The 115,343-nt window shown below is 52.1% G+C and carries 111 protein-coding genes and 3 tRNA genes; 58 read left to right on the forward strand and 56 right to left on the reverse strand.

Going from position 1 to position 115,343, the window contains the following annotated elements:
• Positions 1-317 (forward strand): IS3 family transposase (locus CHB59_RS07500; RefSeq protein WP_143738699.1); only part of this gene is annotated, 317 nt, incomplete at its 5' end.
• 156 nt (positions 318-473) lie between these two features.
• Here the strand turns inward: CHB59_RS07500 and CHB59_RS07505 are convergent.
• Positions 474-1,427: a nucleotidyl transferase AbiEii/AbiGii toxin family protein gene (locus CHB59_RS07505; protein ID WP_089375630.1), complete on the reverse strand. Its 954-nt coding sequence runs from the start codon at positions 1,425-1,427 to the stop codon at positions 474-476.
• A complete protein-coding gene (locus CHB59_RS07510; RefSeq protein ID WP_089375631.1) occupies positions 1,424-2,047 on the reverse strand; it encodes a hypothetical protein in 624 nt (207 codons plus the stop codon). The genes CHB59_RS07505 and CHB59_RS07510 overlap by 4 nt, the downstream gene beginning before the upstream one ends.
• A gap of 585 nt (positions 2,048-2,632) precedes the next feature.
• On the opposite strand from CHB59_RS07510, the gene CHB59_RS07515 reads away from it, so the two are divergent.
• Positions 2,633-2,866, forward strand: coding sequence for a hypothetical protein (locus tag CHB59_RS07515; RefSeq protein WP_089375632.1), 234 nt, complete (start codon positions 2,633-2,635; stop codon positions 2,864-2,866).
• Between the two features lie 53 nt (positions 2,867-2,919).
• Here the strand turns inward: CHB59_RS07515 and CHB59_RS07520 are convergent, their stop codons facing one another.
• A complete protein-coding gene (locus CHB59_RS07520) occupies positions 2,920-4,851 on the reverse strand; it encodes a DUF7133 domain-containing protein (RefSeq protein WP_089375633.1) in 1,932 nt (643 codons plus the stop codon).
• Positions 4,852-5,013: 162 nt separating this feature from the next.
• Here CHB59_RS07520 and CHB59_RS07525 point away from each other — a divergent pair, with 162 nt between their 5' ends.
• Both CHB59_RS07525 and CHB59_RS07530 read left to right on the forward strand, forming a co-directional pair.
• Positions 5,014-5,970: an AraC family transcriptional regulator gene (locus CHB59_RS07525; protein WP_089375634.1), complete on the forward strand. Its 957-nt coding sequence runs from the start codon at positions 5,014-5,016 to the stop codon at positions 5,968-5,970.
• 190 nt (positions 5,971-6,160) lie between these two features.
• The gene (locus tag CHB59_RS07530) at positions 6,161-6,586 is read left to right on the forward strand and encodes a hypothetical protein (RefSeq protein ID WP_089375824.1); all 426 of its coding nucleotides are present in this window, start codon (positions 6,161-6,163) and stop codon (positions 6,584-6,586) included.
• Between the two features lie 63 nt (positions 6,587-6,649).
• Here CHB59_RS07530 and CHB59_RS07535 read toward each other — a convergent pair whose 3' ends face one another.
• From CHB59_RS07535 to CHB59_RS07545, 3 genes are all read right to left on the reverse strand, one after another.
• Positions 6,650-6,991: a hypothetical protein gene (locus CHB59_RS07535; RefSeq protein ID WP_089375635.1), complete on the reverse strand. Its 342-nt coding sequence runs from the start codon at positions 6,989-6,991 to the stop codon at positions 6,650-6,652.
• 74 nt (positions 6,992-7,065) lie between these two features.
• Entirely contained in the window at positions 7,066-7,365 is a 300-nt protein-coding gene (locus CHB59_RS07540; RefSeq protein ID WP_089375636.1) for a hypothetical protein, read from the reverse strand.
• Between the two features lie 286 nt (positions 7,366-7,651).
• On the reverse strand, positions 7,652-8,644 hold the full coding sequence (locus CHB59_RS07545) for a hypothetical protein (RefSeq protein WP_089375637.1): 993 nt from the start codon (positions 8,642-8,644) through the stop codon (positions 7,652-7,654).
• Positions 8,645-8,774: 130 nt separating this feature from the next.
• On the opposite strand from CHB59_RS07545, the gene CHB59_RS07550 reads away from it, so the two are divergent.
• Positions 8,775-9,419, forward strand: coding sequence for a LuxR C-terminal-related transcriptional regulator (locus tag CHB59_RS07550; protein ID WP_089375638.1), 645 nt, complete (start codon positions 8,775-8,777; stop codon positions 9,417-9,419).
• A gap of 43 nt (positions 9,420-9,462) precedes the next feature.
• On the opposite strand, the gene CHB59_RS07555 is transcribed toward CHB59_RS07550, so the two are convergent.
• Both CHB59_RS07555 and CHB59_RS07560 read right to left on the reverse strand, forming a co-directional pair.
• A complete protein-coding gene (locus tag CHB59_RS07555) occupies positions 9,463-10,728 on the reverse strand; it encodes a PQQ-dependent sugar dehydrogenase (RefSeq protein WP_089375639.1) in 1,266 nt (421 codons plus the stop codon).
• 242 nt (positions 10,729-10,970) lie between these two features.
• Positions 10,971-12,038, reverse strand: coding sequence for a DUF481 domain-containing protein (locus CHB59_RS07560; protein WP_245835091.1), 1,068 nt, complete (start codon positions 12,036-12,038; stop codon positions 10,971-10,973).
• Between the two features lie 377 nt (positions 12,039-12,415).
• Here CHB59_RS07560 and CHB59_RS07565 point away from each other — a divergent pair, with 377 nt between their 5' ends.
• From CHB59_RS07565 to CHB59_RS07575, 3 genes are all read left to right on the forward strand, one after another.
• Positions 12,416-12,844: a hypothetical protein gene (locus tag CHB59_RS07565; protein WP_089375641.1), complete on the forward strand. Its 429-nt coding sequence runs from the start codon at positions 12,416-12,418 to the stop codon at positions 12,842-12,844.
• Positions 12,845-12,981: 137 nt separating this feature from the next.
• On the forward strand, positions 12,982-14,064 hold the full coding sequence (gene aroG, locus CHB59_RS07570; RefSeq protein WP_089375642.1) for a 3-deoxy-7-phosphoheptulonate synthase AroG: 1,083 nt from the start codon (positions 12,982-12,984) through the stop codon (positions 14,062-14,064).
• A 13-nt stretch (positions 14,065-14,077) separates the two neighbouring features.
• Positions 14,078-14,620, forward strand: a complete 543-nt coding sequence (locus CHB59_RS07575; protein ID WP_089375825.1) for a GNAT family N-acetyltransferase — start codon at positions 14,078-14,080, stop codon at positions 14,618-14,620.
• 133 nt (positions 14,621-14,753) lie between these two features.
• Here CHB59_RS07575 and CHB59_RS07580 read toward each other — a convergent pair.
• Positions 14,754-14,829, reverse strand: a tRNA-Lys gene (locus CHB59_RS07580).
• Between the two features lie 94 nt (positions 14,830-14,923).
• Positions 14,924-16,276, reverse strand: a complete 1,353-nt coding sequence (gene ffh, locus CHB59_RS07585) for a signal recognition particle protein (protein ID WP_089375643.1) — start codon at positions 16,274-16,276, stop codon at positions 14,924-14,926.
• Between the two features lie 99 nt (positions 16,277-16,375).
• On the opposite strand from ffh, the gene CHB59_RS07590 reads away from it, so the two are divergent.
• Positions 16,376-17,188, forward strand: a complete 813-nt coding sequence (locus CHB59_RS07590; RefSeq protein WP_089375644.1) for a cytochrome C assembly family protein — start codon at positions 16,376-16,378, stop codon at positions 17,186-17,188.
• Between the two features lie 6 nt (positions 17,189-17,194).
• Here the strand turns inward: CHB59_RS07590 and CHB59_RS07595 are convergent, their stop codons facing one another.
• The gene (locus CHB59_RS07595; RefSeq protein ID WP_089375645.1) at positions 17,195-17,857 is read right to left on the reverse strand and encodes a histidinol-phosphatase; all 663 of its coding nucleotides are present in this window, start codon (positions 17,855-17,857) and stop codon (positions 17,195-17,197) included.
• 96 nt (positions 17,858-17,953) lie between these two features.
• Between CHB59_RS07595 and CHB59_RS07600 the strand changes: the two genes are divergently transcribed.
• A complete protein-coding gene (locus CHB59_RS07600) occupies positions 17,954-18,622 on the forward strand; it encodes an energy-coupling factor ABC transporter permease (RefSeq protein WP_089375646.1) in 669 nt (222 codons plus the stop codon).
• A gap of 5 nt (positions 18,623-18,627) precedes the next feature.
• On the opposite strand, the gene yedA is transcribed toward CHB59_RS07600, so the two are convergent.
• The 3 genes from yedA to CHB59_RS07615 form a co-directional block, all read right to left on the reverse strand.
• On the reverse strand, positions 18,628-19,515 hold the full coding sequence (gene yedA / locus CHB59_RS07605; RefSeq protein WP_245835092.1) for a drug/metabolite exporter YedA: 888 nt from the start codon (positions 19,513-19,515) through the stop codon (positions 18,628-18,630).
• Positions 19,516-19,584: 69 nt separating this feature from the next.
• Positions 19,585-20,001, reverse strand: coding sequence for a nucleoside diphosphate kinase regulator (gene rnk / locus CHB59_RS07610; RefSeq protein ID WP_089375647.1), 417 nt, complete (start codon positions 19,999-20,001; stop codon positions 19,585-19,587).
• Between the two features lie 62 nt (positions 20,002-20,063).
• The gene (locus CHB59_RS07615) at positions 20,064-21,596 is read right to left on the reverse strand and encodes a 2-isopropylmalate synthase (RefSeq protein ID WP_089375648.1); all 1,533 of its coding nucleotides are present in this window, start codon (positions 21,594-21,596) and stop codon (positions 20,064-20,066) included.
• Between the two features lie 273 nt (positions 21,597-21,869).
• Here CHB59_RS07615 and CHB59_RS07620 point away from each other — a divergent pair, with 273 nt between their 5' ends.
• A complete protein-coding gene (locus CHB59_RS07620) occupies positions 21,870-23,240 on the forward strand; it encodes a C13 family peptidase (protein ID WP_089375649.1) in 1,371 nt (456 codons plus the stop codon).
• A gap of 1 nt (position 23,241) precedes the next feature.
• Here CHB59_RS07620 and pssA read toward each other — a convergent pair whose 3' ends face one another.
• Positions 23,242-24,057, reverse strand: a complete 816-nt coding sequence (pssA, locus tag CHB59_RS07625) for a CDP-diacylglycerol--serine O-phosphatidyltransferase (RefSeq protein WP_089375650.1) — start codon at positions 24,055-24,057, stop codon at positions 23,242-23,244.
• 174 nt (positions 24,058-24,231) lie between these two features.
• On the opposite strand from pssA, the gene tgt reads away from it, so the two are divergent.
• The 7 genes from tgt (at position 24,232) to clpA (ending at position 32,672) form a co-directional block, all read left to right on the forward strand.
• Positions 24,232-25,344, forward strand: a complete 1,113-nt coding sequence (tgt, locus tag CHB59_RS07630) for a tRNA guanosine(34) transglycosylase Tgt (RefSeq protein WP_089375651.1) — start codon at positions 24,232-24,234, stop codon at positions 25,342-25,344.
• A 90-nt stretch (positions 25,345-25,434) separates the two neighbouring features.
• Positions 25,435-25,755 (forward strand): preprotein translocase subunit YajC, encoded by a 321-nt coding sequence (yajC, locus tag CHB59_RS07635; RefSeq protein ID WP_089375652.1) that lies wholly within the window; start codon positions 25,435-25,437, stop codon positions 25,753-25,755.
• Between the two features lie 67 nt (positions 25,756-25,822).
• On the forward strand, positions 25,823-27,652 hold the full coding sequence (secD, locus tag CHB59_RS07640; RefSeq protein WP_089375653.1) for a protein translocase subunit SecD: 1,830 nt from the start codon (positions 25,823-25,825) through the stop codon (positions 27,650-27,652).
• Positions 27,653-27,688: 36 nt separating this feature from the next.
• A complete protein-coding gene (secF, locus tag CHB59_RS07645) occupies positions 27,689-28,627 on the forward strand; it encodes a protein translocase subunit SecF (protein ID WP_089375654.1) in 939 nt (312 codons plus the stop codon).
• Between the two features lie 46 nt (positions 28,628-28,673).
• On the forward strand, positions 28,674-29,939 hold the full coding sequence (locus CHB59_RS07650; protein ID WP_425435869.1) for an HlyC/CorC family transporter: 1,266 nt from the start codon (positions 28,674-28,676) through the stop codon (positions 29,937-29,939).
• Between the two features lie 109 nt (positions 29,940-30,048).
• The gene (gene clpS / locus CHB59_RS07655) at positions 30,049-30,360 is read left to right on the forward strand and encodes an ATP-dependent Clp protease adapter ClpS (protein WP_089375656.1); all 312 of its coding nucleotides are present in this window, start codon (positions 30,049-30,051) and stop codon (positions 30,358-30,360) included.
• A gap of 20 nt (positions 30,361-30,380) precedes the next feature.
• Positions 30,381-32,672, forward strand: a complete 2,292-nt coding sequence (gene clpA / locus CHB59_RS07660; RefSeq protein ID WP_089375657.1) for an ATP-dependent Clp protease ATP-binding subunit ClpA — start codon at positions 30,381-30,383, stop codon at positions 32,670-32,672.
• Positions 32,673-32,762: 90 nt separating this feature from the next.
• On the opposite strand, the gene CHB59_RS07665 is transcribed toward clpA, so the two are convergent.
• Complete coding sequence (locus CHB59_RS07665) at positions 32,763-33,380, reverse strand: glutathione S-transferase (protein WP_089375658.1); 618 nt, start codon at positions 33,378-33,380, stop codon at positions 32,763-32,765.
• Between the two features lies 1 nt (position 33,381).
• Complete coding sequence (locus CHB59_RS07670; protein ID WP_089375659.1) at positions 33,382-34,395, reverse strand: quinone-dependent dihydroorotate dehydrogenase; 1,014 nt, start codon at positions 34,393-34,395, stop codon at positions 33,382-33,384.
• 483 nt (positions 34,396-34,878) lie between these two features.
• Between CHB59_RS07670 and CHB59_RS07675 the strand changes: the two genes are divergently transcribed.
• A complete protein-coding gene (locus CHB59_RS07675) occupies positions 34,879-35,772 on the forward strand; it encodes a dihydrodipicolinate synthase family protein (protein ID WP_089375660.1) in 894 nt (297 codons plus the stop codon).
• 90 nt (positions 35,773-35,862) lie between these two features.
• On the opposite strand, the gene CHB59_RS07680 is transcribed toward CHB59_RS07675, so the two are convergent.
• The 6 genes from CHB59_RS07680 to cysS all read right to left on the reverse strand — a co-directional run bounded on the left by CHB59_RS07680 (position 35,863) and on the right by cysS (position 43,740).
• Positions 35,863-36,198 carry a P-II family nitrogen regulator gene (locus CHB59_RS07680; protein ID WP_089375661.1) on the reverse strand — a complete coding sequence of 112 codons (336 nt, stop codon included), beginning with the start codon at positions 36,196-36,198 and terminating at the stop codon, positions 35,863-35,865.
• A 12-nt stretch (positions 36,199-36,210) separates the two neighbouring features.
• The gene (locus tag CHB59_RS07685) at positions 36,211-39,312 is read right to left on the reverse strand and encodes an efflux RND transporter permease subunit (protein ID WP_089375662.1); all 3,102 of its coding nucleotides are present in this window, start codon (positions 39,310-39,312) and stop codon (positions 36,211-36,213) included.
• A 2-nt stretch (positions 39,313-39,314) separates the two neighbouring features.
• Positions 39,315-40,496: an efflux RND transporter periplasmic adaptor subunit gene (locus CHB59_RS07690; RefSeq protein WP_089375663.1), complete on the reverse strand. Its 1,182-nt coding sequence runs from the start codon at positions 40,494-40,496 to the stop codon at positions 39,315-39,317.
• Positions 40,496-41,800, reverse strand: coding sequence for a TolC family protein (locus tag CHB59_RS07695; protein ID WP_089375664.1), 1,305 nt, complete (start codon positions 41,798-41,800; stop codon positions 40,496-40,498). Before CHB59_RS07695 ends, CHB59_RS07690 begins: the two co-directional genes overlap by 1 nt.
• 229 nt (positions 41,801-42,029) lie before the next feature.
• Entirely contained in the window at positions 42,030-42,314 is a 285-nt protein-coding gene (locus tag CHB59_RS07700; protein ID WP_089375665.1) for a hypothetical protein, read from the reverse strand.
• A gap of 58 nt (positions 42,315-42,372) precedes the next feature.
• Positions 42,373-43,740, reverse strand: a complete 1,368-nt coding sequence (gene cysS, locus CHB59_RS07705) for a cysteine--tRNA ligase (protein ID WP_089375666.1) — start codon at positions 43,738-43,740, stop codon at positions 42,373-42,375.
• Between the two features lie 142 nt (positions 43,741-43,882).
• On the opposite strand from cysS, the gene CHB59_RS07710 reads away from it, so the two are divergent.
• Genes CHB59_RS07710 through CHB59_RS07730 form a run of 5 tightly spaced genes read left to right on the forward strand, consistent with a single transcriptional unit; the run spans position 43,883 to position 48,246 of the window.
• Complete coding sequence (locus CHB59_RS07710) at positions 43,883-45,004, forward strand: nuclear transport factor 2 family protein (RefSeq protein WP_089375667.1); 1,122 nt, start codon at positions 43,883-43,885, stop codon at positions 45,002-45,004.
• A 14-nt stretch (positions 45,005-45,018) separates the two neighbouring features.
• The gene (locus tag CHB59_RS07715) at positions 45,019-46,233 is read left to right on the forward strand and encodes a L,D-transpeptidase family protein (RefSeq protein WP_089375668.1); all 1,215 of its coding nucleotides are present in this window, start codon (positions 45,019-45,021) and stop codon (positions 46,231-46,233) included.
• A gap of 29 nt (positions 46,234-46,262) precedes the next feature.
• Positions 46,263-46,982, forward strand: a complete 720-nt coding sequence (locus CHB59_RS07720) for a peptidylprolyl isomerase (RefSeq protein ID WP_089375669.1) — start codon at positions 46,263-46,265, stop codon at positions 46,980-46,982.
• Complete coding sequence (locus tag CHB59_RS07725) at positions 46,979-47,470, forward strand: peptidylprolyl isomerase (protein WP_089375670.1); 492 nt, start codon at positions 46,979-46,981, stop codon at positions 47,468-47,470. The genes CHB59_RS07720 and CHB59_RS07725 overlap by 4 nt, the downstream gene beginning before the upstream one ends.
• A 23-nt stretch (positions 47,471-47,493) precedes the next feature.
• Entirely contained in the window at positions 47,494-48,246 is a 753-nt protein-coding gene (locus tag CHB59_RS07730) for a UDP-2,3-diacylglucosamine diphosphatase (protein ID WP_089375671.1), read from the forward strand.
• 72 nt (positions 48,247-48,318) lie between these two features.
• Here the strand turns inward: CHB59_RS07730 and nusB are convergent, their stop codons facing one another.
• The 6 genes from nusB to CHB59_RS07760 all read right to left on the reverse strand — a co-directional run bounded on the left by nusB (position 48,319) and on the right by CHB59_RS07760 (position 59,715).
• Entirely contained in the window at positions 48,319-48,807 is a 489-nt protein-coding gene (nusB, locus tag CHB59_RS07735; RefSeq protein ID WP_089375672.1) for a transcription antitermination factor NusB, read from the reverse strand.
• On the reverse strand, positions 48,804-49,253 hold the full coding sequence (gene ribH / locus CHB59_RS07740) for a 6,7-dimethyl-8-ribityllumazine synthase (RefSeq protein WP_089375673.1): 450 nt from the start codon (positions 49,251-49,253) through the stop codon (positions 48,804-48,806). Before ribH ends, nusB begins: the two co-directional genes overlap by 4 nt.
• Before the next feature lie 89 nt (positions 49,254-49,342).
• The gene (locus tag CHB59_RS07745) at positions 49,343-49,909 is read right to left on the reverse strand and encodes a DNA-3-methyladenine glycosylase I (RefSeq protein ID WP_089375827.1); all 567 of its coding nucleotides are present in this window, start codon (positions 49,907-49,909) and stop codon (positions 49,343-49,345) included.
• Between the two features lie 17 nt (positions 49,910-49,926).
• Positions 49,927-51,543, reverse strand: coding sequence for an OFA family MFS transporter (locus CHB59_RS07750; protein WP_089375674.1), 1,617 nt, complete (start codon positions 51,541-51,543; stop codon positions 49,927-49,929).
• A 127-nt stretch (positions 51,544-51,670) separates the two neighbouring features.
• Positions 51,671-53,839: a penicillin-binding protein 1C gene (gene pbpC, locus CHB59_RS07755; protein ID WP_245835094.1), complete on the reverse strand. Its 2,169-nt coding sequence runs from the start codon at positions 53,837-53,839 to the stop codon at positions 51,671-51,673.
• Positions 53,836-59,715, reverse strand: a complete 5,880-nt coding sequence (locus CHB59_RS07760; RefSeq protein WP_089375675.1) for an alpha-2-macroglobulin family protein — start codon at positions 59,713-59,715, stop codon at positions 53,836-53,838. Before CHB59_RS07760 ends, pbpC begins: the two co-directional genes overlap by 4 nt.
• A 167-nt stretch (positions 59,716-59,882) precedes the next feature.
• Between CHB59_RS07760 and phoB the strand changes: the two genes are divergently transcribed.
• Complete coding sequence (gene phoB / locus CHB59_RS07765) at positions 59,883-60,569, forward strand: phosphate regulon transcriptional regulator PhoB (protein WP_089375676.1); 687 nt, start codon at positions 59,883-59,885, stop codon at positions 60,567-60,569.
• Between the two features lie 38 nt (positions 60,570-60,607).
• Complete coding sequence (gene phoR / locus CHB59_RS07770; protein WP_089375677.1) at positions 60,608-61,930, forward strand: phosphate regulon sensor histidine kinase PhoR; 1,323 nt, start codon at positions 60,608-60,610, stop codon at positions 61,928-61,930.
• Between the two features lie 43 nt (positions 61,931-61,973).
• Here the strand turns inward: phoR and CHB59_RS07775 are convergent, their stop codons facing one another.
• Together CHB59_RS07775 and CHB59_RS07780 are read right to left on the reverse strand one after the other, a co-directional pair.
• Complete coding sequence (locus CHB59_RS07775; protein WP_089375678.1) at positions 61,974-62,294, reverse strand: YnfA family protein; 321 nt, start codon at positions 62,292-62,294, stop codon at positions 61,974-61,976.
• Between the two features lie 160 nt (positions 62,295-62,454).
• On the reverse strand, positions 62,455-66,270 hold the full coding sequence (locus CHB59_RS07780) for a DUF3683 domain-containing protein (protein ID WP_179212118.1): 3,816 nt from the start codon (positions 66,268-66,270) through the stop codon (positions 62,455-62,457).
• A gap of 182 nt (positions 66,271-66,452) precedes the next feature.
• Here CHB59_RS07780 and CHB59_RS07785 point away from each other — a divergent pair, with 182 nt between their 5' ends.
• From CHB59_RS07785 to CHB59_RS07795, 3 genes are read left to right on the forward strand one after another with little or no spacing between them, the layout of a single operon-like run.
• Entirely contained in the window at positions 66,453-66,974 is a 522-nt protein-coding gene (locus CHB59_RS07785; protein ID WP_089375680.1) for a peroxiredoxin family protein, read from the forward strand.
• A gap of 2 nt (positions 66,975-66,976) precedes the next feature.
• The gene (gene hemJ / locus CHB59_RS07790; protein WP_089375681.1) at positions 66,977-67,390 is read left to right on the forward strand and encodes a protoporphyrinogen oxidase HemJ; all 414 of its coding nucleotides are present in this window, start codon (positions 66,977-66,979) and stop codon (positions 67,388-67,390) included.
• A 13-nt stretch (positions 67,391-67,403) separates the two neighbouring features.
• Positions 67,404-68,207 carry a hypothetical protein gene (locus CHB59_RS07795; RefSeq protein WP_089375682.1) on the forward strand — a complete coding sequence of 268 codons (804 nt, stop codon included), beginning with the start codon at positions 67,404-67,406 and terminating at the stop codon, positions 68,205-68,207.
• A 64-nt stretch (positions 68,208-68,271) separates the two neighbouring features.
• Here CHB59_RS07795 and CHB59_RS07800 read toward each other — a convergent pair whose 3' ends face one another.
• A complete protein-coding gene (locus tag CHB59_RS07800; protein WP_089375683.1) occupies positions 68,272-68,724 on the reverse strand; it encodes an SRPBCC family protein in 453 nt (150 codons plus the stop codon).
• Between the two features lie 295 nt (positions 68,725-69,019).
• Here CHB59_RS07800 and CHB59_RS07805 point away from each other — a divergent pair, with 295 nt between their 5' ends.
• The 5 genes from CHB59_RS07805 to CHB59_RS07825 all read left to right on the forward strand — a co-directional run bounded on the left by CHB59_RS07805 (position 69,020) and on the right by CHB59_RS07825 (position 72,812).
• Entirely contained in the window at positions 69,020-69,592 is a 573-nt protein-coding gene (locus CHB59_RS07805; protein ID WP_089375684.1) for a TetR/AcrR family transcriptional regulator, read from the forward strand.
• Between the two features lie 127 nt (positions 69,593-69,719).
• Positions 69,720-70,682 carry a carbohydrate kinase family protein gene (locus tag CHB59_RS07810; protein WP_089375829.1) on the forward strand — a complete coding sequence of 321 codons (963 nt, stop codon included), beginning with the start codon at positions 69,720-69,722 and terminating at the stop codon, positions 70,680-70,682.
• A gap of 11 nt (positions 70,683-70,693) precedes the next feature.
• Entirely contained in the window at positions 70,694-71,146 is a 453-nt protein-coding gene (locus tag CHB59_RS07815) for an outer membrane lipoprotein (RefSeq protein ID WP_089375685.1), read from the forward strand.
• Positions 71,147-71,281: 135 nt separating this feature from the next.
• Positions 71,282-72,031: a GNAT family N-acetyltransferase gene (locus CHB59_RS07820; RefSeq protein WP_089375686.1), complete on the forward strand. Its 750-nt coding sequence runs from the start codon at positions 71,282-71,284 to the stop codon at positions 72,029-72,031.
• Positions 72,032-72,053: 22 nt separating this feature from the next.
• Positions 72,054-72,812, forward strand: coding sequence for a lysophospholipid acyltransferase family protein (locus tag CHB59_RS07825; protein WP_089375830.1), 759 nt, complete (start codon positions 72,054-72,056; stop codon positions 72,810-72,812).
• A 51-nt stretch (positions 72,813-72,863) separates the two neighbouring features.
• On the opposite strand, the gene CHB59_RS07830 is transcribed toward CHB59_RS07825, so the two are convergent.
• Both CHB59_RS07830 and CHB59_RS07835 read right to left on the reverse strand, forming a co-directional pair.
• Positions 72,864-73,694 carry a symmetrical bis(5'-nucleosyl)-tetraphosphatase gene (locus CHB59_RS07830; protein ID WP_089375687.1) on the reverse strand — a complete coding sequence of 277 codons (831 nt, stop codon included), beginning with the start codon at positions 73,692-73,694 and terminating at the stop codon, positions 72,864-72,866.
• A 52-nt stretch (positions 73,695-73,746) separates the two neighbouring features.
• On the reverse strand, positions 73,747-74,007 hold the full coding sequence (locus tag CHB59_RS07835; protein ID WP_089375688.1) for a hypothetical protein: 261 nt from the start codon (positions 74,005-74,007) through the stop codon (positions 73,747-73,749).
• A gap of 121 nt (positions 74,008-74,128) precedes the next feature.
• Here CHB59_RS07835 and CHB59_RS07840 point away from each other — a divergent pair.
• The 6 genes from CHB59_RS07840 to CHB59_RS07865 all read left to right on the forward strand — a co-directional run bounded on the left by CHB59_RS07840 (position 74,129) and on the right by CHB59_RS07865 (position 82,230).
• Positions 74,129-74,205, forward strand: a tRNA-Arg gene (locus CHB59_RS07840).
• 207 nt (positions 74,206-74,412) lie between these two features.
• The gene (locus CHB59_RS07845) at positions 74,413-76,368 is read left to right on the forward strand and encodes an acyltransferase family protein (protein ID WP_089375689.1); all 1,956 of its coding nucleotides are present in this window, start codon (positions 74,413-74,415) and stop codon (positions 76,366-76,368) included.
• Positions 76,369-76,577: 209 nt separating this feature from the next.
• A complete protein-coding gene (locus CHB59_RS07850; RefSeq protein WP_218816220.1) occupies positions 76,578-77,237 on the forward strand; it encodes a MarC family NAAT transporter in 660 nt (219 codons plus the stop codon).
• 356 nt (positions 77,238-77,593) lie between these two features.
• Positions 77,594-78,310 (forward strand): response regulator transcription factor, encoded by a 717-nt coding sequence (locus CHB59_RS07855; protein WP_089375691.1) that lies wholly within the window; start codon positions 77,594-77,596, stop codon positions 78,308-78,310.
• Positions 78,311-78,328: 18 nt separating this feature from the next.
• A complete protein-coding gene (locus CHB59_RS07860; RefSeq protein ID WP_089375692.1) occupies positions 78,329-79,963 on the forward strand; it encodes a FecR family protein in 1,635 nt (544 codons plus the stop codon).
• Positions 79,964-80,046: 83 nt separating this feature from the next.
• Positions 80,047-82,230, forward strand: coding sequence for a CHASE2 domain-containing protein (locus CHB59_RS07865; protein WP_179212108.1), 2,184 nt, complete (start codon positions 80,047-80,049; stop codon positions 82,228-82,230).
• A gap of 282 nt (positions 82,231-82,512) precedes the next feature.
• On the opposite strand, the gene CHB59_RS07870 is transcribed toward CHB59_RS07865, so the two are convergent.
• From CHB59_RS07870 to CHB59_RS07895, 6 genes are all read right to left on the reverse strand, one after another.
• Entirely contained in the window at positions 82,513-84,096 is a 1,584-nt protein-coding gene (locus CHB59_RS07870) for a sulfite reductase subunit alpha (RefSeq protein WP_245835095.1), read from the reverse strand.
• Positions 84,093-85,091 (reverse strand): FAD:protein FMN transferase, encoded by a 999-nt coding sequence (locus CHB59_RS07875; protein ID WP_089375694.1) that lies wholly within the window; start codon positions 85,089-85,091, stop codon positions 84,093-84,095. The genes CHB59_RS07870 and CHB59_RS07875 overlap by 4 nt, the downstream gene beginning before the upstream one ends.
• 6 nt (positions 85,092-85,097) lie before the next feature.
• Positions 85,098-85,886 carry a DUF4198 domain-containing protein gene (locus tag CHB59_RS07880; protein WP_245835096.1) on the reverse strand — a complete coding sequence of 263 codons (789 nt, stop codon included), beginning with the start codon at positions 85,884-85,886 and terminating at the stop codon, positions 85,098-85,100.
• 34 nt (positions 85,887-85,920) lie between these two features.
• Positions 85,921-86,445, reverse strand: coding sequence for a DUF2271 domain-containing protein (locus tag CHB59_RS07885; RefSeq protein ID WP_089375695.1), 525 nt, complete (start codon positions 86,443-86,445; stop codon positions 85,921-85,923).
• 16 nt (positions 86,446-86,461) lie between these two features.
• On the reverse strand, positions 86,462-87,085 hold the full coding sequence (locus CHB59_RS07890) for a PepSY-associated TM helix domain-containing protein (protein ID WP_089375833.1): 624 nt from the start codon (positions 87,083-87,085) through the stop codon (positions 86,462-86,464).
• Between the two features lie 331 nt (positions 87,086-87,416).
• A tRNA-Leu gene (locus CHB59_RS07895) sits at positions 87,417-87,501 on the reverse strand.
• Positions 87,502-87,539: 38 nt separating this feature from the next.
• Here CHB59_RS07895 and queA point away from each other — a divergent pair.
• The gene (gene queA / locus CHB59_RS07900) at positions 87,540-88,568 is read left to right on the forward strand and encodes a tRNA preQ1(34) S-adenosylmethionine ribosyltransferase-isomerase QueA (RefSeq protein WP_089375696.1); all 1,029 of its coding nucleotides are present in this window, start codon (positions 87,540-87,542) and stop codon (positions 88,566-88,568) included.
• Positions 88,569-88,668: 100 nt separating this feature from the next.
• Positions 88,669-90,282 (forward strand): inorganic phosphate transporter, encoded by a 1,614-nt coding sequence (locus CHB59_RS07905; protein WP_089375697.1) that lies wholly within the window; start codon positions 88,669-88,671, stop codon positions 90,280-90,282.
• A gap of 161 nt (positions 90,283-90,443) precedes the next feature.
• Here the strand turns inward: CHB59_RS07905 and CHB59_RS07910 are convergent, their stop codons facing one another.
• Positions 90,444-92,165 carry a proline--tRNA ligase gene (locus CHB59_RS07910; protein ID WP_089375698.1) on the reverse strand — a complete coding sequence of 574 codons (1,722 nt, stop codon included), beginning with the start codon at positions 92,163-92,165 and terminating at the stop codon, positions 90,444-90,446.
• A gap of 74 nt (positions 92,166-92,239) precedes the next feature.
• Positions 92,240-92,647, reverse strand: coding sequence for a hypothetical protein (locus CHB59_RS07915; protein ID WP_089375699.1), 408 nt, complete (start codon positions 92,645-92,647; stop codon positions 92,240-92,242).
• A 242-nt stretch (positions 92,648-92,889) separates the two neighbouring features.
• Here CHB59_RS07915 and CHB59_RS07920 point away from each other — a divergent pair, with 242 nt between their 5' ends.
• A complete protein-coding gene (locus tag CHB59_RS07920; protein WP_089375700.1) occupies positions 92,890-93,420 on the forward strand; it encodes a hypothetical protein in 531 nt (176 codons plus the stop codon).
• 30 nt (positions 93,421-93,450) lie between these two features.
• Here the strand turns inward: CHB59_RS07920 and CHB59_RS07925 are convergent, their stop codons facing one another.
• From CHB59_RS07925 to CHB59_RS07960, 8 genes are all read right to left on the reverse strand, one after another.
• Positions 93,451-93,960, reverse strand: a complete 510-nt coding sequence (locus CHB59_RS07925; protein WP_089375701.1) for a TPM domain-containing protein — start codon at positions 93,958-93,960, stop codon at positions 93,451-93,453.
• A gap of 3 nt (positions 93,961-93,963) precedes the next feature.
• Positions 93,964-94,824, reverse strand: coding sequence for a TPM domain-containing protein (locus CHB59_RS07930; RefSeq protein ID WP_179212109.1), 861 nt, complete (start codon positions 94,822-94,824; stop codon positions 93,964-93,966).
• Between the two features lie 21 nt (positions 94,825-94,845).
• Positions 94,846-95,439, reverse strand: a complete 594-nt coding sequence (locus CHB59_RS07935; RefSeq protein WP_089375702.1) for a LemA family protein — start codon at positions 95,437-95,439, stop codon at positions 94,846-94,848.
• A gap of 109 nt (positions 95,440-95,548) precedes the next feature.
• Positions 95,549-96,529 (reverse strand): uracil-DNA glycosylase, encoded by a 981-nt coding sequence (locus tag CHB59_RS07940; protein WP_089375703.1) that lies wholly within the window; start codon positions 96,527-96,529, stop codon positions 95,549-95,551.
• A gap of 10 nt (positions 96,530-96,539) precedes the next feature.
• On the reverse strand, positions 96,540-97,001 hold the full coding sequence (rimI, locus tag CHB59_RS07945; protein ID WP_089375704.1) for a ribosomal protein S18-alanine N-acetyltransferase: 462 nt from the start codon (positions 96,999-97,001) through the stop codon (positions 96,540-96,542).
• Positions 96,998-97,693, reverse strand: coding sequence for a tRNA (adenosine(37)-N6)-threonylcarbamoyltransferase complex dimerization subunit type 1 TsaB (tsaB, locus tag CHB59_RS07950; RefSeq protein ID WP_089375705.1), 696 nt, complete (start codon positions 97,691-97,693; stop codon positions 96,998-97,000). The genes rimI and tsaB overlap by 4 nt, the downstream gene beginning before the upstream one ends.
• Positions 97,690-99,630 (reverse strand): DNA repair helicase YoaA, encoded by a 1,941-nt coding sequence (gene yoaA / locus CHB59_RS07955; protein WP_089375706.1) that lies wholly within the window; start codon positions 99,628-99,630, stop codon positions 97,690-97,692. Before yoaA ends, tsaB begins: the two co-directional genes overlap by 4 nt.
• Complete coding sequence (locus CHB59_RS07960) at positions 99,630-100,574, reverse strand: integron integrase (RefSeq protein ID WP_089375835.1); 945 nt, start codon at positions 100,572-100,574, stop codon at positions 99,630-99,632. Before CHB59_RS07960 ends, yoaA begins: the two co-directional genes overlap by 1 nt.
• A gap of 174 nt (positions 100,575-100,748) precedes the next feature.
• Here CHB59_RS07960 and CHB59_RS11640 point away from each other — a divergent pair, with 174 nt between their 5' ends.
• The 6 genes from CHB59_RS11640 (at position 100,749) to CHB59_RS07995 (ending at position 104,562) form a co-directional block, all read left to right on the forward strand.
• Positions 100,749-101,258: a hypothetical protein gene (locus CHB59_RS11640; protein ID WP_143738700.1), complete on the forward strand. Its 510-nt coding sequence runs from the start codon at positions 100,749-100,751 to the stop codon at positions 101,256-101,258.
• A gap of 53 nt (positions 101,259-101,311) precedes the next feature.
• Positions 101,312-101,764, forward strand: a complete 453-nt coding sequence (locus tag CHB59_RS07975) for a hypothetical protein (protein WP_143738701.1) — start codon at positions 101,312-101,314, stop codon at positions 101,762-101,764.
• A gap of 68 nt (positions 101,765-101,832) precedes the next feature.
• On the forward strand, positions 101,833-102,045 hold the full coding sequence (locus tag CHB59_RS07980; RefSeq protein WP_218816221.1) for a YdeI/OmpD-associated family protein: 213 nt from the start codon (positions 101,833-101,835) through the stop codon (positions 102,043-102,045).
• Between the two features lie 806 nt (positions 102,046-102,851).
• Positions 102,852-103,196: a GFA family protein gene (locus tag CHB59_RS07985; RefSeq protein WP_089375711.1), complete on the forward strand. Its 345-nt coding sequence runs from the start codon at positions 102,852-102,854 to the stop codon at positions 103,194-103,196.
• A 211-nt stretch (positions 103,197-103,407) separates the two neighbouring features.
• Positions 103,408-103,845: a hypothetical protein gene (locus tag CHB59_RS07990; RefSeq protein ID WP_143738702.1), complete on the forward strand. Its 438-nt coding sequence runs from the start codon at positions 103,408-103,410 to the stop codon at positions 103,843-103,845.
• A gap of 39 nt (positions 103,846-103,884) precedes the next feature.
• Positions 103,885-104,562 (forward strand): 2'-5' RNA ligase family protein, encoded by a 678-nt coding sequence (locus tag CHB59_RS07995; RefSeq protein ID WP_089375713.1) that lies wholly within the window; start codon positions 103,885-103,887, stop codon positions 104,560-104,562.
• A 147-nt stretch (positions 104,563-104,709) separates the two neighbouring features.
• Here the strand turns inward: CHB59_RS07995 and CHB59_RS08000 are convergent, their stop codons facing one another.
• Entirely contained in the window at positions 104,710-105,438 is a 729-nt protein-coding gene (locus CHB59_RS08000) for a proteasome-type protease (protein ID WP_089375836.1), read from the reverse strand.
• 139 nt (positions 105,439-105,577) lie between these two features.
• Between CHB59_RS08000 and CHB59_RS08005 the strand changes: the two genes are divergently transcribed.
• The 3 genes from CHB59_RS08005 to CHB59_RS08015 all read left to right on the forward strand — a co-directional run bounded on the left by CHB59_RS08005 (position 105,578) and on the right by CHB59_RS08015 (position 108,211).
• A complete protein-coding gene (locus CHB59_RS08005; RefSeq protein ID WP_089375714.1) occupies positions 105,578-106,618 on the forward strand; it encodes an NADP(H)-dependent aldo-keto reductase in 1,041 nt (346 codons plus the stop codon).
• 295 nt (positions 106,619-106,913) lie between these two features.
• Positions 106,914-107,909: a 2-hydroxyacid dehydrogenase gene (locus CHB59_RS08010; protein WP_089375715.1), complete on the forward strand. Its 996-nt coding sequence runs from the start codon at positions 106,914-106,916 to the stop codon at positions 107,907-107,909.
• Complete coding sequence (locus CHB59_RS08015) at positions 107,906-108,211, forward strand: TehB family protein (RefSeq protein ID WP_089375716.1); 306 nt, start codon at positions 107,906-107,908, stop codon at positions 108,209-108,211. Before CHB59_RS08010 ends, CHB59_RS08015 begins: the two co-directional genes overlap by 4 nt.
• Here CHB59_RS08015 and CHB59_RS08020 read toward each other — a convergent pair.
• The gene (locus CHB59_RS08020; RefSeq protein WP_089375717.1) at positions 108,208-108,675 is read right to left on the reverse strand and encodes a hypothetical protein; all 468 of its coding nucleotides are present in this window, start codon (positions 108,673-108,675) and stop codon (positions 108,208-108,210) included. The genes CHB59_RS08015 and CHB59_RS08020 overlap by 4 nt on opposite strands.
• Before the next feature lie 180 nt (positions 108,676-108,855).
• On the opposite strand from CHB59_RS08020, the gene CHB59_RS08025 reads away from it, so the two are divergent.
• On the forward strand, positions 108,856-109,845 hold the full coding sequence (locus CHB59_RS08025) for a helix-turn-helix domain-containing protein (protein WP_089375718.1): 990 nt from the start codon (positions 108,856-108,858) through the stop codon (positions 109,843-109,845).
• On the opposite strand, the gene CHB59_RS08030 is transcribed toward CHB59_RS08025, so the two are convergent.
• Both CHB59_RS08030 and CHB59_RS08035 read right to left on the reverse strand, forming a co-directional pair.
• A complete protein-coding gene (locus CHB59_RS08030; RefSeq protein ID WP_089375719.1) occupies positions 109,824-110,060 on the reverse strand; it encodes a DUF2798 domain-containing protein in 237 nt (78 codons plus the stop codon). The two genes, CHB59_RS08025 and CHB59_RS08030, sit on opposite strands and share 22 nt — an antisense overlap.
• Before the next feature lie 17 nt (positions 110,061-110,077).
• Positions 110,078-110,821, reverse strand: a complete 744-nt coding sequence (locus CHB59_RS08035) for an SDR family oxidoreductase (protein ID WP_089375720.1) — start codon at positions 110,819-110,821, stop codon at positions 110,078-110,080.
• A gap of 117 nt (positions 110,822-110,938) precedes the next feature.
• Here CHB59_RS08035 and CHB59_RS08040 point away from each other — a divergent pair, with 117 nt between their 5' ends.
• From CHB59_RS08040 to CHB59_RS08050, 3 genes are read left to right on the forward strand one after another with little or no spacing between them, the layout of a single operon-like run.
• On the forward strand, positions 110,939-111,550 hold the full coding sequence (locus CHB59_RS08040; RefSeq protein ID WP_089375721.1) for a TetR/AcrR family transcriptional regulator: 612 nt from the start codon (positions 110,939-110,941) through the stop codon (positions 111,548-111,550).
• A 26-nt stretch (positions 111,551-111,576) separates the two neighbouring features.
• Positions 111,577-111,888, forward strand: a complete 312-nt coding sequence (locus CHB59_RS08045; RefSeq protein ID WP_245835097.1) for a CopG family ribbon-helix-helix protein — start codon at positions 111,577-111,579, stop codon at positions 111,886-111,888.
• Positions 111,885-112,172, forward strand: coding sequence for a type II toxin-antitoxin system RelE/ParE family toxin (locus CHB59_RS08050; protein ID WP_089375722.1), 288 nt, complete (start codon positions 111,885-111,887; stop codon positions 112,170-112,172). Before CHB59_RS08045 ends, CHB59_RS08050 begins: the two co-directional genes overlap by 4 nt.
• 78 nt (positions 112,173-112,250) lie before the next feature.
• Here CHB59_RS08050 and CHB59_RS08055 read toward each other — a convergent pair whose 3' ends face one another.
• Positions 112,251-112,481 (reverse strand): helix-turn-helix domain-containing protein, encoded by a 231-nt coding sequence (locus tag CHB59_RS08055; protein WP_089375723.1) that lies wholly within the window; start codon positions 112,479-112,481, stop codon positions 112,251-112,253.
• Between the two features lie 114 nt (positions 112,482-112,595).
• Here CHB59_RS08055 and CHB59_RS11645 point away from each other — a divergent pair, with 114 nt between their 5' ends.
• Complete coding sequence (locus CHB59_RS11645; protein WP_143738703.1) at positions 112,596-112,802, forward strand: hypothetical protein; 207 nt, start codon at positions 112,596-112,598, stop codon at positions 112,800-112,802.
• 176 nt (positions 112,803-112,978) lie between these two features.
• Entirely contained in the window at positions 112,979-113,227 is a 249-nt protein-coding gene (locus CHB59_RS08060; RefSeq protein WP_089375724.1) for a hypothetical protein, read from the forward strand.
• 48 nt (positions 113,228-113,275) lie between these two features.
• Here CHB59_RS08060 and CHB59_RS08065 read toward each other — a convergent pair whose 3' ends face one another.
• A complete protein-coding gene (locus CHB59_RS08065; RefSeq protein ID WP_089375725.1) occupies positions 113,276-115,195 on the reverse strand; it encodes a peptidase U32 family protein in 1,920 nt (639 codons plus the stop codon).
• Positions 115,196-115,343 lie beyond the last annotated feature (148 nt).

Genomic DNA, 115,343 nt, shown 5'->3' on the forward strand with positions numbered 1-115,343 from the left:
AGGTGCTAGTCCACTCAGATCAAGGTAGTCAGTTCAGCAGCTATGATTGGCAGGCATTTTTAAAAGCGCACCGTCTCAAACCTAGCATGAGCAGACGAGGAAATTGCCACGACAATGCAGTCGCAGAAAGCTTCTTTCAATTGCTGAAGCGGGAAAGGATACGTCGGAAGATTTATGAGCATCGAGAAGCCGCCCGCCAAGATGTATTTGATTACATCGAGATGTTTTATAACCCTAGGCGTCGACACAGTTTCAATAATGGCCTATCGCCAGTAGAGTATGAAAAGCGTTATTTCGAGGGGCTGGAGACTGTCTAGAATAGTAGGGGCGATTCAGTGAGCGTTATGGCAATGGCACTGAGAGCTTCCTTATAGAGCATTGGCTTTAAGAAGTTGTTTATTTTCGTAGTCAAACTACGAATTTTTCATCCGGTCTTCTCTACATCCATGGCAAAGGCCCGAGGCTGTATGCTGTCATAAACGAGTAATGTGTTTCTGGATGCGGGCAAGGATTTCATCAAACGGAACCTGCCCAGCGTAGTAGAGCGCGGCGGTTTCCTGATACTTACCTTCGTACAGTTCGCGTACTTGGGGGTTGTTCAGCACAAATGCCTCATTGCTGGCGATGTCCAGGTTGTCACCGGCCCTGAAGCGGACTGCTTTCCTGTCGTAGTATTCCTCTGTGCCAATAAACGCAAGCACCTCTGGGCTATCTAGCAGGCAATACAGGTCGTAATAGTGCCGGAGAAAATTCTTTGGAAACGCTGCACTTTGCTGTTGCTGACGGAACTTGGTAGAAACAGTTTGCAGTTTCTCTACAAAGGTATAGGCCGGACTATAACAGGGGACGTCAATGGCACGATTATCAATAACATCCACATGGCTTGACTGCGCAGCATCCATGGCCCAGGAGGAAATGGTGCATGGCATATTGGGGGCTGTGTCATCAAACCCGACCTCCAGCAGCACACCTGCCTTGATGCCTGGAATATGCTCCATATGCGATTGATAGTTCAGTCGAATACCTGCGCTGCGGAATTTTTCATCATCGAATTCCTGATCCCGCTCAATTGAAATCAGACCAGGTATCTGTATCTTGGAGGCAAGCCATTCAAAGAACTGCCTGCGGGATTCGATGTGGGTGGGCTTGTCGTGGTTTTTGCCGGACATGACATGCTGGTCTTCCGGGGGAAGGATATGGATGTCGATATCTTCGGAGAACCGATCGATGAGCCGGAAACCCTTGGATAGCGAGGTGCCTCCTTTAAGCTCGAACTGCCAATCCTCCTGTTGTAGCCCCCAAAGGCAGTGCATGATCCAGTAGTCCTTTTCAATCAGGCTCGGATCGATCTGGTGGCGCTCCCCCAGAATACGCAATAGGTCAGGAAAGTCCTGCCGGTCATGCAGGAAACTGGCAGCCCTATTCATGCGGCTGAGCCTTGTTGTTCGGCAGTCTGCCAGCGCTTCATCAAACGCTTGGTGGCGGCTGAACCATATTGCTCCAGTGATTTCTGGAGTTTCTGTCGATCAAAAGAGGCAAGCTTACGCTGGGCTGCTGCTAGGATGCTCCCCCTATCCTCAGCAAGATCATCCAGATTGTTAAGCATATCGACCAGCAGATACTCCGGTGTGACCTGATGAGGGCGCGGAAATCTGGGTTTCATTCGAAACTCATAACGCCGGCGCTCCAGGACGAACTCTCCATGGCGCTTGTGGTTGTAGACCACGGTTTTGTTATAGAGCTGAGTGGTCCCAAGACGCAATGAGTTGTATACGCTGGGGTTAAAGCTCAGGAAGTTCTTGTCCTTCAGGAAAGCCGCCAGTAGCTCATTCTCATCGGGTGGGACTTCGCCAAAAACATTTTTTTTGGGTTTGTAGTACAAGCCCTGTGCAAGCTTGTGCAGGGCGCCTTGGTCGACGAGCTGGCGCAACTCACGATCCACACTTGTGGAGTATGGTGCGAGGTCTTCGCGGCGATACACCTTGCCAGCCCGGACATGTTGGGCCAGTAATGTCGCCTTGGATTGTGATGATGCACGCGCTTTCATGAATGATTTCTCATTAATATTTCATGCAATATGATAACACTTTATCATTTTAGTTCATAGTGTTATTGGCGCACCCCTTGTCACAGGAGTTTATCTCAGAGGGGGTCTTCTTCTTGCGTCCTCCACATCTGAATCGCTTGTCAGTACTAGTCATTTTCGAGTACTTTTGAAATACTGTTTCTCGAACTCTACTGTAGGGAAACCGTCACAAAACATGCCGTAAATCATTAATAATACGGTTAAATACAGCTAAAAATAAAACATGCAGGCGTTGTAAGTTAATGATAAATAATAACTAAAAATTTATATTCGCCCCTACGAACCAAGGGGTCAGGAGTTCGAATCTCTTCGGGCGCACCATTTTAAACGGCTTCCAACAGGAAGCCGTTTTTCATTTCTGCGCCCTATGCAGAACGATACACCGCCCACTTCCAGAAACAGCATGCTGCCCAGCTTCAGCTGTATCCTATTCCATCACCATATAGGAAATTTCCTACAAAAATTTCCACACTTCCTACAGAGCATATAGGGCATTCACGCTTATAATTCTCACAATCAACACTAGATACTTGTCAGGAGCACGCAATGGGTCACAACATCGAACAGTCCATCCATGATCTCCAGCATAGTATTGAGGTATTGCAGGCGTTGAAGGAGGAAATTGAAACCAGGCTCAGCGTTCTGACAGTAGAGGAAGTGCTGGGTGTTATTGCTCGGCAGATCCATGCTGCCAGTCAGCAAAAGCATTCTTTTTCTCTGGCAAAGAAGCTGGACGCCCATCTTCCTGATCCATTCAGGGCTCCCTTGGTCAATACCTGAATATCCACCCAATAAAAAAGCCGGGATAACCCGGCTTTCAAGACTGCTTCCGCTTATTTCACCGGCAGATAAACCAGCTCACCTGCTTTCATATCAGGCATCAGGATAAAACGGCCATCCACTGTCACACTGATATCGGCAGAGGACTGATGCCCCTCGCTAATCAGTTGTGGCGTGGCACGAGGATCTGTCAGCTGCCAGACTTTCCCACCAGCCCAGTCACTGATGTATAACACGCCATCAGTATCGCGCACCAAGCCGTCTGCACCACCAAAGCCCTGATTGAGCAAGGTAACTGCCGCGGTCTTACCTGCATAATTGACCTGGAACAGCTTGCCACTGCCGAAATCGGCTACCAGTAATTGATTGACGCCATCCAGCAGCAACCCATTCGGGCGCTTAATGCCAGATTTCTCATTGACCAACTGGCGTATCTTGCCTGCAGGGGAAATCTGGTAGATAGCCGCATGTTTGCCATTATCATCTCCGCTATCGGATACATAGACATTGCCCAAGCCATCAATTTCGATGTCATTCAGGAACACGGGGATGGATGGAAAATCAGAAGGCTTGGCGATGACTGTCTTGCTGCCATCCAGGCCGATTTTCACGACTTGATCCACATCTGCCACATACAACTGGTTATTGAACAGATCCATTCCCTTGGGGTCATTCAACCCATCTGCCAGTGTCTGGCGGCTGCCATCTGTGTTGATAATGGTAATCTTGCCGTCACCGTTCTTGCCGAACTCGCCGATTTCCGAGACAAAGAGGCGACCATCAGGATGCGCCACTACAGATTCAGGCATCGCCAGCCCAGTTACTTTACCTGCCCCCTTAGCGGCAGGCGCAGTAGTTTTCTGGCCGTAACTGACACGGTAGATCACGCCACTGTAATCATCGGATACCAGCAAGGAGCCGTCATTCAACTGCAGCACATCGGTAGGCCGTCCCCAGGCAGCACCGTCATTCAGCCAGCCATCAATGAACACTTCTGTCGCCTTGGGTTTGTGGTTTTCATCAAACACCACACGCATGAGCTGATAGCCCACCGGTTGGCTGCGGTTCCATGAACCATGCTGGGCCACAAAGGCATTACCCTGATATTCAGCGGGAAATTGCTTGCCGGTATAAAACTTGAAACCAAGATTGGCGCTATGAGCCTGGAATTCGACTACAGGCGGCGTCACACTCTGTGGAGGTTGCTTGTTCTGCCAGTCTACCGGCCGCGCATCACGCCCGCCAAAATAAGGAAAACCAAAATGCTGACCAGCCTTGGGAGCTGCGTTCATCTCATCATGCGGGATATCATCCCCCATCATGTCCATGCCGTTATCGGTAAAATGCAACACCCCTGTCCCGGGCTGGAAATCCATGCCAACTGAGTTCCTGACACCCTTGGCAAACACTTCGACATTTTTCCCATCCGGGTCCATGCGCAGGATACTGGCCTCCACTCCCTGTGGATCACAGATATTGCAAGGCGCACCAACGGTGACATACAGCTTCTTGTCAGGACCGTAGGCAATATAGCGCCAGCCATGGTGGGACTTGTTGGGCAGCTTATCGTAAATGACCTCGCGCATATCCTTGAATGGCAAGGACAGATCAAAATCAGGGGCTGCATAACGCGCAATGCGATTCTGCTCAGCCACATATAAATTGCCATCGATCATTGCAACGCCATTGCCGACCGAGAGGTCATCCAGGATCGTGACCACCTGGTCTGCCTTGAAATCCTTATTCTTATCCACAACAGCGTACACTTTGTTGCCACGCGTACCGACATATACAGTGCCATTGGTACCCAATGCCATCTGGCGTGCGCCTGGCACCTCCGCATACACCTCGACATTGAAGCCCGCTGGCACCTTCAGCTTATCGAGATTGGCCTGTACATCGGCTATATCTGCATAGCTGCTCATGGCAGCACCGCCCAGAACCGAACCAAGCAGCACCCCCATGGCGCGCAATTGAATTTTCATCGTGATCTCCTTTTCATCAACGTTTTCATAATATTGCCAGTGTATTGAACCTTAATGCCGGAATAAATGCACAAAGCTCGCCATCTATTGCCTATTTATATTTAAATCTCTCTTATTTTGCTAAAATAAAGCATATTTCAAAGCCTAATTATAAATAAACACATGATTAATCAAGATTGCTGGCAGGCACACGATCGTCACAACATGATGGCGCTACTCAGGAAATTGACGCCTGCGGAAGGTTTCACACCTACTATGCTTGATGACGTCAAGCTCATGCGCTGGAACCGTTATCTTCCTCGCAACCCGGTACTGTATGAGCCGAGTATCGTCGTCGTCTGCTCAGGCCAGAAGATCGGCTATCTTGGCCAACAGGTATTCCATTACAATCCTCAACACTTTCTCGTACTGTCCATCCCCTTGCCTTTCGAGAGCGAAACCATTGCTTCTGAGGAAGAGCCCCTGCTTGCCATCTCGATCCGCATCAACATCTCCATACTCTCAGAGCTGATCATGGTGCTGGATCAAGATACGGGACACAATCCCAGCACGCACTCGCATGGCATCGTTTCCACCCCGCTGGATTGCAAACTGTCCAACGCCGTATTGCGTTTGCTGCAAAGCCTGGACTCTGCCACCGATACCGCCATTCTTGGCAATGCCATCATCCGGGAAATTCATTATCGGGTCTTGACCAGCGACCAAGGAAAGTCCATCCGCGCCTTGCTGACCCAACAGAACCACTTCCGGAAAATAGGGAAAGCATTACGCCGGATCCACAGTGAATATTCCCAGACCCTGAGTGTGCCACAGCTGGCAGCAGAAACCGGGATGAGCATTGCGGCATTCCATGCCAGTTTCAAGGCGGTCACGGCCACATCCCCCATGCAGTATCTCAAGACAACACGCCTGCACAAAGCCCGCCTGATGTTGCAAGATGGTATGACTGCTACCCAGGCTTCATCCAGGGTTGGATATGAAAGTGCCTCGCAATTCAGCCGGGAATTCAAGCGCCTATTTGGCAGGACACCTGTCGAGGATGCCGCAGCGCTAAAGCAATCACTCATTACCATGCCATATGAATCTCCGCCATATATCGCTCTGCATCAGCCATCCTAGATATCTGGTCATAAAAGCAGCATGAGACCAACCATTAACCGCAAGACTGTCTACTCCGCGTGGAAGAAACCAGTTAACCATAGGTAGGAAAATTCCTACATCAAGATAGGAAGAATCAGGCTGACGCTCTGTAATCAATTCTTCATATGATTTGCCTAGAATGCAGTTCACCATATTCAAGGATGTCATCATGTGTAGAGGCGTAAAAGTCACAGACCACACCGGTACTGAAAAACATATCGTATTTCCCCATCCCCAGGCAGCCCTGCCCATCCAACATGCCAATGGCAAAACCAAGTGGATCCGCTGGGGAAACAACCTGGAAGAAAAGGAAGGCGGTTTTTTCATCGGCGGTTGGGCGCGACAAGCCTCCCTGGAACAAGGCAAATGGGACAAGCTCAAGCCTGAGCCAGTTGACTTGATTGTTGATGAATTCCTTAGCCGTGACCCTGAGCGCAATGCGCACTGGATTGATATTCCTGCGGGCCATGTCATCAAGGGCATCATTGCCACACACCATGACGAACGCCGGGTATATGTGATCACGACAGAGCCTCCTGAAGAATACGCCTGGATGGAGGATCGCTGGCCGCTGATCGCCCCCCTCCAACAATAATAAGTAACAGATGACATTAAAAAAGCCTGGTCACCCGCCAGGCTTTTTTAACATACACCATTCTTATGATGCGTCTCCTGATACGTGGCAGTATTGCGCTACATCATTGCCCGCCTCGCTGAACCTCGGCTCCTCGTCCTGATATATCTCGACTACAAAATCCCGTGGATACCCATAGTTGCCATCGGCATCCTTGACCAGGTACTGACCGCATACCACACTCATCTTGCCATGCTGGACCTCCTGCAGATTTTCGAACTTGGCAGTCTCAGGATTCTCAATCTGCTGTAGAGCAGCGGCCTTGGCTGCATCAATCCCTTTACCATCCAGCATCCGGATCTGAGTAAATGCCACCCAAACCAAGATCAATACCAGAACCATAACAAACAGTTTCGATCTGGACATACGAACACCTCTTTCTTCTTGTTACCAACATATTCATTTCACAACGTGATCTGGGCTGTAATCCCGGGCACTCACTACATTCTGACGGTGTTTTTGTTAAACACGCTAAGCGTATAACGGCAAATGCCTTTATCGACCAACGCAGGCGCTTGATACCCAGCCACACTATCGCTCCTGGCTAGACGCCGGCCTTCAATATCCTTGTATCTGCGCGGCACATCCTGGTTCCGGACACTCAACATATCCTGCTGCAACATTTGCACAGATGTAGCATGCTGACTGCGGCACATTTCAGCAGCCATTACCTGGCTACCAGCAGCATGAATGACAAATACTATCAATGACAGGATGAGCACACGGAATGTTGATTTCATTTCCTTCTCCCAAAGTCATACCAGATATTTATTGTTTGTCTGCTGACCGGGCCATGCCCGATCAAGCAGATATATCACCATGATAGTCAATCACATCATGACCTCTCATAGGACAGAATTACCACTTTGCGTCGGATGGTGCTGACACATTCAGCAAGGTCTCCATATTCGGAGACCTTGGTCCTTATCAGCAATATTAGAAAACCAGCCAGATCAGCACCAGAACAATGACAGGCACTCCCAGCAACCATGCGATGATATAAGGCATTTTCTCTCCTTTATATTGTCAATATGTGTTCTTAGTTGAAACGTGCACCACACCACGCGCCGTTAACACACCGGCGAAAACCGCGGCGACGAGACTCACCAGGAAGCCCAATGTCGCCCATAGGGCAAACCTGGCTGTCATTTCGGCAACCTTGTCCGCAGCAGCCTTGGCCTTTTCCTTGCTGGCAACATAGGCGTCTTCCAGTTTGGTGACCTCCGCATCAGCCTGCTCCCTGGAAACACCGGCTGCATCAGCCAGGGTGCTGACTACACGATCCCGGTCTATTGTCCTGCTTTCAGCATCACCACTGCTTAAGTAACGTGTTAATGCATGCCAGTAGGCACCACGCTTACTTCTACCCTGGTGTTCATCAGTCACTTGCTGGTCAATACTTTCCCTGGCATTGCGGAAAAACGCTTCCACTTCCCGTTTCATATCCCTCCCCATCTCAGGTCCGGTATTAGTGGCGAGCAACGCTCCACCGGCAATCGCTCCGTTGCCTGCAAGACCGATAGCTCCGGCCGTGGTCTTGAACGCGCCACCAGCAAGATTGGTAAAGACGCAAGCCCCAGCGATAGTCGCCAACGCCCAGATTACGATACCCATTAACGCACCTCGGCAACGTGTAATCTCACCTGCCGATAACACCGCAACAATGGTGCCAGCCGTCAGTGACAATATCCAGGACACAATCCACCATAAAGAAGCCCCAATGCCAAAAGCCTGAGCTGATGGCGTCTCCCCTGTATTAACGGGCTCAACAAAGCTGAAACCTATACCTGTCCCCAGCAGGCTCAGCACTAACTGTATGGCAATGGCCACAGCCAGCCCGGCCAGAATCGCACGCCATGAAATGGGCAATATAATCCACTCTTCCCGTGTTGATGCCTCGCTATGCAACGTTGCCATCTTTGCCTCCTCATTAATCATGATGTTGTATTCAGCCTTGAACTGGCGTGAGTTGTAGCGTATGGAAAGCAGGCGCCTGCTGTCATAGGCAAAGCACCTCAATTATTGTCAGCGCCATCCTACAAGAGTAGTCCCCCGGATTTTTCTGACATACTCGTACTACATTGTCCTATAGCAGGGAATACAAAACAGCATCATGCTGATCGGCTATACCATAGATCATTGATACGCCATGAAAAGGATCGCGTTGATCAGCGAAAACCGTCTGATCAATTACTCACTTTTACATCTGCTATCCAGACATAACGACTTGCAGATCCAGAATATTTATCCAGGTCTGGACGCCTGCACACAGAAACATCTACTTGCCAGACACCATGACCTGGTGGTTATCAGCCTTGCTCCCTACAGATCTGATGCACTGGAATTGCTCGCTCACCTGCAGGATATTACAGCGCGGATTCCGCTGCTGATCTTAAGCAATGGAGAAGACAGACACCTGCTGCGCAATTTCATCCGAGGCGGTTGTAAGGGATATCTGGAGAAAGACGCAACAGCAGAAGACTTTATGCAAGCTGTTACCGACATCTGTGCCGGCAGGCATTATCTACCTGGCAGGCTGGAACCTGGACACTTGCTGCACGGCACGCCGCTGCCGCACGATCAACTTTCCAGGCGTGAGCTCCAGGTATTTCTGAAACTGATCCAGTGCAAACCCATTGTCATGGTCGCACGTGAACTTGACGTCAGCCCGAGTGCGGTCAGTGTATTTCGCAATCGGGTCTTGAAAAAGCTGAACTCACGAAGTAATGCAGATTTTATTTTTTATGCGCTGCAACACCATTTGCTGCGTGTGCCGGTATCACCATCACATTGAGGTTGGAAAAAAACAAGCCGGGCATGCCCGGCTTGTTTACTGACTACTCCATCCAGAGGAATTGATCATTGTCGGTTTTCATGAAAAACCGGCCATTTTTGTCAATCTTGAGTACGCGGATACGGTATTCGCGCAATACAGGTTCAGCATACACGAGCCGCTCGCCTTCCTTGCGCATGTACAGCAGGCTGTTGTCTGCCATTCCCGCCACAAAGAAACCATCTTCCCAATATTCATTCTTTCCTGTCCGGGGATACTTGGCAATTGCACCCACCCCTACCGATGGCAGGAACGCAAATGCTGGCTTCTCGAAATTCTCATGCGAGTTGTAATTGTTGCCGTAATAGTTACCCATGCCTTCGCGCTCATACAATGTGCCATAACTCACCACAGGCCAGCCATAGTTCTTGCCCTGTTTGATGAGGTTGATTTCATCCCCACCCTTGGGACCATGCTCTGTTTCCCACAGCTCATTACTTTCACGGTCAAAATACAAACCACCAGAAGGAGAGCGCAAACCGGTGGCATAAATTTCAGCACTGAAATCCCTGAGGTTGATCTTGATCATTTTACCTAAGGCGGTATCCGGATTCTGTACTCCATCCGGTTTGGAAAAATCGCCTACACTGAGGAACATGGTATGGTCATCAGCCCCCAGCACCAGCTTCCCTCCCACCTGGTGTCCAAGGAAAGGCTCCTTTACAGCAGGATAAGTGAGGAAAATATCACGACGGAAAGTCAACTCGGAGTTTTCCTGGTCCAGCTCGAATGCAGACACAGCAAGCCTGGCACCATTTGCCTCGTGATCCCAGGTAGTATAAGCAAGATACAGTGTGTTCCCGACCAGCAGGGAATCCTTTACGCCAGCAAGTTCCCTACAGTAGACCAGGCCGTCATACTCATCACCCTTACTCTCCTCGCGCGGGGAAGTCTCGGGTTTGCTGATCGTATCGGCATGCTTGGTGATTTCAATATCACCGGATGCATTGATCTGCGTGAAATACACTTCTCCACACTTGGTAATGAACAGGAAACGCTTGTTACCCAGCATTTCGAAAGGCCCGGTAGGATATTGATCGCTGAATGGCAATTCACGCACTTGCAGATCTTCATTGCCAAAAATCGAGCTCAGTTTTACCTGGCGGGCATCTGGCACGATTTCATCGACATCCACTTCCGCGAAATAGCCCTGGCCGAACGGCCACCATTGCATGTGATACTGATAGGCGCCAACAAAAAACAGGATGGCTCCCAACAGAATCGCCAGTAGTATAAAAAGAAGCTTTCTTGATTTTCTTAAAATGCTCATTGAGTGCTGCCTTATTCATGTCAATTAATACGGGAGTTTTCTGCAGCAGATCTCCCTTTTCAACAGACAATTGCGTCCAAAACACCGTGGGAGAATATCCATGTTGCGCCCCTGAGTGTAATGGTGTGCCTGCGCTATGAGTTTGAGGACATGCATCGCATTTCCTGCATGATTCCCAGGCTAATACTAGCAGAGTCCTGCAAACCTCCCTATCAAAACACCCTTGAACCTGCCGGTGTCAATTATTGCCAGCTATATCCCAAGCCAAAGATCAAAGCACTATCCACGCTCTTGCGGCCTTCTGCCGGCTGACCAGCCCAATCCAGATTGTACTGAATGGAAGCATTGAAATTCTCGATAATCGGGAACCTCAGGCCAGTTTTGGTAAAGGCCAGCGCATTACTGGCGCTATCCAGTCCCAGCAACACTTCATGTTCGTGGAAGAACTGGGTATTACCACCCAAGATACGCTGATCATATTTCACCGCCCAGCGTGCGCCAGGATAACTTTCATTCTCGGCATCATAATAATTGACGGTCACATAATTCAAACCACCTTCGATGAACAGATTGAGGTCTGGTCGCTCATATACCTGGTAACCGCTACCCACACCGGTCATGGTACGGAGCTTGATATCGCGGAACTTGTCATTTTCCAACGTATTGTTGGCGTAGACATACCACTTCTTGCTGATAAAACGGTCCAGTTTGATTGAAGAGCGGTTATTGAACTGAGTGTTATATCCATCGCTAGTAGCACGGTTCACTACCGCTGCCACAGTCAAACGATGATTCAAGGTACGTGCTATCGACTCACCATCCAGCCTCAGTGTTGTCGTATCTGTATTCCCTTGGGTAATGGATCCACCCAGGTTGATACGCCCGCTCCAGTTGACACCAACACCGGACAACTCCGGTGTTGCATTGATATACATCAGGTCAGACAAGGGAATTTCTTTGGTCTGAGCTTCGCTATTTTCTTGCTGCTCTTGTTGCGCCAACTGAATGGTTGCCTTGCCTGCCTCATTACTTTCAATGGGTGTCTTGATATTGGTACGGTCCGTCAATGTCACGGCCAGTGGCTCATCTGTCTTGATTGTTTCAATTTCGGACCAGGTAATCTGGATATCCCCGGCATAGGAAGTCTTGAATACCACTTTTTCGTCTAGTTTTCTGAGCACTTTTCCGGTAATCACGTCACCATTCTTGAGACGTACTTCATCGGCCTCCGCAGACAATGACAATAATCCGAGACTTACCATCCATGCACTCACAACTACCCATTTGATTCCCACTATGCGACTCAACACTCATCCTCTCCAGCCGTTTGTTCAGAAAATAAACAGCTTGTTATTCGTTAACTATCTTAATCAAAGACTCATCGATGTCAGCCATCTACCAGGCACAATTATCCCCGGTCACTCGATACAACTTGGCCAAACCATTTTGCGGTTGGCAGGTCGCCTACCTGTCTTCCCGAATTGACTCGCCTACCCCGACAACAGATAGCACGAATGAAAAAATACTCACAAACACTCTTACTATTTTAGTATCCAATTCCGCTTAGGCGCAAACCAGAGAAAATCAGGAACAATTTCTCATACAGGAATTTCACTTGCCATACGGATCCCCATACACTGGAATGAATATGCGAAAATAACTCATCAAGCGACTAAGGAAAACCTGCATGTACAAGCTACACACCCTGACTGCCATTGCGCTATTGCTACAAAACGCTGCAGCATTTGCAATATGCAAGGACTATGGCAATTTCACCCCTGAGGCTGACAGCCCAATCATTGGTGGAGTGGCATTTGCAGATTATAAAGACGACAAGATAGACGCTTATTTCTTCGGGGAAATGTGCTGGACTGCATCCGAGATTGCAGAGGAAGGCAATCGACGCATTTTTTACAAGCTGATTGCCAGCCATGATGCCAATGGTCGCATCGCAGGCTATGTGCCGCTGGCTGAATCTGCCCCAAGTATGTTCACCTGTCCACCACACAGCGTCCAGTCTACGGCAGATGGCTATTTCGACCATATAGATGGTGCAAAACCCGGCTTTCATACCTTTATCTGCACCTCACAGCCCCAAACTCCTCATCCAGACTGAGTCTGGCGAGCAGGATTGCGTGAGTGCCGGGCACAAACCCGGGCATGAATACCCGCATAAAGTTATAATAATCAACTTTTTTACCATATCAGTGCCGTGCCATGCCTGGTTACCCTCCGGGCAACGATGAGAAAAGAATGAGTCCATACCAGAAAATTGCGACTGATGACGTACGCATCAAGGAAATCAAGGAGCTGAGATTACCGTCTGAGTTACTTGAAGCGCTGCCAGCCAGCAGCTCTGCCACTGACAATATCGTGGCAACTCGCAGCACCATCCATAAAATCCTGCACAGTGCGGATGACAGGCTTCTGGTCATCATCGGCCCCTGTTCCATTCATGACTACGATGCCGGAGTGGAATATGCGCGCCGCCTCGTGGCCTTGCGCCCCCGCTTTGAACACGACCTCCTGCTCGTCATGCGAGTATATTTCGAAAAGCCACGCACGACCGTCGGCTGGAAAGGGCTGATCAACGACCCTGACCTGGATGGCAGTTATCGCATCAACGAAGGTCTGGAACTGGCCCGCCGCTTCCTGCTAGACGTCAACTCACTCGGCATGCCGGCTGGCACTGAATTTCTGGATGTCATCACACCACAATATACAGCCGACCTGGTCAGCTGGGGTGCCATTGGCGCCCGGACCACGGAATCCCAGATCCACCGTGAACTGGCATCAGGCCTGTCCTGTCCGGTTGGATTCAAGAATGGCACTGATGGCAACGTCCGCATTGCCGTGGACGCCATCAAGGCTGCTGCCAGTCCGCATCACTTCCTGTCGGTCACCAAGGAAGGGCGCTCTGCCATCATCTCCACCAGCGGCAACGAAGACTGCCATGTCATCCTGCGTGGCGGTAAAGTGCCAAACTACGATGCAGCCAGCGTCGAATCAGCTGCACGCGAGCTGGCCAACGCCAGTCTGGCTCCCAAAGTCATGATCGATTGCTCCCATGCCAACAGCCTGAAACAGTTCAAGCGCCAGATTGATGTCATTGCGGATGTATCCGCGCAGATTGCCAGCGGTGATGACCGCATTGTCGGTGTCATGATTGAATCACACCTGAACGAAGGCAGGCAGGACCTTATTCCAGGATGCTCGCTTGAATATGGAAAATCCATTACCGATGCCTGCCTGGGCTGGGACGACTCCATCACCCTGCTAGACACGCTGGCCGAAAGTGTACGCCAACGCCGCAAACACCAAGCAGAAGCTGAATAAGCCACTGCCTGCCATGTCACCATCCGCTGCATCCTGGCGCCTGATGCAGCCAGGCGACCTGCCGGATGTACTCCGGATCGCCGCCCAAGTACACCCAGACTACCCTGAACATGCGGATGTGTTCATCGAACGCCAGCAGCTCTACTCACAAGGCTGCTGGGTCAGGCAACACGGAACCCACCTGTATGGCTACCTGCTCAGCCATCCTTGGTTACTAGGTCATCCACCTGCACTCAACACCAAACTGCACACATTGCCTGACAAAGCGGATAGCTACTACCTGCATGACATTGCCTTGCTCCCTGCCGCACGGGGCTCAGGAGCTGCAAGCCAGATCATTGCACAGCTATGTTCACAAGCACTGGCTGAAAACCTGACCACCTTATCACTGGTTGCCGTCAACCAATCTACCGACTTCTGGCAGCGTCATGCTTTCCAGCCTGCCAATCACCTGGTGCCCGCGGGGAAACTGCACAGTTACAGCCGTGATGCGTGTTACTTGGTGCGTACAGTGACCAACACGCACCGTACAATGATGAAAAATATGACAGACTAGTAATAATAGGCAATCAAACCAATCGCTACGCACATAGCCCCGCATATTTACGCGGATATCACTGCACATGTTCAAGGTTGGACTATATGAAATGAAAAAGGGTTAGCTTTGCAGCTAACCCTTTTAATATTCCTGGTGGGCTGTACGGGGTTCGAACCTGTGACAAACGGATTAAAAGTCCGCTGCTCTACCAACTGAGCTAACAGCCCTGAGATGTACTAGTCATCCCGGAAAGCGCGCAATTATGAAGAAAAGTACTGCTGACGTCAATGCCGGATTGAAAATTTATTGCTGTCGCCAGTTTTACCTCATACCGGGGAAGCGCCCTTGCATGCTGCGCATAATTTTGCCAATGCCGCCCTTGGAGAACATTTTCATCATTTTCTGCACTTCCTCGAACTGGTTGAGCAAGCGGTTCACTTCCTGCACCTGCACACCAGAGCCGGCGGCAATACGGCGTTTGCGTGTCGCCTTGATGATTTCAGGCTTACGACGCTCTAATGGTGTCATCGCATTAATAATGCCCTCAATCCTGCGTAGAGCCTTGTCTCCAGCCTCATTATTGACCTGGCCGACCATGCCGGAGAGCTGAGCCGGCATTTTATCCATCAGTGCGCCCATACCTCCCATTTTGCGCATTTGCAGCATTTGCGACTTGAAGTCATCCAGATCAAAATTCTTGCCCGATTTGACCTTGTCTGCCAGCTTTTTGGCTTCCTCCAGATCAACATTTTTCTGTGCATGCTCAATCAGTGACAGCACATCTCCCATGCCAAGCACGCGGGAGGCCATGCGTTCAGGATGGAATAGTTCAATGCCATCCACTTTTTCGCTGACCCCAATGAACTTGATCGGCTTACCTGTCACATGCCGCACAGAGAGGGCTGCCCCCCCACGCGCATCACCATCCAGCTTGGTCAGCACCACGCCTGTCAGAGGCAAAGTTTCGCCAAAGGCACGCGCGGTATTGACCGCATCCTGGCCTTGCATGGCATCCACGACAAATAGGGTTTCAATCGGATCCAGTAAATCATGCAACTGCTTGATTTCAGCCATCATGGCTTCATCAATACCCAGGCGCCCTGCAGTATCAAAAATCAATACGTCATAGAAATGTCGCTTGGCAAAATCCAGCGCTTGCGCAGCGATATCCACAGGCTTCTGTGTTGCATTGGAGTCAAAACAGTCAACTTCCAGGCTTTTCGCCAGCGTTTTCAATTGTTCAATCGCAGCAGGCCGATAAACGTCTGCACTGGCCAGCAGAACTTTTTTCTTCTCTGCCTTGAGCAAGCGAGCAAGTTTGGCTGAAGTTGTAGTTTTACCGGACCCTTGCAAACCTGCCATTAATACAATGGCAGGAGGGTTGGTAGTCAGGTTGAGCCCTGTGTTCTGCTCGCCCATCAGGCGGGTCAGCTCTTCATGCACCACCTGGATGACAGCCTGACCCGGTGTCAGGCTCTGTAGCACCTCGCGCCCCTGGGCACGCTCCTTGACCTGGTTGATAAACTCCTTGACCACTGGCAGGGCCACGTCGGCCTCCAGCAAGGCCATACGCACCTCACGCATGGCATCTGCGATATTTTCTTCCGTGAGTCGCGCATGACCGCGCAGGGTTTTGACAACTTGTTGTAATCTACTGCTGAGGTTTTCAAACATGATAGGTACCGATGAATGCTGCCGTGCATAAATGCATGCGTCGGGCGGCTGCATGTTATAGTGTTGTGAATATATGAATTCTAACCCAAGTCATCCCGTATGATTGTGTTTCTGCCTTTTATTACTGCACTGATTTACCTGCTGGTGGCCGCAAACTATTGGCGCAGCACAAAAACGTCCAGTGCAACATCCCAACCTCATGCACAGCGCTGGCAATCTGGCCTGATCGCTATCGGCCTGGTTCTGCACGGGTTATCACTCTATTGCACACTGTTCTCCCAAGGGCTGAATCTCAGTTTCACCAATGCACTCTCGACGATTCTATGGCTCACCGTACTGATTTACTGGGTCACCAACCTCAAGCACCATTTATACAGCCTGCAGGCTTTTGTCCTGCCACCCGCCGCATTCTTTGTCCTGCTCCAGGCCTGGCAGCCTGAAACACATGTAGTGCCATATGCCGAACAACCTTTATTCGTTGCCCATATGGTCATTGCCATGTTGGCTTACAGTTTACTGACCTTCGCAGCCCTGCATGCGCTGCTCATGATGGCAGCCGAACGCAAACTGCACCAGAAATCCAGCTGGCTCCGGCTTCCTGACTTCCCTCCCTTGATGACCATGGAAATCCTGCTGTTCCGCATCATCACCCTGGGATTCATATTGCTGACGCTCACGCTCATCAGCGGGATGATGTTTTCGGAGCTGTTGTTCCATCACCCCATGCAGCTGACGCATAAGAACGTATTCACCATGTTGTCATGGTTGATCTTCGCTGGATTACTGTTCGGCCGCTACCGTTATGGCTGGCGAGGCCGCACTGCCGTACGCTGGACATTAAGCGGGTTTGTATTGCTGCTGCTGGCTTATGCGGGCAGCAAGTTCGTCCTGGAAGTCCTGCTGCACCGTTAAACCGCATCAGCGCAGACTGATGACGGGCCAGCCGGCCTCCTCTGCATACGTCTTGAGAGTAGGGTCCGGATCTACCGCCACAGGCTTATCTACCAGTTTCATCAATGGCAGGTCATTGTGGGAATCACTGTAAAACCAGGTGACCTCAAAGTCAGTAAGTGATTGCTTACGTTCAGCCAGCCATTGATTCAGCCTCATAATCTTGCCAGCCTGGAAACTGGGTGTACCCGTCACTTTACCGGTAAATTCTCCGCCCACTTCTTCCGGGGTGGTGCCAATCAGGTGTTCAATCCCGAACTCATGTGCGATCGGACCGGTCACAAAGCTGTTGGTTGCCGTAATGATCATGAGCAGATCGCCGTTCTGCCGATGTTTTTCTACCAAGGCACGTGCTTTCCCGGTAATCATCGGACGGATTTTCTCCACCATGAACTCCTGATGCAAAGCATCGAGTTCGCTACGCTTATACGCGCTTAATGGTTTCAACTGAAAATCCAGGAAAGCATGGATATCCAGCCTTCCCGCTTTGTAATCCTCGTAAAAAGCGATATTCCTGGCCAAATGCTCCTTTTCATTGAGTAAACCTTTGGCGATAAGGAACTGTCCCCACTGGAAGTCACTATCCCCTGCAAGAAGCGTGTTATCAAGATCAAATAATGCGAGCTGCAAATTATTTCTCCATCTACGGAAAAATTGTTAGAGTTTAGCCTATGGACATCAAGTGTGCGACCTCAAACCCGAATCCACACCGGATACTAACTGGCAATGAATCTACCTGAACACCTGGTGCCTCTCGGCTGGCAATGGAGTGCCAATGCGCTGGCGCTGGCATTGCTTGCCTACGCTGTCATCAAGGCACCCTGGCAACACTTGAAGTCCCCGGCATTGCAACATGTGTTCCTTGGTTCAATGGTTGCCCTGATGGTGCTCTGGAGCATCAAGGCCGGCATACGACCAGGCTTGAATATCCACCTGCTCGGAGCCACTGCCTTGTGCTTGATGTTCCGCTGGCAATTGGCCCTGGTGGTACTGGCTGTAGTGCTGGTCAGCATTACGGCCTTTGGCATGGCAAACTGGCAAACACTGGGGATCAACTATCTGATCATGGCCGTCATTCCGGTCGCCTTCAGCGCCACCCTGTTCCGTCTGGTGGATGCTAAATTACCCAACCACCTGATTATCTATATTTTTGTCTGCGGCTTTCTAAACGGAGGACTCACCATCAGCCTCTGCGGCTTGAGCGCAGTAATGATACTGATCGCCATGCAAGCGTATCCCGCCAACTATCTATTCAGCAACTACCTGCCTTATTTCATCCTCATTGCCTGGTCCGAGGCTCTGCTGACTGGCATGGCTATTACCCTCATGACCGCCTTCCGCCCACACTGGCTTGCCACCTTCAGTGACAAGCGCTACCTGGGCAGCAAACACTGAATAGCTTATCGGCGGCGGCCCAGTGGCAATACCAGTACCACTGCCAGCATAATCAATACAAGCGCATAAAACTCAGCATGCCCAAGTGCCTCTCCCGCCAACCATGCACCCAATATCATGGCCACCAGCGGGTTCACAAATGCATAGCTGGTTGCCAGCGCAGGCCGGACGGCATTGTATAAAAACAAGTACGCACTGTAGGCAATCAACGAACCAAACACAATCAGGTACAGCACAGCGTAAATAGCTGCTGGTTCTATCGTTTGCGGTATGGCCTCGTGATGCATCCAGCTGGCTCCCAGCAACATCACGCCACCACATAACATTTGTGCAGCACTTGCCATGACACCTTGCGGCATAGGCAGGTGCTTACCCAGCAGTGAGCCAAATGCCCAGCTTGCCGAGGCCAACAGCAATACCATGGCGCCCAACGGACTGGCCCGCATTTCCGCACCCAGGTTCAATACGACAACACCTACAGTACCCAGCAGGATACCAAGCCATTCCCGGCTACTGGGGGCATATCCCCAAATGCGGGAAAATACTGCAGCCCACAACGGCATGGTTGCTACCGCAAGCGCAGCTACTCCAGATGACACAGTCTGCTCGGCATAGGCCACACCACCATTGCCAATCACCAATAAAAATAGGCCCACCAGCGACGCCCCACCCCATTGCCTGAGTGTAGGCGCAGGTTTTCCTCGCCAGCGCAACCAGAGATACAAGACACCTCCAGCCACAATAAAACGAATCGCTGCCATCATAAAGGGCGGCAAGCTTTCAATGGCAATGCGCATGGCAAGATAAGTTGACCCCCATATGAAGTACAGCGCAAACAATGCAAGGCCGATCAATATATGCTGGCGCGAGAAATGCACACTTTGTCCTTTCAAGACTGAATGCTGGCTTTGCAGCAATAAAAAAGGCGCCCTGCAAGGCGCCTTACTTCATCATCCACCATTTCAGAGATGGAAATCACCAGCAGCCTCAGGCTGATAATCAACTTTAAGAATCTTGTACTGGCGCACACCACCCGGCATGGCCCAGTCAATCACATCACCTACCCTGTAACCCAGGATGGCAGTACCTAACGGCGCCACCACGGAAATACGATTGGCAGAGGCATCGGCATCAGTAGGAAACACCAGCGTGCAGTGTATTTCATGACCATTTGCCTCGTCGCGCAGCAACACGCGTGAGTTCATGGTCACCACGTCGGCACCCACCTGTTCAGAGGTCACTTCCTCGCTACGCGCCAGTTCATCTTCAAGGCGGGCCAGGTTGCCTGCCTCGGGAAAACCGTTTTTGCGCAATTGCTCAATCATGGAAAACAACCTGTCCATATCAAAACTTGTTACCTGGATTGCACCTTGCAACATGAGGATTCCTTTACCTTTATCTTGATGATTTTTTCGATCGTTGAATTAATTATTCTTGCCTGTTAAACCTGGGGATGCGCCCGCTCGGTATTGGCATGCAGTTTATTCAGCCCATTCAAATATGCTTTCGCTGACGCAATCACGATATCGGTATCCGCGCCCTGCCCATTCACAATACGACCGCCCCTGGACAAACGCACAGTCACTTCTCCCTGCGCATCAGTCCCACTGGTGATGTTATTGACAGAATAGAGCAGCAATTCAGCACCGCTACCCACAATCTTCTCAATGGCCTTGAACGCCGCATCCACAGGACCACCGCCATCAGCCTCTGCGCGCAACTCTTTGCCATTTTCGGTCACAGTCACCACGGCATGCGGCGTCTCGCCTGTCTGTGAGGCCACTTGCAGGTAGGCCAGTTTGAAATGTTCCTCGTTGACGACATTCTCACTGAGCAAGGCCTGGATATCCTCATCAAAGATCTCTGATTTTTTATCGGCAAGCTCCTTGAAGCGGGCAAAAGCAGCATTCAAGGCATCTTCTCCATCCAGTGCAATCCCCAGCTCCGCCAGGCGAGTACGGAACGCATTGCGACCCGACAATTTGCCCAGGGTCAGCTTATTGGCCCCCCAGCCTACATCCTCGGCACGCATGATTTCATAAGTCTCGCGGTGCTTGAGTACACCATCCTGGTGGATACCAGACTCATGAGCAAATGCATTGGCACCGACAATCGCCTTATTTGGCTGAACCGGATAACCGGTAATCGTCGATACCAGCTTCGATGTCGTCACGATTTGTGTTGCATCAATCGTGGTATCAAGCTGAAAAACATCACGACGCGTCCTGACAGCCATCACTATTTCTTCCAGGCTGGCATTGCCCGCTCGCTCGCCAAGACCATTGATGGTGCATTCCACCTGACGCGCACCAGCCAACACCGCAGACAAGGAATTGGCAACGGCCATGCCGAGATCATTATGACAATGAGTGGACCAGATAACCTTATCCGAGTTCTTCACGCGCGCAATCAACTGCGCCATGCGCTCACCCCATTGCTGCGGCACAGAATAACCTACCGTATCCGGTACATTGATGGTTGTGGCTCCAGCCTCAATGACGGCATCAAACACTTGCACCAGAAAATCCATGTCGGAGCGCACAGCATCTTCAGCAGAAAACTCCACATCATCCGTATATTCCAGTGCCCATTTGACTGCCTGCACGGCACGCTCCAACACCTGTTCCGGCGTCATGCGCAATTTGTTCTGCATATGAATGGGACTGGTGGCAATGAACGTATGAATACGACGCTTCCTGGCAGGACTGATCGCCTCCCCAGCCCGGCGGATGTCATTTTCGTTGGCACGTGCGAGAGAACAGACCGTAGATTCGGTAATGACTTCAGCAATCGCGCGAATGGCATCAAAGTCACCCGGACTTGCTGCCGCGAACCCTGCCTCAATCACATTGACACCCAGCTTTTCCAGCTGGCGTGCAATTCTCAGCTTTTCATCCTTCGTCATGGCAGCTCCAGGGCTTTGTTCGCCATCGCGCAAGGTAGTATCAAAAATGATGAGGTGATTCTGTGTCATGGCATAGGTTCCATCAACGTTATGAGTTTCAAGAGCAGGAGCGTCTAAGTAGAAAAAAGCTTGGAAAGGAAAAGTACTAGCGCGGACTGCGCAGCATCAGGCCTGCAGTGACCAGACTGGTCACCGCAATGGAAAAATTCAGATTGTGCCTGAGGGTTTGCATAGGTGGATTGAATATAAATCTTTTCCTCTCGCAAGGCAAGCTGGAGCCTTGGCGGGATCGCGGAATTCAGGCAGGATGGCAGAAACAACCAGCGATTGCATGAATCCCGTATGTCTTCCACCTTTACACCCTTGCACACTTTTTTTCTCCGTGGATTACAAAGCGCATTTTTCCTGAGAGTTTCCTTGACTGGCCTGCGCATCAGCCCCTTGCAATTGCTATGTTTGCTGATCATCACAACGGCCATCAGTATTCTGTCGGGACGCTTCACCGTATTTGGCAGTGCTGAGTTCATGCCCAAAACCTTGCTCTGGGGATGGTTACTGGTATTACTGCTGCTCTGGTTATGCTGGTACCTTAGTGAACATGCACGCCAGCCTGCATCACCAGTCCAGGCAATAGCGTTATTTGCTGTCGCCACGACACAAGCCATCGTACTGGATATCATCAGCACTGCTGCCTATGTCGGCTTCATCCAACAGATGGATATAGAAGGCTCAATCTGGCACTGGAGTTTATATATTGTGGCCAGCCTGTGGACAGCCATGGCATTGTGGCTGCTGCTCACCCGTACAACACAAGTACGTGGCAGGCTGATCCTGTTAGCCGGTATATTTGCACTCAGCACACCAGTCATTATCCATATCTCCCAACCCCCAGCGTATTGGCAGGCAGAGTCTGATGATGAAGAAAATATATCGATAGAAAGCAGTCTGCAACTAACTCCAGAGAAACTGGAAATACAATTACAACTTGCCAACCAGCAACGTGCGGCGCTCACAGCAGAAAGACCAGGAGTTGTTGACTTGTTCAGCATCAGTTACTCACCTTACGGTGATGATGCCGTCTTTCTGCGCGAGAGCAGCATGGTCAATGCCGTCATTGAAGAACGTTTTGATGCGGCAGGTCACATGCAGGAACTGGTCAACCACCCTGCCACGCTGGAGAGTTTGCCCTGGGCCAGCCTGGAGAATCTGGAGCGTGCCATCAACCGCGCGGCTGACCGCATGAACAGGGATGAGGATGTATTATTACTCTATCTCACCTCTCATGGCGCCAAGAATGGAGAACTGAGCGCTACGTTATGGCCTTTGGAAATGCGCAGCCTCACGCCACAGACCCTTAATTTATGGCTGGACAAGGCTGGAATCAAGCATCGCATCATCGTGGTGTCCGCCTGCTATGCAGGCAGCTGGATAGAACCACTGCAAAACGAGAACTCACTCATTATGACTGCCGCTGATGCCACGCATACATCCTTTGGGTGTGGCAGCAGCTCAGAACTGACCTTCTTTGGCCGCGCCGTCTTCGACGAAGCCTTGCGCACCACCTATTCTTTTGAGGATGCATTCCAACAAGCAGTACCCATCATCCGTGCCCGCGAACAGGAAGCTGGCAAACCGGATGGTTTCTCCAATCCGCAAATCTATATCGGCAGCAGAATACATTCTGTGCTGCAATCCCTGCAGCACAGAAGTTGAATTACTCAACCGGCGGTTGCTCGGATGAAGCCGGCACGGTACGGGAATGACGTTTATTCCATATCCACAGGGCATATCCGGACAAGCCATACAGCAGGAATACAAAAAACAGGACTTCCGGCGGACTATAGGAAATCAGCACAAACGCCAGCACTACCAATAAGATCACCACGAAGGGCACACTACGACGCAGATTGATATCCTTGCCACTGTAATAGCGCAAGTCACTCACCATAGAGAGACCGGCAAATAAGGTGATTGTCCATGCAACCCATTGCATCCTGACCCAGTCGAAGAATACCTCAGTGCCACTCACCTGGTTTTCATAGGAAACCCATACCAGTCCGGCGAGCAACGCTGCCGCTGCAGGACTGGGCAGCCCCTGAAAATAGCGCTTATCACTGTCATCCAGTTTGGTATTGAAGCGTGCCAGGCGCAACGCCGCCCCGGCACAGTAGATAAACGCGGCGATCCAGCCCAGTTTGCCCAGTGGTTTCAATGCCCACACATACATGACTAACGCCGGCGCCACCCCGAATGACACCATATCCGACAAGCTGTCGTACTCGGCACCAAACGCACTTTGTGTATTGGTCATGCGGGCAACCCGGCCGTCAAGACCATCCATGACCATGGCAATGAAAATGGCCACTGCAGAGTGCTCGAACCGACCATTCATTGCCTGCACAATGGCATAAAACCCGGCAAACAATGCTGCTGTAGTAAACAGATTGGGCAGGAGATAGATACTGCGTTCACGCAGGCCTGGCTCCTTGAACGAACCATGACGATGTGGGCGGGTGGGAACTTCAGCCATTCCAGCATTTCCTCAGTAAATAAAGCGTACAGGATATCTGCACGCAGAACTGCGCACAGTATAGCAAGCACGAAGTTTACACTCCATGGCTCTGCTACACATCTAGTACACGTTCATTTCCATCCCCACCCTCAGTCCATGATAGTATCGCGGCTTGGATTTTGGTTAAGAATCATGGAATTTACTCTTATCAAGCAAGATGGTGCCGCCCGACGCGGCACTGTAAGCCTCGCACATGGCGATATGCAGACACCAGCCTTCATGCCGGTAGGCACCTATGGCTCCGTCAAATCACTATCCCCGGTCGAGGTGCGGGACACAGGCGCCCACATTCTGCTAGGCAATACTTTTCACCTGTGGTTACGACCCGGGCTTGAAGTCATCAGCGAATTCGGCGGTTTGCATCAATTCATGGGCTGGGATGGCCCGATACTGACGGATTCAGGAGGGTTTCAGGTGTGGAGCCTGGGTGACCTGCGAAAAATCACTGAGGAAGGAGTGCGCTTCCGCTCGCCCATCAATGGCGACAGCTGCTTCCTTACACCCGAAGAATCCATGCGTATTCAGAAAGCTTTGAATTCAGATATTGTCATGATTTTTGACGAATGCACGCCTTATCCAGCCACGCATGTGGAGGCACGTGACTCCATGCAACTGAGCCTACGCTGGGCCGCGCGCAGCAAAGCTGCACATCAGGGCAACCCTAATGCCCTGTTTGGCATTATCCAGGGCGGCATGTACGAAGACTTGCGCGATGAGTCACTTGCCGGGCTCACTGAAATCGATTTCGATGGCTATGCCATTGGCGGCCTCTCGGTCGGTGAACCCAAGGAAGATATGCTACGCATCCTTGCCCACACTGCCCCCCAGATGCCAAAGAACAAACCCCGTTACCTGATGGGCGTTGGTACTCCTGAAGATCTGGTAGCAGCAGTATCTCATGGCGTAGACATGTTCGACTGTGTCATGCCGACGCGTAATGCCCGTAATGGTTGGCTTTTCACACGCAATGGCGATATCAAACTCAAGAATGCGCGCCATCGCAAGGATACGCGCCCACTGGATGAGGCCTGCAGCTGCTATACCTGCCGCAATTTTAGCCGCGCCTATCTTCATCACTTGCATCGTACAGGTGAAATTCTGGGAGCAAGACTCAACACCATACATAACTTGCACTACTATCAGGAATTGATGGCCGGCATGCGCAATGCCATTGAGCAAGGCCAGTTTTCAGCGTTTGTGACCCAGTTCAGACAGGACCGGCTGAAACTGCAGCAATCGACATAAAAGCGTATATGCCACACTGTGTTAGAATTTTGGGCTAATATTTTGCGTCTATTTAAGTAACATACCCACTCTTATTAGAAAGGTTTACCCGTGTTAATTGCTTCTGCATATGCTGCTGACGCTGCTCAAGCCACGCCTGACTGGACCAGCTTCCTGCCACTGATTGTTATTTTCGTGCTGTTCTGGTTCATGCTGATCCGCCCACAAATGAAACAAGCCAAGGAACAGCGCAAACTGATCGAAGCCTTGCAAAAGGGTGATGAAGTCACTACCAGCTCCGGCATTGTCGGCCGCATCACGAAAGTAGCTGAAGGTTACATCAGCCTGGAAATAGCCCCAGAAACCGTGATTACAGTGCAAAAGCACACTGTGCAAACGCTGTTGCCCAAGGGCACCATCAAATCCCTGTAAGCACTTGCTGCCTATTTGACTTCCGATCTTTAAAACATCACTGAAACACTGAAATGCGAGCTGCTTCATGAACCGCTACCCTTTATGGAAATACCTGATGGTGCTGGTTGTCGTCCTTGTGGGACTGCTTTACGCAGCTCCCAACCTGTTTGGCGAATCCCCAGCTGTTCAGATCACGGCCACCAAAGCCAACATCAAGATAGATTCCGCCCTGCTGGAGAATACGGAAAACATCCTCAACCAGGAGAAGGTTCCATTTGAAGCACTGTTCCTGGATGCCACCGGCGTCAAGGTGCGCTTTCCCAATACGGACGTGCAGTTACATGCACGAGACGTGTTACAGACACATCTGGGCAAGGATTACGTTATTGCCTTAAACCTGCTGTCCCGTTCGCCAGAATGGCTGCGCAGCATAGGCGCCCGCCCGATGTACCTGGGCCTGGACCTGCGTGGTGGCGTGCACTTCCTGTTGCAGGTCGATATGAAAGCGGCACTGGACCAAGCAGCTGAACGTTATGTCGGCGATTTCCGCAGCGCATTGCGCAATGCCCGCCTCAATTACCTTGGTGTTTCACGTGATGGTCAATCTGTCAGTATCCGCTTCAAGGACCAGGCAGAGCTGGGCAAGGCGCAACGCGCGCTGGAAAAGGAATATCCTGACCTTACCTTCCGCAGTAGCGATCGCGGGACGGATAAGCTCCTGACCGCAGTTCTGAGCGAACCAGCAAAAAAACGCATTCAGGAATTCGCCCTCAAGCAGAATATCCAGACCCTGCATAACCGTATCAATGAACTGGGTGTTGCCGAGCCCGTCATCCAGCAACAAGGCCTGGATCGCGTAGTGGTTCAGCTGCCAGGGGTTCAGGATACCGCCAAGGCCAAGGAGATCCTCGGGCGCACTGCCACCCTGGAAATCCGCATGGTGGATGAAGACAAGAGCAATGCCGTCAGCCTGGAAAATGCATCCAAAGGCCAGGTACCCTTCGGCACTGAATTCTTCACCGACCGTAACGGCATCCCGATGCTGGTCAAGAAGAATGTGGTACTGACTGGCGACTATATTACCGATGCAGGTCCTGGCATGGATCAGCAAGGTGGCGGTGCTGTCGTGCATGTCACCCTGGATGGACGCGGTGCCCGGATTTTCAAACAGGCAACCCGTGAGAACGTAGGCAAACGCATGGCTATCCTGCTGATTGAAAAAGGCCAGGCAGAAGTCATTACTGCTCCTGTTATCCGCGAGGAAATTGGTGGTGGTCGCGTGCAGATCTCCGGCATGGCCAATACCCAGGAAGCCACTGATGTTGCCTTGCTGCTGCGTGCAGGTGCATTGGCTGCGCCAATGGAAATCATTGAAGAACGCACTGTAGGCCCAAGCATGGGTGAAGCCAATATCGAACGTGGTATGCATTCCACGCTATGGGGCTTCGTTGCCATATCTCTGTTCATGATCGTCTACTACATGCTGTTTGGCAGCGTGTCCGTGCTGGCCTTGAGTATCAACCTGCTGCTGCTGGTTGCGCTGCTCTCCATGTTGCAGGCCACGCTGACCCTGCCTGGTATTGCCGCCGTCGCGCTGACACTAGGTATGGCGATTGATGCCAACGTGCTGATCAACGAACGTATCCGTGAGGAACTGCGCAACGGCAATACGCCGCAAGCAAGCATCCATGCTGGCTATGATCGCGCATTTGGCACTATTCTTGATGCAAACGTGACTACCATGATTGCAGGCCTGGCCCTATTCATGTTTGGTACAGGGCCGGTCAAGGGCTTTGCCGTCGTGCACGTGCTGGGCATCCTTACCTCGATGTTCTCAGCGGTTCTGGTGTCTCGTGCAGTGATCAACCTGATCTATGGCTATCGCCGCAAGATCAGCAAACTGTCCATCGGTTAACTATCGATCAACTGGTAAATCACTAGAGTAAATATCATGGAATTTTTCAGAATCAAAAAAGATATACCGTTTATGAGCTATGGTCGTCTCACGACCACCATCTCGCTCGTGACTTTCCTGTTATCGGTATTCTTCCTGTTCCACAAAGGCCTGCATCTGGGTGTCGACTTCACTGGCGGCACCATGATGGAGGTCAACTATCCACAGGCAGCCAATCTTGACAACATTCGCAAGGCAGTGGATAGCATCGGGCTCAAGGATGCTACGGTACAGAATTTTGGTACCAGTCAGGACGTCCTGATCCGCCTGCCGATCAAGCCTGGCCTATCCACAGCACAGCTTTCTGAGAATGTGCTCAGCGCATTATCAACTGTGGACCCTGCAGTCAAATTGCAGCGTGTCGAGTTCGTCGGCCCACAGGTTGGCCAGGAACTATATGACAAAGGGGCCTTAGCCATGCTGTTTGTCTGCGTCGGCATCATGGCTTATCTTGCCATACGCTTTGAATGGCGCTTTGCTGTCGCTGCCGTTATCGCCAACATGCACGATGTTGTCATCATTCTTGGCTTCTTTGCATTCTTCCAGTGGGAGTTCAACCTGACCGTACTAGCCGCCATTCTGGCTGTACTGGGTTACTCCGTGAACGAATCCGTCGTCGTCTTTGACCGGGTACGTGAAAACTTCCGCAAAATGCGTAAAGCCAGCGTTCCTGACGTCATTAACAACGCCATTACACGCACTATGTCACGTACCATCATCACTCACTTCTCCACAGAACTGATGGTGTTGTCCATGTTGTTCTTTGGCGGCGAGGTATTACATAACTTCGCCCTGGCGCTGACCATCGGCATCCTGTTCGGCATTTACTCCTCCGTGCTGGTCGCCAGCCCGATTGCCCTCTATCTGGGCGTTTCACGCGAGAACCTGATCGGTGGTGGTCCGGAGAAAAAAACCGAGGCTGAAGCCCTACCTTGACAAAGATGGCGTTTCACGCCGACACTAACGGTATCTAGTTTACTGATTGATACCGTTGGACAGTTCCTTACCATGGCAGCTGGGCAGTCTTGCCCTGCTGCTGTTTGCTTCTGCATTTTTCTCCATGGCCGAAACCAGCCTGCTCATGCTGAACAGGCACCGGCTCAAAATTCTCGCCCAAAAAGGCATCCGTAGTGCAGAATTCGCCACTCGGCTGCTCAATGAACGCGAACAATTCCTTGGCGCCATCCTGCTGGGTAACACACTGGCCAATGCTGCAGCTGCCACATTGGCAGCTTTCATCAGCATTCGCCTGTTCTCGCTTGGTGAACTACTGATGCCGGTATCGACATTAATCATCACCTTTGCAATCCTGGTCTTCAGTGAAATCACTCCCAAGGTGATTGCAGCGCGCCATGCAGAACCCCTGGCATTGGCATTCAGCTACATACTCCTGCCACTGGTCAAAGCGGGCTATCCCCTGATCTGGCTTGCCAATCTATGTGCCAACATTTTGTTGCGCCTGCTGGGGATGAAAGTCAGCTTCACGGAAAGCAACCACACCACCAGCATTGAAGAGTTACGCAGCATTTTCAGCGAAACCACCAGCCCCATTCCACAAAAACATCGTGAAGTCTTGCTCAATCTACTGGATCTTGAACAGACAACTGTAGATGACATCATGACGGTACACACCCAGCTTGAAATTGTAGATGTTGATGCCGCGCTGGAGGATATCCAGCAGCTCATCATTCAAAGTGAACATACCAGGCTACCGGTGCGCAAAGGTCCGAAAGAAGAAATCATCGGCATGTTGCACATCCGCAAGATCATCACAGCGATGCGCGATCAACCATTGAGCCTGCAATTGCTGACCCAATATATCGAGCTGCCTTATTTCATTCCCTCCGGCACACCGTTATATACCCAGATGCAGGAGTTCCAACAGTGCCATCAACGTATCGCGCTGGTTGTGGATGAATATGGCGAACTCAAGGGCCTGGTTACCCTGGAAGATATCGTCAAGGCCATTATCGGCGATTTTGCCAGTGATACGATTGAGCAACAGCAAGCCTATCGCCAGGAAACACAAGGCAGCTGGCTGGTTGACGCCAGCCTGAGTCTGCGTGATATTAACAAGCGGCTTGGTATCAACTTACCGGTCGATGGGCCACGGACGCTGAATGGTCTTGTCATTGAACATTTCGAAGATATTCCGGAATCTGGGATCGGCCTGAAAATCGGCGATTTCAAGCTGGAAATCGTTAAAACCCGGGATAGAACCGTGAAAACAGTACGAATCTACCCATAATCTCATCCAGATATTGACACAAACCCTGCTTCACACCCAGAGAAAGGGAATAACCCTACTCTCTGGAGACTTGAAAATTTCTGCATTCGGCTCAAAATAGACTATAACCATGGCTAGTATCAAACATCAGGACAATATCGTCGAGAAGACGGGCAAAGCCAGTATCAAGCCACCATCGATGTATAAGGTCATTCTGTTGAATGACGATTACACTCCTATGGAGTTTGTGGTTGATGTCATGCAACGTTTTTTTCATAAAAACCGTGAACAAGCAACACAAATCATGCTCCAAGTACATACCAAGGGCGCAGGCGTATGTGGTGTCTACCCACATGGCATCGCTGAAACCAAGGTAAATCAAGTTGTTGAATATGCCCGTGAGCACCAGCACCCGCTGCAATGCATCATGGAAGAAGCCTGAAGAAAGCTGAGGAAGCTTAAATGATCGCGCAAGAACTGGAAGTATCCCTACATATGGCATTCATGGATGCCCGGCAGAAACGCCATGAGCTCATCACGGTGGAGCACCTGCTGCTGGCGATGATAGACAATCCGACTGCAGCGGATGTATTACGCTCTTGCGGTGCCAACCTTGAGAATTTGCGCAACGAACTCAATCACTATATTGAAGAGCATACGCCTACAGTGGAAGGTAATGAGGAAGTAGATACCCAACCAACACTGGGATTCCAGCGCGTGATCCAGCGTGCCATTCTTCATGTGCAATCCTCCGGCAAGAAGGAAGTGACTGGCGCCAACGTACTGGTTGCCATTTATGGGGAAAAAGACTCGCATGCCGTATTCTTCCTGCACCAGCAAGGCATTACACGCCTGGATGTAGTGAACTATATTTCCCATGGAGTTGCTCGGGTAGCCGACGACAATACTTCCAAACGGCCAGAAACCGAGCAGGAAGCAGAAACCGAGGCATCTCCTGCCAGCGCCCTGGAAAACTATACGCTGAACCTCAACCAGCAAGTCCTGGCAGGCAAGATTGATCCGCTAATCGGGCGTGCGCAGGAACTGGAGCGCGTCATCCAGACATTGTGCCGCCGCCGCAAGAACAATCCTTTGCTGGTCGGAGAGGCCGGTGTCGGGAAAACAGCCATTGCCGAAGGCTTGGCGCGCCGTATTGTGGAAAACAATGTCCCCGAAGTGCTGGCAAATGCCGTCATCTATTCACTGGATATGGGTGCCTTGCTGGCAGGGACCAAATACCGTGGTGATTTCGAGCAACGTCTCAAGGCTGTCATGAAGAAACTGGCAGAACAGCCTGATGCTATCCTGTTCATCGACGAGATTCATACCCTGATTGGCGCCGGCGCCGCAAGTGGGGGCACATTGGATGCCTCTAACCTGTTGAAACCAGCACTTTCCAATGGCTCCCTGAAATGCATTGGTGCAACCACCTATCAGGAATTCCGCAGTATTTTCGAGAAAGATCATGCGCTTTCCCGCAGATTCCAAAAAGTGGATGTCATTGAGCCCAGCGTTGCCGAAACCGTTGAAATCCTCAAGGGCCTCAAATCGCGTTTTGAACAGCACCACAGCGTGAAATACACAAACTCCGCCCTGAATACTGCAGCTGAACTGTCAGCACGGTATATCAACGACCGCCATCTGCCAGACAAGGCCATTGACGTGATTGATGAAGCAGGTGCTGCACAGCGTATCCTGCCGAAATCCCGGCAGAAGAAAGTAATTGGCAACAAAGAGATCGAAGACATTATTGCCAAGGTGGCGCGTATTCCACCCAAGAACATATCCAGCGATGACCGCAACGCGCTGAAAACGCTGGAACGCGATCTCAAGGCCACAGTCTTTGGGCAGGACAAAGCCATTGAGGCATTGTCTGCGGCCATCAAGATGGCGCGTAGCGGCCTGGGCAGTCTCAGTAAACCCATAGGCTCCTTCCTGTTTTCCGGCCCGACCGGGGTCGGCAAGACAGAAGTGGCCAAGCAACTCGCCTATACCCTGGGAGTGGAGCTGATCCGCTTCGATATGTCGGAATACATGGAACGTCACGCCGTATCGCGCCTGATCGGAGCGCCTCCGGGCTATGTCGGGTTCGAGCAGGGAGGCTTGTTGACGGAAGCCATCAACAAGACACCCTACTGCGTACTGCTGCTTGATGAAATCGAGAAAGCACATCCGGATATCTTCAATATCCTGCTTCAGGTCATGGATCATGGCACGTTAACTGACAACAATGGCCGCAAGGCGGATTTCCGCAATGTCACCATCATCATGACCACGAATGCTGGAGCAGAAGCGATCAACAAGACCAGTATCGGCTTCACCCTGGGCAGCAACTCCGGTGACGAGATGGGCGATATCAAGCGCCTGTTCAGCCCTGAGTTCCGCAACCGGCTGGATGCGACCGTCTCGTTTGCATCGCTGTCACAGGACATTATCATCCGTGTGGTCGATAAATTCCTCATGCAGCTCGAAGACCAACTGCACGAGAAGAAGGTGGAAGCGACCTTCAGCGATGCACTCAAGGCCTATCTGGGCAAAAAGGGCTTTGATCCGCTCATGGGTGCCCGTCCGATGTCACGCTTGATCCAGGACACCATTCGTCGCGCATTGGCAGATGAGCTGCTGTTTGGCAAACTGGCAAACGGTGGCTACGTGCATGTGGATATTGATGAAAATGACAATATCAAGCTCAGTTTTGACGAGCCGGGCAAGCCTGAAGACAAATCGGCCCTGGAGGCTGATATGGCGGGTTAATGCCTGACCTTAACAAGGTGATGCCATTCAGAAGAAACGCCGCAGGAATGCGGCGTTTTTGTTCGTTCAGCCCACCTGGATGTAATCAGCCTAACTTACATAAGCCGGATACTTCTGCATGACGGCGGCAAAACGTTCGCTTTCCAACCATGCCTGCAACCAGGCTTGCAACCGTGGATAAGGTGCCTGATCAAACCAGGCCTGGTCTACCATGGAGAACTGGCGCACGAACGGAAATATCGCTACATCTGCCATTGTGGTACGCTCTCCTAGCAGGCAAGACTGCTGCTGCAAACATAACTCCAATTGCTGCAGGAATATCTCACCCTGCGCACGATATGCCTCAGGTGGCTGCTCTGGAAAACGAATTGCGTATTTATACCGGTCCAGTGCGCGCTTGAACGGTCCGTCATTCTCGGCAATCAATCTTTCCGCCTGCGCCAGCTGGCTCGGACTACCAAGCCAGTCCTCAGGATCATGCTGTTGTAACGCCCAGCGTATGATATCCAGGCTCTCATCGATCACCACACCATCAGGCAATACCAGCACCGGCACGGTGCCCTTCGGTGATATCTGCAGCATATGCGCAGGTTTGGCCGTAAACACTATCTCGCGTATATCCACTGCGATGCCTGCATAATGCAATGCCATGCGGGCACGCATGGCATAAGGACAACGCCGGTAGGAATACAGGATAATTTGTGCCACCTTAGCCCAGCTTGCGACAGATTTCGTCGATCAGTACCGGGCCACGATACACCAAGCCACTGTAAACCTGAACCAAACTGGCACCTGCTGCGATTTTCTGCTCAGCATCTTCGCCACTGAGAATCCCGCCCACGCCAATGACAGGCAGTGCACCGGCAAGATGTCCAACCAGTGACCGGATCACGGCAGTGGAGCGATCACGCACTGGAGCACCGGACAATCCTCCGGCTTCTTCCGCATGCGGTAGCCCCTGCACGGCATCACGGGCCAGCGTGGTATTGGTTGCGATAACCCCATCAAACTGGTACTGCATCAACAGGCCGGCAATATCCGCAATCTGCGCCTCATCAAGGTCAGGGGCAATTTTCAGGGCGATAGGCACATATTTCCCATGCTGATCAGCCAATTGCTGTTGCTCGGCTTTCAAGGCCTGCAATAACGATGCCAGTGCCTCTTTTTCCTGTAATGCCCGCAAGTTCTTGGTATTGGGAGATGAAATGTTCACTGTCACGTAATGTGCATGGGCATAAACTTTACGCAGGCAATACAGGTAATCATCCACAGCTTTTTCATTGGGTGTATCAAAATTCTTGCCAATGTTGATGCCAAGGATGCCCTGGTATCGTGCGGCTGCCACATTACGCAACAACACATCTACGCCAAGATTATTGAACCCGAAACGATTGATGATGCCCTGGGCATCAGGCAGACGGAACATGCGCGGCTTAGGATTGCCGGGCTGAGGCCGTGGGGTAATCGTCCCGATTTCAATAAACCCAAAGCCCAACCCTGCCAGCGCATCGATATAGGCACCATTCTTGTCCAGTCCGGCCGCCAGGCCTACGGGGTTGGGGAACTGAATCCCCATTACCTCACGTGGTCGACATTTTGCAGGTTGCGGATAGAGGTTCAATATCCCCAGGCGCTCCAGGCGCTTCAGGTTCTTGAGAGTGAAATCATGAGCATGTTCGGCATTCAGGCGGAACAACCAAGGTTTGGCAATGGAATACATCATTCCCGGATTTTACCGGAAATTGATGAAATGCTCACCGCCATACGTTCGTCAGAGTATTACGCATATCACATCTATAAGGCTCACTCTCCAAGCCAGCAATGCTTAGAGAGCATACAGGGTACGTGTGTCAAATGACCTCTCAAGCAAAATAAATGTCGATCCTCTTACTTATTCTGGCCCATCGAGCTATTGTCTTATCACTCAATTAATATTGCCATGTCCCGGGGGCAGGCACCATGATTCTCCCTCCTACCTATGCCGGAGAGCAGAAAGGCATTAAATGGAAAAGATTTTTGTATGGCGAAGAAACCATATTGCCTGAACTGAGTCATTATGGAAGTTAATGGCTCAATCCGGATTGTCCACCTAGGATGGAATCAGAGTGACTGTTTCCAAATTAAATAATAGCCAAAGCACTGCATTCGCCAAAGCGCTCAAAGCCAGCATGGCTTAACTCCATCAAGAAGAAACCTGAACCATCACATGAGATTTTCCGGGCTAAGTGCATTTCCACTCACACCGATGAATGAATCTGGCATTCAAGAGCAGGTGTTTACTCAGTTAATTGACAGGCTGACCAAGGCAAGAGTGGACTCAATCGGTGTATTGGGATCCACTGGCAGCTACCCTTATCTGACCCGGCATGAGCGAGCCCAGGTCACCCAGCTTGCCTTGAGGCATGCTTGCGGCATTCCTGTCATGGTAGGCATTGGCGCGTTGCGAACACGAGATGTCCTTGACCTGGCAGAAGACGCCCAGAAGGCCGGAGCAAATGCCGTCATGCTCGCACCGGTTTCATACCAGACACTGACAGATCAGGAAGTCTACGGACTTTATGAGACTGTCAGCACGTCACTCTCCATCCCGTTATGTGTTTATGATAATCCTGCCACGACACATTTCAGCTTCAGTGATGAGCTGTTTTCCCAGATCGCACAATTGCCTCAGGTCAAATCCATCAAGATGTCTCCCTTGACAGGCGACCATACCAGCGCAAAAAACCGGGTCGATAACTTGAGGAAACTGCTTCCTGCTCATGTGTCCATCGGCGTGAGTGGGGACTGGGGCGGCCTGACCGGCCTCAAAGCAGGCTGTGACATCTGGTATTCCGCGATTGGAGGGCTCTTCCCTGAAACCATTCTGGGCATAACCCGGGATGTCCAGATGGGAGAATACGACCTGGCTGAGCAGTTTGCCAATGACCTGATTCCTATCTGGGAACTATTCAGGCGCCATGGCAGTATCAGGGTAATTGCAACAGCTGCCGAGATATTGGGAGTCACCGACCATTTTCCATTACCCCATCCTCTCAGGCCTCTTGGTGAGGAAGATCGGTTCCTGCTCAAGGCAATCCTGCAGGAATTAGAACTGAGCTGAGCTAGGCTCAACCCCTTTCACTTTTTATCCATCCTGCACATCTCAATAAAAAAGGCCTCCAAAGGAGGCCTTTGCATATGCCGCAGCTGGTTAGCACTCCATCACAATAACTTGCTCGGAGAGCCTTACCATACGCTCGACTGTGGTCACCCAGACAATGCCATCCCCTATCTGGCCAGTATGCCCAACCTCGACCAGCACCTGGAGAATGCCCTCCACCACGTCATCATGGCAGACAACTTCGATACGTACTTTCGGGCTATAGTCCGTCAGCTCTTCGCGAATACCCAGCGTCGGGCGGGACACATGGTGACCACATCCCTCCACTTTGCTGACTGTCATTCCTGGAAAACCCTTGATGTTCCGCAATGCGGAACGAATTTTCGGCAGGCGTTGTGGTGGCACGATTGCTTTGATCTCTTTCATATCAGTTCCTTATCAGGCTTCAATGCGTTTTTCTTCAAATTTACGATACAGCGTCGGCACCACTACCAGAGTCAGCAGGGTGGAAGTGATCAAGCCTCCAATCACTACAATGGCTAGCGGGCGCTGGATTTCGGAACCCGGTCCTGTCGCAAACAGGAAAGGAACCAATGCCAGCATGGCCACTGTCGCTGTCATCATGACTGGCCGGAAACGCTGGGTACAACCTTTCACGATAGCCTCCTGTTGCTCCAATCCTTCATCCCGCAAACTGCGAATGTACGAGACAAGCACCACACCATTCAGCACCGCTATCCCCCACAAGGCGATGAAGCCTACAGAAGCGGGTACTGACAGATACTCTCCTGTCAGGAACAGGGCGATAATTCCACCAATAGAAGCAAACGGCAGCACCATAATGATCATGGTTGCATAACGCACCGAATTGAACAGCAGGAACAGCAGGAAGAAAATCGCCCCGATTGTGACTGGGATGATGATCATCAGGTGGTTCATGGCTCGCTCCATATTCTGGAACTGTCCACCGAACTCAAGGTAATAGCCCTCGGGCAACTTGAGTTGCTTACTCAACACCTGCTGCAGTTCAGCAACAAAACCTCCCAGATCCCTATCCTTGACGTTAACGCCAACAACAACACGACGTTTTGCCAGCTCCCGGCTGATTTGTGCCGGCCCATCCCGCACCTCGACAGCCGCAAGATCACGCAAGGCAACTCGTGATCCATTGGGAGAAGTAATCATGAGGTTGCTGATCGCCGCAATATTGTCACGGAAATTCTCCGGATATCGCACTGCAGCACTGAAACGCCGCTGGCCTTCGTAGATCTCCGTCGCAATCTTGCCGCCGATGGCAGTTTCAATCACATCATGTACATCGGATGCATTGATGCCATGACGGGCGATTGCATGCCTGTCCACCGTGATATTGAGGTATTGCTGTCCTGAGACTTTTTCCACCTTGATCTCAGTTGCGCCCTGAACCCCACCCGCGATACGTGAGATTTCATCCGCCTTGGATTTGAGCAGATCCATATCCTCACCGAACACTTTAACGGCAACGTCGGCACGCACTCCTGTCAAAAGCTCGTCCACCCGGTCAGAGATCGGCTGCGCCATGACAATCTGCACGCCAGGCAGGGACTCTTCCAGCACGGTACGCATTTTTTCTGCGATATCATCCTGGGTCCAGCCTTCTGGCCATTCCTCACGTGGTTTGAGGCTGATGATGGGAGTGGATTCGTTTTGCGCCTGAGGGTCAGCCGGACTCTCGCCGCGACCGACACCAGATACCGCGGACTTGACTCCTGGCACTTTCTCCATAATCAGGCGCATCGCCTCATTTTCCATCTTGATGGACTCTTCAAGCGAAATGTTCGGGACACGGTTGATACCAGGAACAATGGAGCCTTCCCGCATTTCGGGAATGAAAGAGGTTCCAAGGAAAGGCACAAGTAGAATCGTACCTACAAACAACACTCCAGCTGCAACTATCGTAGTTTTTCCGTGGGAAAGTGACCAATTAAGCAGACGCAGATAAGGCCGCTTGATCGCCTGAATCAGGCGCGTATCTTCGCCACTGCCACCCTTCAGGATGTACGAGCACAACACCGGAGACAAAGTCAGGGAAATAACCAGAGAAATGAACAAGGCGATAGCAATCGTCAACGCCAGCGGCGCAAACATTTTGCCTTCCATGCCCTGCAATGTCATCAATGGCAGGAATACCAGAATGATGACCCCGACGCCGAACAGTACTGGCGTACCGACTTCAGCTGCAGCCTCCAGCACTACGCGGACCTTGCTTTCTCCTTGCCGATGCCCAAGATGGTGAAAGGCATTCTCGACCACCACTACCGAACCGTCCACCATCAGGCCAATGGCAATTGCCAGACCACCCAATGACATCAGATTGGCAGAAATTCCATAATGATCCATGGCCATGAACGTGATCAGGGGCGTCAGGATCAATGTACTGACCACAATCAAGCTGGACCGCACATCGCCCAGGAACAGGAACAGAATGATGACGACAAGAATAATGCCTTCGATCAACACCTTGGTCACGGTATGCAAGGCCGCATCCACCAGCTCGCTTCTATCGTAATAAGGCACGATTTGCAGACCACCGGGTAACATGCCCTGCTCATTGATCTCCTTGACTCTGGCCTTGACCCGACTCACGACTTCCTTGGCGTTCCCTCCGCGCATCATAATGACAATACCGCCTACTGACTCGGTATAGCCATTCTTGACTACGGCACCGACACGCACCTCATGGCCGATCTGTACTTCGGCCACATCCCGGATATAAACCGGTACGCCATTCTGCTCCTTGAGCACGATATTGCGGATATCGTCCAGGTCCTGAATCAGGCCCACCCCACGAATCAGGTACTGCTCTGCATAACGCGGCAATACACCGCCACCACTATTGGCATTATTCCGAGCAAGCGCCATGTAGACATCCTGCAGCGTCAGGCCGTAATGACTCATGCGATCCGGATTGACCAGAGCCTGGTATTGCTTGACATATCCACCCTGGGAGTTAATCTCGGCGATGCCGGGAATACCGCGCAACAATGGCCTGACTACCCAGTCCTGCACAGAGCGTCGCTCAGTCAGCTCTTCACGTGATAATTCCTTTTCCCCATCAGTCGGTTTCTCCAGTGTGAACTGGTACACCTCACCCAGCCCGGTTGCCACTGGCCCAAGAATGGGCGTCACACCTTCTGGCATGCGCTCCATTACCTCCATCAGGCGTTCCATGACCAACTGACGTGCAAAATAGACATCTGTGCTATCAGTGAACACCAGGGTAATCAACGAGAGGCCATTCCGGTTCATGGAGCGCATTTCCTCCAGTCCGGGTAAGCCTGTCATGGCAATTTCCAGAGGCACGGCAATAAAACGTTCCACTTCCTCCGGGGAACGCCCTGGCGCCTGGGTCGCAATCAACACCTGAACATTGGTCACATCAGGAAATGCATCAACAGACAGCCTGTTGAGGGCAAATGCCCCCGCTGCCATCAGAGCAAGCGCCACGACAATCACTATCAGGCGCTGCTTGAGGGCAGCTCTAATCAGAGATTCAATCATGGTTATTCCAGCTCCTTGCGCTTACGCTCATTGTTCACATGGAATGCACCATCGATAATAATGGTCTCACCCTCAACCAAGCCAGAACGCACAGCCACCATTTCATTGTATTCAGTCCCCAGTTCCACTTCACGCAGGCGGAATTTATTGGGGGATATTTCAACGAAGACATGATCCTTGTCGTTCTCGCGAATGACAGCACGGCGCGGCACCGCCAGCTGTTCCACTGCTTTGGATTGCACCAGCATAGAGACCAGCATATCCGGCTTCAGTGCTTCATCTTCATTGCTAAGATCCGTACGCACCGTCACGGTCCGTGTCAGCGGATTCACAATATCGCCAACAAAAATGAGTTTGCCAGTGAACTTGCGGTTGCTGAGCGCAGGTACTTCGATATCCACATCTTCCCCTTCCTGCACCAGTTCTGCCTGTTGTTCAGGCACCTCTGCCACGGCCCAGACTCGTGACAGGTCTGCCACGATAAACAACTCTTCTGCTGGCTGAACCACCTGCCCCAGATTGACTTTACGGCTGATGACAGTGCCTGAAAGACGTGCATATACACTACTGTAGGAGCGCATTTGGCCGGAACTGGCAATCTGGGCTATCGCCTTGTCAGACATACCCAATATATGCAACTGCTCCGTAGCCGTATACAAATCTGCATGGGCAGCACTGAGTTCCGCCTCACGACGCTGCAACTCGGCAGCACCGATCACATCCGCCTCGAACAACTGTTTCGCGCGTTCCACAGATTTAGTCTGCAACGCAATCTGCTGTGAAGCCTTGATATACAACAATTGGTTTTGTGCCAGCTCGGTGCTGTTCAATGTCGCCAGCACTTCACCCTGTCTGACGTCCTGCCCGAGAATGACATTGATGTCGCTAATGCGTCCTGTCACCGAGGCACCGATTCTGGCTACCCGTTGATCATCAACCTGGATACTGCCTGGCACCCGCAGGATTTCACGAATTTCGGCCTTGCTTGCTGGCGCCAGCTTGGCTTGACTTTGCAACAATGGTGAAAGCTCGACAATATAAGGATCAGTAGGCACTTTTTCTGCTTGCGCCTCTGAGTCAGCAGCTGGTTTGCAGGCTGTGAGCAATGCGGCCAGAGCCACAGCAGACATCCACAATAAAGGCGTGCCGATATGAAGTGGCTTGTTAAAAGAATGAGAAAACATTACGGCTTAACCTCCAGAAGTTCAGTTCCCAGCAAGCGTTCTATCTCCAACATGCTGCTGACATAATCAAATTTCGCGGCAAAATAATCCTTGCGTACCATACGGAAAGTGCGCTGGGCATCCATATACTCCAGAATGCCTCGCTCACCGTAACGATAGGCGGCCTCTGCCACTTTCAGCACTGATTCAGCCTGGCTGAGCAAGCCATTCTCGAATGCAGACAATTGCTGCTGGGCAATCATGTAGCGCTGGTAGGCAGCCTCCATATCTCGACGTAGCCCCAACTCGCGCTCATGCAAGGTGGCCTGGCTTTGACGCACCTCAGCCCCAGCAGCAGCAATCGGGCCTTGTCGCCTGTCCCATAGCGGCAGTGGAATGGCAACACCGAAGCGCAATTGCCTGAGATCAGGATCCTCCTCCACACTGGCCTTCAAGGTCAGTCCCGGATTACGCAGGCGCTCTTCCAGCTTCAGCTTGGCTTCTGCTGTTTCTGTCACGGCACGCAACTGGGATAATTGCGGGCTTTGCACGATTTGCTCACGCAATTGCTCCAAGGATGGCAATCCATAGACCATCGGTAATTCGCCTTCCACCTCATAATCAAGCGGCACACCAGCGCCCACCAGACCACGCAGATAGGCCTTGCCTTCTGTCACTCTAACCAGGGCTGTCTGGTAATCACGCTCTGCAGCTAATGCTTCTGTATCTGCCTTGATCAATTCATATCGGGGAGATTCACCTGTATCGACACGCAATTTGACCCGCTCACGAATCTGCTGCAGGAGATTTCTGTCCCCTTCCACCAGTTTGAGCACTGCTTTGCGCTGCAGCACGTCATAAAAAGCGTTTTTGACGCGGGAGCGTAACTCAATCCGAACCAGATCCATGCCGGCATCTGCTACTTTTGTCCCAGACTCAGCAGCTTCAATTTTGGCATTACGCACCCACGGAAAATCAAGCGCTTGTGATAACCCGACGTTCCAGTTGCGATGATCACCCTGGCCACCAGGCGTCAGGTACCGGCTTGGCCCCATGAGGGCTTCGACTTGAGGATTGCTGTAAGTGGATGCTGTGGTAACTGCAGCCTCAGCAACATCCCTCTGCGCAGTAGCAATCCCAAGCACAGGATTATGCTGCATGGCAGTATCGATCATTTCCGGCAGCGTATATGCTGCCAGTGCAGGTGTAGCAATCCAGCATGCCAGCACTACAGATAGCATACGCACCATCAAAGCGCGCGGACGCTCCTGTTGCACCAGCAATGTACCCTGCTTATGCATTTCTACATCTATATTTGTTTTCATATCACTCTGTACTGATTGATCAAACTCATTGCGGCTTGTATCGCATCAATACACCATCCACGATGTCTGGTGTATTCGGGATATATCACCTGTCCCAATGGAATTGCCTATGGAAATATCCGTAGCAAACCCTGGGCCAGGTCATCATCAAATTGTTCTCGCACTACCCTTCATCTGCACATACATGTTTCTTTTCCTGAAACATACAGACGGATTCAGGGTGTCACAATCATGCAATCGGGGGACGGGTAATCAGAAAGAGGTCAGGTTGGAGATAAGACTCTGCCAGAACGGCAAGTTTAAGATCAAACACAAAGGAAGGCCGCATCAGTGGCAGATGCAATACCAGGATAGGCTCGCTGACATCACGATCATTATCCATCTCAACATGCTGCACATGCGTCAGTGCTGGTGCATCGAAGTCCATCGCATACGATTGCTCGGCTTGCTGCGCAAACAAACACATACACACAATGACACTGAATAACGCGAATAAGCGTTTGGCAAAAGACATAGCTTTTATTATAGACACAAACCGTACTGCTGAGAACCATTCTCAGCATCATGCGGAATTATTGGCGGCGCCAGGTGGTACCTTGCGCTGTATCCTCCAGAATCACGCCTTGGCCTGCCAGAACGGTACGAATACGATCAGCCTCGGAGAAGTTCTTGTGCTTGCGGGCCAGCAACCGCTCTTCGATCAGACGCTCGATCTCCTCAACCGCAATGCCAGCCTCACCATCACCCTTGAGAAAATCATCAGGATGACGCTGCAGCAATCCAAGCTGCCCGGCTAGCGCCTTGAGCAGTCCGGCAGACGCCAGCGCCTCACCACGATTGGTTTCGCTGGCCAGGTCAAACAGCACGGCGAAAGCTTCCGGCGTATTGAAATCATCATCAAGCGCCTGCTTGAAGCGCGCAGCATATGGCTGTTGCCAGTCAATTTCCACCAAGGGAACCTCCAGGCCGCGCAAAGCCGTATATAGCCGGGTCAGCGCCTGTTTGGCATCATTCAGGTGCTGGTCTGAATAATTGAGCGGACTGCGGTACTGCGCCCGTAAAATAAAAAAGCGCACCACTTCGGCATCATATTTTTCCAGCACTTCACGAATGGTGAAGAAATTACCCAGCGACTTCGACATCTTCTCGTCATCAACCCGGATGAACCCATTATGCATCCAGTAATTGACAAATGAACAGTCGTGAGCCCCCTCACTCTGGGCAATTTCGTTTTCATGATGTGGGAACTGCAAATCCTGCCCACCGCCATGAATGTCAAAATGATCGCCCAGATGATGCTCGCCCATGGCTGAGCATTCGATATGCCACCCTGGACGGCCAGCACCCCAAGGAGAGTCCCAACTGGGCTCACCAGGCTTGGCAGCTTTCCATAACACAAAATCCATAGGATCACGTTTGTGAACACCCACTTCCACACGCTCTCCGGCGCGCAGGTCTTCAAGAGATTTACCTGATAACTTGCCATAATGGCTGAAACTGGAGACAGAATAATAGACGTCCCCATTATCGGCAGCATAAGCATGTGCCTTGTCTATCAAAGTGCTGATCATGGTGATCATTTCACCGATGTAATCTGTTGCACGCGGCTCAATGTCGGGGCGTTGCACACCAAGCTGGGCAGCATCCTCATTCATCGCCTCAATGAAACGATGGGTCAATGCCGTGATGGTTTCGCCATTCTCATTGGCACGGGCAATGATTTTGTCATCAATATCCGTAATATTGCGCACATAAGAAACTTCATATCCAGTGGACCGCAGCCAGCGATTCACCATATCAAACACCACCATGACGCGAGCGTGCCCCAGATGACAATAATCATAGACTGTCATGCCGCAGACATACATGCTGACTTTGCCTGGTACGATAGGGACAAAAAGCTGCTTCTCGCGAGCAAGCGTGTTATAGATTTTCAACATGGTAATGGGTCAGGAGTTTCAGAGATGCGCTATGAAACGTGTTTTCGCATATTTCAGTTCAAATATATACAGCGATGCTAGAGCTTCTGTACGCTTATTGATAGAATTCAGGACGAATTAAATTAACATGGAATTATACCATATGGCTGTATCCCGCGTGCTGGGCCGTTGTTTGCTGATAAGTGCCCTCCTATTTCCGCTCTCAGGCTGGTCTGCTGAATTCGATGACATCAACCAGCTTGCGGAACAAGGCCACACGGCACAGGCTCTGGAACGCTTGAACAGCTATCTTGGCAAACAGCCCAAAGACGCCAAGGCATTATTCCTGAAAGGCGTGCTGCTGGCAGAGTCGGAAAAACAGGATGATGCCATCAAGGTATTCAAGGAACTTACGGAACAATATCCCCAACTCCCAGCCCCTTACAACAATCTGGCTGTACTGTATGCCTACCAGGGAAATTACGACAAAGCCCAAGCTGCCTTGGAAGCGGCCATTCGCACTCACCCCAGCTATGCTACTGCCCATGAAAATCTTGGCGACATCTATGCTCGGATGGCGTCTGAATCATATAGTCGCGCACTGCAGCTGGACACCAGCAACAGCCGGGCCCAGAGCAAACTTTCCCTGATCAAGGACTTATTACCATCCCCAGGCCAGGCAGCCAGCAATGTGGCACTCGCAGAGCCATCCCCTCCTGCCAAAGTTGCTGCAGCCACACCGGCAGTTACTACGCCAAAAGCCACCCCAACCAAACCGGTAGAAACCGAAAAACCAGCTGTGGAACTTCCAGCCAGCAAACCTGCTACGCCTACGGCACCAACTGTATCCGCAAGCAAACCGGCCGAAGCACAAAATGTTAAGCCCACAGAGCCTTCGGCACCCGTTGCAAAACCTGCCGAACCACCAAAAACCGTGGCTGCAGGTAGTGAACAAGCCATCCGTGATGCCGTCGATACATGGGCAAAAGCCTGGGCCGGAAAGAATGTCACCCAGTACCTTGCCAGCTATGCCAAGGATTTCAAGACTCCCAATGGTGAACCACGTTCCAGCTGGGAGGCAACCCGGAAAGATCGTCTCAACAAGCCGGCCAAGATTGAGTTAAAATTGAGCAATGTCCAAGTCAGCATGGACAACGCCCATACTGCCACGGTGCGTTTCCAGCAGTTTTACCAGGCTGGCCGCCTGACCCAACGCACCGGCAAGCGCTTGGTTCTTGTGCAGCAACAAGGACGCTGGCTGATTCAGCAAGAAACAAATCGGTAAAGCATGTTCAAGTTATGCTAAAAAGCTTCATCAAGCTATTCTCTGGCGGATTGCTGTTGGGCTGTTGCCTGCTTCCATGGAATGCTACGGCAGACAAGACCAGCATCATTCCTGGCAACGGCTTGTCTGCATTCAGCAGCAACCAGGCAGAACGCCTGCTGGTGCAAAGCCTGCTTGAGATCAATGAAGGCCGCCTGCGTGAAGCCCTGTCGATCATCGACCAACTCGTCAAAGCCGTCCCCAATTTCCGCCTGGCCCATATGGTGCGCGGTGACCTGCTGATGGCCTTCGCCCAGCAGCGCACCAGGATAGGTCAGGACAACACCGCAGCGCTCACAGACTTCGAAGACGAGGCCCGGGTACGCATAGAGCGGCATCTTGACTCCCAGCATGAAGGCAAGTTGCCTGATGTATTATGGCGCATGGCGCCAGACCAGCGTTATGCCATCGTGATCGAGACGTCCAAGTCCAGGCTGTATGTATACGAGAACCGGAATAACCAGCCGCATTACCTGGTGGACTACTACATCACCATGGGCAAGAACGGTAGCGAGAAATTTGTTGAGGGTGACAAGCGCACCCCGATTGGCGTATACACTGCCAGCAAGAAACTGGACCGGAAACTTCCTGATTTTTATGGTGAAGCATCCTACCCGCTCAATTACCCCAATGCATTGGATCAAAAGCAGGGCAGGAAAGGACATGGCATATGGCTGCATGGCACACCCCAGAACGTATACAGCCGTCCTCCCAAGGCCAGTGATGGCTGTGTTGTGCTGGCCAATGCAGACCTGAGGTCATTGGGTCCGATACTGCAGCAGGGGGCTACCCCAGTCATCATCAGCAACACATTGCAGTGGATATCTGTGGAAGAGGCCAGGAAAAAACAGAAATCATTGGATGCCTCGCTGGAACAATGGCGTCATGACTGGGAAACACAGAATACAGAACAGTACCTTGCCCACTACTCCAAGGATTTTTTCAGTGACAGTGGCAACCTGGAAAACTGGTCGCGAAACAAGAGACGCATCCAGGCGGCAAAATCAAAAGTGCAGATTAATTTATCCAATCTGAGTATGTTCCGTTATCCTAACGCTACAAAACCCATGGTTCAGGTCACTTTTGACCAGGATTACAGAAGTAATGTACTGGCTAACCGCATGAAAAAGCAGCAATACTGGATATGGGAAAACCAACGCTGGCAAATCATTTATGAGGGATCCGCGTGATACAGTCTTTAATATTGGAGGATATTTCGATGCGCGCAATAGTTCGTGCTTTATCAACCCCATTTCTTTCACTGGCGATACTGGTTTCCAGCCTGTCTGCGCTGGCCGCAGGTACTCCACCACAAATTGAAGTACAGACCAATCACGGCAATTTCATTATTGAGCTATATCCGGAAAAAGCACCAAAAACAGTCGAAAATTTCATCCAGTACGTTACCAGTGACTTCTATACCGGCACAACATTCCACCGCACTGTTGACCGATTCATGATCCAGGGTGGTGGGCTGACAGCGGAGATGCAAGAGAAATCCACATTCTCCCCGATAGAAAATGAATCCAATAATGGTCTTAAGAATGAATATGGTTCTATCGCCATGGCGCGTGCTTTCGCACCCGATTCAGCAACATCCCAGTTTTTTATCAACCTGTCCGACAACAAGTTCCTTAATTTTCACAAACCCGAAGCCGCCTACATTGGCTATTGTGTATTTGGCAAAGTCATCAAGGGCATAGATGTGGTTGAAAAGATCAGCAAAAGCCCGACCAAAGCAGTAGGGGCCCACCTGAATGTTCCTGTGGAACCAGTCGTGATCGAACACGTGGCCATCCTTGACCAGCCTATCAATGTTGCCGAGCGCCTGGATTACAAGCAGCCTAAAAAATTGGCGCAGACAGCTGCCCCTGCTAAAACGACCAAAACAACAAAAACAACCCCAGCATCCAAAACAACCAAAGGAAAGAAACCTTGATTAACTTGCATACAAACTTCGGTGTCATCACCCTGGAACTGGATGAGGAAAAAGCCCCCATTACCAGCGCCAACTTCATTCAATATGTCAAAGATGGGTTTTACGACAATACTATTTTCCATCGCGTCATCAACGGCTTCATGATTCAGGGTGGCGGTTTCACAACAGACATGCAACAGAAACCAACCAAGGAAGCCATCAAGAACGAAGCCAACAATGGCCTGCTGAACAAGACTTATACCATTGCCATGGCACGTACACCGGCACCAGACTCTGCCAGCAGCCAGTTTTTCATCAATGTAGCGGACAACGACTTCCTCAATTTCACAGCTCCCACTTCGCAAGGCTGGGGTTATGCCGTATTCGGTAAAGTCACCGCAGGCGCTGAAGTCATCGACAAGATCAAGCAAGTCAAGACAGGCAGCAAAAATGGCCATCAGGATGTACCGCTAGAGCCTGTCATCATCGAGCGCGCTGAACTCGTTTAATCTCAACCGGGTTCAATATCTTCATGGAATCAGCAGGTCAGAAAACCACGCCGCATAGCCTGTTCATCTCTGACCTGCATCTGTGCGACTCCAGGCCTGGCATCACTACCCAGTTCCTTCAATTCCTGCAGCAGCAAGCAATCCATGCCGAGGCGCTCTTTATCCTGGGCGATTTTTTTGAATACTGGGCTGGTGATGATGACCTGGCGCATCACCACACCATCATCCATGCCATGCGCCAATTGGCGGGCCATGGCACACGCATCTATTTCATGCACGGCAATAGGGATTTCCTGATTGGGGATGCCTTTGTCCAGGCGGCAGGCGCCACCTTGTTGCATGACCCAACCCTGATTGAACTCTATGGCCAGCGTATCCTGCTCAGCCATGGCGATGCATTATGTACAGATGACGTGGCCTATCAGGAGTTCCGCCTGCAAGTCCGCTCCCCTGCCTGGCAGCAGGCGTTTCTCCAGCAACCACTGGCTTCCCGCAAAGCGCAGATTGAAGCATTACGCCAGCGTAGCGAGCAGGAAAAATCTGGCAAGCAGGAAGATATTATGGATGTCAATGCACAGGCCGTTGCCGCCTTGCTCAGGGAATTCGACTATCCTGATGTTCTCATTCACGGCCATACTCACAGGCCGGCACTGCATGAACTGAATGTGGATAACCACAGAATAAAACGCTGGGTATTGGGAGACTGGTATGAACAGGGAAGTTGCCTGGTCGCCGACCAGCATGGCTTACGCAATCACTTGCTCACAGCACCATAACGGGCTTTAAGCCCTGGCAAAAAAATAGCCAGCTGGAACGCTGGCTATTGGCATTTAGCATGTAAGCACTTACTACCTTCCTCTGCCGCGGGAAAATTCGTCTGGCCGTGCTTCTGCTGCAACCTTGTCCAGTACCCCGTTCACATATTTGTGTCCATCAGTACCGCCATACAGCTTTGCCAGTTCCACCCCTTCATTGATCGCAACGCGATAAGGAATGCTGACATCATGGATCAGCTCATAAGCTGCGATACAAAGGATGGCATGTTCAATCGGACTCAGTTCAGATAACTGGCGATCCAGCGATCCCACCAGCCGGGCATCAAGCTCATCGATATTCTCTGCTACCCCTTCAAGCAACTGACGGAAATATTCATAGTCCGCCCGGTCAAAATCAGGATCATCGGCCAGCTCCCGAATGATAACCTTCACGTCTTTCTGATTCATCAAGCCGAGGTAAATCCCCTTGAGCACCAACTCACGCGATTTGCGACGGCTGCGCCCCGGATTGACCGGCTTACCCTTACCTGCTTCGACAGGCTTCTTTTCGTGATCGCTCATAACTGTTTCAGCAGATTGATCATCTCGATCACGACATCAGCAGCTTCTGCTCCCTTGATTGCCATGCGGGCCTCAGCCTGTTCGTCGTTTTCAGTCGTCAGGATGGCATTGGCAACAGGAATGCCTGTGCTCAGCTGCACATCCGAAATACCACGAGCAGACTCGTTGGAAACCACCTCGAAATGATAGGTTTCACCACGAATAATGGCACCCAGCGCGATCAGGCCGTCAAATTGGTCACTGTCTGCCATTTGCAGCAGAATTGCAGGGGTTTCCAGTGCGCCTGGCACAGTTGCCAGCGTGATATCATCATCCGCCACGCCAAGTTTTTGCAATTGGGCTACACAAGCTTGCAGTAAGCCTTCGCCAATATTGCTGTTGAAACGGGACAGCACAATACCGATGCGCAAATCCTTGCCGTTCAAATCTACCGCGATTTTCTTCATGATAATGGTCCGGTTCCAGACGTAGCCACGCTACGTTATTGGGTTAGTCCAGTGAATAACTGGGAATCCTGTCATTTTACCACGTTCGTCTAGGTGGTCAGCAGTTCTGCATGACGGAAACAATCCAGTATATGGTCATTCACCATGCCCGTGGCCTGCATGAAGGCATAGCAGATCGTGGAACCAACAAACTTGAAACCATGCTGCTGCAAGACCTTGGACATGTACTCGGAAACTGCAGTGCTGGCAGGCACATCTGCCATATTGCGCCAATAATTGATCTGGGGCTTCCCCTGCACAAACTGCCAGAGAAACGCATCCAAGCTGCCATATTTAGCCTGTACATCCAACGCGGCGCGGGCATTATTAATTGCAGCCTGCACCTTGAGCCGGTTGCGGATGATACCCGGATCGGCAAGCAAGGCAGCCACCTTCTCCGCATCATATGCGGCAACACGCGCAATCTCGAACTGGTCAAACACCTCGCGGTAATGCTCGCGTTTCTTCAGCACCGTACTCCAGCTCAATCCTGCCTGCGCGCCTTCCAGCACCAGGAACTCGAACAAGCGCCTGTCATCATGCACAGGCACGCCCCACTCCGCATCATGATAGGCAATATCCAGTTCACGCTTAGCCCAGGCGCAACGATGCGTCATATCCATCCCGGCTATTTTCAATGAAACAGGATCACGGCTTTTTGCAGGGTATTCCAGATGCCATAGCTGATCGGGATACCTACGGCGATCCAGACCACGGCGGTCAGCACAGCGCTACTCTTGTGCGGAAGCGCCTGCATGCCTTTCTGTGCCTGCTCATGCGAAGCCTGTTTCTCTGCCGCAAGTTGTGCTGCAGTCATGTAATGTTTTTCCGCTACCGGGCGCACCAGGAGGTTGCATACCAACCCGGCCAGCAACAGGGCTGCCAGCACATACATGATGATGCTATAGGCATGATCGGCTGGCACTCCCTGATCAAGCTGGTAGTCTCGCAAGTAGTTCACGATCACTGGCCCCAGCACGCCTGCCGTGGCCCAGGCAGTCAGTATCCGCCCATGGATGGCGCCCACATGCTGGGTGCCGAACACATCCGCCAGATAGGCCGGGATCGTGGAGAAACCACCGCCATACATGCTGAGGATGATGCAAAACACACCAGCGAAGATGGCCACACTACCTATATTGCCTGCCCAAGGCGACAAGACATACAGGACAAAACCCAGGGCGAAAAAAATGATATAAGTCAGTTTGCGCCCGAGAAAATCCGAGCAGGATGCCCAGCCTATGCGCCCCAGAATATTGAAGAACGACAACAGCCCGGCGAACCCAGCGCCAATGGCCGCCACTTGCAGCTTCTGGTCACTACTCAGCTCGGCGAGCTTGAGCGGCACATCAATCAGCGCGCCACCAAAGACCTCCTGCAGCATGGGAGAAGCCATGCCGATCACTCCGATACCGGCGCTGACATTGAAGCAAAGCACCCACCACAGCAGCCAGAATTGCGGCGTCTTGTGTGCCTCGTTCACATGCACATGATGCTGGGTAATCATGGCTTTCTTGCCGTTACTGGCAGGTGGGGTCCAGCCTTCCGGCTTCCAGTCATGCGCGGGAACACGATATCCCAAAGATCCAATCATCATGACGATGAAATACAACACCCCCATGGTGGCAAAGGTTTGCCATACGCCAATTGCATGTTCACTGGCAAAATAATTCATCAGCGTATCAGCCAACGGCGCACCTATCATGGCACCACCACCAAACCCCATGATTGCCATGCCGGTCGCCAGGCCGCGCTTGTCAGGGAACCACTTGATCAGGGTTGAAACCGGCGAGATATAGCCCAGCCCCAACCCGATACCGCCAATCACGCCTGAACCCAGCCACATCAGCCATAATTGATGGGTATAAACACCGATGGCTGAAATCAGCAGGCCACCACCCCAGCAGACGGCGGCAACTGCACCGGCTTTGCGCGGCCCGGCATGCTCCAGCCAATGTCCGAATATGGCAGCAGAACATCCCAGAAATACAAAAAACAGGGTGAATATCCAACCTAGGTCACTGACTTTCCAGTCACAGGTGGTAGTGATTGCCCGCATCCAGAAACTAACATCTTCCCCGCAGGCAATTGGTTCGGAAATCCCCAATGCCTTGGATAAGGGCAGCCAGAACACACTAAAACCATAGGCCATGCCGATAGAAAGTTGCACCGCCAACGCAGCTGGTGGCATCAGCCAGCGGTTATACCCCGCTCCCGCAACAATGCGTTCCCTGGAAAAAAAACCTGCCATACAAACCTCTCCACCCGACTGGATCAATATGAAATATTTTGTTACAAATCATCATATAAATTGAATCAATCCGCAATACGTAATGCAATATGATTCAAGAATTAGACAGGAATTCCGGCACATGATGCTACGGAACATACATAGCGCGGACTTCAAACTGATGCTTATCCAATACTTTCCCGCTTTCATCCTTCAATGTCAGGACATGATGGCCTGGCAATGGCAAGGGCACCAGAACCCGGGTCTTTCCGCAGGCAGAGACAGGACGATCATCCAGCAGCATGCAGGTCTTGCCTGCTCCACTTGATTGCAGCATCAATGCCTGGCGTTGCTGGGGTATATCAGGGTCAGGCGCAATCACCGCCGAGTCCGGCGGTGCAATCAGCATGGGAGAAGATGGCGTCACCTTGATGACAACATCAGCCGGTGGTTGATCATCGGCATGCACAATCACCCAGTCATGTCGCGCAGATTCAATCGCGGGCTGATAACTGATCTGCTGTTGCAGCACACCTGCAGGCGGCAACGGTGCCTGGGCAGGAATATCCTGATGCAGATATTGAACCACATCGCGCCAGACCGGCGCTGCACCCGTCACCCCTGATACATCCCACATGGGTTCCCCGGAGAAATTTCCCACCCAGACCCCCACCGTATATCGATCGGTGAATCCCACCGCCCAGTTATCGCGCATACCTTTGCTGGTACCCGTTTTCACAGCTGCCCAGGTATGGGTGGATAAAGGGCTGGCCAGACCAAAGGTGAGCACTCGCGCCGCAGGATCAGCCAGGATATCTGCGATAATGAAGCTGGCCTGTTCGCTTAATACCTGGACTGGCTCACGATCTGTCACTACATCCTGTCCGCTATCTTGTTCAAGGAGGAATCGTGCCGGTGACCATCGTCCGCGGTTTGCCAACGCACGGTAAGCATTGGTCAATTGCATCAGCGAGGTCTCGCCAGCCCCCAGAGCGAGGCCAAAGCCATAGTAATCGGCTTCCTTGCCAAGACTGACCAACCCAAATTGCCGCAATACATTCAGGAAGCGGTCTACGCCAACCAGCGTCAACGTCCGGACCGCTGGCACATTAAGTGATGACCCCAGCGCAGTACGCACACTGACTGCGCCACGAAAATGTCTGTCATAATCCTGGGGAATATAAAGACCAGAAGGCGTCGTCAATGCCAATGGCGAATCATCCAGCACGGAACTGGCATTCAACCAGCCCTGATCCATGGCCGCGGCATAGAGAAAAGGCTTGAGCGTGGAACCCGGCTGCCGCAAGGCAACTACGCCATCCACTTCTGGCGCCCCGGAAAAATCCCCGCTGGAACCAACATAAGCCAGCACTTCCCCTGTCTTGTTGTCGAGCACCAAAACAGCGCCATCCTCAACATTCTGCTCCGTCAGCTGGCTCAGATGCGTCCGTAGCACATCAATGACGAAATGCTGCAAACCAGCATCCACAGCAACCCGCAATTGCTCCCCGGGTTTCTGCAACAGGCGCCTGGCAAGGTGTGGCGCATCATCCACACCAGCAATTGGCAATGGCCGCGCAGGCAACATGGAGGCAAGCAATGCGGTGGACTCACAGGATAGCGCTTCGTTTTCTCCACGCGCGCGCTTGCTGGCCGCCTGTAGCGTCGCGCACGCGCGTCTGGCCACGGTGGAACGTGATGCGCCGGGTGCCCGTACCAAGGAGGCAAGCACGGCGGCATCTGCCTGATTGAGTCCGCCCGGACCTTTTGCCAGCAGTCCCCTGGCGGCAGCATCCACTCCGACCAGATCATACCGGAAAGGTACGCGATTCAGGTATGCCTCCAGTATCTGCCGTTTGCTCCAGTGTAATTCCAGCGCCAAGGCAGAACGCACCTGAGCAAACTTTTCCAGCCAGGTATTCTGCCTGGCTGGTGCCTGCAGTAACTTGGCAAGCTGCATGGTAATCGTGCTGGCACCTCGCGCACGCGGCCGCCGGATATTCTCCAGCGTAGCAGAAATTACTGCCAGCGGATCCACTCCCACGTGATAGTAAAAACGCTTGTCTTCAGCGGCCAGTATGGCTTGCTGGAATGCAGGAGAAACTTCCTCCAGCGTTACCCACGCCAACATCCTGCGTGTCTTGTCCAGGCGCATGCGTTCAAGCACAACACCATGCCTGTCCAGCAATATGGCTTCGGAACTTGCAGGTGCAGACTTGACCGATTCAAACGATGGCACTGGCACACTGACCACTGCAATGCCACCCATGATGATCGCTGCCACCACCGCAGCGGTCAGCCAGTACCTGTATTTCACTCAGCCTTGACTTCCATTTTGGCAACAGGAAGCTCCCCGAATATTTCAGGGGCGTATATCGCTTCCACCCGAGTTGCGGGCATCTCGAAATGCCCGGCATTGTTCAAGCGCACGGTATATTCAGTACTGAACTTGCCTTTGGGTACATAGGCATAATAAGCACGGAAAGCATCAACAGCACGCTCCTCGAATGCCGGACGCTGCCAACCCGTCTGCTTCTCACTGGCAGTCAGCTGGCCGGAGTCACCACCCAGCCCACTTCCCAATATCGTTGCTCCTGCAGGCACCGGATCATTCACGACGACCCAGGTCATGTCTGTTTGCGCATCAATCTCCAACCTGACACGATAGCTATCTCCCCGTTGCCAGACACCGGAAGTTTTCTGTTCTACTGCTGTCACGGTGCGGCGGATACCATATCCTGCGAACAGTGGCTTCTCCAGCGGCAATGCCGCCTTTGATGTTACAAACGCCCATGGCTTACCGCTGCCGGCGTGATGCAAAGACAACACTTGCGAGGTGTCCGGCCATGCAAGGTGAGTTTCCAGGCCGGCCCCTGGCGCAGTGCCTGCAACGGGGTCAAGATGCTGTTTCGCCCTGGCATGCTCCCAGTCCAGTGAGATTGCCTGTTCGCCCAATGCCACCCTGGTTGTTCCCTGCACAGCATCACGCTCATAACGCTCACGGAAATGCCGTAACGCCACCACGCCCCATGCATTGGCAAGCGTGGTCTGCCAATGCCCGCCCAGCTGACGACCGAGCGCCCCCCGTGCCAGGCGTCCTGCGTCTGCCGCAGAAAATTCAGCATCGTCCAGCAGCAGGCGCAACGCGCGCACGGCATTCACATCTGGCGACACCATCAGCCACCAGAGATAATCCTGCTTCTCGGTAGAGAAGCTCATCGTACTGCCCGAGAACATCAAGCGGGAGCGTAATATCTGCAATGCCTGCTCCAGCTTCTGTTTCCGTCCCGGAACATCCTGCATACGAGTCAGCAGGGATGCCCAGTCGATGACGCCAGAACTGGGCCAGAGATCAGGTGTGATCTCCAGTGTGGTCAACATGCCTGGCGTGGTACGCCCATACCGCGCCAACGCATCGATCGCGGCCAGCTTGCGCATGACCAGGTCTGCCGCCTGCAATCTGCCATAGCGGTGTATCCGCCCTGACACAAAATCCTCCAACCCCTTGAGCATGCGTTCACGGGCAGTATCAGGAATCTGGTATTCCGTCTCATCAGCAATTGCCAGCAGGTAAGCTGTTAGGCTGTCATCTCCCTGCAACCACTCCATGGGAAAGTGCTTCACCAGACCGTCACGGTCCAGATGCCGGGTCAGGCTGTTCATCACCGTGTTCCACCGAGTCTCGTTTTCAAGCACGACTGCGACCGAAGCCCGCTGTTCAATGGAAATATAGGGATAACGCGTTACCCATTCACGCACTGCCCCCAGGTCGCCGACCAACGACTTGTTCATGCGGATATCAAGGCCGCCGCGCCCGGGTAATGCTCCTGTCGGTTTCTGTACCGGGAATGACCAATCCCTGCCCGGCTCCAGTTGTTCCATCGTGTGCTGATAGACTCGCACCGGGTAAGCCGCCCCCACTGCCTGGCTCACATGCAGCACATCCTGCGCAGCACCTTGCCCAGCTTCTTTTGCACTGATCTTCCAGTCCAGCTGCCTGGTATCCACAGGCACCCTGAATGGGAAGGCAACCGTTGCCCCCTCTCCTGCCAGCAGGCTGACCTGCCGTGTCTCCGCAGGCTGCAGCCCGGCATCCGCCGTCACATCAAGCGTCAAAGGCCGGGTGCCTCCATTGCGTACTGTCACCATGGCGCTGAATTGGTCACCTTCCCGCACGAAAGGTGGCAGGCCTGCAAACAGCATCACGTCCTGTGAGCTACTGATTGTGGCCGTTGCGCTCCCGAATTGCGCAGCTCCCGCATGGGCGATGGCTGCAATACGGAACGTCGTCAGCGCATCATTGAGCGGCACTTCCAGGATAGCCTGCCCATGCTGATCCAGCATGACTGTCGGTTTCCAGAGCAACAGCGTATCAAACAACTCACGCGCATTGGCCCCTTGCCCGCCACCACCACCCGGGGCTGCCGCCTTTTTACCGAAGTGCCGTTTACCTATGACCTGAGACTGGGCTGTGGCGGTATGCACTTCAATGGACCGGCGCTGCATCATGGCATCCAGCAAGTCCCATGATGCAGGGCGGGCCAGCTGCAACAGGCCTTCGTCAACCGCCGCCAATGCCACTTCTGCATTTGCCGCTGGCTTGCCCGAAGAATCCTGCACTGTCACCTTCACCCTGGCCTTGTCACGTGGGTGATAGGTGCGATGTTCCGGCTCTACCTGAACCTTGAGCTCGTATGCCTGCCTGCCAACGCGAATCTGGGTAATGCCCAGTTTGAATGCAGGTTTCGTCAAATCCACAAGTGCAGTTGGCCGTGTATCTACAATTTCCTTCGGAAGCTGCTTGACGATACCAAGCAATTTGCCTACCTGGTATACCATGCGCTTAAGCCAGGCAAAGGGGCCCGGTGCTTCAGGGTCTATCCTGCCTCGCACCACCATGACAGATACATAGGCGTTGGGACCGTAGTTCTCGGCAATAGGTACTTCCACAAAAGGTGACTTGGCCGACACAGGCACAACAAACGAATCCAGTATGCCTTCACGCTCCACCGTCACCAGCGCTGTTGCCTCGCGGAAAGGCATGCGCACTTCAAAACGGGCTGTATCTCCCGGCATATAGTCATGCTTGTCCGCCAGCACATCGATACGATCACTTTGTGATGCGTCAAACCAGTGCTCATCATCAGACACATAGAATTCGCTACTGGCAATTGCAGTATTACCCTGTTCATCGCTGGCCCTTGCCAGCAGAATCAGCTCACCTGAATCCGGGGCTGCGCCACGGCATTGCAGGAGTCCATATACATCCGTCTTGCCACGGCACACAGAGCCGATGCGCTTCACTTCTGCCGTCTGCTCATATGCATAAAAACCACCCAGCATGCGCTTACGATAGGCAAATGTCTTGCGGGAATATGCCTCAACATCCACTTTACGGTTGGCAACGGCTTTTCCGCTGCTATCCAACGCCACTACCTTGAATGACAAATTATCCTTGGTCGCAATGCCACCTTCATGCTTGATCCCCAGGGCCAGTGCAGAGGGCAGCACCAGCGCGCGCGTGGAAGCATTCAGTATCTGTCCATTCGGGTCGGAATACTCCATTTCCACTTCCAAAGCCCGCGGTTCCTCGACCTTCGGGATATTGTCAAACGCAACCCGAGCACCTCCATCCGCATCCAGCACCATACTGACAGTCCGCACGGGATACCCCATGGCCTGGTCAGTTTCATCACCTGATTCCAATTCATCATCTTCCGGATCATAGGAATAAGGCTGAACTGCCTCAATACCTTCTTTCGGTGTACTTCCACCAAAACTAAAATCATCATATCCGGAGAACGATAAATCATGGCGCACCAATCGGCTGCGGAACTTCACCTGAGCTCCTGCTGCCGCTCCACCGGCCAGATAATTGAGCTGTGCATCAATCGCAAGCTCGCGCCCGTTAATCAAGGGGCGCTCTGGCGCCTTCAGCACAGCCTGCATCAACGGCACACGATATTGCTCCACGCGGAAAGAACCTGCATCGAGCAGGTAAGGTTTCACCATCAGGCTCACTGAATAGGTTCCCAGTTTGGCTTCTTTGGGAATTTTCCAGCTGGAAATTCCAGCCGTTGCCGACCATTGCACCGGCACCTCATATTGTTCACCGCTGCCATCGTGCGTTACGGTCACGGTTTTCGGCAGCTGATCAGGCAAGCTGAACCCCTTGCCGGTCGGCACCCGTACAAAATGCTTCATGGAGACGGTTTCATCCGCACGGAACAATGGACGGTCAAACACAGTATGTGCCATCATTTCCGAAGCAGTTGCTCCGCCACCGAGATTGAACTGCCAGGGACTGATGCCCTGATCCCAGCTGGAAAGTGTAAAGGACATGTCATCCCCTTTACGCGCAGTGACCAGCAAGCCATAGCACGAAGAGGCATAGCCCTCTCCCTCGTCCAGTTCAGTGTCTATATGCGCCATCCCGGCATTGTCTGTCCTGCCTTCCCATAACGCTTTTCCATTACAGGTGGACACCCGGATTTTCGCTCCTTTGACTGGATGGGCATTATCCAGGCTTGTTACCCAGACAAGTGAAGACTCACGTCCATGCTTCAGGTGCACCGCCATATTGGTCACCAGTGCACTCGAGGAAACGTAATATGGTTTTTGCTCTGCATGCAGGGCAGCACCCAAACGCTCACTGGCAAATTCAACCATGTAGTAGCCTGGCTTTTTCAGGGGAATGCCGATCAGCTCCAGCGCTTTTCCATGTACTGCCGGCAGGCTCAAGGGTGCCATCTGTAATTCCGAAGGATTATCCTGCCCCATGAGTAAAGGCAGTTCGCCTTCACGCGGATAACGCTCGTGCTGCTTGAGGAAGCGATCAGCCGCCCCGCCCTCTTCGTAAGCTGGATGCCGTGTCACGCGTCGGAACCAGTCCGCCAATACGGCATCATCATCCGTATCCAGCCTTGCCATCACACCATGAGCAGCCTGTGGTTGAACGAGTTGCCCCTGCCCCGGCGCCACGGATGCAATATTGCGTACACTGACAGGCAATGCTGGCTGCGCATGACTCTCCAGGATGCCAAAACGGGAAGAAAACTTGATCAATGGCGGGTCATCATCAATCCGGATTTTCAACGGGAATAAGGTCGCGTTCTCCAGCTCGCGATCCGCATCGTCCCTGAACTTTGCAGGCAGTGTGATCAAGACCTCACTCCTGGCATTGAAAGGCCCGGCAAATACAACTGACTCCACCGTCTTGCCGTCCTCTTCATCTAGCTGAGGCGGCATGGTCTTGCCATCCTCGGTACGCAGCAGAATTTTCTGTGCCAATTCCCGCGCTACTGGCGCAGAGAATTGCACAGTGACGGGGGATACGGGCACGCACCCGGCATTGGGATTGATACGTGTACAAATGGTGCGCGCAGTAAATGCAGGGCGCACTGCAAAATGCAGTACCTGATCCGCAGAGCTTGCAAGACCGCTGACAGAAGCAATGCCTTTTTCCCATAACAGGCTCACTTCGCTGCCTGCCGGCAACCTGCGACCACACTTGGCAACCACAACCGGCGCATCCTTCAGTCGGCCATCCTTTACTTCCAGCACACCGGTTCGCGCATGCTCCGTCAATACCCGGAAAAAATGACTGGCTCGCTGCCGCTGCTCAGCCAGAATTTTTTCCCGCTTGCTGCCCTCAATGATTTCCAGCGGGATGCGATCACCAATACCGGTAATACGGCAAGCCGCATGCTGCTTGATGGATGCAATATCTGCAGGCGCATCCAGCCCCAGCAGGAATATCTGCTCCTCATCAATATTTTCCATGCCCTCTTCCGGCCATGAACTCATTACCGCAGGGCCGCCCGTGGAAAAAGAAAATTGCTTCTGCTCCAGCCCTTCCGCATTCAGGCTTTTGAAACCAGGCTTGGTAGTAAACCGACATGTCAGGCCTGCAGGCAAGTCTGCATCAAAATCGTAAACCCAGCTGCTTGCATCAACCCAATGTCCCCTGCCCGGGGCAGCGCATTGCACGTCAAACGGAGATTCGAGACGGGGGTCGCCAAATGCCACCATCGGTGCCGAGAACCGTGCAACCACCTGGCGCACCTGCTTGCTTTCCCCTTGAGGAGTGAATGATTTCACACGTCCTGCGGAAGTTTCCTGACTGTACAATGACCCACCATGCAAACTGGTAAGCACTAATACACTCAGCACAAAAACGCGCAGTATCTTCATGAATATACATTCCCTGTCATTATTATTTTTTCAGCCAGTAGTGTAGCAAACTAGAATTACAGACTGCGCATTTCATTTCCGTATTTCACATATCTTGGATCATGTTCATCAATCTGTCATATTAGCGTCATATATTGCTCATTATTCAACCAGTGAGGAAAACTGACATGCCAGCGAATATTCTGGTAATAGAAGATGAACCAGCCATTCAGGAATTGCTTGCGCTCAACCTGACACAGGCTGGCCACAACCCTATCCGCGCCTTGAGTGTCGAACAGGCACAGATGCTGATCCGCGAAACCCTGCCTGACCTTATCCTGCTCGATTGGATGTTGCCAGGCATGTCCGGTATCGAGTTTGCACGCAAGCTCAAGGGAGATGAGCTGACCAAAGCCATCCCCATCATCATGCTGACTGCCCGAGGCGAGGAATCGGACAAGGTTCGGGGCCTGGAAGTCGGGGCAGATGACTTTGTCACAAAACCGTTCAGCCCGCGCGAACTCAATGCCCGGATCAAGGCTGTGCTGCGCCGCCGCTCACCGCAAATGACGGATGACCCGATTGAAACCGGTGGTTTGCGCCTGGACCCGGTCACACATCGTGTTTCGGGAAATGGCCAGACGCTGGAATTGGGTCCCACAGAATTCCGTCTGTTGCATTATTTGATGTCGAATCCCGAACGCGTACACTCCCGCACTCAGGTACTGGACCGTGTCTGGGGAGATCGGGTATTTGTGGAAGACCGCACTGTGGATGTCCATATCCGCCGCCTGCGTCGTGCACTTTCCGAATCCGGTCATGAAGATTTCATCCAAACCGTACGTGGTGTCGGCTATCGTTTCTCTGCGCAGTAGATCATAATAAGCGCCTGCCTACAGACAAGAAGCATGTTGTGCTAGATATCCGTTGGAAACTCTTGTGGCTGGGTTTGGCCGCAATATTCACAAGCCTCATTATATGGGCTGCCACTGACGTCATCACGGCGTTATTAAGCTTTTGCACCATGCTGCTGCTTTACCTGGGCAGCCATTTGTACTGGCTGCATACCCTCCTGAAGTGGTTCAAGAAACCAGAACTCAGCACCATGCCGGTAGGCAGCGGAGTCTGGGAAGAGGTATTTTCTGCCATCTATTACGCAAAGCGCCGCAACAGCCGCAGCCAGGCACAAATCAGTTCGGCCCTTGACCGCTTCCGCCACGCAGCAAGCGCCCTGCCTGATGGTGTGGTCCTGCTCAATGGCAGCGACCAGATTGAGTGGTGCAACCCGACAGCAGAAGAACAACTCGGCTTGTCCCTCAGCCACGATACAGGCCAGCCCATTACCTACCTAGTACGGCTGAGTGATTTCATCCAATACCTGCAACGTCAGGACTATAGTGAACCTCTCAAGCTCAAATCCTGGCATGCCAGCGGAGTGACCCTGGAAATTCAGCTGGTACCATTTGGCTCAAACCAGAAACTCCTGATTTCGCGTGATATCAGCCAGATGGAAAAACTGGAAACCATGCGACGTGACTTTATCGCCAACGTCTCGCATGAATTGCGCACGCCACTGACGGTTGTTGGCGGCTTCCTGGAAACCTTGATCGATATGGAAGGCGCTGTGCCGGAAAGTACCCGCACTTACTTCGCCATGATGCAGGAACAAACCGGCCGCATGCGTCGCCTGATCGAAGATCTGCTCACCTTATCGCAACTGGAAAACAGCTTGGCATCCCCCCAGGAAAGCGAAATCGAGCTGGACACCCTGATGAATATGTTATTGCATGAAGGCATCAGCCTGAGCCATGGCAAGCATGACATAACAATAGAATCCATAGAGCCCGGCCTGTACCTCAAAGGCACTGCTGAAGAATTGCACAGCGCATTCAGCAACCTGGTCAGCAATGCGGTGCGCTATACCCCGGAACACGGAAAAATCCAGCTGAAACTATATACACGTGGCACAGAAGTCCTGTTCAGCGTGCAAGACACCGGGATAGGTATAGGGGTGGAACATATTGACCGCCTGACAGAGCGATTCTACCGCGTGGATCGCAGCCGCTCCCGCGAGACTGGAGGCACCGGCCTGGGCTTGTCGATTGTCAAGCACATCCTCACCCGCCATCAGGGAAGGTTGGTAATCACATCAGAAATTGGCAAGGGCAGCACATTCACGGCGGCCTTTCCACAGAGCCGTCTGGTTCGCCGACCAACTGAAGCAAACACTCACTAGCATTGGTTCCGGCAGCAAGTCTGGCACCACGCATGCACTTTCGTTAACGTGGTGCAAACATGATGATGGCCATGCCCACCAAGGCCACGATCACGCCAATCACATCCCAGTGTGTAGGTCTGATACCATCCACCAGCCATAACCATCCCAGTGCAACCGCAATATATACGCCTCCATAAGCCGCATATACACGCCCTGCCGCTGTAGGGTGCAGACTCAACAACCAGGCAAACGCCGCGAGGCTGACGGCAGCCGGCAACAAAAGCAGGATAGAACCGCCTTTCTTCAGCCAGAGATAAGGCAAATAACAACCAATAATCTCAGCCAAGGCTGTCACAACAAACAATACAAATGTTTTCAGCACGCGCTACTCACTCCAGCTTCCCAATACACCATTATAGTGAAGAATCCCTATCTGTTTTCACTGGGTATCTCAATGCAACGATGTAGCGCAGTCGCTTGCTGCCTGCAAAATCACCAATAAAAAAGCCAGCATCACTGCTGGCTTTTGCACGACACGCTGATTACAACAAGACCTTCTCGATCCCGCCGTTATTGGCCTTCTGCACATAATCCTGCATCCAGTTTTCTCCCAGCAGGTGCTTGGCCATCTCGACCACGATATAGTCCGCCTCAATGCCGGTATCTTCGCCATAACGCGATAGCCCCTGCAAGCATGAAGGGCAGGAAGTCAGGATTTTCACGTCCTGCTCTGGTTTGCCTGGGGTCAGTCCCATCTTGGTCATGCCTTTCTCCAGTTCTTCCTGCTTGCGCATTTTGACCTGGGTAGCAATATCAGGACGGGAAACTGCAAACGTCCCCGACTCACCGCAACAACGATCATTCAGCGCCACATCGTTTTCGCCCACCAGCGCCTGTGTCACTTTCATTGGCGCATAAGTCTTCATGGGGCTGTGACATGGGTCGTGATACATGTAGCGTGTGCCTGTCACACCTTCGATCTTGAAGTTTTTCTCCATCAGATATTCGTGGATATCCAGCAGTCGCGCGCCCGGGAAAATGCGTTCAAACTCGTATTTCTGCAATTGATCCATGCAGGTACCGCAGGAAACAACTACCGTCTTGATATCCAGGTAATTCAGCGTATTGGCAACACGGTGGAACTGCACGCGGTTATCTGCAGTAATCTGCTGCCCCTTGTCGTGATTGCCACTGGAGGTTTGCGGATAACCGCAGCACAAATAACCAGGAGGCAATACTGTGATGGCACCGGCTTCATACAGCATGGCCTGGGTAGCCAACCCGACAGTCGAGAACAATCGCTCGGAACCGCAGCCTGGGAAATAGAATACGGCGTCCGAATCCTCATTGGTCTTTTCCGGGTTCCGAATCACCGGCACAATGGTGTCATCCTCAATACCCAGCAACGCGCGCGATGTCTTGGTCGGCATGGACTTGGGCATAGGACGGTTGAGGAAATGGATTACCTGCGCCTTGATTTCCGGCTTGCCCAAAGTCTGAGGCGGACTCTTCTTTGTGCTGTTCAACAAGCCCAGCTTGCTGAACAGGCTGTGTCCCAGCCGCTGAGCCTTGTAGCCAAACCCGATCATGCTGGTACGCATGGCTCGAATCGTGGCCGGATCCTTGACGTTGAGGAAGGTCATCGCGGCAGTAGTGCCAGGATTGAAATGCTTTTTGCCCTGCTCACGCAGGAAATTGCGCATTGCAATCGACACATCACCGAAATCGATGTCAACCGGGCAAGGTTTTTCGCAGCGGTGACACACGGTGCAGTGATCCGACACATCATTGAACTCGTCAAAATGCTTGAGCGATATGCCGCGCCTGGTCTGTTCTTCGTAGAGAAATGCCTCGATCAACAGCGAAGTGCCGAGAATTTTGTTGCGCGGACTATACAGCAGGTTGGCACGCGGCACATGTGTCGTGCAAACCGGCTTGCATTTGCCACAACGCAGGCAATCACTGATGGAGTCTGCAATGTCGCCTATCGCCGATTGCTCCATGATGATGGATTCCTGCTCCAGGAGGCCGAATGACGGTGTATAGGCAGAATGCAGTCCTGAGCCTGCCATGAGCTTGCCTTTATTGAAGCGTCCTTCAGGATCCACCTGGTTTTTATAGGCGGCAAACTTGGTCACGGTTTTTTCGTCCAGGAACTCCATCTTGGTAATGCCGATACCATGTTCGCCGGAAATCACGCCACCCAGCCCGGTTGCCAGTTTCATGATGCGTGCCACAGCTTCGTGCGCCGTCTGCATCATGTCGTAATCATCGGAGTTGACCGGGATATTGGTATGCACATTGCCGTCGCCTGCATGCATATGCAAGGCTACGAACACGCGCCCCTTGAGCACCTGCGCATGAATTTCATCACAACGCTCCAGGATGCGGCTGTACTCGCGGCCAGTGAAAATACGGTGCAACTCTTTTTTGACATTCTGTTTCCACGAAATGCGGATCTGGTGCTCCTGCACGGCACGGAAAATATTTTCCACGGCAAGGTCGCTGAACTCTGATCCCAGCAGCGAAATTGCACCATCCAGGTTATCCAGCACTTTCTGCCAATGCTGACGTGTGGCAGCAAATAGCTCCAGCGCCATCTGGCGCTTCCTGACCAGCATCTCGGGGTCTGCCTGGGTCTCATCATCCTCAAACAAGGGCAGATCCCCCTGCATGAAGGTTTCCAGCTCGTCCAGCAGCCTGAGCTTGTTCCTGATGGAAAGCTCGATATTGATACGCTCAATACCATCAGAATAGTCGCCTAGACGCGGCAATGGAATCACCACATCCTCATTGATCTTGAAAGCATTGGTATGTTTGGCAATCGCGGCAGTACGGGCGCGATCCAGCCAGAATTTCTTGCGCGCATCGCTTGAGACTGCAATGAACCCTTCGCCACCCCGTGCGTTGGCCAACCGTACCACCTGTGATGCAGCCTCACCTACGCCGACTTCATCATCACTGGCAATATCGGCAATCAGCACCATTTTGGGTCGTTCACTGCGATTGGCCTTGGTGGCATAACCCACTGCACGCAGGTAACGCTCATCCAGATGCTCAAGCCCCGCCAGGATGGTATTGGGATGTGCATCCAGATAATTCTTGATCTCGACAATGGAAGGCACCGCCAACGCGACATGGCCAAAGAATTCCAGGCATACCGTACGCACATGCTTGGGCATGCGGTGCAGGATAAAGGTCGCTGAGGTAATCAGACCGTCACAGCCTTCTTTCTGGATACCCGGCAGGCCGGAAAGGAATTTATCGGTGACATCCTTGCCCAGCCCCACTGTACGGAAGCTGGGGCCGGGAATTTCCAGTATTGCCGGCTCACCGATGAGGGTAGTGCCATCTTCTTCATAGCGTGTGACGCGGAAACGCGCCATGTCCACATCATGGATTTTGCCAAGATTATGTTCCAACCGCTCGACAAACAACCATTGCGCATCCGGCGTCACCATTCGCCATGAGGCCAGGTTATCGAGTGCCGTGCCCCATAACACTGCCTTCTTGCCACCAGCATTCATGGCAATATTGCCACCTATGCATGAAGCATCCGCAGAGGTTGGGTCAACCGCGAACTCCAGGCCAGCGCTACTCGCAGCCTCCATCACTCGACGCGTCACCACACCGGCGCCGCAATGAATCACCGGCACCTTGCCATCCACGCCGGGCAGGTCAACATCCTTGACCGAGGAATATTGGTCCAACTTTTCTGTGTTGATGACAGCAGAAAACTTGGTCAACGGCACAGCACCACCAGTATAGCCAGTACCGCCACCACGCGGGATGATGGTCAGTCCAAGCTCAATGCAGACACGTACCAGCGCAGCTATTTCCTGCTCACTGTCAGGAGTGATGACCACAAACGGGTATTCCACCCGCCAATCCGTCGCATCCGTCACGTGGGAAACACGGGACAATCCATCAAACCGGATATTATCCTTGCGGGTGTGGCGAACCAGTTTATGCATAGCCTGCTTGCGTAAGGCCTCAATATCCCGGAATTCCTGCGCAAAAGCGTCCACCGCCTTGCGCGCCGCCACCACCAGCTTGAGCACCTTGGCATTGCCTGCACTACGCTCATCAATCGCCTTGATACGGTGTGCCAGCGCATCAATCAAGGCCTTACGCCGTTTTTTGTTGGCAAGCAGATCATCCTGCAAGTACGGGTTGCGCGAGACTACCCATAAATCCCCGAGCACCTCGAACAGCATGCGCGCAGAACGTCCGGTCTTGCGTTCTGATCGCAGTTCATTGAGTACATGCCAAACCTCTTCACCGAGGAAACGAATCACAATTTCGCGGTCGGAGAATGAAGTGTAGTTATAGGGAATTTCGCGTAAGCGGGCAGTCATGCTGATAATCGCGGCTAAAGGCATAATTGTATCATGGAGATACATGCAAAAATAAGCCCAGATGCAGCACTGGTGCGGCTTTCAAGAGAATGAGAATTGTTCAGTTCATTTACGCACCCTCATGCAATCCATGATGACAAAGCGCCAAAAAAGCACCACAATGGCAAAAGATAGATGATTGAATGACCACTAATACAATGTCCAAGAAACTACGTACCATCCTGATCCCGCTCGTCATCATCGGCCTGCTTGCCTTTCTCGGGGTTTCCCTTACCCAGAAACCACAGGCACCCGATATCAGCTTCGTGACCCTGGAAGGCAAAACTTTACCCATGTCTTCCCTGCAGGGGAAAATGGTGCTGGTAAATTTCTGGGCGACCGATTGCCCAGGGTGCATTGCGGAAATGCCGGGACTGATAGAAACCTATCAGCAATACAAGGACAAAGGGTTTGAAGTCATTGCTGTCGCCATGTCATATGATGGCATCCAGCAAGTAACCAACTACTCACAAAATAACGCCCTGCCCTTCCCCGTTGCCCATGACAGCCAAGGTGAGGCAGCACGCAGCTTTGATGATGTCCGTGTCACGCCGACTTCATTCATCATCGACAAGCAAGGCCGTATTATCCAGAAACTGATAGGCGAACTGGAATTCACGGCACTGCGCAAAACGCTGGACCAGCACTTGGGAACAGGAGCTTGAGCATGCTCTGGATAAAGGCCTGGCACATCATCTTCATGGTCACCTGGTTTGCGGGCCTGTTCTATCTGCCGCGCCTGTTTGTCTACCATGCCCAGGCGCAGGATAGCATCAGCAATGACCGCTTCAAGATCATGGAGCGCAAGCTGTTTTTTGGCATCATGACGCCCGGAGCCGTCCTGACCATCATCTTCGGAATGTGGCTATGGCAAGGATATGGCATTTCCGGTGCCTGGCTGCATGCAAAACTCACGCTGGTGGCACTGCTCGTCGCCTACCACGTTTATTGTGGCAAGCTGCTGCTGGACTTCAAGCATGATCGCAACCAGCATGGTCACGTTTATTACCGCTGGCTGAATGAATTGCCGGTCATCGCCCTGGTTGCCATTGTCATTCTGGTAATCGTCAAACCCTTCTGATCTGGATCTGGAAATGCCTACGTTCTATCGAAACAAATCATGGCTACTGCAATCCCTGAAGACCCATCAGCATGACAAACCGCGATTGAACCTACTGCATGTTTTCGACCTCATGCTGAACTCCACCCACCCGCCCAGCGAACTTGCGAAGGAGTTGCACCGGCAAAAACCAGGCTTGATCCGCCTGCTCAGGAAACAGGCCAAGGTCAGTGGCGCCCAACTTCCTGATGCACTTGCCCAACAAATATTCATCATGCTGGACAGTGCGCTGCAACAAGAATTACAGAACCCAGGCAGCCAGGCAATGCAGCACGCACGCGTTGCAACACTGGCCCTGATCCATGCCCAATGCGATGGCAGCTGGCGCAAACTACGCGACTTCGGCATGAGTGCCAGCTTTATCAGCCTGCTCGGTATTACGCTGTTCATGTCCTGGTATATGCTGCGCGAACTGCCGCCGGTCCAGAAGTCCCCCTCCAGCCATCAATTATGGAGTGCCGTTGCCCAGGATCATACTCTCAAGACCAGCCATATTGCAGCAGAGCTCTACAATATGATTGAACGTATGCACCAGGGAACATGCCACTTTCCCCAAGCCTTGATGCTGAATGAGTCTGAGCGCGGGGTATTCCTCAGCGCCGTCATGTCTGGCAGCCTCTCCAACCAGGCGGATGACCTCAAACTGGCAAGCCAGCTGTTAAAGAAAGTTAACTGCGAATACAAGCCGCTGATCATGATGTCAGAGTCTGAACAAGCCTATCTCAAGGCCCAGCTGACCTATCCGCCATTGAGGAAACAGCCAACACAGCATTTCTGATGCCCCACCAGGCATTGGCAACATCAAGCAGAGCAGGTTCCAGCTGACGTTGGCATAACACCCGCTACCTGAAAACAGCCTTTAATTGCGCCAATCCTGACTGGAAAACACCCGTAATTGCCTCAATTGCCGCCTGGTCATCACTTGGCGGTTTGCGATTGAATTGACTGACCCACAAGACACGACTACGGCTACCATCCCTCTGAATGGACAACGTGGCACTGTAGTCACTCACCGGCAGTACACTTTCCGTAATACTGTAAGAAAGCGTCATTTCCTGGCCATCCCATGCTGTCAGGGTTTCATGAATCGTCCCGCCACCCTTGAGAGTCAGTACACGCATGGCTCCCGGCTGGCCTTCCTCACCATGGACAATTTCCGTACTGGCCAGCGCCGGATGCCAGGCCATGTCGCCGAACAACCCTATTGTGGCCCATACCTCACTGGCAGACGCTTCCAACACAACAGATTCCCTTACAGAAAGCTGCTTATCAACATTAATTCCTGAAGACACCATGATCAATACACCCCCTCAAAGTAAAAGTAAAATTTGGCACATACATACTTTTCTGTAAACACGACGTACCTGGCACCAATATCCAGAACAGCCATCAATTTACACTTTTTTATACTTTTGTAACAGTTTGGTTACACTTAACTCAAGCAGGAATAACAGGCTGCAATTATACTCAGTCACATATTGAGGATTTCAGTAGGATTCTCGCAATATTCACCTATTCAAACTTGAATATGTATATACTGACTGGTATATAAAATTGCGTAAAATATACGCACAACAAGGAACCTGAATTATGTCCGTGTTACGGGAAAAAATTCTGCACGTTGCGTCCGATTTGTTCCAGACGCGCGGTATCAACTCTACAGGCGTGGATACTATTGTCGCAGTGGCAGGCACGACCAAAATGACCCTTTACAAGTATTTCCGCAGCAAGGAAGAACTCATCCTCGAAGTACTGCAAAAAGGGCATAGTGATTTCACTACCTGGCTTGGACACAACCTCAGCAAGAATGCAAAGAAACCATCAGACCGCTTGCAGAAACTCTTTGATTTCATCGAAGAATGGGTCACAGCGCCCGACTTCCGCGGCATGGCATTCCTGAAGGCATCTGCCGAGTTCCCGAATGAGGAAAATCCAGTACACCGCCTGTCAGCAGAGCAGTCTCGTCAATTCCGCCAGTTTCTCGCGGAACTCGCAGCTGATGCGGGCGCACGTGATCCAGACAGCCTGGCGCTACAACTCTCCATCCTGATTGAGGGTGCGATTCAGGCTGAGCAGATCAAGCGTGGTTCAGGTGCTATCAAATATGCAAAAAAAGCTGCCAAGCTCCTGATTGAGAACTCTCTGGAAAAACAGGCAGCATAATTCCGGCCAGTCTTCCAGGCACCACACAGAAACCCGCAGCCCTCTGCGGGTTTTTTCATGCTTGCAGTCAGCAGGCATGGCCGTGATAATGCCGTTTTCATATACATTATTGCAATATAGGCTAGACATGCGGATATTAATTTGTGGCTCCATGGCATTTGACACGATCATGGTTTTCGGCGACCAGTTCAGGAACCACATCCTGCCGGACAAGATTCATATGTTGAACATATGCTTTCTGGTACCGGAAATGCGTAGAGAGTTTGGCGGGACAGCGGGCAATATTGCCTACAACCTCAAACTCCTTGAAGGCAACCCGCTCATCATGGCCACAGTCGGCGATGATTTCGCAGGCTATACCGAATGGCTAGCCCAGCACCAGCTTGACACCACCTATATCAAGCAAATCCCTGGCACGTTTACAGCGCAGGCTTTCATCACGACAGACCAGAACAATAACCAGATCATTGCTTTCCACCCCGGCGCAATGAATGAATGCCACCAGAATAGTGTGCGCGACACCAATCACATCGACCTCGCCATTATTGCTCCTGATGGACGCGAAGGCATGTTTCTGCACGCCCGGGAATGCCATGAAATGGGAATTCCGTTCATGTTCGACCCCGGCCAGGGTTTGCCCATGTTCAATGGTGAAGAGTTGTTGCATTTTATTGACCTTGCCACTTATGTGGCAGTAAATGATTACGAAGCGCAACTATTGCAGGAGAAAACTGGTCTTACACTGGAGCAGATTGCTGAAAAAGTACATGCACTGATTGTCACGAAGGGCGCTCAGGGCTCTACCATCTACGCAGACGGTAAAATATATGAAATCCCCTGCGTCAAGGCTGATGCTATAGTAGACCCGACCGGATGCGGCGATGCCTATCGTGCCGGCTTGTTGTATGGCATTGTGCAGGGGTGGGATTGGAATGTATGTGGTCGCCTGGCATCGGTCATGGGCGCAATTAAGATTGCGAGCAAAGGTGCACAGAATCATCAGGCGACACGCGAGGAAATCCAGAACATTTATAGCCAGATATTAGTAAACGAAACTTTGTCACAACTTTCTGCAGAGTCAGATACTTGAAGGAGCATGATATGCGTACGACAACATGGGTGGCAGTAACAGGTATTTTACTCATCCTGAGTGGGTGCATGAGTTCAAATTCCGGCGATGTTTACAGTCGTGATGAGGCGCGCAAGACACAAACTGTGCGTCTCGGCGTTGTGGAAAGCGTACGCAACGTCAGGCTGGAAGGCACAAAATCCCCGATTGGTGGCGGTGCGGGTGCTGTTGTTGGCGGCATCGCAGGTAGTTCTATCGGTGGTGGTCGCGGCCAAGCCATTGCCACTGTCGTCGGAGCATTGGTCGGTGGCCTGGCTGGCTCAGCAGCTGAAGAAGGTGTCACACGCAAGGATGGCCTGGAAATTACCGTCAAATTGGAAAGCGGCAACCTCGTAGCCGTTGTCCAGGAAGCTGATGTGGCATTCAACCCCGGCGACAAAGTACGCCTGGTTGAGAGCGGCGGCACCACACGCGTCACTCACTGACCCTCAACATTTCACACTCCCCAGCATGCCGGCTTCTCCGGCGTGCTGGTTCACCAAACATTCATCACCCTTTCACCATTCTGTCATTTTCCGGTTCTAGAGTAAGGGCTATTTCAATAGCTCAGGAAACCCTCTATGCTCGATCGGCAGTCTTCCCTTGGCATCAAGGCCGGGGCCAGCCAATTGCATGTCAGTCTTGCCCGCAACCCTTCCGAAATTGCAGAAGCCCAACGTTTACGTTACAAAATATTTGCTGAAGAAATGGGAGCCAATCTTTCCAGCTCCGATGGCCTGGATCAGGATGGTTTTGATGAGTTCTGCGACCACTTGCTGGTTCGCAATCATGAAACCGGCGAAGTAGTCGGCACCTACCGCATCCTCAGCCCGGCCATGGCCAATGAAGCTGGTGGCTATTACTCATCCGGTGAATTCGACTTGTCGCGACTGCGCCACCTTGCCTCAAGCATGGTGGAAGTAGGTCGTGCCTGCGTGCACAAGGATTATCGACTGGGCGGCACCATTACCCTGCTGTGGGCAGGCCTGGCCAATTACATGAAGGTACATCGCTATGAGTACATGATAGGCTGCGGCAGTATTGGCATGGCCGATGGCGGCCACATGGCGGCCAGCCTGTATCAGCAATTACAAAACGACCACCTATCCCCACCGGAATATCGTGTATTTCCCAATTGCCCCCTGCCACTGGAAGCATTGCGCCATGACCTCGAGGTGAATTGCCCGCCGCTGATCAAAGGCTACTTGCGTCTGGGTGCCTATATTTGCGGCGCTCCTGCCTGGGACCCTGATTTCAACACCGCAGATATTCTGGTCATGCTACCATTGTCGAGACTCAACAAACGCTATGCAGCTCATTTTTTCAAGTAAGATCCCTGCAGCCAACCATCATTTGCCCGACCAAAGAACTTCCATTCCCAGGCAGTTATTCCGTCTGACACGCCTGGGCCTGCACATTATCTATGGTGTGGCAGTCGCAGCTACCATCCTACCCTATCTCAACCCCATCAGGCGTGACCGTACTATTCGACGCTGGAGCAGACAGTTTCTGACTATTCTCAACATCAGAGTGGTCACCAAAGGTGCTGTGCCAAATGATGCAGTACACAGCACCATGTTTGTTGCCAATCATATTTCCTGGCTGGATATCCATGCCCTGAACAGCATTCATCCGGTACGCTTCATTGCAAAATCGGACATTCGTTCCTGGCCCGTCATCGGCTGGCTGGTCGCACAAGCCAATACCTTGTTCATTGATCGCGAAAAAAAGCAGGATGCCAGCCGCATGGTGACCGCAGTTGCAGACGGCCTACGGGCCGGGGACTGCCTGTGCTACTTCCCCGAAGGCACCACCACAGACGGCACAGAACTCCGCCCTTTCAAAGGCAGCCTGATGCAGGCCGTAGTTGATACCGGAACTGTCATCCAGCCATTCTCCATCCGTTACCCGCGTAGCGATGGCAGCGTGAATACCGCCATGGCCTACCATGGCGAAACTACCATATGGCAATCCTTGCGCATGATCCTGATGCAGCCGCATCCTGTCGTGGAGTTGGATTTTTCTGTACCAATCAGCAGTGCAGGACATGAAAGACGTGGCTTATGCCTGATGGCTAGGCAAGTGATTGCCAAGCAACTGAACCTGGATTGATTGATCAGCGGTGCGATGGGTAATGTGCGAGCATAACTGCCGCTGGCTTCATTACGTCTTCAGCGTACGCGGGCCATCTGCCGAATGACATGGCACCTGGAACGTAGCACTGTCTTCGAGGCGTAAAGCCGTCAACATTCCACCCCAGAGGCACCCAGTATCCAGCGCATACAGGTTGTCACGCTGTTGCAGTCCCAGGGCAGACCAATGCCCGAAAATGACTGTCGTATCCACTGTGCGGCGAGCTGGTACATCAAACCACGGCAAAGTGCCTGCAGGCATATCAGCCAGTTCGCCCTTGAAATCGAAATCCATCTCCCCATCCGGCGTGCAGACACGCAGGCGGGTCATGGCGTTGGTGATCATGCGCAAGCGATCCATACCCTGCAACGCATCATGCCAGCGCACAGGATAATTGCCATACATATGAGCCAGGAACTCCTGATAGCGATCACCACGCAAGGCATGTTCCACCTCCTGCCCCAGTGCCACTGCCTGCTCCGCGCTCCATTGCGGCAGCAAGCCCGCATGCACCAGCAGTAGCCCATCTTCCGCATGGATCATGGGTCGGAAACGCAACCAATCCAGCAACTCTTCCCGGTCTGGCGCAGCCAGGATGGACTGCAAGGTATCACTACGATGCGCCTTCACATATCCTGCTGCCACCGCAAGCGCATGCAGGTCATGATTGCCCAGCACCAGCACCAGGCTGGACTCATGCGCCTTGGCCCAGCGCAACGTTTCCAGCGACCCGCTACCGCGGTTGATCAAATCGCCAACCAGCCAGAGTTTGTCTTTTTCAGGATTGAACTGGATAACATCCAGCAGAGAAAGCAGGGAATGATAGCAGCCCTGAATGTCACCAATTGCATATGTAGCCATGGACTGCTATCTGAATGAAAAAACTGAAGACTTGCAGAAGATAAATGTGGAATTACTCACTATCTTCATCATCAGCCGGAGCTGAAGGAGTATCGTCCTGATCTTCATCATCAACAGTATCAGCAGACTTTGCTGCTTCGGCTGCTGCAGGCTTTTGTGGCGCAACAGGATCATCGATATGAGTGGCCTGAATACTGAAAAACAGGCGTGCTACCAGAAAAAGCACCAGTACTGGAGGGAACAGACTCCCCAGGGTGGCCAGAATAAATTGCTTTTTCGTTGTTGCAGGAAAATCATGCTCGTGCGCGCTCATACCAACAAAATCCTTGATACAGGGAAAATTGTAGCGATTATACTCAATAACCCCCGGTAGGGAAAAGGTTATAAAAAGGACAACTGCTTATTCATTTGCTATAATCTCGCCCTTTCCCAGTGCGCCCGTAGCTCAGTTGGATAGAGTGTTGGTTTCCGAAGCCAAAGGTCACAGGTTCGACTCCTGTCGGGCGCACCAATCATGAAGCAGGCAACTGCTCCTGGATCCCTCCTGTCACACCTGAATTGCACCATCTATCTACCGTTGATGCCTCATTTTGATTGTCTCCGGATATCGTTGAGCGGAGCATGACGTACTGGCATTAAAAATATTTTCTGCTGAATTTCAGGGCATGCTCATGGTCACACCTTGCAACACGAGCAAGAACGGACTGAAAGGAGTAGTTTGAAATATAGACGGGAAGTAGACGGGTTACGTGCAATTGCAGTGCTGGCGGTGGTGTTCTTCCATGCCGGTTTTTCTGGCTTCAGCGGTGGTTATATCGGCGTTGACGTGTTCTTTGTCATCAGCGGCTACCTCATTACCTCCATCCTGCTCAACGAGCTCGAACAGCAACGCTTTTCCATCATCAATTTCTACGAACGTCGCGCACGCCGCATCTTGCCAGCCCTGGCAGTCGTACTGTTCACCACCAGCATCGCCGCTTTTTTCCTCATGCCACCCTCGCTGCTGCAGGATTATGCGCGCAGCCTGGTGTCAGTGGCTGCATTCAGCTCCAATGTGTTCTTCTATCTCAGCAATGGCTACTTCTCCACGGCCTCGGAAGAAAAACCCCTGCTCCACACCTGGAGTCTGGCAGTGGAAGAGCAATACTATCTGCTGTTCCCGTTGTTACTCGCCGGCCTATGGTATATGCGCCGTATCAATATCATCTGGGTGATGCTGATTCTGGCTGCAACTTCACTGGCCTTGTCGGAATATCTGCTGCGGCAGAACGCGGTCGATGCCAATTTCTACCTCATTTTCAGCCGTGCCTGGGAATTGCTGGCAGGTTCTCTCCTCGCGCTACTCAGGCCAGAAAAGTGGCACACACTTGACCAACGCACGCGCAACGGTCTCGCCTGGCTGGGGCTTATACTGATTATCGGCGCAGTATTTTTTCTTGATCAGCACACGCCATTTCCCAGCCCCTATGCGCTTATCCCCGTCTTGGGCGCATGCCTCATTATCGCGTTCTGCGATCCGTCTGGCGCGATAGGCAAACTCCTTTGCAGCCGGGGCATGGTCGGCATCGGCCTGATTTCCTACTCGCTCTACCTCTGGCATCAACCACTATTTGCCTTCATGCGTATGAAGAGCACATTTTCCCCGAATGCAATGATGTTCTCCGTTGCAATTGCACTGGCCTTTTTGCTCGCCATCTTCAGCTACCACTATGTGGAACAGCCATTCCGCCATAAGCAGCGCTATTCTCGCAGCCGCATCTTCCAGCTTTCCGGCTTTGCGCTCGTCACTATGTTCTGCGCAGGCCTGGCCGGAATGCAGGGCAAGGGCTTTCCCGATCGCTTCCAGCAGCCGGAGCTCATGACAAGTGCCGTCGGCAGTCCATTGCGGGAGCAATGCCACACCAGCGGCACTGATTACCTGAAACCCACGCAATCATGCAAATACTTCGGCAAGCATATTACCTGGGCAACGCTGGGCGACAGCCACACCGTGGAACTGGCTTATGCCTTGGGAGAAAAGCTGAAACAAAGGAACGAAGGCCTGCTGCATCTGAGCTTCAGCGGTTGCCCGCCTGCCCTGTTGTTCGAAGCCAGGGAGCCTGGGTGCAGCGCCTGGATGCGAGAGGCCGTTGCCCATCTGGAGCAGCGGCAGGACATCAAGCATGTATTGATCGGATTCAGCTACACCCGCGCCTTGTTCGGCAACCTGGAGCACTATCCATCATTGCCGGACAAAAGTCCGGTCAACAAATTCACGACCAAGTATGCGGGTATACCGCAAGAGGCTCTAAGGGAAAAATACTGGCAAAGTCTGGAAAGCACCATCACCCGCCTACTTGCGGCAGGCAAGGACGTATATGTTGTGTACCCCATCCCGGAACTGCCCATGGATATCACCAAGGCAGTCACGCCACCATCCATCCTACACACGGCATCGCCACAGAATCTTGGGCACATGACCAGCCGGGCATTCTATCTTACCCGCCATGCCTTCATCCTGGAGAAACTGGATAGCTTGCCTTATGGCAAGCACCTACATGCCATCAAACCGGCGGATCATCTTTGTGCTGATAACTGTCCAGCCGTCATGGATGGTGAAGCCCTATATTACGACGATAACCATCTCAGCCTGGCCGGGGCAAGGAAGATTATGTCCGACCCGCTTGCGCACTAATTTATGCAATACCAGCGCCAATAGGATCACTAGGTCGCTCTACATAATGGCTTAATCGCTCTGTGCTGCGATTTCCCCGCCCTCAATGCCACGCCACCTTCATGAACGAGCCCTGCATATCCAGAGTATCAGCCAAGGGCACAGCACCAGCAATATGCTAAAGTCACAACGAACCTTAGCCTGTCATGATTACAATTAAAGGATTTACATTGAGTATTCTGGAATTCATCAAGTACGTCTCGCTCGTGGTTATCGGCCTGTTGCCCATCATGAACCCACTGACCACCATCCCGCTTTACATGGCATTAACGCAGCGAATGACCGCACAGACTCGCCAGACCCACGCCAGGAAAGCCTGTATCTATGCCTTCTGCATCCTGGCATCTTTCCTGTTGCTCGGTAATGGCATTATCAAATTGTTCGGTATTTCCATGCCTGGCATTCGCGTTGCCGGTGGCGTGATCATCCTGATACTGGCATTACGCATGATTTTCTCCGGACTGGATTCATCCTCCAGCGTGGATTCGGACCCTGATGACATCAAACATGCAAACCTGGACTATTCATTCTCTCCCTTGGCCATGCCCAGCCTTGCAGGCCCAGGCTCCATCGCAGTCGTAATGAGTTTCGGCTCACAAATTCCGGGAGAGGTCAGCATCACCGGCCATATCATCGTCATTATTGGTATTGCCATTACCATCGGTGTGGCTTACCTGGCCCTTTCCTCTGCAACCTATATCGAGAAACTCCTGGGAGAACATGGATTGCAGGCCATTACAAAAATCATGGGCTTCCTGCTGACTTGTGTCGCCGTACAATTTCTCGCATCCGGCATCCACGACTTCTATCTCGAGTTCTCTGCCACATAAACAGCCCCGCCATCAGTAAAAAGAATGGATAAATACCAATCACGGTAGCTTGTCCATTCCTTTTCTCAGAGGACACAGTGTTCAATCATTTTCCTCATCGTATCTCCCTCCATTTATTTTCAGCCAAGTTGGGAATATTCTAAGGTTTATTTCATGCTTTTTTGATTTTTTCCAGATGCAAGAAGTATGCAATTCAGTTGCTTATAAAGGATGTGCATAAAGAAGATTTACATTTGTTGACATTCCAGCAGGAATACACAGATATAAGATTGTCTATAGTGGTGCATGGTTAGTGCCCCTATGACTTGGCATGGGTTCACACAACATTTATGAAATGCCAAAAAGGAAAGAAATAAATGCGTTTTGCTGCCCTAGATGATAATAATTCTGAACTGGAACTGATCGAGAAAACTGTCGTATCACTGGGACACAAGTGCCATACCTTCAGCGAAGGCAAATCATTCTTACGCACATTACAATACGAGACCTTTGACTTCCTGATACTGGACTGGGGACTGCCAGACACTTCCGGCCTGAAAATCGTAGAATGGGTTCGTGCCAATATCAAGGATGCCATTCCCATTCTCATGGTAACCAACCGCAGTGATGAACGAGACGTAGTCAACGGCTTCACTGCAGGTGTTGATGATTTTATGAGCAAGCCGGTACGGGTTCATGAACTTCATGCGCGTATCAATGCATTATTGCGGCGCTTTTACCCACCACAATCCCAGGACGAATTTGTCTGGGGAAACTATAAATGCAATGTGGCGCAACAACGCTTTGAATATAGTGGAAAACCAGTCAATCTCAAAAACAAGGAGTTTGAGCTGGCATTGCTGCTGTTCCAGAATCAGGGACGGTTACTGTCACGCCAGCATATCCAGGAACGGATCTGGGGCATGCAATCACTAGAGTTGCAGACCCGGACATTGGATACACATATTTCAGCAATACGTACCAAACTCAAGCTCCATCCTGATAATGGCTATAAACTGACTGCAGCCTATGGCCTAGGCTATCGTCTTGAAAGCAGCACACTGTCGCCATTGACGGAGGAGGACAATACTTAAGCAATATCGGGGGGTTTCATGAACATATTACGTAATCACGGTACGCCATGGCAGCTGCATCATCGGCAATCAGCCATGGTGCTAGGCCTGGTTTTGGCTACTTATGCCCCGGTGCGGGCTGAGACTATCAACCATACAGTGGTACATGGGGATAATCTTTATAACCTAGCTGCCCACTATATGGGTAACGCTCAATCCTGGCCGGATATCCAGAAACTCAACCATATCCCCAACCCGCATTATTTGCTGCCAGGCACCAGCCTGCTCATCCCTAAAATCAGCAGTACTGTCACCGCAAGCTTTGTGCGCGGTGAAGTATCACTCATTGACGAGACAGGAAACTCGATCAGGACTGTCGCATATGGTGACCAGTTAGCTGAGGGCGACATTGTGCGCACAGGCGAGAACAGTTACCTGTCGCTGGAATTTTCCGATAAAAGCGTGGGCCGCATTCTGTCCAATACCCGTGCACGACTGGATCGCATCAAAGAGGGAAACCTGGTACGGAAGAACCAGCGCGTCATTTATCTGGAATATGGTGATATTGATGTTTCAGTCATTCCGGCATTACAGTCCAAACATCCGCCACAATATTTCAAGGTGATCACACCGTACGCAGTTGCTGCAGCCCGGGGCACCCGCTTCAGAGTCAGTGCCGGCGACATTTCCACAACGAGCGTCACGCATAGCCAGGTAGATATGCGGTGGGCAAAAGCCGTCAAACGCCATCCGAACAAAACATTACATGCCGGACAAGGTGTTGCCATCGATGATCATGGCCTGGGCACAATACAATCATTACTCCCAGCACCTGATCTCAGCCAACTGCCATCTAAGTTCTCTGAGCCCGAGATTCTGCAATTCAACTGGCCAGCGCTGGATAACAGCAAGAAATACCAGTACCGCATTGCCCAGGATGAAAACTTGGAGCAAGTACTATGGGATACAGCATCAGACTCTGCCCAGGCGGTGCTACCAAGCCTGCAGGATGGGGAATACCTGCTCGCAGTTCGCGCCTTGGATCCTCTGGGTATTGCTGGTTATGAAGCACAACACCGCTTCACAATTTTCAGCCATCCATCCAGCCCTTGGCTATTAGCTCCGCAGCAAGGACAAACAGTAACCCGCAACAGCACATTGCGTTGCACGCCTGTAGAAAACGCACACGGCTATCGCATGCAAATCGCCAGTGACCCTGATTTTCAGCATCTCGTCACAGATGCCGACAAGCTAGAGCATTGCAAATACCAGCTCGAATCACTGGCATATGGACAATATTATTGGCGCATTGCCAGCATTATGGCTGATAGCGATGGTAAATTGCATTATGGCCCCTACAGCCAGCCTGCCACGATAATCATCAGTGAAAATGGCACCTCAGCTTCCCCCTCTTCAGGGCAGGCTTACTGGAACAGCAGGCAACAGGATATACACTACCTCGCACAGGTTAGCCGCACACCGCAGTTTGACTCTTTAGTAATAGAACAAGTATTGGATAATACCAGCCTCAATATCCAGTCATTACCGGCAGGACGCTATTATGTCAGGTTGGCAACCATGGTAGAAAACAATACAGGACCATTCTCTGATGCCCGCATCATCGAAGTAGACCATGATATTGACCGTACTTGGTTCGATAAACGCAAACCCTGAATACGGTTAAACCTTATATGGGCACCCCCCCGCTACCCGCAGTCCAGTTGCACAACAAGCGGCTATGGCTTTTGATCTCGGGCATGATCCTGCTTCTGATCGCGGTACTGTCACATCAGCGCACACTCATTGCTGCTGATAACCTGATACAAGATTTCATCATTGCCAGCCAGCAGCACTCATTGAGTGGCAAAGTGGTCATCGTCGCCATCGACGATGACAGCATTGCCGCCTTTGGTCGCTGGCCCTGGCGACGCAACCTGCATGCAAAATTGGTCAACCGCATTAGCGAACAACGCCCAGCTGCCATCGGCCTGGATATCCTGTTCAGTGAAGCCGATCTGCAACATCCCGGAGATGATTTGTTGCTGGCGGACGCTATCCGGCAAAGTGGCGTGGTCACTCTTCCCTTTATATTCAATGAAATTGGACAAGCACAACATGTGCAACCGCCAACGCCCATTCTTGCCGAGGCAGCTGCCAATATGGGACATGTGCATATCAAGGTGGATTATGATGGCCTGGTACGCTCCATCCTGAAGCAACAACTACCATATCCGCATTTCAGCACAGCCGTACTGGATATTTCAGGAGAAGACTATAACGCAGATATGTCCCGTACCTACCTGATTCCCTATGCGGGGAACGTGGGATATTTCCCCCGCGTATCTTACCGTGATGTAATCAAGGGGAATATCTCTGACAATACATTTACCGGCAAGCTGGTACTGGTTGGCGCTACTGCTACCGGGATCGGCGACCAATATGCCACGCCGGTTTCACATGACGGTCAATTGATGCCCGGGATTGAAGTCCTGGCCAATGTCATTGAAGGTCAATTAAACCAACGCATTCTCACTCCTGCCTTTCCCTGGCAGAACCTGATGCTCAATCTTGAGTTTGTCACCTTGGCCTTGTTGAGCTTTATGCTGCTAAGTCCTCTGTCGGCGTTGTTATTCAATGTTTTATTTTTCATTCTGCTGTTTGCTGTCACTTATATCGTGGCCATCGTATGGGGCATTTTACTGGCACCATCAGCTGGCTTTCTGGGCCTTATCATGGCTTACCCACTCTGGAGCTGGCATCGTCTAGATGCCGCATCCCGCTTTCTAACGGCAGAATTCGATTCTCTCAAACGTGATTTCCCCGTCCTGTTGACACCGCACCACTCCGCATCATTCCACGACTTTCTGGATAAGCGCATCAATGCCTTGCATACCACGACACAGCAGCTACGAGACATGCATCGATTCATTAGCGATGGTGTCAATGGCCTGCCCAACCCTAACATGATCTGTGACCCCAATGGCATCATTCGTATCGCAAATCAGGCGGCAGCCAGCTATTTTGGCATCAACTCCCCGTCGGCACTATTACAACAACCTTTGATACCATTGCTGCAATCCATCCATGATCACCAGCACAATCAGCCTGTCATCAATGCCGATACCTTGCAAACCATGCAGACGATCGTAGTAGAAGCACGAGATGACAAGCAGCGTGAACTACTGGTCAAGCTTGCCCCATGCAAAGATGCGAAAGAGCAACATATAGGCTGGATATTGAATATCGTGGATGTTTCCAAGCTCTGGCAGGCAGAACGTGACCGTGATGAGGCATTCCGTTTCATCACGCATGATATCCGTGCGCCATTGTCCTCCATTATTTCACTGGTTGAACTGCAGAAATTCACGCTAGGAAAAATAGAAACACGCTGGCTGGACATGATAGAACAACATGCCGATAACGCACTGGCCCTGGCCGATGACTTTGTGCAATTATCACGTGCAAAATCCGGCCACTACCAGCTCAGCAATACCAATCTGACAGACCTGCTGCATGAGTCCATCAGCGATGCCTGGATTAATGCTCACACACGTAATATCACTATTACGCTGACCGAAACACCCGCCGAGGCATACGCCTGCGTAGACAGGGCCTTGTTCAAGCGCGCAATTACCAACCTCTTGAGTAATGCCGTCAAGTTCAGTCCAGACCACTCCACCATCATATGCAGCATTCGCGCAGCTGGGACTAACTGGGACATTGCCGTGCAGGACTCGGGCATTGGCATCAGCCCAGAAGCACAGGCTCAGCTCTTCCACACATTCAGCCGTGTCCACCAGCACAGCCACCCCCATATTGAAGGCACAGGCCTCGGGTTGGCTTTCGTCCATACTGTCGCCCAACGCCATCACGGTGAAGTCACGATCACCAGCACTCAGGGAGTTGGCAGTACCTTCCATCTTGTGGTTCCACAATCCTAAGCTGGCCCAACCAGAAGTCCGACTGTCAACAATTGTCAGAATGCTATGCCAGACCACATGGTTATTGCATGATGGGAGCCAATTGAGCATTGGAGATGCCACCCGTAGCCTCCTTCACAACAACCGCTCAACCAGTGATCCGTTTTCACACACAGTAATTGAATAAATTCCTGTTCTTGTTGGAAGTCGGATCGCTAAATAATGTTTACTCTCAGCAGGCCTGGGCGTCCAACTCCCCCCCGGGTCCCCGGGCCTGCCTTTATACCCTTCAACAGGGCGATATCAATACACATCCCGTCTATATCTGCCATCCAGTGCACATTGGGCCAACACATTCTCCCCTAATATCTCCAGCAATACAGCATGGACTTCAGGTGCCATACCGCTGGCGCTACCACATACATAGATAGCCGCACCCTGCCGCACCCACTCGCTGACGATATCCGGGTGGCGCGCCAGAATATGCTGTACATATTGCCTTTCCGGCTGGTCTCGCGAGAATACGGCATCAACCCTGGTCAATACGCCCGCTGCTTGCCATGCCTTAATCTCATCCTCGAAGTGAAAGTCATACGCCGCATTACGTTCACCGAACAATAACCAGTTGGCAGCTTGCGAGCTTGCTTCCCGTACTTTCAGGTGAGCCCGCAAGCCGGCAATACCTGTGCCGTTGCCAATCAGGATCAAGGGTAAATCAACTGGCGGTGGATGAAATGCAACATTTTCACGAATACGCAAGGCAACCGTTGCCCCCACTTCCGCATATGTTGTCAGCCAACCTGACCCCAGCCCAAGCCTGCCATCCGCATATGAGGCCTGGCGTACCAGCAGTTCCAGCTGCCCATCCCCGGACAAAGATGCAATCGAGTATTCTCTGTGTGGCAAAGGCCGTAATTGTTGCAGCAGCTCCCTTGGAGACAGGCTACGCAGTACAGCAATATCATGAGGTTCATGCGGCAGTAAACGCTCGGCAAGATCATCGGCCAGAGGCTTGCCGTCCAGCATGGCATTGATAGGCAGCTCCATCCTGGCCAGGAAATCGCGTACTTCATGCGCAGGGTTGCGCGGCCCGATCTCGGCAATATCCCCAGCCTGCCACTGTATATCCGGATTTTCCGGTCTCAATGCCAGTTGGTAGACAGGGGCGCCAGCACTGCCGGGATTCAGGTGCTGGCGCATGATCAAGTGCCAGGATTGGTACTGTGCCGGTTGCCAGTCCGGCATTTCCGAACTGCCAGCCAACTGACCGAGCTGATATTGCCAGTGACGCAAAGCACCATCATCCCCTGCATCAACCTGCACCATATCGAACAGCGGCAACGCATGCATATGCTGCAGCCAGTGATCCAGCTGGTGACCAAAACCGCAAAAATTGGCATAACTACTATCGCCAAGTGCCAGCAGGCCATATTGCAGCTGGGACAAACCGGATACCGATGGCATCACGCTTTGCATGAAATGATGAGCATTGTCGGGCGCATCCCCTTCCCCCGTGGTGCTGACCACAAACAAGGCATGACGCGCCTGCTCCAGCCGCTTCACGTCGATTTCACTCAATGCCATGCAGCGTACCGCCACACCGGCCTCTTGCATGGATTGTGCGGTCTTGAGCGCCAACTCACGGGCATACCCTCCCTGGCTGGCATAGCCAATCAGCCAGGCATCGCCGTGTTGGTCACCGTGAACTACCTGCTTGCCTGCTGCAGTACGGCGATGACGCCGGAATATCCAGAAACAGAACAGGACATAGATGACACACACTGTCAATGCCAGCATATAGCGATTGAAAGCAGGATTATTCACGGCAGCCTGGGCTTCATTCGCCAACATCATGCTGACTGCGATGACGAGAGTCCACTTCTTCACTGCAACATTTCCTGTAGTTTCAGGGTGGCATGCTGCTGCACGCCGGTTTCAGTCCGTACTGTAAACAATGCAGCCCATCCTTGCGCACTGGCAAAGTCCAGGCCGCGTTGCAAACCCATGACTGTCAGCGCAGTTGCCCATGCATCCGCTTCCATACAGCTCTCAGCCAACACACTTACGGATACCGGCGCGGCTTCTACCGGCCAGCCTGTTGCCGGATTGATCGTATGGGCATAGCGACGCCCTCCATGCTCAAAATAACGGCGGTAATCTCCCGAGGTAGCCAACCCCAGGCCATGCAAGGCCACGATATATTCATCGACCTCATGGGTTTCCCGAGTACGCTCCAATGCCACCCACCATGGCTGGCCATCTGGCTTCATACCTGTACCGTAGAACTCTCCTCCCACTTCCACCAGATAATGCTGCACACCCAACTGTCGCAAGGCACGGGCTACCTGATCCACGCCATAACCTTTGGCTATTCCCGAGAAGTCCAGTGTCAAGCACCCAGTCTGTACCAGTATGTGCTGAGTAGCGTCATAGTGCAGCTTCTGCCAGCCACTTTCAGCCAGCGCAAGCTGCACCTGTGCCTCATCCGGAAATGCCGGAGCAGCTCCCTGAGGGCCAAAACCCCAGATATCCACAAGGCGCCCTACAGTCGGGTCAAAACAGCCCTTGGTGAGGGATGCCACTGCCAGGGCCGTAGACAAGACCGAAGCGAATTCTGCAGGCAGCGTCAACGCCGTCCCTGGCACAGCCTGATTGAAACGACTGATGTCGGAATCCGGCAGCCAGGTGCTCATCTGTTGAACCACCTGGTCCAATGCCCGGGTGACAACTTGGTTGACTTCTGCAGCTGAAAGTTGAGAGGAGTCCACATAACGGACAGACCAGGTCGTCCCCATCGTCTGCCCGTCAAGTGTCACGACATTGCCGCGAGGCAGCTCGGAAGGCAGATCATCGAGCTGCTGCGGAATCAATACTTGTCGCATTGGGAGTTATTGCGGCAATACTTCCAGGGTCAGTACATAAGCCAGGCTGCGCTCATTGGCCTGCTTGTTTTGTACTTTATTGTCTTTATAGTCAGCATCCAGCCAGTACATGCCAGCATCCGGCAGATTGATCGTCACTTTGCCATCAGCATCTGTCTTGAGCTTTTGCTCACCCTTCTGGTTACGGTAACGGGTCTGCCCCTTCAACACCTCAACTTCAACATCAGCTGTCGGCTTTCCATCCACGAGGAACTGCACAGTCAATGGCTCTCCCGCCACCAGGTCATTCGGATGCGTAGCCGCTACCATCTCCAGGCCACGTCCCACCGTCTTGAGCTTGCTGGGAGAGCCAACCGTGACATAACTCTCAAGACGATTGGAAAACTCCACCACTTTCAGGTCCTTGGCGTCTGCCGGAACCTTATCTTTCAGTTCTTCAGGCTTGCCGAAAAACCGTTTATTCTGATCACCCTCTTTCCAGAATGCGCGCAAGCCTTCCCGGAACAGGGACAAACGGTAAGTGCCCTTTTGTTCAAACTTGGCATCGAATGTGGTACGCAACTCCCCTTTGCTGACATTGACAGGCGCTACCAGGCTTTCATCTGGAGCAATGATCTGCAACTCTTCCACACCCAATGGACGATGATTGAAGTGGAATGGGTCATTGGAAACAGCGGCATCAAATGTCACGAACTGTGGTGATGACAATACCGTGCTGGAAGGCAACAACCAGTAGCCGTGCGCATGTGCCAGGCCAGCATTCAGCGCGAAAGCTGCTGCAAGAATATATTTCATGGATTTCATGATATTTGAGGACTCCGTCATTCAATTAAGGTTTAACTTCCAGGCTGATAGTACCTAACTCGCTCGTACCTGACGCCTTAAGGCTCTCTGCTTTTTGTGCTGGCCATTTGAACGGGATGCGCACCAGTTCACGATCGCCCTTTTCCCGTGCTGCTTCAACCACGAGGTTATATTCGCCCGCAGCCAATTTACCCAGCGGCGCCTGACCCTCAACAAACGAAAGTGTGTGCTCACCTACTGGCTTAGTAGCCCCGGATACGCCGTCTACAGGCATCGTCAGATCACGCCCACCTTTGCGCCACCATTGGCGCAGATCCTTCAGCCACTTGGTGCCTTTACCCTCACCATTGTCCTTGTTGCTTTGCGCATACCACACTGCCAATGTTGTTGCGATATCCTGATTGGGGGTTTCTACCCAGATAGCAACATAGGGGCGATGATATTCAGCAGCATTGATCCTGGGCACTGTCACTTTGACATCCAGCCCGGCTGCATGAGCAGTACCTGCAAACAAGGCCGCAACCAGGGCCGGGATTACTGCATGTCGCATCAAACTCTCCTCACAATTAATGAATAAACAATATAGCGATCAGTAAAGGCAGTACCATCCCCATGGCAACCAATGGCCAGGTGGCAGGACGACCACTGCCGTGCATATACAACAGGCACAGGCCGGTAATGGAAAATACCAGCGCTGTAATGGAAAAAACATCCAGAAACCAACTCCAAGCCAGTCCGGTGTTACGGCCTTTATGCAGGTCATTGAAATAGGAAACCCAGCCACGCTCGGTCAATTCATAATTCAACACACCGCTTTCGCGATCAATCACGACCCAGGCATCGCCGCCAGGACGTGGCAAGGACACATAAACCTCGTCATCCGACCATTCTGCAGTGCGGCCACCAGCTTCTATCGCCATGGCCCCGGCTAGCCAGTCTGCAATTACCTTGGGCAAGGGTGCGTTTTCTGCCTGTTTCTGCTGCAGCCTGGGTAGCAGCAACTCTGGCAGCTGCCCGCTCTTCTTGCTTACCACCGGCTCTGACTCTATATGCCCGGCATTATTCAGTGTCAATCCGGTCGCAGCGAACAGCAGCATACCGACCAGGCAAATCGCCGAGCTTATCCAGTGCCAGCGATATAAATGCTTGAGCCAGAAGGAACGTTTTTTTTGTGCTACATCAGCTTGCATGCTGCGCTTCGAATTGAACAATTAACAAATGAGAACCAATCTCAAGTATAGCAAAATCAATCATGCTTCCATGCCCATGGCACAACTTTTTACGCAAAGTTTTGGTGAAAGTATGTAATGAATTGTAATGCGCCCATGATAAGGGCCCAGAACAGGTTCTTGACCTGCAATATGAAAACGAGGAATCTGGACAGTCAAGAGGGAATCAGGACACAACGCGATATGGCGCTGTGGTAGCATAGCGGCCTGATGAAAACCGCGATGACAGTCCGTACAAAGGACAATGTGAAACTTGGATACTCGGGGAAAATATTCAAAACCATCTTGATGATGGTGCCGGGGGGGGGACTCGAACCCCCACACCTTGCGGCGGCGGATTTTGAGTCCGCTGCGTCTACCAATTCCGCCACCCCGGCAACAGTCGAGCATTATAACCACTATCAAGATAATTACAATGCGTACTACAGATTTTGATTTCTTTTTACCAGACGATTTAATTGCCCAGTTTCCCGCCCGGGAACGCAGGGGCAGCCGCCTGCTGCATCTGGATGGCAAGACCGGAACCACGAAAGACCACCTGTTCCTGGATTTACCCAGCCTGGTCAGACCTGGCGACCTCTTTATATTCAATGACACCCGGGTCATCAAGGCCAGGCTGCATGGCGAGAAATCCAGCGGTGGAAAAGTAGAGTTACTTGTTGAACGCATTCTCGGCCCGTTTGAAGCATTGGCCCATATCCGCTCATCACGCTCTCCCAAACCAGGCAGCCTGCTACGGATTGCAGGTGCCATTGAAGCTGAGGTGACAGGCCGACAGGATGATCTGTTCCAGATACGTTTTCTCGGCACCACGCCTTTGCTGGACCTGCTGGAACAATACGGGGCACTGCCCTTGCCGCCCTACATCACCCATGCAGCGGAAGAAACCGATGAAGAGCGTTACCAGACCGTATATGCACGCGAACCCGGCGCAATTGCCGCCCCCACTGCCGGTCTGCATTTCGATGCAGACATGCTGGAGAGCCTGAGAACCCTGGGAGTCAACATCGCGTATGTCACATTACATGTCGGGGCAGGCACATTCCAGCCTGTACGCGTTGACGATATTCATGACCACAAGATGCACAGTGAACTATATTCAGTGCCGCAGGCTACTGTGGACCTGATCCAGCAGACACGTACCAATGGTGGTACCGTGACGGCTGTTGGCACCACTGCATTGCGCGCGCTTGAAAGCGCCGCCCGCAATGGCACGCTGGCGGCCGGCTCGGGAGATACTGACATTTTCATCACTCCCGGATACCGCTTCCAGGTAGTGGAACGTCTGCTCACCAATTTCCACCTGCCGAAAAGCACGCTGATGATGCTGGTGTCAGCGTTCGCCGGCGTGGAGCATATCCGCCACGCTTATGCCCATGCAGTTGCCGAGCGTTATCGCTTCTTCAGTTATGGAGATGCCATGCTGCTTGAACGTTGTGATTAAAATGCGGCACAAGGTAACAAGTTATGACACATTCATGTCACGAATGTGTCATAATTCGGCGGCACAATGCTGGACAATATCAGCGCAACCAAAAAACTTAATGAATATCTCCGCTTTAAACTCAAGCAACAAGTCCGGTAGCGGACGCCCAGAGCTGAATAAGAAGCACAGCCTCATTACCCAGATACTCTTTATTGGCATATTGCTTGCGGGTCTATTTTTCACGGCAATCAGCCTGAATCATGACGTCAGCAACACCGAAACCTCGACCACGACCTGGTTACCCTTCATTCTACTTGGCGTGGCCTTGCTGATTGCGCTGGGGTTTGAGTTCGTCAACGGATTCCACGATACGGCAAACGCAGTTGCCACCGTCATCTACACCCACTCACTACCAGCCAATGTGGCGGTGATCTGGTCCGGTCTCTTCAATTTCCTTGGCGTCATGGCCTCCAGTGGTGCAGTTGCTTTCGGCATCATTTCCCTGCTGCCAGTAGAGCTGATACTACAGGTAGGATCAGCAGCAGGCTTCGCCATGGTATTTTCCTTGCTGATTGCAGCCATTCTCTGGAACCTTGGCACCTGGTTCCTCGGCTTACCAGCATCTTCCTCCCATACATTGATCGGTTCCATCATCGGCGTAGGCGTTGCCAATGCGCTCATACATGGTCGTGATGGCACCAGCGGCATAGATTGGGGACAAGCCAGCAAGGTAGGCTATTCCCTGCTGCTTTCCCCACTGGTTGGCTTCATTGCTGCCGCCTTGGTGTTGCTAGCCCTACGCACCGTCATCAAGAATCGTGAACTGTTCCGTGAACCCAAGGGCAATAAACCGCCACCAGCCTGGATACGCGGCCTCCTGATACTGACCTGTACAGGTGTGTCGTTTGCCCACGGCTCGAATGACGGCCAGAAAGGCATGGGCCTGATCATGCTGATCCTGGTGGGTACTGTTCCCATGGCTTATGCCCTGAATCGTGCGATGCCGGTAGACCAGGCAGTTCAATTTGCAGCCGTTGCCCAGGTCACACAGGCTTCATTGCAAAAAATAGCGCCCGACGCAACATCCCCAGAACCCCTGGAAACCTTGTCCACGTTCGTCCGCACTAAAACGGTGACTCCACAGTTACTGCCAGCACTGGCAATCGTAACTGGCAGCATCGGCGAACAGGTCAAGGGATACGGCAGCCTGAGCAAAGTGCCAGCCAATGCCGTTGCCAACGTACGTAACGATATGTACCTCACCTCGGAGGCCATCCGGCTGATTGATAAAAATCCAGCTGCCGTGCCACTGGATGAAGATACCAAAGCCAACCTCATGGCATTCAAGAAGGAAATCGACAAAGCCACCAAGTTCATCCCATTATGGGTGAAAGTAGCGGTCGCAATTGCCCTGGGCCTGGGCACGATGGTGGGCTGGAAACGTATTGTGGTGACCGTGGGCGAACGCATTGGTAAGACTCACCTGACTTATGCCCAGGGAGCCTCTGCAGAAACAGTAGCGATGCTGACCATAGGCGCAGCCGATCTTTATGGATTGCCGGTTTCCACCACGCAAGTACTCTCTTCCGGCGTGGCAGGTACCATGGCGGCCAATCGCTCCGGCCTGCAAATGGCGACCATCCGCAACCTGCTGATGGCATGGATACTCACCCTGCCAATGGCCATGCTGCTGTCAGGCTCGATTTACTGGCTGTTCTCGCAATTCATCTGATCGACCTCAGTTAAATACCCATGACCGCCACCCGCAGACCGGCTGGCGGTTTTTTATTGCTGCACATAGCATGAACATAAATAAAATAGAGCAATAAAAAAGGAGCCTAAGCTCCTTTTTTTTATGTGCAGCAACTGGCCACATCGGGCCAGCCATGATGCTTATACCGCTTGCTTGATTACTCCAGCGATATCAGCCAACGCAACAGTCTGCGCCGCTGCGTCTGTACGCGCCTGATATTCAACCTGTCCATCCTTGAGGCCCCTGTCGCCGATCACGATACGATGGGGAATCCCGATCAGCTCCATATCGGCAAACATGACACCAGGGCGCTCACCACGATCATCCAGCAACACATCAATCCCGGCTGCAAGCAGTTCATCGTAGAGTGCATGCGCCGCGGCCTGCACAGCCTCGCTCTTGTCATAGCCGATAGGAGTAATCGCCACAGTGAAAGGCGCCATCGCTGCAGGGAAAATAATACCGCGCTCATCATTGCCCTGTTCGATGGCAGCGCCGACAATACGTGATACACCAATGCCATAACATCCCATTTCCATGGTCTGCCTTTGGCCGTTTTCATCCAGATAGCCAGCATCCATGGCAGCCGCATACTTGGTGCGCAACTGGAAGATATGCCCGACCTCAATACCACGGCACAGACGGATAGTGCCCTTACCATCTGGACTGGCATCGCCTTCCACCACATTGCGGATATCTGCCACTGCGACAGGTTCAGGCAGGTCACGTCCGAAATTGACGCCGGCAAGGTGCAGCTTGGGTTTATTGGCACCACAGACAAAATCACTCATGACAGCAACGCTACGATCAGCCACGACACTGACCTGCCCGGATACACCTACAGGGCCGATAAATCCCGGTGGGCAATTGAGGTGGTCACGAATTTCCTGCTCACTGGCGAAGCGGAAATTTTCCAGCCCCGCGACTTTGGCAGCCTTGATCTCATTCAATGTATGGTCGCCACGCAACAGCAGCAAGTAGAACCGGGTACTGCCATCTTCTGCCGTTGCCATCACGGCAATGGATTTCACGGTCTGTTGCAAGGTGATACCCAACAATGCTGCCACATCTTCACAGCTTGTCTGTTTGGGCGTATCCACCTCGCGCATGACTTCTTTCGCTTCGCCCCTGGCAGAGACAGGTGCAAGAGCTTCTGCCAGCTCCACATTGGCAGCAAAGTCAGAGCTTTCGCAATAAGCCAGCGCATCCTCGCCCGAATCCGCCAACACATGGAACTCATGCGAACCGTCACCGCCAATGGCTCCGGTATCCGCACGTACAGCACGGAATTTCAGGCCCAGGCGATTGAATACATTGCTGTAGGCCTGGTACATGGTGTCGTAAGTCTTTTGCAGCGATTCCAGATCAGTATGGAAGGAATAAGCATCCTTCATCATGAACTCGCGAGCACGCATCACACCAAAACGTGGCCGGATTTCATCGCGGAACTTGGTCTGGACCTGATAAAAATTCAGCGGCAATTGCTTGTAGGAGCGAATTTCGCGCCGTGCAATATCCGTGATGACTTCTTCATGTGTCGGGCCAAAACAGAAATCGCGCTCATGGCGGTCACGGATTTTCAGCATCTGCGGGCCGAATACCGCCCAACGGCCGGTTTCTTCCCAAAGCTCTTTGGGCTGCACCGCAGGCATCAGCAATTCCAGCGCTCCCGCACGGTTCATTTCCTCGCGCACCACGGCTTCTACCTTGCGCAGAACACGCAGGCCCAAAGGCATCCAGGTGTACAAACCTGAACCCAGGCGCTTGATCATGCCAGCACGCAGCATGAGTTTATGACTGGGCAGCTCAGCCTCTTGAGGCGCTTCTTTTTGTGTTGCTATGAAAAACTGTGACGCACGCATGTTGTCGTTTCTTTGAAAATTACAGATGGTGCGGATTTTATCGGGAAACGTGCACCGCGTCAGCCGCTACAACATCATGCCGCGAGCGCTGTTTCTTTCACCAAGGTATTCAGCCTTGTCCGCAAGGCCGCATATTCCGGCTCCAGATCAACCACGTAGTAGTTGGCTGTCCGGCCGAAGCTCAGGTTCACCGCATATCCCAGTGCAATTGAGCGTGTCGGGAAGGGCCCAGTAGCGACGATACCACGTGTCAAGCCACCAGATGCCAGGATAACTCGCGACTGTGGTGGAATATCACCATACTGCTCGGCCTGTGAAGATGGCGTGAGATCAACAAACTGGTAGAAAACTTTGTCCTGGTTGCCAACATCAGCAACATCCAGACGGTTCAGATAGGTTTCAATTGGGGCTTGATGCTCGTCTTCAAACACTCCGACCAGCCGCATGCCCTTGGTAACACTGCCTCTAAATAAGGCTTTCATTTTATTGCCTTTCCATGGAGGGTATCCATTTACTCTAACGTTACCTTCGCGTCGAAAGTAACTTGATGGCAGGTTGGACTTTTGGTCGTCACCCACCGCTTTCACACCTGATCCTTAGCAAAAAGCATTCCTGCTGTTTTTTCCGGTCAAGTGCCACAACACCAACAAACTGTTATACCCTTATTGTCGCATAGGTTCCTGCTTTATGCGCTTGTTCTCAACAAAGATAAACGCCGTACGCTATGACAACTCTTACTTCTTTCGAATGGGCCGCCTGGGTGCAAGCCATCGGCTCCATTGTCGCCATCTTCGCCGCCATCAGCATATCCGCCTGGCAGAACCATATAGACAACAGTCGTCGCACCATGGAGCAGCGCGGCTACTCCAAGCGACTCATGTCCGTTACGCACAAGATCGCTTACGATATTTATTTGACACTGCACAACATAGAACAGTTGCGTAGCAATCCATTAAAAAATGAAACACGCCAGATGCGTGACTTCAACCGCAGCAAACTAAGCCGTTTGGAAAAAGCACTACAGGCGATTCCACTGCATAATCTCGGCACCATCACCGCGATCGAGCAGGTCATGATCATTTTCTCACAGCTGGAAACTGCCAATACCCTACTGGCTCCAGAACCTGCCGACATGAAGCACCACATTGACCATGTCCCCTGCAGCGAGATTTATGGACGTAGCTGGCGTCCCATCGTAGAAGCATGCCGGGTTGCCAGCTACACCTTGCGTGGTGAAATTCTCAACTACACCTGAGAACCAGGCCATGCAACAGGCGCATACCAGTTACAGCACAATAGGCTTGTTGGGTAACTCGTTCTTGTCATCCGGCGTGGCTGGATAATATTGCTGCAAGGATTTACCAATCTCAGTAATGGCGTAAACCACGCCCTCCTCAAACTGTCCCTGGCGGAACCTATCCTGCATGGCGTGGCAGATATCTTCCCAGCCGTGCTTCCCCAGATGGCGATTGATGCCGCGATCCGCAAGAATCTCGACATCATGGTCCGCCATCAGCAAATAGATCAGCACGCCGTTGTTCTGCTCCGTATCCCAGATTCTCAACTGTGAAAACAGGTCAATGGCCCTGTCCCGTGGCGATACGCCACGCAGGATAGCCAAGGGATGCAGGTCGCCTTCCACCACGAAGCGGATCTCACCATCATGGGTTTTCTCGCTGGCGGTAATCGCCTGCTCAATGTGATGCAACGCCGCCCTGGAGAAATGCCGCCGCACATGCCAGGGAGTATTGAACACATGAGCCAGCAGGCGTATCAAGGTATTCCGTTTTTTCATCGTTTACCAATCGCCCGAGGCGCCTCCTCCTCCAAAACCGCCACCGCCGCCGGAGAAACCACCGCCTCCCCAACCACCACCGTGCCCGCCACCATAGCCACCTCCCATCGGGATAGCGCCCATGGCAGAGCCCACCATAGTAATAAAGAAAGCGACAAAGCCCAGCGCAACTGCAAACAGAAGGCTGCCACCAAACAGCATGACGGCAGCGCCGATCAAACCGCCATTCACCGCACTGCCCAGGAAATTACCCATCATGGCACGCAATACGCCACCGAGGATCAAGCCGCCAAACAACAGCAAGGGCAGCATTTCACCAAAGTCTCCCTGTCCGCCTTGTGTCCTGGGTTGCGGTGCCGGCAGCGCCTCTCCCGCAATCAGGCGGGTAAGATAGCCTACCGCGGCATCAATCCCGCCATAGAAATTTCCCTGGCGAAATGCCGGTGCCATGACATCAGACACAATACGCTTGGCAATCACGTCGGGAATCGCCCCCTCAAGGCCATAGCCCACCTCGATACGCATCTTGCGGTCATCCTTGGCCACCAACACCAGAACACCATCGTCGACTTTGCCTCGCCCGAGCTTCCACGCTTCCACCACCCGCAGCGAATATTGCTCTATCGCTTCCGGCGCCGTAGTGGGCACCAGCAGGACGGCAATCTGGCTGCCTTTTTCCTGCTCGAATTGCGCCAGCTTGCTTTCAAGCGCTGTTTGCTCCTGCTGGCTCAATGTCCCGGTCAGGTCTGTCACTCGCGCCTTGAGATCAGGCACGGCCACTTCATCGGCCTGCGCCAGGCCTGCAACTGCCAGCCACAGCCATAACAATGGCGCCAGTAGCCTGGCGTATATGTGCGTGTTCACGAAAGCCAAAACTCCGCTCGGTTACTTGTCAAAACTGACTGTAGGCGTCTTGGAAATCTCGCTTTCGTTCTCTACCGAGAAGTTAGGCTTGGTATTGTAGTCAAACATCTTGGCCGTCAGGTTGTTGGGGAACTGGCGCACGGCAGTATTGTAGGCTTGTACCGATTTGATATAACGGTTACGCGCCACCGTCACGCGGTTCTCTGTACCTTCCAGTTGCGCCTGCAGGTCACGGAAATTGGCATCTGCCTTAAGTTGCGGATAGTTTTCCGCAATAGCCATCAGGCGGGACAAGGCAGAAGTCATCTGGCCTTGCGCAGCCTGGAAGCGTGCAAATGCCTGTTCATCATTCAATAATTCCGGCGTTGCCTGGATACTGCCCACTCTGGAGCGCGCATCAGCCACTTGCGTCAGCACTTCCTGCTCGTGTGCCGCGTAGCCCTTGACGGTGTTCACCAGGTTAGGCACCAGGTCAGCCCGGCGTTGGTACTGGTTCAGCACTTCCGACCAGTCCGCCTTGACCTGTTCATCCAGGGTCTGGAAGGTGTTATAGCCACAACCACTCAAACTCAGCACCATCAGTACTGCAATCAACTTCAACCAGATTTTTTGCATTTTCAATCCCTTTTATTCTCAAGAATCAATTCACTCTACTTCCAGCAGTTCACAGAAATCAGCACCGTTTCTGCAACCACCACCATGAACACGGATCCCCCCCACCAAACTAACCTGCAGATGGAGGCAACGCCGCCGATTGCAAGTCCCGCATGGTGTCCCGCGCAAAACATAAATCATCCCAGGCCTTGGCCTTGTCCGGCAAGTTGCGTAGCAGGTAGGCCGGATGATAAGTAATAATCACCGGCACACCGTAAAAATCATGCAACCTGCCGCGCAGGCCGGCAATACTTTTATCACTGGCAAGCAGAGACTGCGCCGCAAATTTTCCCAACGCAACAATCAGCTTGGGCTTGATCAACTCCACCTGGCGCTTAAGGTAAGGATCGCACTTTACCACTTCCTCGCCATGCGGATCACGGTTGGCAGGCGGTCGGCACTTGAGCACATTGGCGATATAGACATTCTCGCCGCGCTTTAGTGCAATGGCTGCCAACATATTGTCGAGCAATTGACCAGCCGGACCGACAAATGGTTCACCACGCCTATCCTCTTCTGCTCCGGGTGCTTCGCCGATGAACAGCCACTCCGCATTCGGGTCGCCAACGCCAAATACAGTCTGGGTACGCTTTTCTGCCAGGTCACATGCTTCGCACTCTGCAATATCCTTCTGTAAACCCTGCCAATCCATCGCCATGATGGCAGTCCGCCTGTCACCCTGGGAAACAACAGCCTCCTCTTCAAACTGTGGAGATGCTGCGCTTTCTCCAAATTCCGGCCCTGACTGCATGGCCTCGAAGTATTCCGGGTCGGGCTGCATACCCACATCTTCATGATTGGTAGCCTCAGGGGCAGGCTGTGCATGAGTCTCGACAGAAGCTGGCGCAGTTTCAACCACATCAGGTGCCTGGGTCGGGACTGGCTGATCAGCCGCCATAACGGCAGGAGTATCCGTGCTGGCGGCACCGGCTGCAGCGACCTGGTGCTGGTCATCATGCGCTTGCCCAGCTGCCGGCGGTACCGGTTGGCGCGAACGCCAGACTGGCAGCAGCTCCAGTTCACGCAACATATCATCACGGCTCAGGCCCATGTTGCCTCCTTCACAATGCCGCTCCCATCAGCACGGCATCCTCGCGCCCATCGGGCGCAGGATAATAACCACGGCGGATTGCCATTTCATTGAAGCCCATGCTTTCATAAAGACTCAACGCTGCCTGGTTTGAGGGGCGCACTTCGAGAAACATATTCAACGCCCCATGCTGGCGACCAGTGTCCATCATGTGTGCCAGCAACGTGCGCCCATAGCCCTTGCCCTGCCATGGGGCTGCAATACTGATGTTGAGCAGATGCGCCTCATCCAGCACCAGCATCATGACGGCATAACCGAGCAACTCACCCTCGCATTCATACACCCAGCAACTATGTCCTGAATTCAAGGAATCATTGAAATTTCCGCGCGTCCAGGGATAAGGGAAAATGGTCGGCTCTATCCTGGACACGGCATCCAGGTCTGCCGCTTGCATGGGCCGTAAGCTGGCCTCGGGCTTGAGTACGGTGTTCATGCGCCTGCAGCCCTGGCTTCGCGCTCACTGGTGGTCAGCGCGACCTTGTTACGGATATAGATAGGCGCTGCTTCACTGGCTGGGCATCCAAGGCCGGCCTCAAAACCAGGTAGCGCCAGGCGTGCAATCGCTGCGGCACTTGGATAAGCATCAGAAAAACACTGATCCAGTTGCTGACCATAACGCTGTTCCAGCGCTTGTGCATATGTTTTCCAACCGCTGCCTGTCCCGGCCCAGCCTTCGCCTTTGATTTCCGGCACGGCATCCGGTGCATACAGCCCGGGTGCGATGACCTCTTGCCAGCCTGTTGCTGTCCTTTCATAAGCCGCATGGTATACCTCGCCCATACGTGCATCCAGGCAGGCAATGACTTTGTCAGCCCCCAGTGTGTCCTCAGCCAGTGCCAGCAAGGTGCTGACCCCGATCACGGGCAGGTTCGCGCCAAAAGCCAGGCCCTGGGCTACGCCGCACCCTATACGCAAGCCTGTGAATGATCCAGGCCCGGCGCCGAAGGCAATGCCATCCAGCTCACGCAATTCCACGCGGGCTTCATCCAGCAGCTCCCGCAGCAAGGGCAGGATACGCTGGGAGTGCGTCTGCCCGGCAAGCAATTCGCGTGAGTATTCCTTGCCGTCGAGCAATAGTGCGAGCGTCAGGTATTCGGTGGAGGTATCTAGGGCGAGAAGTTTCATGCCTGGTCAACTGGGGAAGAAGCAAAGAATTCTACTACATCTTCCACATTCCGCGTCCTGCGCATGGCAGGCAGGCTCTGCCAGATGCGGCGGCCATAGGGCTTGCTGATCAGGCGCGGGTCGCAGATCATCAGCACTCCCCTGTCCTGCTCATCGCGTATCAAGCGTCCGGCGCCTTGCTTCAAGGTAATGACGGCATAAGGCAGCTGATATTCCATGAAAGCATTCTTGCCTTCGGCATTCATTTTGTCGATACGTGCCGCCAGCACCGGGTCATCCGGCGGCGCAAACGGCAGCTTGTCGATAATCACAGTAGACAATGCCTCGCCGCGCACGTCCACGCCTTCCCAAAAACTCTGCGACCCCACCAATACGGCATTGCCGAGCTTACGAAACCGTTCCAGCAGCTCGCTACGCGCCGTATCACCCTGCATGAGCAAAGGATACTCCAGGCCCTCCTCTGCAAAAGCATCCTTGAGCAAGGCATGCAGCTCACGCATTGCGCGCAGGCTGGTGCACAAAACAAACGTCCGGCCACGACTGGCCTTGATCACAGGCAAGGCTACCGATGCCACAGCAGCGTTATATCCACCGCTGTTCGGCTCAGGCATTCCCTGTGGCGCGTAGAACAAGCCTTGCTGGCCATAATCAAATGGACTATTCCAATAGCCAGTTGCCGCCTCCTGCAGCCCCATCTGGGACAGGTAGTGGCTGAAATCACTTTTCACCGCCAACGTTGCAGAAGTAAATATCCAGGAACGCGGCTGGGCATTGAGCTGCTTGCTGAAACCTTCAGCAACAGAAAGCGGCGTGGCATGCAATTGCACCGACTGGCTGAACACCTCCACCCAGCGCACAAGATTACTATCTGCCGCAGCAATCCAGCGTTGCAGCAACACCTGCAACGCCAAGGCTCGCTGCCAGCAGTTTTCCACTGCCGGGTCACGCGCAGCCTGACTTTCCAGCACGCCAGCAAGCTCAGTGAGCTTCTCTTGCATGGTGGCATAGTGTGTATCGAAATTACGCAACGCCAACACCTTCTGCACCGGCAGCCTTGCGCCTTCATAGGCAAAAATCAGGCGGAAATCGCGCACCGCCTTTTCCAGCGCCGCCGTCGCCTCCGGCAAAGCCGTGCAATCCTTGATCGTCGTCAGGTATTCATTATGCGCATCCCGCGCCAGCTCCATGAGCTGGCTGGTGGAATAGCCTTCGCCAAAGAACATGCCCGCGACTTCCGGCAATTGATGGGCTTCGTCAAAAATCACGGTATTGGCCGAAGGCAGCAACTCCGCCACGCCCTCATCGCGCAGCATCACATCAGCAAAAAATAAGTGATGATTCACTACCACCACATCGGCTGCCATGGCTCGTTTTCTCGCCTCCATGACAAAACATTCCTTATAGAACGCGCACTCCTGCCCACTACAATTATCCCGGGTGGAAGTCACCGCAGGCCAAACAGTGGCGCTTTCCGGTACCGAGCTCAGCTCGCTTTTGTCACCAGTAGCGCTGTTCTCGGCAAAAGCCTGGATTTTATGCACATAGGCGGCATCTTCACGCGAATAGAACTTGCCCTCGCTCATCGCCCGTTGCAAATGAAAATGGCAGACGTAATTGGCACGCCCCTTGAGCATGGCAACCGTCACCGGCACCTTGAGCGCATCGCGCACGGCAGGCAGATCGCGGTTGAACAACTGATCCTGCAGGTTTTTGGTGCCCGTGGAAATAATCACCTTGCCGCCCGAAAGTAGCGCAGGTACCAGATAGGCAAAAGTCTTGCCCGTGCCGGTGCCAGCCTCAGCAACCAGTTGCTTATCATGCCGGATCGCCTCGGCAATCGCCTGCGCCATCTCCTGCTGCTGCACCCGCGCACGATAACCCGGGATAGCCTCCGCCAATGGGCCTTGCGGAGAAAAAACATGATCAATATCAGTCATTAAATTCCTATTTGATCCAGCGGACTGACAACCCCTTTGCCACCACGGTTCAGCACATAAGTGTAAATCATAGTAGTGGAAACATCAGAATGCCCCAGCAGCTCCTGCACAGTACGAATGTCATACCCGGACTGCAAGAGATGAGTGGCAAAAGAATGGCGCAAAGTATGTGGTGTCGCCAGCTTGGTAATGCCTGCCGCAAACACTGCCTGCTTCATGGCGCGTTGCACGCCTTTTTCATCCATATGATGCCGCCGCGTCTTGCCAGAGCGTGGGTCAACAGACAACTGACGCGACGGAAACACATACTGCCAGCCCCATTCACGTCCGGCATTTGGATATTTTTTATCCAATGCAAATGGTAGATATACCTCACCAAAACTTGCCGCCAAATCTTCCTCATGCAACATCTTTACCCTGGCCAGATGATTTTTCAAACCTGATACAGCAGACTCGGGCAGCATCGTTACTCTGTCTTTAAAACCCTTACCCTCGCGCACCATAATCTCGCGCAGTTCAAAATCGACATCTTTCACCCGTAGCCGCACTGCCTCCATCAAGCGCAAACCGCCACCATAGAGTAAAGCAGCAATCAACGCATGCATGCCAGATAACCCAGCCAATACAGACTGCACCTCGCTCACACTCAACACCACGGGCAAACGCTTGGACACATTCGCCTGCGTGACGTTATCCAGCCACGGCAACTCAATTTCAAGCACTTCACTATATAAATATAACAACGCAGACTTCGCCTGATTCTGGGTCGATGCAGAAACACTCCGCTCAACCGCCAGATGCGTCAAAAATGCTTCTATATCCTTGACCCCCATATCTCGCGGATGACGCTTGCCATGAAAAAGGATATAGCGTTTAATCCAATCTACATAAGCCTGCTCTGTGCGCAAACTATAATGCTTGAGCCGCAATTTATCACGCACCATATCCAACAACCCGGGCGCTTTTTCTGCGGTGCTGTTATTTGAATAATTAGGGTGTATCATAAAAATTAATGATAACAAAAACAGCTAGTTATAAAATAAATTCCAGATTATACACCTCAGAGGTGCACTTCACGTGCATTTTGAGGGTGGCTACTATTAGTTAGGGCTCATACCGTGCATCGCTACTACTTCATCGATTCAAGCGGAGAGGACACCAACCTCCAGCTTTACTCGCTTAAGCAGGCAAAAATTCACTGGGCCGATCTCCAACGCGACCTGTCTGATGCAGATCAGGTAGAGCACTTTCATGAGCGCTGCATATTCATCATTTGCACGATCGGACTGAGCGTGTCTCAACTGCTCGGGCAGAACAATCCATCTCCTGACGAGCGCGTGCCCTCGCCAAGGAAAATCTTTGCCTCTTTGGTAGATCGGCATGCGCTCGATCCTGAGTTGAAACTGAAGTTCAAAGAGTTCATAGACACATACGACCAGTGTCGCCATTTCGGGCTCACCAACGACGGATCTAGGCATTGGCAAGTAAGTCAGGTAACTCTGGATAAGACTCGCGAGCTATATGAGTTCGGTCTTATGGTCTGGGATACGGTGATTGGGATATTCCGGCGTGATCCGCAGAACGAGTTAGACGACTTAGACTTGGCGACGGTGCAAGATGAGCCCTAACAATTCATTCAAGCCGACGCCGCTTCGCAGCGCGGCTTAATTCAGGTGTTAGTGTGCAAAATATGAAGCCAATAATAGGATTATTTGTTGCCCCAATCATGGGTGCCTTCTTGGGCACCATCTTGATGGTTTTTGCTTCTGATATAGAAGCAAACCAAATATTGAGTGTTCTTTTTGTATATACATTGGTGGGTTCAGTAATTGGAATGATTATCGCAACATTTCTTGGGTGGCCTCTTTTCCAAGCTTACAAGTTTTTTGGCATGTACAGGGCATGGCAGTTTGCAATTGGCGGTGCTTTATGTGCTTTGCCATTTTGGGCTCTATGGTTCTATCCATTTAATTCAAATCATTGGGCTACTTATCGATACGTAAATTCGTTCTATTTCTTCAGTGTGGGTATTTTCTCGGCAATCGCGTTTTGGTATTTTGTTATCAGAAAAATGTACACTAACAATCAGCTCAACACGGACTCCGGCACTGACGCGCCTCCGCCGGCTAGCTGAGCATTAGGAGAAATACGGAGAATCTAATGACCAGTGACTTTTCAAGTCTGAGGCGGCCAAAGCATCCAATGCCTGACTTTGTCACTCAGGCATTGAATGAGCGAGGGTTGATGGCCGCCTATAAGGATCGACCTGCATACCAGCAGAATGACTACCTTGGATGGATAAATCAGGCCAAACGCCAAGAGACCAAGGAAAAGAGGCTTGCTCAGATGCTCGTTGAGCTTGAGGCTGGTGATGTTTATATGAATATGAAACATGCAACATCAGCGAAGAAATGAATATTTCTCCGTATTGTCAGGTACTTTCGCCTAACAAGGCGCTGTTGTCGCCGCTATCGCGGCTGGGACGGCCTACACTACGTTCCGGCCGCCCCAAAGCTTGTCGTTAGGGATATGGTTCCAGTATATTCACCAATATCTGAATCCGAGGCTGCGGTTATCTCTGCATTGCTCGAAGCATATATATAATTTCTTTTTTGAGAAAATGGGGTCTGACCCCATTTATTCACGATATTGAGTAACACAGAATTTCTCGATGCCTTGCAGCTAGCAAGGAAGTGTGTCCAACTATGGGAATCATACATAGATGGACTGCGAGAATATAACAATCTGGTCAACAAGGACGCTTCGCGTTAGGGTCTTATCGCATTTTATTAGCAGCAGCGACATCAGAATGTAAAATGCTGCAAAATGAGGGCAGATACGATTTGTCCTTATTTCAACGTTAGACCTTATGGGAGCGCTCATGGCAAGTTGGAAACATCATTTTGCTGAATCATTTCTGCTTAGTTGCGTACTCGCTTTGGCGTTGTTTTTCCTTGCCTCACAATCAGTGACAAATATTTGGACTCAACTGGCCTTCCTTGCCCCTTACTTGGGAGCGGCGCTTCTATCAGATAACATTCATTCGCCGAATTTATGGTTGATCGGACTTCTCCTCGTTATTCAATTCAACTTGATAGTGTTCTTGATGGGATGGACCATAGGCCGTTATCGCAATCGGTCACCAAAGACCTAACAAATCATTCAAACCGTGCCACTTCGTGGCACCATAACTCAGCCGTTAACTACTTCAGGAGGTAACAATGCAATCTGGAAGTTGTCATTGCGGAGCTGTAAAGTTCACCGCTCAAGGCGAGGTTGACCAAGCCATTGAATGTAACTGTTCACACTGTAGCCGCAAAGGCTTTCTGCTCTGGTTCGTACCACGCGAAGCATTCACGATTACATCAGGTGAGGACAAGCTCACGACCTATACCTTCAACAAGCACATGATCCAGCACCAATTCTGCTCAGTTTGTGGTTGTCAGGCTTTCGGTCTTGGGAGCAAGCCTGACGGCACCAAGCTGGCTGCAATCAATGTTCGCTGCGTGGATGACATTGATATTGCAGAAATCAAGCGTGTTCAGGTGAACGGCAGGGACTTCTAGCAGGCTAGCAGCTATCAAAAATAAAATGAGGTCAAATACGATTTATCCAATTTGGCACGATTGAGGCATTATTAACTTTTTAGGCCTATCATGGCACGTCTCCCTCGTTTCGTGATTTCAGGTCAACCACAGCACACCACTCAGCGATGCAACCATCGTCGGGTGATTTTTGCTGTTGAATTTGACTACCAATTTTTTAGAAGAATTAATCGTGTCTAACCCTATCTCACTTATGCGAATACTTATCTTTGTTATTCTTGGATTTTTATCTCTGACGAGTCACGCCGATGATGATTTCTATAGCTTAATGCTTCCTGGCAGTTACATCTTGGTCGGGAAAGCATTAGATTCCGAAAGGACATACGTCGGGAAGATAGTGATTGAGGGTGTAAAAATCGGTTTTAAGATAACACGTGTGATTGCTGGAAAATCAGTTTATGGAAATGGAAAAATTGAATCTGCTGCGGGTGGTGATGCAAAAGTTTTGCGCATCAGATTCAATGAGGATGGCTCAGATTATGAGCAGACATGTATGATTGGCGCTGACTTAGATAACTACGCAAGAATTAGCTGTTATCTTTATCGTCCTGAAGTGGAAACGTTGAATCCTGGTCTTGAAGTGCTCTTTATTGATCACACGACCAGATAAAACGTATCACTCCAGCGTGATAGCCTGTGCCAGTTACGAATGCCCACACCATACTCTCCTGAAACCGAGACATTCACTCTTCCCTGCCGTCACGACAATTTCGTTGGCTGGCACCAGGGGCGGCCATTTTATGCGGTTTGGCTCATGATGGTGGATACGGTGGCTATCCGTGAGGCGGTGCATCGCTTGCGGTGCGCCATGGGTGATTGGTTACTGCCGGATTACAGGCGGCAGCCGCATATTACGCTGGGCATCCGTGGCTTTCCGCAATCTGGGTGGCAGGATGAACATAGTTACACGCCTGATTTGTTCGAGCAGGATATTGTGCGTTTGCAGCAGCTGCCTCGCACCGCATTGCAGTTGACCTGCCAGGGTACGGACAGCTTCACGACTGCGCCCTACCTTGCCGTGAGTTCGGAAGAAGAATCCCTGCTGGCTTGGCACCGCACGTTGTCGCCCCAGCACACTGGCAATGCTTATGTGCCGCACATCACTGCCGGGTTTTATCGTCGTGCGATTCCTCTGCCTACCGTCCGTCAGATGTTGTCCCAACTTGCCCTGCCGTCATGCAAGCTCAGTATTTCGCACATTGAGCTTGCTGCCTACGCCAGCGCAGACACAGCTGGCAGCTTACACACCATCTGCTGCTACAACTTGTTGACTCAAGAGCTGGAAATGACGCGGCCGCACCTGTTGCCGTGGAATACAGACTTATAGCCTGGTAGGGTTCCCGTCGGTGGATGACAAATGGCGAATGCGCGGTGTAGCAACGCCGGTGGTTTTAAACAAACGCTATACATCAACCAAGCCTTGAAGCATCATCGATTTGCGTATTGATGCCTTGCCGTATCGATGCGCGTGGGATCAGCACCAATCCGGGTTTGGCAGCCCGGCAAAGACATGTCGCAGGCCTTCCGACCAGCCCTGGCGTATGGTGTTGTAGTAGGGATCACTCTCTGTGATGCGTTGCCTGCAATCCGCATGGAAGCTGTCCGTGCGGTAGATCAGCAGGTCAATCGGCGCAGCGACGGAGATGTTGCTGCGTATTGTCGAGTCAAAAGAGATCAGCACGCACTTCACTGCTTCCATGATGTCGCTGTCATGGGCAATAACCCGGTCAATAATCGGTTTGCCGTATTTGGTTTCACCAATCTGGAAATACGGTGTTTCCTGGCTACTCTCAATGAAGTTTCCCGCTGCATACACCGAGAACAGGCGTGGAGATTCGCCACGTATCTGCCCGCCGATGAGGATACTGGCATTGAAATCAGTGTTATGGTTCTTCAAGTGCTCATAGTCAAGTTCGTATACCGCCCTTAATTGTTCTCCCACCAGTTGGGCAGCATCAAACATGCTCGTGACATTGTGCAATGTAGTGCCTTCATTGAGCTTGACTGCATCACGCAGGCGATTGATGACTGCCTGCGTAATAGCCAGGTTTCCCGCCGTCATCAGGGTGATTACCCGCTCGCCGGGTATGTCGAACACACTCATCTTGGGAAACACGGCCACCTGGTCCACACCAGCGTTAGTACGGGTATCGGACGCCAGGACCAGCCCCTGGTCGAGCAATAAGCCTACACAGTAAGTCATGGAAGTTAGGAAGGTGATGGAGTTGATTTCATCATACGCATGCGCACTTGGCTCGACAATACCACTGCCCATGCAATGTCATCTCCCAGCGCAAAATGACGTACACTTTGTTTTTTGCTCAAGATACAGGCCCGTCGTTATGGAATACCGCAAGTTAGGCAAATCCGATCTCCACGTTTCCGCCATCTGCCTGGGCACCATGACTTTTGGTGACCAGAATACCGAAGCTGAAGCCCACGCCCAGCTGGATTACGCACTTTCGCAAGGCATCAATTTCATTGATACCGCAGAAATGTATCCCGTGCCGCCCAAAGCCGAAACCTATACCCGCACCGAAACCATGATCGGCCCCTGGCTCAAGCGCCAGTCGCGCGACAAGATCATTCTCGCCAGCAAGGTGGCAGGCGGCAACCGCAAGCTGGACTGGATCCGCAATGGGCCTGCAGCAGTAGACCGCGACAACATCCGTACCGCTATCGAAGGCTCGCTCAAGCGCCTGCAGACAGATTATCTTGATCTGTACCAGATTCACTGGCCGGAACGCAATGTGCCCATCTTTGGGCAATACCAGTTCGACCCCACCAAGGAAACCAAGGAATGGGTTTCCATTCACCAGCAGCTGGAAATACTGGCGGAGCTGGTCAAGGAAGGCAAGGTGCGCTATGTGGGCGTATCCAACGAACAGCCCTGGGGCGTCATGGAGTTCTTGCGCATCTCGGAACAATACGGCCTGCCGCGCATCGCTTCCATCCAGAACAGCTACAGCCTGCTTAACCGTGGCTTTGAATTCGGCATGACGGAGATTGTCCACCGCGAACAAGTCAGCCTGTTGCCTTATTCGCCACTGGCCTTCGGCCATCTCAGTGGTAAATACATTGACGACCCGCAAGCCCAGGGCCGGGTCAACCTGTTCCCCGGCTATGCCCAGCGCTACACCAAGCCCAACGTCACCCCTGCCAGCGCCGCCTACGCCGCCCTCGCGCACAAGCACGGCATGAGTCCGGCAGAACTGGCGCTCTCATTCGTCTATCACCGCTGGTTCGTCACCAGCACCATCATCGGCGCCACCAGCATGGCGCAATTGCAGGAAAATATGGGCGCATGGCAGAAAGCACTGTCGGAAGAGATTCTGCAGGAGATCGAGGCGATTCACCTGCGTTTCATGAACCCCGCTCCCTGAAATATATTTGAGTAAAAATAACTAATTTATATCAATCAGTTATAGAAAACCTTAATTTTCATGGTGCCCTTTTTTCATTCTCGCGTGTCATTACTAGTAGAGACCCTGAAAATTCAGAGCCTCTATCACAACAATTCGAAGCGACATTTATTCGCCAGCGCATTTCCCTGACCACTGGATGTATCCACCCTCCCCCTGGGGGAGGGTTTATTTTTCCGTGCTTGCTTGGCGCAGGCCTGCATTGATGTTCTAATCCAGCCATCGGGCCCGTAGCCCGCCAATGCAAAGGAATCTGATGCGTATCGTCTTTTTCAGCACCCAGGTATATGACAAGGAAAGTTTTCTGGCTTTCCCCAGGCTCCAGAACGCTGAATTCATCTTCCAGCAACCCAAGCTGACGGTAGATACCGCCGTGCTTGCCGATGGAGCTGAAGTCGTCTGCGCATTCATCAATGACGACCTGTCAGCACCAGTGCTGGAGAAACTGGCGGCCAACGGCACAAAACTGATCGCATTGCGCTCAGCAGGCTACAACCATATCGACCTGGAAGCCGCGCAACGACTTAACCTGGCTGTCGTGCGCGTACCATCTTATTCACCACATGCCATTGCCGAGCATACCGTCGCCTTGATCCTTGCGCTCAACAGGCATTTGACGCGTGCCTACAACCGCACGCGCGAAGGTGATTTCAGCCTGCGCGGATTGACAGGTTTCGATCTGGTCAACAAGACGGTAGGCGTTGTCGGCACAGGGCAAATCGGCGCAACGTTTGCGCGCATCATGGCAGGTTTCGGTTGCAAGATACTGGCCTATGATCCGTATCCCAACCCGCAAGTCACTGCGCTGGGAGCAAGTTACCTTGAGCTCGATACGCTATTGGCGCAATCCCATATCGTCAGCCTGCATTGCCCGCTGAGTCCCGAAACCCATCACCTGATCAATGCCAGCTCGCTCAGCCGCATGCAGCAGGGCAGCATGCTCATCAACACCAGCCGTGGCGCATTGGTGGACACGCCTGCCGTCATTGAGGCATTGAAACGTGGGCACTTGGGCTACCTGGGCCTGGATGTGTATGAAGAAGAGGCAGATTTGTTCTTCGAGGACCTATCCGATTTTCCCTTGCAGGACGATGTGCTGGCACGCCTGCTGACCTTCCCCAACGTCATCATCACTGCGCACCAGGCTTTTCTCACGCGCGAAGCGCTTGATGCGATTGCGGGCACCACGCTTGCCAACATCGACGCTTGGGCGGCAGGCAGGCCGCAAAACCTGGTCAGGCTGGAAACATGAGCCTGATCCCCAATCAGTTGCCTGCCGGGCTTGAGGTTTACAAACGCACTCCGGATTTCACTCCAGAGAACCTGCCTGCCGCCCTGCAATCACAGCACTCCACCAAGGCTGGTGTCTGGGGCTTGCTGCATGTGCTGGAAGGCCAGGTGATTTATCGCCTGGCCCCGCCCAACACCGAATCCACTATAGCCAGCGCAGGTGAAACCATCGCCATCCTGCCCGAGATCGTGCACTGGGTGGAATTTGTCACCCCTGGCAGGTTTTATGTGGAGTTCTACCGCGCAGCAGCCACTGTAAGTTAGTCTTTACTATCTCGTCCAAGCGTGGATTTCAATATCAGCACCGCGCCTTTGCCAAAACCATAACTCGTCGTGATCAGGCTGGCGAACAGGTAGTACTGGAACAAGTGCTGCCCCAGTTGCTGCGGCGGCTCGGCAGTATCCAGCACCGGGAATATCCCCATCAGCAGGAACAGGCTGGAATTGGTAAACGCCCCGACCACCATTGCCCAGCGCACATGCCATGGGAACGGCACCCTGGCCGCGTAATAGCCCAGAATCAGGGCTGACATTAATAGGAAGTCAATGTGCGCCTGCAACACCCTGGTCTGCTTGCCCTGGAAAATATCCGGCAGCCCCGGTACGCCAAAATTCAGCCCCACCATGCACCAGGCCAGGATCAAGGCCATGATCATCCAGAGGCAGGCGCCCCTGAGCATGACAATATTGGTGCTGTTCGCAGTCAGCACACTTTCTGCATTTTTCATTATTCATCTCCTCGTTAACCTGCGGCCTGTTGGCCTCAGCAGATGACGGAGATTATGAAGTGTCTGCCCACCCTGTACTTGTCCATAGGGGAAGCAAAACTTGTCTCAAACGGAAGTCTGGTGATTTACCGCCGACCCTACCTCCTTTAATATGGATCAAAACATCACCGTTCAACACCCATGGATACCTTGCCACCGGATCGCAACGCGCCGATATTCCTCAGCACTGAGCAACTGCCCATGCATCAGCGTCATGACTGGCTGCAGCACATCATTTCACAGGAATACACACACGTAGCGATCAAGGCAGGACGTGACAAGCCGCTGTTCAACGAAATGACCATCTACCCCTGGCAGGAGCTGCGTCTTTCTGCCATCCGTTCCAATGGCATTACCATCCAGCGGCAAGCCGGAGAATGCTGCAAAGTGAGCCAGGATGCCTATTTCGCTGTCATCCTATTGTCAGGTCAATACCTGCTTGAGCAGAATGGGCGCGAAGTATTCCTTCAGCCTGGGGAGATGACCTTGTACGATGCCACCCGTCCGCATCGCATCCACTGTCCAGGCGTATTCTCCAAGCTGATCGTGTCCATTCCCCGCCCCCTGTTGCGCAGCCACCTGTCTGGTGTCGAACATTGCACAGCAAGAAGCATAAACCCGCAGCATGGCATAGGCGCGATTGGCACCAACTTCATCCGCTCGGCAGCACAATATGCCGACAGCCTGAGCACACCGCAATTCAACAGCCTGGCACCACAGGCATTAGAGCTGCTGGCAGCCACCCTCGCCAGCGCAAGGCCAGAGCATATCCATGGCCGTAACCGTTCGACCTCCTTGTACAGGGTCAGGCAATTCATCGAGGAACACCTGGGTGATCATGAATTGGACAGCAACCGGATCGCAACTGCCAATAAATTGAGTACACGCTATATCAACAGCCTGTTTGCAGACGAAGGCCATTCACTGATGCGTTATGTCTGGCAGCGCAGACTGGAAAAATGCCGGCAGGCACTGCAGCATCCTGCACAGCATGGACAACCCATTGCCAATATTGCGTGGCAATGGGGATTTTCAGACCAGGCGCACTTCTCCCGTTGTTTCAAACAGGCATTCGGCATGTCTCCGCGCACCTATCGAAACCTGGCTCATCACTCTTCTTCCACGACATGATCCACTAACTTCTGCACGCCTGGTGCAATTACCATAATGGCAATAAACACCACAGGCCATGCCGTCATGAAAACATGACGCCATTGGGACAGAAAAATATCTGCGGGTATATGATGCATCGCCAGGATCACTCCTGATACGAGCAATGATGTCGCTGCCGACATCACTAGTGCAAACAATGGCTTGCGGTACTTTTTACTTATCTTCGCATTCATATACAACCTACAGTGCACTACCAGGGCAATGTTTCTCCGTGATGGAAAAAACCACCTGTCGGGCCATCATCTGCCAGCAACGCCAGTTGCACACTGGTTTTACCGCTATCCTTGACCTCCATGGGAGCATCACTGCCACCAAGCCCGGTTTTTACCCAGCCCGGATGCGCCGAATTGACTTTGATCGGGGTATTTTTGAGCTCATGCGCCAAGTGCACGGTATACGCATTCAAGGCGGTTTTTGAGGCGTTATAGGCCACACTCTTTGCTGCCTCAATCGGTGAATCCGGCATGCTATGCAGACTCAAGGAGCCAAGAATACTGGAAAGATTGACGATCCTCCCTGCAGGAGCACGCTTGATCAAAGGCAGTAACACTTGTGTCAATTCAATCACCGCAAAGAAATTGACCTCGAAAGTATCACGCAATATCTTCCCATCCACCTGGCTGCTGTTATTGCTCCCCAGCAGAGTTTCCTTCAGCACACCAGCATTATTAACCAGGATATCCAGTCTACCGAAACGCTGCTCAATATATTCTGCCACCTGCTGTGCACTACCTGGCCTGCCAGCTTCATATGCCACCACACTTGCTTCTATCCCCAACGCCTTAAGATGGCTGGCAGCTTGTTCGCCACTGGATGTATCTCGTACGGCCAATACAACTCTAATATCTTGCTCACCCAGCTCGCGCGCTGTCTCAAACCCAATTCCACGATTGGCACCTGTAATTAATGCCACTTTTGTTTCTGTTTGACTCATGGTGATTTCCTTTATTTATTTACCAATCAGTACATAAATAATAATTCACCATATTTTCTTCGTCAATTATTTTTTACCAGATGGTACAATAATAAAAATTCACCTGCAGGACACGACATGACGAACTCTGAAATCAAGAAAAGCCGAGGGCGCCCCAGCAAGTTTGATCCGGAAACATCCCTTAATATTGCAATGCAACTGTTCTGGGCCCACGGCTATGAAGGTACTTCCATCGCAGAATTGACCAATGCCATGGGAATCAACAAGCCGAGCCTGTATGCCGCTTTCGGCAGCAAGGAGGAATTATTCGAAAAAGCGCTGCAGCAATACATCTCCGGCCCAATTGCATTTATCTCGGCGGCACTTGACGAACCCACTGCCTATCGAGTGGTGGAAAAATTATTGGTGGAAAGCGCCTATTTCCTCACTGCGCCAGATACGCCTCATGGTTGTATGGTGAATACAGGGTCGCTGAGTTGCGGCAAAGAAACCGCCACAATCAAGGAAACACTGGCGCAATGCAGGCAGCGGTTCGAAACCGCTCTGACGGCACGCCTGCAACGCGCCCAGGCGGAAGGCGACCTGCCTGCGCAAGCCGACCCGGCCACCCTGGCCAAGTACATCGCCACTTTGCACCAGGGAATGAGCGTACAAGCCGCCAGCGGCACCAGTCGAGAGGCGTTGCTAGCTATGGCAAAACTTGTGCTGGACAACTGGCCGCCGTGTTGACCGGCGTGCACCAAGGTGTTACTTTATTGACACCAACATACAAAACCATTCCCATGAGCACTACAAGCCTGAAATTACCGGATAGCCTGAAAACCCGTATCAAGCAGCTTGCCGATGCTACCGGCAAAACTGCACATGCCTTCATGCTGGAAGCGCTTACAGAACAGACGATACGGGAAGAAAAGCGGCAGGCACTGATTGCCCGCGCCCTCGAAGCAAAAGCAGAATATGAAAACTCCGGGATAGCTTATGCCGCAGGAGATGTGCACACATACCTGCGCAACAAGATACAAGGAAAAAGTCTTTCCAGACCCGACCCCATCCAACAGAAATCATGACCAGCATCGTCTATTCCTCCGCCGCACTGGAGGATAGCGAAAGACTGGTGGATTTCTTGCTGGAGCAATCATCCGAATGGGCTGTGGCAACCTTCGACATCATAGATCACGGTATCTCGCTGCTGGCATTGCACCCGAACATCGGCCACCCCATATCCGGCACAGAGTTGAAGGAGCTCGTGATTTCACGTGGACGAAGCGGATATATCGCGCTATATGAATTCGACCCGCTCACTGACCAGGTATTAATACTGGCGATCAGGCACCAGCGCGAGCTTGAGTAAAGAAATAATACAACCCTCGAAACTTGCTTCACTCATACGGCTCAAGGCAAGCAAGTACGCCTTAAATGAGTTATGCAACTAAAACTCATCATCCAAATACTGCACATCAACCCTGACCCGCAGATATCTGCCTAACTCAGACAACTCCACCACATCAATCCTGCGTTCCCCGGATTCAATTTTCGCAATATATGACTGAGGTTTACCTAATTTGCTGGCAAGCATTGCCTGCGTTAAACCTTGTCGCTTCCTGGCACGTACCAACAACTCCAGCAAAGCTTGGTATTCCGGCGTATCGGTAGATTTCATTCAGGCACCTGTCTTTGATGCCTTGAATAAATAATCCCATTCCGGAATAATCCCAAAATAGGATTTTTAAAGAAAAATTTAACTACCTAGAAAATCTCACGATTGGAGTAAACAATGTCGTCCAGCACACACAAAGTCACACTAGATATTCCAGATATCCCACATGGACATGGGCTATCTTTCAAGCGGGGAGTAGCAGATGGATTACTCGATACCAAAAAACATGAGAGCCTGCCTCATGATACTCATTCAGCCAGCTATCAACGTGGGATAGCCCTTGGCATTACACTCAAAAATGAAATTGCGAAACTCGTAAAATAAATATTTAAGACAAGAAAATGTATCGTCTTCTTACTATATCAATTTGCATCATGTTAACGGCTTGTGGACTGGCATATCAGAAGCAAGCAAAAGAATTACTCAGCCGCTCCACCACAACAGACTGGGGATATTGACATGATGAGCATGAGTATCAAGAAAAGCGCTTAATTCAGGAAATGCTGAAAGATCCGGACAGTGCAAAATTCCGGTTTGGATCAACCCAACGAATGGTAAAAAATGTTGGAGGTCGGCCTACGTTGATTTGGATTTCTTATGTATTCGTCAATGCAAAAAACTCTTTTGGAGGTTATACCGGCGAGAAAGCCTATGCATTTGCCTACAAATGCAATCTCACCAAAGATTGTAAATTAGTAGACTATGCAACACCTGGCCAGTATGCCGACCAGTTAGATTGGCAAATGTGAATTACTTGGAATTGATACTTAACTTCATTGCATAACCTGATTGAGTAATTAGACAGGTCGCTTGGCAAAAAACTGCACTGGCTGTGGTTGCGGCAGTTGCAGTACGTTCTTGCGCACCTTGCCCATGACGTGCATTTCGCAGCGCTTGCAGTCGAATTTGAGGCTGATTCTGTCCTTGCCACTAATCAGGGTCATGGGTTCAGCGGTAATCGTGCCCTGCACGCCGATCACGCCCTTGGCTTCCTTCGGACACATGGCGAAGCTGTAGCGTAGGCAATGCTTGGTGATCATCACCGGCACTTCTCCCAGCTCCTCGTTCGCCTCATAGGCAGCCGCAATCGCCTGCACTCCGTGTTTCTCGTAGAATTCGTGCGCTTTTTTGTTGTAGACGTTGGAGAGATAGCTCAGCGTATCCTGCGGGTATTGCGCGGGTGGCTCGGCAGGCGTGCCAGGCACAGGACGCTCATATCCCAGCAGGCGCGTAGCCTGTAGCTGGGCCACCGCTTCGCGCCTGAGCTGGTTAACGACGGAATTGGGAATAAACCATGACGCCTTGAGATCCAGCGCGACTTCGCCAGCGGAAAATTCAGTATTGCCGAGCTTGGCAAGGTTGTCACGGATATTGGCTTGCGCTTTTTCCACCTGTTCAGCCGGCTGCTTTTCTGCGCTTGTCTGCACATAGGCCATGAAACCATCCTCATCCTGCATGCTGAGCGCGAAGCCGTCCGCAGTTTCATGCAAGGTCATCGCCACATCGATTTTGCGCTGGGCGGAATCTTTTTCCAGTAAGCGCAGGAAGGCATGATCACGGTTGCGGTAGACCTTCATGTTGCGGCGCATATCTGCAGGCATTTCGTTTGGGTAGAGGCGCTTGCCCTGCACGGTGTTGATGCGCATGCCGGTAAGCTCCTTGTGCACATCAAAGAAACAGACGCCATCGCCGTTGTGCAATTCCAGCGAAGTTTCCACCTCAAAGTAATCCGGCCCGACCTTGGTGACACGACCAATTTCCTCACCAGCGAACTTGGGTGTATCAAATGCACCGACATCCTCGCCGCGACCGTGCAGGAAATATTCGGTAGTGCTGCGGTTAAAGGTTTTTTCCGGCTGCGGCACAAAGCTAAAGATTGCCCGCCCCGAAGAAGCGCGGCGGTAATGTGGGTTATCCTCAATGATTTCATCCAGCAACTGGCGGTAATAGGCCGTGGCATTCTTGACGTAGGCAATGTCCTTGTAGCGTCCCTCGATCTTGAAAGCACTCACGCCTGCATCTGCCAGCGCGCGCAAGTTGGCGCTCTGGTCGTTGTCTTTCATCGAGAGTAAGTGCTTATCCTTGGCGAGGATGCGGCCCTGGCTGTCTTCCAGCGTATAGGGCAAGCGGCACTCCTGCGAACATTCGCCGCGGTTGGCGCTGCGCCCAGTGTGGGCATGGCTGATGTAGCACTGGCCGCTGAACGCCACACACAATGCGCCGTGAATGAAGAATTCCAGGTTGCACTGGGTCGCATCGGCCACTTTGCGGATGGTGTTGAGGTCCATTTCACGCGCAAGCACAATCTGAGTGAAACCAACCTGGTCGAGGAATACGGCTTTTTCCACAGTACGGATATCGGTCTGCGTGCTCGCATGCAACTGGATCGGCGGAATATCCATTTGCAGCAAACCCATGTCCTGCACGATCAGCGCATCCACGCCCGCGTCGTATAACTGCCAGGCGGTTTGCCGCGCGGCTTCCAGTTCGTTGTCGTGAAAGATAGTGTTGAACGCAACAAATACCTCGGCATGGTAGCGATGTGCATGCGCCACCAGCCGCGCAATATCCTGCACCGAGTTTTCCGCCTTGGCGCGCGCGCCGAATGCCGGGCCACCAATATAGACAGCGTCGGCACCATGATTGATCGCAGCAATGCCGTAATCGGCATTCCTGGCTGGCGCAAGCAATTCAAGATGGCGGCGGCTTTGAGTCATATCACTGTGCTGACGGCGAGATTGGGAACCGTCATTCCATTCAAAAACAAAAGGATGCGCAATATACCACAATCACGCAAGGGTTAGATGCAGTGCCTTGCTCAACAGAGCCATTCGGCTTGCGGTATCATGCCTGTATTACCTTAAG

Origin of the sequence: Methylobacillus rhizosphaerae (assembly GCF_900187985.1) — a bacterium.
In the GTDB taxonomy this organism is placed as follows: Bacteria; Pseudomonadota; Gammaproteobacteria; order Burkholderiales; family Methylophilaceae; genus Methylobacillus; species Methylobacillus rhizosphaerae.

Excerpts from the sequence above, each read along its gene's own strand:
- CHB59_RS07505 (WP_089375630.1), bottom strand. The coding sequence starts at position 1,427 with ATGAATAGGGCTGCCAGTTTCCTGCATGACCGGCAGGACTTTCCTGAC.
- CHB59_RS07510 (WP_089375631.1), bottom strand. The coding sequence starts at position 2,047 with ATGAAAGCGCGTGCATCATCACAATCCAAGGCGACATTACTGGCCCAA.
- CHB59_RS07515 (WP_089375632.1), top strand. The coding sequence starts at position 2,633 with ATGGGTCACAACATCGAACAGTCCATCCATGATCTCCAGCATAGTATT.
- CHB59_RS07520 (WP_089375633.1), bottom strand. The coding sequence starts at position 4,851 with ATGAAAATTCAATTGCGCGCCATGGGGGTGCTGCTTGGTTCGGTTCTG.
- CHB59_RS07525 (WP_089375634.1), top strand. The coding sequence starts at position 5,014 with ATGATTAATCAAGATTGCTGGCAGGCACACGATCGTCACAACATGATG.
- CHB59_RS07530 (WP_089375824.1), top strand. The coding sequence starts at position 6,161 with ATGTGTAGAGGCGTAAAAGTCACAGACCACACCGGTACTGAAAAACAT.
- CHB59_RS07535 (WP_089375635.1), bottom strand. The coding sequence starts at position 6,991 with ATGTCCAGATCGAAACTGTTTGTTATGGTTCTGGTATTGATCTTGGTT.
- CHB59_RS07540 (WP_089375636.1), bottom strand. The coding sequence starts at position 7,365 with ATGAAATCAACATTCCGTGTGCTCATCCTGTCATTGATAGTATTTGTC.
- CHB59_RS07550 (WP_089375638.1), top strand. The coding sequence starts at position 8,775 with ATGAAAAGGATCGCGTTGATCAGCGAAAACCGTCTGATCAATTACTCA.
- CHB59_RS07555 (WP_089375639.1), bottom strand. The coding sequence starts at position 10,728 with ATGAGCATTTTAAGAAAATCAAGAAAGCTTCTTTTTATACTACTGGCG.
- CHB59_RS07565 (WP_089375641.1), top strand. The coding sequence starts at position 12,416 with ATGTACAAGCTACACACCCTGACTGCCATTGCGCTATTGCTACAAAAC.
- aroG (WP_089375642.1), top strand. The coding sequence starts at position 12,982 with ATGAGTCCATACCAGAAAATTGCGACTGATGACGTACGCATCAAGGAA.
- CHB59_RS07575 (WP_089375825.1), top strand. The coding sequence starts at position 14,078 with ATGTCACCATCCGCTGCATCCTGGCGCCTGATGCAGCCAGGCGACCTG.
- ffh (WP_089375643.1), bottom strand. The coding sequence starts at position 16,276 with ATGTTTGAAAACCTCAGCAGTAGATTACAACAAGTTGTCAAAACCCTG.
- CHB59_RS07590 (WP_089375644.1), top strand. The coding sequence starts at position 16,376 with ATGATTGTGTTTCTGCCTTTTATTACTGCACTGATTTACCTGCTGGTG.
- CHB59_RS07600 (WP_089375646.1), top strand. The coding sequence starts at position 17,954 with ATGAATCTACCTGAACACCTGGTGCCTCTCGGCTGGCAATGGAGTGCC.
- rnk (WP_089375647.1), bottom strand. The coding sequence starts at position 20,001 with ATGTTGCAAGGTGCAATCCAGGTAACAAGTTTTGATATGGACAGGTTG.
- CHB59_RS07615 (WP_089375648.1), bottom strand. The coding sequence starts at position 21,596 with ATGACACAGAATCACCTCATCATTTTTGATACTACCTTGCGCGATGGC.
- CHB59_RS07620 (WP_089375649.1), top strand. The coding sequence starts at position 21,870 with ATGTCTTCCACCTTTACACCCTTGCACACTTTTTTTCTCCGTGGATTA.
- pssA (WP_089375650.1), bottom strand. The coding sequence starts at position 24,057 with ATGGCTGAAGTTCCCACCCGCCCACATCGTCATGGTTCGTTCAAGGAG.
- tgt (WP_089375651.1), top strand. The coding sequence starts at position 24,232 with ATGGAATTTACTCTTATCAAGCAAGATGGTGCCGCCCGACGCGGCACT.
- secD (WP_089375653.1), top strand. The coding sequence starts at position 25,823 with ATGAACCGCTACCCTTTATGGAAATACCTGATGGTGCTGGTTGTCGTC.
- secF (WP_089375654.1), top strand. The coding sequence starts at position 27,689 with ATGGAATTTTTCAGAATCAAAAAAGATATACCGTTTATGAGCTATGGT.
- clpS (WP_089375656.1), top strand. The coding sequence starts at position 30,049 with ATGGCTAGTATCAAACATCAGGACAATATCGTCGAGAAGACGGGCAAA.
- clpA (WP_089375657.1), top strand. The coding sequence starts at position 30,381 with ATGATCGCGCAAGAACTGGAAGTATCCCTACATATGGCATTCATGGAT.
- CHB59_RS07670 (WP_089375659.1), bottom strand. The coding sequence starts at position 34,395 with ATGATGTATTCCATTGCCAAACCTTGGTTGTTCCGCCTGAATGCCGAA.
- CHB59_RS07675 (WP_089375660.1), top strand. The coding sequence starts at position 34,879 with ATGAGATTTTCCGGGCTAAGTGCATTTCCACTCACACCGATGAATGAA.
- CHB59_RS07680 (WP_089375661.1), bottom strand. The coding sequence starts at position 36,198 with ATGAAAGAGATCAAAGCAATCGTGCCACCACAACGCCTGCCGAAAATT.
- CHB59_RS07685 (WP_089375662.1), bottom strand. The coding sequence starts at position 39,312 with ATGATTGAATCTCTGATTAGAGCTGCCCTCAAGCAGCGCCTGATAGTG.
- CHB59_RS07690 (WP_089375663.1), bottom strand. The coding sequence starts at position 40,496 with ATGTTTTCTCATTCTTTTAACAAGCCACTTCATATCGGCACGCCTTTA.
- CHB59_RS07695 (WP_089375664.1), bottom strand. The coding sequence starts at position 41,800 with ATGAAAACAAATATAGATGTAGAAATGCATAAGCAGGGTACATTGCTG.
- CHB59_RS07700 (WP_089375665.1), bottom strand. The coding sequence starts at position 42,314 with ATGTCTTTTGCCAAACGCTTATTCGCGTTATTCAGTGTCATTGTGTGT.
- cysS (WP_089375666.1), bottom strand. The coding sequence starts at position 43,740 with ATGTTGAAAATCTATAACACGCTTGCTCGCGAGAAGCAGCTTTTTGTC.
- CHB59_RS07710 (WP_089375667.1), top strand. The coding sequence starts at position 43,883 with ATGGCTGTATCCCGCGTGCTGGGCCGTTGTTTGCTGATAAGTGCCCTC.
- CHB59_RS07715 (WP_089375668.1), top strand. The coding sequence starts at position 45,019 with ATGCTAAAAAGCTTCATCAAGCTATTCTCTGGCGGATTGCTGTTGGGC.
- CHB59_RS07720 (WP_089375669.1), top strand. The coding sequence starts at position 46,263 with ATGCGCGCAATAGTTCGTGCTTTATCAACCCCATTTCTTTCACTGGCG.
- CHB59_RS07730 (WP_089375671.1), top strand. The coding sequence starts at position 47,494 with ATGGAATCAGCAGGTCAGAAAACCACGCCGCATAGCCTGTTCATCTCT.
- nusB (WP_089375672.1), bottom strand. The coding sequence starts at position 48,807 with ATGAGCGATCACGAAAAGAAGCCTGTCGAAGCAGGTAAGGGTAAGCCG.
- ribH (WP_089375673.1), bottom strand. The coding sequence starts at position 49,253 with ATGAAGAAAATCGCGGTAGATTTGAACGGCAAGGATTTGCGCATCGGT.
- CHB59_RS07745 (WP_089375827.1), bottom strand. The coding sequence starts at position 49,909 with ATGACGCATCGTTGCGCCTGGGCTAAGCGTGAACTGGATATTGCCTAT.
- CHB59_RS07750 (WP_089375674.1), bottom strand. The coding sequence starts at position 51,543 with ATGGCAGGTTTTTTTTCCAGGGAACGCATTGTTGCGGGAGCGGGGTAT.
- CHB59_RS07760 (WP_089375675.1), bottom strand. The coding sequence starts at position 59,715 with ATGAAGATACTGCGCGTTTTTGTGCTGAGTGTATTAGTGCTTACCAGT.
- phoB (WP_089375676.1), top strand. The coding sequence starts at position 59,883 with ATGCCAGCGAATATTCTGGTAATAGAAGATGAACCAGCCATTCAGGAA.
- CHB59_RS07780 (WP_179212118.1), bottom strand. The coding sequence starts at position 66,270 with ATGACTGCCCGCTTACGCGAAATTCCCTATAACTACACTTCATTCTCC.
- CHB59_RS07785 (WP_089375680.1), top strand. The coding sequence starts at position 66,453 with ATGACCACTAATACAATGTCCAAGAAACTACGTACCATCCTGATCCCG.
- hemJ (WP_089375681.1), top strand. The coding sequence starts at position 66,977 with ATGCTCTGGATAAAGGCCTGGCACATCATCTTCATGGTCACCTGGTTT.
- CHB59_RS07795 (WP_089375682.1), top strand. The coding sequence starts at position 67,404 with ATGCCTACGTTCTATCGAAACAAATCATGGCTACTGCAATCCCTGAAG.
- CHB59_RS07800 (WP_089375683.1), bottom strand. The coding sequence starts at position 68,724 with ATGGTGTCTTCAGGAATTAATGTTGATAAGCAGCTTTCTGTAAGGGAA.
- CHB59_RS07805 (WP_089375684.1), top strand. The coding sequence starts at position 69,020 with ATGTCCGTGTTACGGGAAAAAATTCTGCACGTTGCGTCCGATTTGTTC.
- CHB59_RS07810 (WP_089375829.1), top strand. The coding sequence starts at position 69,720 with ATGCGGATATTAATTTGTGGCTCCATGGCATTTGACACGATCATGGTT.
- CHB59_RS07815 (WP_089375685.1), top strand. The coding sequence starts at position 70,694 with ATGCGTACGACAACATGGGTGGCAGTAACAGGTATTTTACTCATCCTG.
- CHB59_RS07820 (WP_089375686.1), top strand. The coding sequence starts at position 71,282 with ATGCTCGATCGGCAGTCTTCCCTTGGCATCAAGGCCGGGGCCAGCCAA.
- CHB59_RS07830 (WP_089375687.1), bottom strand. The coding sequence starts at position 73,694 with ATGGCTACATATGCAATTGGTGACATTCAGGGCTGCTATCATTCCCTG.
- CHB59_RS07835 (WP_089375688.1), bottom strand. The coding sequence starts at position 74,007 with ATGAGCGCGCACGAGCATGATTTTCCTGCAACAACGAAAAAGCAATTT.
- CHB59_RS07855 (WP_089375691.1), top strand. The coding sequence starts at position 77,594 with ATGCGTTTTGCTGCCCTAGATGATAATAATTCTGAACTGGAACTGATC.
- CHB59_RS07860 (WP_089375692.1), top strand. The coding sequence starts at position 78,329 with ATGAACATATTACGTAATCACGGTACGCCATGGCAGCTGCATCATCGG.
- CHB59_RS07865 (WP_179212108.1), top strand. The coding sequence starts at position 80,047 with ATGATCCTGCTTCTGATCGCGGTACTGTCACATCAGCGCACACTCATT.
- CHB59_RS07875 (WP_089375694.1), bottom strand. The coding sequence starts at position 85,091 with ATGCGACAAGTATTGATTCCGCAGCAGCTCGATGATCTGCCTTCCGAG.
- CHB59_RS07880 (WP_245835096.1), bottom strand. The coding sequence starts at position 85,886 with ATGAAATATATTCTTGCAGCAGCTTTCGCGCTGAATGCTGGCCTGGCA.
- CHB59_RS07885 (WP_089375695.1), bottom strand. The coding sequence starts at position 86,445 with ATGCGACATGCAGTAATCCCGGCCCTGGTTGCGGCCTTGTTTGCAGGT.
- CHB59_RS07890 (WP_089375833.1), bottom strand. The coding sequence starts at position 87,085 with ATGCAAGCTGATGTAGCACAAAAAAAACGTTCCTTCTGGCTCAAGCAT.
- queA (WP_089375696.1), top strand. The coding sequence starts at position 87,540 with ATGCGTACTACAGATTTTGATTTCTTTTTACCAGACGATTTAATTGCC.
- CHB59_RS07905 (WP_089375697.1), top strand. The coding sequence starts at position 88,669 with ATGAATATCTCCGCTTTAAACTCAAGCAACAAGTCCGGTAGCGGACGC.
- CHB59_RS07910 (WP_089375698.1), bottom strand. The coding sequence starts at position 92,165 with ATGCGTGCGTCACAGTTTTTCATAGCAACACAAAAAGAAGCGCCTCAA.
- CHB59_RS07915 (WP_089375699.1), bottom strand. The coding sequence starts at position 92,647 with ATGAAAGCCTTATTTAGAGGCAGTGTTACCAAGGGCATGCGGCTGGTC.
- CHB59_RS07920 (WP_089375700.1), top strand. The coding sequence starts at position 92,890 with ATGACAACTCTTACTTCTTTCGAATGGGCCGCCTGGGTGCAAGCCATC.
- CHB59_RS07925 (WP_089375701.1), bottom strand. The coding sequence starts at position 93,960 with ATGAAAAAACGGAATACCTTGATACGCCTGCTGGCTCATGTGTTCAAT.
- CHB59_RS07935 (WP_089375702.1), bottom strand. The coding sequence starts at position 95,439 with ATGCAAAAAATCTGGTTGAAGTTGATTGCAGTACTGATGGTGCTGAGT.
- CHB59_RS07940 (WP_089375703.1), bottom strand. The coding sequence starts at position 96,529 with ATGGGCCTGAGCCGTGATGATATGTTGCGTGAACTGGAGCTGCTGCCA.
- rimI (WP_089375704.1), bottom strand. The coding sequence starts at position 97,001 with ATGAACACCGTACTCAAGCCCGAGGCCAGCTTACGGCCCATGCAAGCG.
- tsaB (WP_089375705.1), bottom strand. The coding sequence starts at position 97,693 with ATGAAACTTCTCGCCCTAGATACCTCCACCGAATACCTGACGCTCGCA.
- yoaA (WP_089375706.1), bottom strand. The coding sequence starts at position 99,630 with ATGACTGATATTGATCATGTTTTTTCTCCGCAAGGCCCATTGGCGGAG.
- CHB59_RS07960 (WP_089375835.1), bottom strand. The coding sequence starts at position 100,574 with ATGGTGCGTGATAAATTGCGGCTCAAGCATTATAGTTTGCGCACAGAG.
- CHB59_RS07980 (WP_218816221.1), top strand. The coding sequence starts at position 101,833 with ATGCCTGACTTTGTCACTCAGGCATTGAATGAGCGAGGGTTGATGGCC.
- CHB59_RS07985 (WP_089375711.1), top strand. The coding sequence starts at position 102,852 with ATGCAATCTGGAAGTTGTCATTGCGGAGCTGTAAAGTTCACCGCTCAA.
- CHB59_RS07995 (WP_089375713.1), top strand. The coding sequence starts at position 103,885 with ATGCCCACACCATACTCTCCTGAAACCGAGACATTCACTCTTCCCTGC.
- CHB59_RS08000 (WP_089375836.1), bottom strand. The coding sequence starts at position 105,438 with ATGACTTACTGTGTAGGCTTATTGCTCGACCAGGGGCTGGTCCTGGCG.
- CHB59_RS08005 (WP_089375714.1), top strand. The coding sequence starts at position 105,578 with ATGGAATACCGCAAGTTAGGCAAATCCGATCTCCACGTTTCCGCCATC.
- CHB59_RS08010 (WP_089375715.1), top strand. The coding sequence starts at position 106,914 with ATGCGTATCGTCTTTTTCAGCACCCAGGTATATGACAAGGAAAGTTTT.
- CHB59_RS08015 (WP_089375716.1), top strand. The coding sequence starts at position 107,906 with ATGAGCCTGATCCCCAATCAGTTGCCTGCCGGGCTTGAGGTTTACAAA.
- CHB59_RS08020 (WP_089375717.1), bottom strand. The coding sequence starts at position 108,675 with ATGAAAAATGCAGAAAGTGTGCTGACTGCGAACAGCACCAATATTGTC.
- CHB59_RS08025 (WP_089375718.1), top strand. The coding sequence starts at position 108,856 with ATGGATACCTTGCCACCGGATCGCAACGCGCCGATATTCCTCAGCACT.
- CHB59_RS08030 (WP_089375719.1), bottom strand. The coding sequence starts at position 110,060 with ATGAATGCGAAGATAAGTAAAAAGTACCGCAAGCCATTGTTTGCACTA.
- CHB59_RS08035 (WP_089375720.1), bottom strand. The coding sequence starts at position 110,821 with ATGAGTCAAACAGAAACAAAAGTGGCATTAATTACAGGTGCCAATCGT.
- CHB59_RS08040 (WP_089375721.1), top strand. The coding sequence starts at position 110,939 with ATGACGAACTCTGAAATCAAGAAAAGCCGAGGGCGCCCCAGCAAGTTT.
- CHB59_RS08050 (WP_089375722.1), top strand. The coding sequence starts at position 111,885 with ATGACCAGCATCGTCTATTCCTCCGCCGCACTGGAGGATAGCGAAAGA.
- CHB59_RS08055 (WP_089375723.1), bottom strand. The coding sequence starts at position 112,481 with ATGAAATCTACCGATACGCCGGAATACCAAGCTTTGCTGGAGTTGTTG.
- CHB59_RS11645 (WP_143738703.1), top strand. The coding sequence starts at position 112,596 with ATGTCGTCCAGCACACACAAAGTCACACTAGATATTCCAGATATCCCA.
- CHB59_RS08060 (WP_089375724.1), top strand. The coding sequence starts at position 112,979 with ATGCTGAAAGATCCGGACAGTGCAAAATTCCGGTTTGGATCAACCCAA.
- CHB59_RS08065 (WP_089375725.1), bottom strand. The coding sequence starts at position 115,195 with ATGACTCAAAGCCGCCGCCATCTTGAATTGCTTGCGCCAGCCAGGAAT.